The organism is Halorubrum sp. SP3 (assembly GCF_005435195.1).
GTDB lineage: Archaea > Halobacteriota > Halobacteria > Halobacteriales > Haloferacaceae > Halorubrum > Halorubrum sodomense.
On sequence record NZ_SGTU01000001.1, the window covers coordinates 1 to 98,600 of the forward strand.

At 70.7% G+C, this 98,600-nt stretch carries 103 protein-coding genes, 1 tRNA gene and 3 pseudogenes; 48 read left to right on the forward strand and 59 right to left on the reverse strand.

Annotated elements, in window-relative coordinates; translation table 11 throughout:
* Nucleotides 1-323: 323 nt before the first annotated feature.
* On the forward strand, nt 324-1,358 hold the full coding sequence (locus EXE42_RS00005) for an LLM class flavin-dependent oxidoreductase (RefSeq protein WP_137705659.1): 1,035 nt from the start codon (nt 324-326) through the stop codon (nt 1,356-1,358).
* Nucleotides 1,359-1,803: 445 nt separating this feature from the next.
* Here EXE42_RS00005 and EXE42_RS00010 read toward each other — a convergent pair whose 3' ends face one another.
* The 4 genes from EXE42_RS00010 to EXE42_RS00025 are packed head-to-tail and all read right to left on the reverse strand — an operon-like array spanning nt 1,804 to nt 5,917.
* Complete coding sequence (locus EXE42_RS00010; protein WP_137705660.1) at nt 1,804-2,928, reverse strand: deoxyhypusine synthase; 1,125 nt, start codon at nt 2,926-2,928, stop codon at nt 1,804-1,806.
* Nucleotides 2,929-2,967: 39 nt separating this feature from the next.
* Nucleotides 2,968-3,252 (reverse strand): ubiquitin-like small modifier protein 1, encoded by a 285-nt coding sequence (locus tag EXE42_RS00015; protein WP_092920132.1) that lies wholly within the window; start codon nt 3,250-3,252, stop codon nt 2,968-2,970.
* A 23-nt stretch (nt 3,253-3,275) separates the two neighbouring features.
* Nucleotides 3,276-4,652 carry a cation:proton antiporter regulatory subunit gene (locus EXE42_RS00020; protein ID WP_137705661.1) on the reverse strand — a complete coding sequence of 459 codons (1,377 nt, stop codon included), beginning with the start codon at nt 4,650-4,652 and terminating at the stop codon, nt 3,276-3,278.
* A complete protein-coding gene (locus EXE42_RS00025) occupies nt 4,649-5,917 on the reverse strand; it encodes a potassium channel family protein (protein WP_137705662.1) in 1,269 nt (422 codons plus the stop codon). The genes EXE42_RS00020 and EXE42_RS00025 overlap by 4 nt, the downstream gene beginning before the upstream one ends.
* Nucleotides 5,918-6,034: 117 nt before the next feature.
* Here EXE42_RS00025 and EXE42_RS00030 point away from each other — a divergent pair, with 117 nt between their 5' ends.
* Entirely contained in the window at nt 6,035-7,210 is a 1,176-nt protein-coding gene (locus EXE42_RS00030) for an NAD-binding protein (protein WP_137705663.1), read from the forward strand.
* Between the two features lie 39 nt (nt 7,211-7,249).
* On the opposite strand, the gene EXE42_RS00035 is transcribed toward EXE42_RS00030, so the two are convergent.
* From EXE42_RS00035 to sdhC, 6 genes are all read right to left on the reverse strand, one after another.
* A complete protein-coding gene (locus EXE42_RS00035) occupies nt 7,250-7,885 on the reverse strand; it encodes a uracil-DNA glycosylase family protein (RefSeq protein WP_092920128.1) in 636 nt (211 codons plus the stop codon).
* A gap of 84 nt (nt 7,886-7,969) precedes the next feature.
* On the reverse strand, nt 7,970-8,197 hold the full coding sequence (locus tag EXE42_RS00040; RefSeq protein ID WP_092920127.1) for a TrmB family transcriptional regulator: 228 nt from the start codon (nt 8,195-8,197) through the stop codon (nt 7,970-7,972).
* Nucleotides 8,198-8,491: 294 nt separating this feature from the next.
* A complete protein-coding gene (locus EXE42_RS00045) occupies nt 8,492-10,321 on the reverse strand; it encodes an FAD-binding protein (protein WP_092920126.1) in 1,830 nt (609 codons plus the stop codon).
* 79 nt (nt 10,322-10,400) lie between these two features.
* Nucleotides 10,401-11,291, reverse strand: coding sequence for a succinate dehydrogenase/fumarate reductase iron-sulfur subunit (locus EXE42_RS00050; protein ID WP_092920125.1), 891 nt, complete (start codon nt 11,289-11,291; stop codon nt 10,401-10,403).
* A gap of 7 nt (nt 11,292-11,298) precedes the next feature.
* Nucleotides 11,299-11,670 carry a succinate dehydrogenase hydrophobic membrane anchor subunit gene (locus EXE42_RS00055; RefSeq protein ID WP_092920124.1) on the reverse strand — a complete coding sequence of 124 codons (372 nt, stop codon included), beginning with the start codon at nt 11,668-11,670 and terminating at the stop codon, nt 11,299-11,301.
* A gap of 1 nt (nt 11,671) precedes the next feature.
* The gene (sdhC, locus tag EXE42_RS00060; protein ID WP_092920123.1) at nt 11,672-12,097 is read right to left on the reverse strand and encodes a succinate dehydrogenase, cytochrome b556 subunit; all 426 of its coding nucleotides are present in this window, start codon (nt 12,095-12,097) and stop codon (nt 11,672-11,674) included.
* A gap of 232 nt (nt 12,098-12,329) precedes the next feature.
* Here sdhC and EXE42_RS00065 point away from each other — a divergent pair, with 232 nt between their 5' ends.
* From EXE42_RS00065 to EXE42_RS00080, 4 genes are all read left to right on the forward strand, one after another.
* Nucleotides 12,330-12,524, forward strand: coding sequence for a cold-shock protein (locus EXE42_RS00065; protein WP_006628233.1), 195 nt, complete (start codon nt 12,330-12,332; stop codon nt 12,522-12,524).
* Between the two features lie 171 nt (nt 12,525-12,695).
* Complete coding sequence (locus EXE42_RS00070; protein ID WP_092920122.1) at nt 12,696-13,397, forward strand: TetR/AcrR family transcriptional regulator; 702 nt, start codon at nt 12,696-12,698, stop codon at nt 13,395-13,397.
* Nucleotides 13,394-14,770, forward strand: a complete 1,377-nt coding sequence (locus EXE42_RS00075; protein WP_092920121.1) for an MFS transporter — start codon at nt 13,394-13,396, stop codon at nt 14,768-14,770. Before EXE42_RS00070 ends, EXE42_RS00075 begins: the two co-directional genes overlap by 4 nt.
* A gap of 573 nt (nt 14,771-15,343) precedes the next feature.
* Nucleotides 15,344-15,820, forward strand: coding sequence for a 50S ribosomal protein L11 (locus tag EXE42_RS00080; RefSeq protein ID WP_137693383.1), 477 nt, complete (start codon nt 15,344-15,346; stop codon nt 15,818-15,820).
* A gap of 53 nt (nt 15,821-15,873) precedes the next feature.
* On the opposite strand, the gene EXE42_RS00085 is transcribed toward EXE42_RS00080, so the two are convergent.
* Nucleotides 15,874-16,605: a DUF4013 domain-containing protein gene (locus EXE42_RS00085; protein ID WP_137705664.1), complete on the reverse strand. Its 732-nt coding sequence runs from the start codon at nt 16,603-16,605 to the stop codon at nt 15,874-15,876.
* Nucleotides 16,606-16,712: 107 nt separating this feature from the next.
* On the opposite strand from EXE42_RS00085, the gene EXE42_RS00090 reads away from it, so the two are divergent.
* Nucleotides 16,713-17,009 (forward strand): transcriptional regulator, encoded by a 297-nt coding sequence (locus tag EXE42_RS00090; protein ID WP_092920118.1) that lies wholly within the window; start codon nt 16,713-16,715, stop codon nt 17,007-17,009.
* Between the two features lie 12 nt (nt 17,010-17,021).
* On the opposite strand, the gene EXE42_RS00095 is transcribed toward EXE42_RS00090, so the two are convergent.
* The gene (locus EXE42_RS00095; protein WP_137705665.1) at nt 17,022-17,477 is read right to left on the reverse strand and encodes a universal stress protein; all 456 of its coding nucleotides are present in this window, start codon (nt 17,475-17,477) and stop codon (nt 17,022-17,024) included.
* Between the two features lie 103 nt (nt 17,478-17,580).
* Nucleotides 17,581-19,461, reverse strand: a complete 1,881-nt coding sequence (locus EXE42_RS00100) for an ATP-binding protein (protein WP_092920116.1) — start codon at nt 19,459-19,461, stop codon at nt 17,581-17,583.
* A gap of 119 nt (nt 19,462-19,580) precedes the next feature.
* Between EXE42_RS00100 and EXE42_RS00105 the strand changes: the two genes are divergently transcribed.
* Nucleotides 19,581-19,916: a hypothetical protein gene (locus EXE42_RS00105; protein WP_092920115.1), complete on the forward strand. Its 336-nt coding sequence runs from the start codon at nt 19,581-19,583 to the stop codon at nt 19,914-19,916.
* A gap of 91 nt (nt 19,917-20,007) precedes the next feature.
* On the forward strand, nt 20,008-21,402 hold the full coding sequence (locus EXE42_RS00110; RefSeq protein ID WP_137705666.1) for a M28 family peptidase: 1,395 nt from the start codon (nt 20,008-20,010) through the stop codon (nt 21,400-21,402).
* A gap of 223 nt (nt 21,403-21,625) precedes the next feature.
* On the opposite strand, the gene EXE42_RS00115 is transcribed toward EXE42_RS00110, so the two are convergent.
* The 4 genes from EXE42_RS00115 to EXE42_RS00130 form a co-directional block, all read right to left on the reverse strand.
* Nucleotides 21,626-22,000 carry a hypothetical protein gene (locus EXE42_RS00115; protein ID WP_137693386.1) on the reverse strand — a complete coding sequence of 125 codons (375 nt, stop codon included), beginning with the start codon at nt 21,998-22,000 and terminating at the stop codon, nt 21,626-21,628.
* Nucleotides 22,001-22,295: 295 nt separating this feature from the next.
* Nucleotides 22,296-22,487, reverse strand: coding sequence for a hypothetical protein (locus EXE42_RS00120; protein ID WP_092920112.1), 192 nt, complete (start codon nt 22,485-22,487; stop codon nt 22,296-22,298).
* 48 nt (nt 22,488-22,535) lie between these two features.
* On the reverse strand, nt 22,536-23,276 hold the full coding sequence (locus tag EXE42_RS00125) for a helix-turn-helix domain-containing protein (protein ID WP_092920111.1): 741 nt from the start codon (nt 23,274-23,276) through the stop codon (nt 22,536-22,538).
* 292 nt (nt 23,277-23,568) lie between these two features.
* Nucleotides 23,569-24,642, reverse strand: a complete 1,074-nt coding sequence (locus EXE42_RS00130) for an aldo/keto reductase (protein WP_137705667.1) — start codon at nt 24,640-24,642, stop codon at nt 23,569-23,571.
* Between the two features lie 230 nt (nt 24,643-24,872).
* On the opposite strand from EXE42_RS00130, the gene EXE42_RS18450 reads away from it, so the two are divergent.
* Both EXE42_RS18450 and EXE42_RS00135 read left to right on the forward strand, forming a co-directional pair.
* A complete protein-coding gene (locus EXE42_RS18450) occupies nt 24,873-25,049 on the forward strand; it encodes a hypothetical protein (RefSeq protein WP_158293682.1) in 177 nt (58 codons plus the stop codon).
* A gap of 63 nt (nt 25,050-25,112) precedes the next feature.
* Nucleotides 25,113-26,015, forward strand: coding sequence for an acyltransferase (locus EXE42_RS00135; protein ID WP_137705668.1), 903 nt, complete (start codon nt 25,113-25,115; stop codon nt 26,013-26,015).
* Between the two features lie 34 nt (nt 26,016-26,049).
* Here EXE42_RS00135 and EXE42_RS00140 read toward each other — a convergent pair whose 3' ends face one another.
* Nucleotides 26,050-26,706: a helix-turn-helix domain-containing protein gene (locus tag EXE42_RS00140; protein ID WP_092920108.1), complete on the reverse strand. Its 657-nt coding sequence runs from the start codon at nt 26,704-26,706 to the stop codon at nt 26,050-26,052.
* A gap of 217 nt (nt 26,707-26,923) precedes the next feature.
* Here EXE42_RS00140 and EXE42_RS00145 point away from each other — a divergent pair, with 217 nt between their 5' ends.
* The 8 genes and pseudogenes from EXE42_RS00145 (at nt 26,924) to EXE42_RS00185 (ending at nt 33,455) form a co-directional block, all read left to right on the forward strand.
* Nucleotides 26,924-27,103, forward strand: coding sequence for a hypothetical protein (locus tag EXE42_RS00145; RefSeq protein WP_092920107.1), 180 nt, complete (start codon nt 26,924-26,926; stop codon nt 27,101-27,103).
* Between the two features lie 270 nt (nt 27,104-27,373).
* A complete protein-coding gene (locus tag EXE42_RS00155) occupies nt 27,374-27,967 on the forward strand; it encodes a DJ-1/PfpI family protein (RefSeq protein WP_092920106.1) in 594 nt (197 codons plus the stop codon).
* 24 nt (nt 27,968-27,991) lie between these two features.
* Nucleotides 27,992-28,813 (forward strand): annotated as a pseudogene (locus EXE42_RS00160) (hypothetical protein); the annotation flags it as partial.
* Nucleotides 28,814-29,054: 241 nt separating this feature from the next.
* Entirely contained in the window at nt 29,055-30,008 is a 954-nt protein-coding gene (locus tag EXE42_RS00165; protein WP_158293683.1) for an ABC transporter substrate-binding protein, read from the forward strand.
* A 3-nt stretch (nt 30,009-30,011) separates the two neighbouring features.
* Entirely contained in the window at nt 30,012-30,863 is an 852-nt protein-coding gene (locus EXE42_RS00170; RefSeq protein WP_137693390.1) for an ABC transporter ATP-binding protein, read from the forward strand.
* The gene (locus EXE42_RS00175) at nt 30,860-32,200 is read left to right on the forward strand and encodes an ABC transporter substrate-binding protein (protein ID WP_199240721.1); all 1,341 of its coding nucleotides are present in this window, start codon (nt 30,860-30,862) and stop codon (nt 32,198-32,200) included. Before EXE42_RS00170 ends, EXE42_RS00175 begins: the two co-directional genes overlap by 4 nt.
* Nucleotides 32,166-32,945, forward strand: a complete 780-nt coding sequence (locus tag EXE42_RS00180; protein WP_092920102.1) for an ABC transporter permease — start codon at nt 32,166-32,168, stop codon at nt 32,943-32,945. The genes EXE42_RS00175 and EXE42_RS00180 overlap by 35 nt, the downstream gene beginning before the upstream one ends.
* A gap of 102 nt (nt 32,946-33,047) precedes the next feature.
* A complete protein-coding gene (locus EXE42_RS00185; RefSeq protein WP_092920101.1) occupies nt 33,048-33,455 on the forward strand; it encodes a DoxX family protein in 408 nt (135 codons plus the stop codon).
* Between the two features lie 368 nt (nt 33,456-33,823).
* Here the strand turns inward: EXE42_RS00185 and EXE42_RS00190 are convergent, their stop codons facing one another.
* From EXE42_RS00190 to EXE42_RS00210, 5 genes are all read right to left on the reverse strand, one after another.
* Nucleotides 33,824-34,906, reverse strand: coding sequence for a CNNM domain-containing protein (locus EXE42_RS00190; RefSeq protein ID WP_092920100.1), 1,083 nt, complete (start codon nt 34,904-34,906; stop codon nt 33,824-33,826).
* An 81-nt stretch (nt 34,907-34,987) separates the two neighbouring features.
* Nucleotides 34,988-36,310 (reverse strand): histidine--tRNA ligase, encoded by a 1,323-nt coding sequence (gene hisS / locus EXE42_RS00195; protein WP_137705669.1) that lies wholly within the window; start codon nt 36,308-36,310, stop codon nt 34,988-34,990.
* Nucleotides 36,311-36,411: 101 nt separating this feature from the next.
* Nucleotides 36,412-36,642 carry a hypothetical protein gene (locus EXE42_RS00200; RefSeq protein ID WP_137693392.1) on the reverse strand — a complete coding sequence of 77 codons (231 nt, stop codon included), beginning with the start codon at nt 36,640-36,642 and terminating at the stop codon, nt 36,412-36,414.
* Between the two features lie 101 nt (nt 36,643-36,743).
* Nucleotides 36,744-37,337: an asparagine synthase-related protein gene (locus EXE42_RS00205; RefSeq protein WP_092920097.1), complete on the reverse strand. Its 594-nt coding sequence runs from the start codon at nt 37,335-37,337 to the stop codon at nt 36,744-36,746.
* Nucleotides 37,338-37,685 (reverse strand): DNA-binding protein, encoded by a 348-nt coding sequence (locus EXE42_RS00210; protein WP_137705670.1) that lies wholly within the window; start codon nt 37,683-37,685, stop codon nt 37,338-37,340. It abuts the gene before it with no gap.
* A gap of 142 nt (nt 37,686-37,827) precedes the next feature.
* Between EXE42_RS00210 and EXE42_RS00215 the strand changes: the two genes are divergently transcribed.
* Nucleotides 37,828-38,973, forward strand: coding sequence for a 60S ribosomal export protein NMD3 (locus EXE42_RS00215; protein WP_137705671.1), 1,146 nt, complete (start codon nt 37,828-37,830; stop codon nt 38,971-38,973).
* 131 nt (nt 38,974-39,104) lie between these two features.
* On the opposite strand, the gene EXE42_RS00220 is transcribed toward EXE42_RS00215, so the two are convergent.
* The 5 genes and pseudogenes from EXE42_RS00220 to EXE42_RS00240 form a co-directional block, all read right to left on the reverse strand.
* Nucleotides 39,105-39,296: a UPF0175 family protein gene (locus EXE42_RS00220; protein WP_092920094.1), complete on the reverse strand. Its 192-nt coding sequence runs from the start codon at nt 39,294-39,296 to the stop codon at nt 39,105-39,107.
* Between the two features lie 304 nt (nt 39,297-39,600).
* Nucleotides 39,601-41,505: a helicase C-terminal domain-containing protein gene (locus EXE42_RS00225; protein WP_137693394.1), complete on the reverse strand. Its 1,905-nt coding sequence runs from the start codon at nt 41,503-41,505 to the stop codon at nt 39,601-39,603.
* Between the two features lie 90 nt (nt 41,506-41,595).
* Entirely contained in the window at nt 41,596-42,060 is a 465-nt protein-coding gene (locus EXE42_RS00230; RefSeq protein ID WP_137693395.1) for a DUF302 domain-containing protein, read from the reverse strand.
* A 371-nt stretch (nt 42,061-42,431) separates the two neighbouring features.
* Nucleotides 42,432-42,506, reverse strand: a tRNA-Glu gene (locus EXE42_RS00235).
* Between the two features lie 94 nt (nt 42,507-42,600).
* Nucleotides 42,601-43,676: pseudogene (locus tag EXE42_RS00240) on the reverse strand (M42 family peptidase).
* Nucleotides 43,677-43,804: 128 nt separating this feature from the next.
* On the opposite strand from EXE42_RS00240, the gene EXE42_RS00245 reads away from it, so the two are divergent.
* Entirely contained in the window at nt 43,805-44,896 is a 1,092-nt protein-coding gene (locus tag EXE42_RS00245) for a zinc-dependent metalloprotease (protein ID WP_137693397.1), read from the forward strand.
* Between the two features lie 12 nt (nt 44,897-44,908).
* Here the strand turns inward: EXE42_RS00245 and EXE42_RS00250 are convergent, their stop codons facing one another.
* A complete protein-coding gene (locus EXE42_RS00250; RefSeq protein ID WP_092920088.1) occupies nt 44,909-45,334 on the reverse strand; it encodes an SHOCT domain-containing protein in 426 nt (141 codons plus the stop codon).
* A 122-nt stretch (nt 45,335-45,456) separates the two neighbouring features.
* On the opposite strand from EXE42_RS00250, the gene EXE42_RS00255 reads away from it, so the two are divergent.
* Nucleotides 45,457-46,104, forward strand: a complete 648-nt coding sequence (locus tag EXE42_RS00255; RefSeq protein ID WP_092920087.1) for a non-canonical purine NTP pyrophosphatase — start codon at nt 45,457-45,459, stop codon at nt 46,102-46,104.
* Nucleotides 46,105-46,149: 45 nt separating this feature from the next.
* On the opposite strand, the gene EXE42_RS00260 is transcribed toward EXE42_RS00255, so the two are convergent.
* Entirely contained in the window at nt 46,150-47,490 is a 1,341-nt protein-coding gene (locus EXE42_RS00260) for an aminotransferase class III-fold pyridoxal phosphate-dependent enzyme (protein WP_137705672.1), read from the reverse strand.
* A 245-nt stretch (nt 47,491-47,735) separates the two neighbouring features.
* Here EXE42_RS00260 and EXE42_RS00265 point away from each other — a divergent pair, with 245 nt between their 5' ends.
* The 4 genes from EXE42_RS00265 (at nt 47,736) to EXE42_RS00280 (ending at nt 49,484) form a co-directional block, all read left to right on the forward strand.
* On the forward strand, nt 47,736-48,098 hold the full coding sequence (locus EXE42_RS00265) for an Hsp20/alpha crystallin family protein (RefSeq protein WP_092920480.1): 363 nt from the start codon (nt 47,736-47,738) through the stop codon (nt 48,096-48,098).
* Nucleotides 48,099-48,240: 142 nt separating this feature from the next.
* Nucleotides 48,241-48,879 carry a deoxyribose-phosphate aldolase gene (deoC, locus tag EXE42_RS00270; RefSeq protein ID WP_137705673.1) on the forward strand — a complete coding sequence of 213 codons (639 nt, stop codon included), beginning with the start codon at nt 48,241-48,243 and terminating at the stop codon, nt 48,877-48,879.
* 74 nt (nt 48,880-48,953) lie between these two features.
* On the forward strand, nt 48,954-49,178 hold the full coding sequence (locus EXE42_RS00275; RefSeq protein ID WP_092920084.1) for a hypothetical protein: 225 nt from the start codon (nt 48,954-48,956) through the stop codon (nt 49,176-49,178).
* Between the two features lie 72 nt (nt 49,179-49,250).
* A complete protein-coding gene (locus EXE42_RS00280) occupies nt 49,251-49,484 on the forward strand; it encodes a hypothetical protein (protein ID WP_092920083.1) in 234 nt (77 codons plus the stop codon).
* Between the two features lie 11 nt (nt 49,485-49,495).
* Here the strand turns inward: EXE42_RS00280 and EXE42_RS00285 are convergent, their stop codons facing one another.
* The 4 genes from EXE42_RS00285 to EXE42_RS00300 all read right to left on the reverse strand — a co-directional run bounded on the left by EXE42_RS00285 (nt 49,496) and on the right by EXE42_RS00300 (nt 52,547).
* Nucleotides 49,496-50,290: an ABC transporter ATP-binding protein gene (locus tag EXE42_RS00285; RefSeq protein WP_092920082.1), complete on the reverse strand. Its 795-nt coding sequence runs from the start codon at nt 50,288-50,290 to the stop codon at nt 49,496-49,498.
* A complete protein-coding gene (locus EXE42_RS00290) occupies nt 50,278-51,084 on the reverse strand; it encodes an ABC transporter permease (RefSeq protein ID WP_092920081.1) in 807 nt (268 codons plus the stop codon). Before EXE42_RS00290 ends, EXE42_RS00285 begins: the two co-directional genes overlap by 13 nt.
* Nucleotides 51,084-52,112, reverse strand: coding sequence for an ABC transporter substrate-binding protein (locus tag EXE42_RS00295; protein ID WP_092920080.1), 1,029 nt, complete (start codon nt 52,110-52,112; stop codon nt 51,084-51,086). Before EXE42_RS00295 ends, EXE42_RS00290 begins: the two co-directional genes overlap by 1 nt.
* 213 nt (nt 52,113-52,325) lie before the next feature.
* On the reverse strand, nt 52,326-52,547 hold the full coding sequence (locus tag EXE42_RS00300; RefSeq protein WP_092920079.1) for a hypothetical protein: 222 nt from the start codon (nt 52,545-52,547) through the stop codon (nt 52,326-52,328).
* A 134-nt stretch (nt 52,548-52,681) separates the two neighbouring features.
* On the opposite strand from EXE42_RS00300, the gene EXE42_RS00305 reads away from it, so the two are divergent.
* Nucleotides 52,682-53,515, forward strand: a complete 834-nt coding sequence (locus EXE42_RS00305; RefSeq protein ID WP_174548980.1) for an SDR family oxidoreductase — start codon at nt 52,682-52,684, stop codon at nt 53,513-53,515.
* A gap of 43 nt (nt 53,516-53,558) precedes the next feature.
* On the opposite strand, the gene EXE42_RS00310 is transcribed toward EXE42_RS00305, so the two are convergent.
* Nucleotides 53,559-54,155 carry a PadR family transcriptional regulator gene (locus EXE42_RS00310; RefSeq protein WP_137705674.1) on the reverse strand — a complete coding sequence of 199 codons (597 nt, stop codon included), beginning with the start codon at nt 54,153-54,155 and terminating at the stop codon, nt 53,559-53,561.
* Nucleotides 54,156-54,369: 214 nt separating this feature from the next.
* Here EXE42_RS00310 and EXE42_RS00315 point away from each other — a divergent pair, with 214 nt between their 5' ends.
* The 3 genes from EXE42_RS00315 to EXE42_RS00325 all read left to right on the forward strand — a co-directional run bounded on the left by EXE42_RS00315 (nt 54,370) and on the right by EXE42_RS00325 (nt 58,188).
* A complete protein-coding gene (locus tag EXE42_RS00315; RefSeq protein WP_137705675.1) occupies nt 54,370-55,977 on the forward strand; it encodes a heme-binding protein in 1,608 nt (535 codons plus the stop codon).
* A 410-nt stretch (nt 55,978-56,387) separates the two neighbouring features.
* Nucleotides 56,388-56,852 carry a universal stress protein gene (locus EXE42_RS00320; RefSeq protein WP_137705676.1) on the forward strand — a complete coding sequence of 155 codons (465 nt, stop codon included), beginning with the start codon at nt 56,388-56,390 and terminating at the stop codon, nt 56,850-56,852.
* Nucleotides 56,853-56,940: 88 nt separating this feature from the next.
* Nucleotides 56,941-58,188, forward strand: a complete 1,248-nt coding sequence (locus EXE42_RS00325; protein WP_092920076.1) for a DHH family phosphoesterase — start codon at nt 56,941-56,943, stop codon at nt 58,186-58,188.
* Between the two features lie 26 nt (nt 58,189-58,214).
* Here the strand turns inward: EXE42_RS00325 and EXE42_RS00330 are convergent, their stop codons facing one another.
* From EXE42_RS00330 to EXE42_RS00345, 4 genes are all read right to left on the reverse strand, one after another.
* Nucleotides 58,215-59,120, reverse strand: coding sequence for a DUF106 domain-containing protein (locus EXE42_RS00330; RefSeq protein WP_137705677.1), 906 nt, complete (start codon nt 59,118-59,120; stop codon nt 58,215-58,217).
* 73 nt (nt 59,121-59,193) lie between these two features.
* Nucleotides 59,194-59,817 carry an adenylate kinase gene (locus EXE42_RS00335; protein WP_137705678.1) on the reverse strand — a complete coding sequence of 208 codons (624 nt, stop codon included), beginning with the start codon at nt 59,815-59,817 and terminating at the stop codon, nt 59,194-59,196.
* Nucleotides 59,818-59,882: 65 nt separating this feature from the next.
* Nucleotides 59,883-60,452 (reverse strand): GNAT family N-acetyltransferase, encoded by a 570-nt coding sequence (locus EXE42_RS00340; protein WP_137705679.1) that lies wholly within the window; start codon nt 60,450-60,452, stop codon nt 59,883-59,885.
* Nucleotides 60,449-60,817, reverse strand: a complete 369-nt coding sequence (locus EXE42_RS00345; RefSeq protein ID WP_092920072.1) for a universal stress protein — start codon at nt 60,815-60,817, stop codon at nt 60,449-60,451. Before EXE42_RS00345 ends, EXE42_RS00340 begins: the two co-directional genes overlap by 4 nt.
* A gap of 175 nt (nt 60,818-60,992) precedes the next feature.
* Here EXE42_RS00345 and EXE42_RS00350 point away from each other — a divergent pair, with 175 nt between their 5' ends.
* From EXE42_RS00350 to EXE42_RS00370, 5 genes are all read left to right on the forward strand, one after another.
* The gene (locus tag EXE42_RS00350) at nt 60,993-63,530 is read left to right on the forward strand and encodes a glycoside hydrolase family 3 N-terminal domain-containing protein (protein ID WP_137705680.1); all 2,538 of its coding nucleotides are present in this window, start codon (nt 60,993-60,995) and stop codon (nt 63,528-63,530) included.
* Nucleotides 63,530-64,132, forward strand: a complete 603-nt coding sequence (locus EXE42_RS00355) for a PGF-CTERM sorting domain-containing protein (protein WP_158293684.1) — start codon at nt 63,530-63,532, stop codon at nt 64,130-64,132. The genes EXE42_RS00350 and EXE42_RS00355 overlap by 1 nt, the downstream gene beginning before the upstream one ends.
* Nucleotides 64,133-64,314: 182 nt before the next feature.
* Nucleotides 64,315-65,388, forward strand: a complete 1,074-nt coding sequence (locus tag EXE42_RS00360) for a TrmB family transcriptional regulator sugar-binding domain-containing protein (RefSeq protein ID WP_137705682.1) — start codon at nt 64,315-64,317, stop codon at nt 65,386-65,388.
* Nucleotides 65,389-65,460: 72 nt separating this feature from the next.
* Nucleotides 65,461-66,198, forward strand: a complete 738-nt coding sequence (locus tag EXE42_RS00365; RefSeq protein ID WP_092920068.1) for a DUF5806 family protein — start codon at nt 65,461-65,463, stop codon at nt 66,196-66,198.
* Between the two features lie 2 nt (nt 66,199-66,200).
* Complete coding sequence (locus EXE42_RS00370) at nt 66,201-67,856, forward strand: ATP-binding protein (RefSeq protein ID WP_241988303.1); 1,656 nt, start codon at nt 66,201-66,203, stop codon at nt 67,854-67,856.
* A 69-nt stretch (nt 67,857-67,925) separates the two neighbouring features.
* Here the strand turns inward: EXE42_RS00370 and EXE42_RS00375 are convergent, their stop codons facing one another.
* From EXE42_RS00375 to glyA, 6 genes are all read right to left on the reverse strand, one after another.
* Nucleotides 67,926-69,647, reverse strand: coding sequence for an aldehyde ferredoxin oxidoreductase family protein (locus EXE42_RS00375; RefSeq protein ID WP_137705684.1), 1,722 nt, complete (start codon nt 69,645-69,647; stop codon nt 67,926-67,928).
* A gap of 714 nt (nt 69,648-70,361) precedes the next feature.
* The gene (locus tag EXE42_RS00385) at nt 70,362-70,871 is read right to left on the reverse strand and encodes a metallophosphoesterase (RefSeq protein ID WP_137705685.1); all 510 of its coding nucleotides are present in this window, start codon (nt 70,869-70,871) and stop codon (nt 70,362-70,364) included.
* A 69-nt stretch (nt 70,872-70,940) separates the two neighbouring features.
* Nucleotides 70,941-71,942, reverse strand: coding sequence for an ornithine cyclodeaminase family protein (locus tag EXE42_RS00390; RefSeq protein ID WP_137705686.1), 1,002 nt, complete (start codon nt 71,940-71,942; stop codon nt 70,941-70,943).
* A 58-nt stretch (nt 71,943-72,000) separates the two neighbouring features.
* Nucleotides 72,001-72,243: a hypothetical protein gene (locus EXE42_RS00395; protein WP_092920063.1), complete on the reverse strand. Its 243-nt coding sequence runs from the start codon at nt 72,241-72,243 to the stop codon at nt 72,001-72,003.
* A 191-nt stretch (nt 72,244-72,434) separates the two neighbouring features.
* Nucleotides 72,435-72,845 (reverse strand): DUF3054 domain-containing protein, encoded by a 411-nt coding sequence (locus EXE42_RS00400; protein WP_092920062.1) that lies wholly within the window; start codon nt 72,843-72,845, stop codon nt 72,435-72,437.
* Between the two features lie 85 nt (nt 72,846-72,930).
* Complete coding sequence (glyA, locus tag EXE42_RS00405) at nt 72,931-74,178, reverse strand: serine hydroxymethyltransferase (protein ID WP_092920061.1); 1,248 nt, start codon at nt 74,176-74,178, stop codon at nt 72,931-72,933.
* A gap of 261 nt (nt 74,179-74,439) precedes the next feature.
* Here glyA and tbsP point away from each other — a divergent pair, with 261 nt between their 5' ends.
* From tbsP to EXE42_RS00430, 5 genes are all read left to right on the forward strand, one after another.
* Nucleotides 74,440-75,267, forward strand: a complete 828-nt coding sequence (tbsP, locus tag EXE42_RS00410; RefSeq protein ID WP_137705687.1) for a transcriptional regulator TbsP — start codon at nt 74,440-74,442, stop codon at nt 75,265-75,267.
* Between the two features lie 99 nt (nt 75,268-75,366).
* Nucleotides 75,367-77,058: a YcaO-like family protein gene (locus EXE42_RS00415; RefSeq protein ID WP_137705688.1), complete on the forward strand. Its 1,692-nt coding sequence runs from the start codon at nt 75,367-75,369 to the stop codon at nt 77,056-77,058.
* A 100-nt stretch (nt 77,059-77,158) separates the two neighbouring features.
* Nucleotides 77,159-77,497, forward strand: coding sequence for a cupin domain-containing protein (locus EXE42_RS00420; protein ID WP_092920058.1), 339 nt, complete (start codon nt 77,159-77,161; stop codon nt 77,495-77,497).
* Nucleotides 77,498-77,630: 133 nt separating this feature from the next.
* Complete coding sequence (locus EXE42_RS00425) at nt 77,631-78,908, forward strand: aminotransferase class V-fold PLP-dependent enzyme (RefSeq protein ID WP_137705689.1); 1,278 nt, start codon at nt 77,631-77,633, stop codon at nt 78,906-78,908.
* 259 nt (nt 78,909-79,167) lie between these two features.
* Nucleotides 79,168-79,755, forward strand: a complete 588-nt coding sequence (locus tag EXE42_RS00430) for a response regulator (protein WP_137705690.1) — start codon at nt 79,168-79,170, stop codon at nt 79,753-79,755.
* Between the two features lie 68 nt (nt 79,756-79,823).
* Here the strand turns inward: EXE42_RS00430 and EXE42_RS19165 are convergent, their stop codons facing one another.
* Nucleotides 79,824-79,985 carry a hypothetical protein gene (locus EXE42_RS19165; protein WP_167603293.1) on the reverse strand — a complete coding sequence of 54 codons (162 nt, stop codon included), beginning with the start codon at nt 79,983-79,985 and terminating at the stop codon, nt 79,824-79,826.
* 113 nt (nt 79,986-80,098) lie between these two features.
* Between EXE42_RS19165 and EXE42_RS00435 the strand changes: the two genes are divergently transcribed.
* The 3 genes from EXE42_RS00435 to EXE42_RS00445 all read left to right on the forward strand — a co-directional run bounded on the left by EXE42_RS00435 (nt 80,099) and on the right by EXE42_RS00445 (nt 83,466).
* Entirely contained in the window at nt 80,099-81,199 is a 1,101-nt protein-coding gene (locus EXE42_RS00435) for an NADH:flavin oxidoreductase/NADH oxidase (RefSeq protein WP_137705691.1), read from the forward strand.
* A gap of 89 nt (nt 81,200-81,288) precedes the next feature.
* Nucleotides 81,289-82,554 (forward strand): enhanced intracellular survival protein Eis, encoded by a 1,266-nt coding sequence (gene eis / locus EXE42_RS00440; protein ID WP_137705692.1) that lies wholly within the window; start codon nt 81,289-81,291, stop codon nt 82,552-82,554.
* Between the two features lie 75 nt (nt 82,555-82,629).
* Complete coding sequence (locus EXE42_RS00445; protein WP_137705693.1) at nt 82,630-83,466, forward strand: hypothetical protein; 837 nt, start codon at nt 82,630-82,632, stop codon at nt 83,464-83,466.
* A gap of 6 nt (nt 83,467-83,472) precedes the next feature.
* On the opposite strand, the gene EXE42_RS00450 is transcribed toward EXE42_RS00445, so the two are convergent.
* The 7 genes from EXE42_RS00450 to EXE42_RS00480 all read right to left on the reverse strand — a co-directional run bounded on the left by EXE42_RS00450 (nt 83,473) and on the right by EXE42_RS00480 (nt 89,840).
* Nucleotides 83,473-84,222 (reverse strand): sugar phosphate isomerase/epimerase, encoded by a 750-nt coding sequence (locus EXE42_RS00450; RefSeq protein ID WP_137693414.1) that lies wholly within the window; start codon nt 84,220-84,222, stop codon nt 83,473-83,475.
* A 59-nt stretch (nt 84,223-84,281) separates the two neighbouring features.
* A complete protein-coding gene (locus tag EXE42_RS00455) occupies nt 84,282-85,355 on the reverse strand; it encodes a methionine synthase (protein ID WP_092920051.1) in 1,074 nt (357 codons plus the stop codon).
* Nucleotides 85,355-86,371: a 5-methyltetrahydropteroyltriglutamate--homocysteine methyltransferase gene (locus tag EXE42_RS00460; RefSeq protein ID WP_137705694.1), complete on the reverse strand. Its 1,017-nt coding sequence runs from the start codon at nt 86,369-86,371 to the stop codon at nt 85,355-85,357. Before EXE42_RS00460 ends, EXE42_RS00455 begins: the two co-directional genes overlap by 1 nt.
* A gap of 77 nt (nt 86,372-86,448) precedes the next feature.
* A complete protein-coding gene (locus EXE42_RS00465; protein ID WP_092920049.1) occupies nt 86,449-87,066 on the reverse strand; it encodes a HemK2/MTQ2 family protein methyltransferase in 618 nt (205 codons plus the stop codon).
* Nucleotides 87,063-88,247: a mechanosensitive ion channel family protein gene (locus tag EXE42_RS00470; RefSeq protein WP_394327270.1), complete on the reverse strand. Its 1,185-nt coding sequence runs from the start codon at nt 88,245-88,247 to the stop codon at nt 87,063-87,065. Before EXE42_RS00470 ends, EXE42_RS00465 begins: the two co-directional genes overlap by 4 nt.
* Nucleotides 88,244-89,155, reverse strand: a complete 912-nt coding sequence (locus EXE42_RS00475; protein WP_137705695.1) for a 16S ribosomal RNA methyltransferase A — start codon at nt 89,153-89,155, stop codon at nt 88,244-88,246. The genes EXE42_RS00470 and EXE42_RS00475 overlap by 4 nt, the downstream gene beginning before the upstream one ends.
* Before the next feature lie 97 nt (nt 89,156-89,252).
* Nucleotides 89,253-89,840 (reverse strand): DUF655 domain-containing protein, encoded by a 588-nt coding sequence (locus tag EXE42_RS00480; protein ID WP_092920046.1) that lies wholly within the window; start codon nt 89,838-89,840, stop codon nt 89,253-89,255.
* A 102-nt stretch (nt 89,841-89,942) separates the two neighbouring features.
* Here EXE42_RS00480 and EXE42_RS00485 point away from each other — a divergent pair, with 102 nt between their 5' ends.
* Together EXE42_RS00485 and EXE42_RS00490 are read left to right on the forward strand one after the other, a co-directional pair.
* Nucleotides 89,943-90,779, forward strand: a complete 837-nt coding sequence (locus tag EXE42_RS00485; protein WP_137705696.1) for a hypothetical protein — start codon at nt 89,943-89,945, stop codon at nt 90,777-90,779.
* On the forward strand, nt 90,737-91,522 hold the full coding sequence (locus tag EXE42_RS00490; protein ID WP_137705697.1) for a class I SAM-dependent methyltransferase: 786 nt from the start codon (nt 90,737-90,739) through the stop codon (nt 91,520-91,522). The genes EXE42_RS00485 and EXE42_RS00490 overlap by 43 nt, the downstream gene beginning before the upstream one ends.
* A gap of 27 nt (nt 91,523-91,549) precedes the next feature.
* On the opposite strand, the gene EXE42_RS00495 is transcribed toward EXE42_RS00490, so the two are convergent.
* From EXE42_RS00495 to EXE42_RS00505, 3 genes are all read right to left on the reverse strand, one after another.
* On the reverse strand, nt 91,550-91,984 hold the full coding sequence (locus EXE42_RS00495; protein WP_092920043.1) for a universal stress protein: 435 nt from the start codon (nt 91,982-91,984) through the stop codon (nt 91,550-91,552).
* Between the two features lie 73 nt (nt 91,985-92,057).
* A complete protein-coding gene (locus EXE42_RS00500) occupies nt 92,058-92,414 on the reverse strand; it encodes an RNA polymerase Rpb4 family protein (RefSeq protein WP_137705698.1) in 357 nt (118 codons plus the stop codon).
* Between the two features lies 1 nt (nt 92,415).
* Nucleotides 92,416-92,709: a 50S ribosomal protein L21e gene (locus EXE42_RS00505; protein WP_006112901.1), complete on the reverse strand. Its 294-nt coding sequence runs from the start codon at nt 92,707-92,709 to the stop codon at nt 92,416-92,418.
* Nucleotides 92,710-92,941: 232 nt separating this feature from the next.
* Here EXE42_RS00505 and mptA point away from each other — a divergent pair, with 232 nt between their 5' ends.
* A complete protein-coding gene (gene mptA / locus EXE42_RS00510; RefSeq protein WP_137693417.1) occupies nt 92,942-93,868 on the forward strand; it encodes a GTP cyclohydrolase MptA in 927 nt (308 codons plus the stop codon).
* Between the two features lie 38 nt (nt 93,869-93,906).
* Here mptA and EXE42_RS00515 read toward each other — a convergent pair whose 3' ends face one another.
* The 3 genes from EXE42_RS00515 to EXE42_RS00525 all read right to left on the reverse strand — a co-directional run bounded on the left by EXE42_RS00515 (nt 93,907) and on the right by EXE42_RS00525 (nt 96,910).
* The gene (locus EXE42_RS00515) at nt 93,907-94,713 is read right to left on the reverse strand and encodes a TrmB family transcriptional regulator (RefSeq protein ID WP_137693418.1); all 807 of its coding nucleotides are present in this window, start codon (nt 94,711-94,713) and stop codon (nt 93,907-93,909) included.
* A 126-nt stretch (nt 94,714-94,839) separates the two neighbouring features.
* On the reverse strand, nt 94,840-96,498 hold the full coding sequence (locus EXE42_RS00520; RefSeq protein ID WP_137693419.1) for a DUF255 domain-containing protein: 1,659 nt from the start codon (nt 96,496-96,498) through the stop codon (nt 94,840-94,842).
* 190 nt (nt 96,499-96,688) lie between these two features.
* Nucleotides 96,689-96,910, reverse strand: coding sequence for a hypothetical protein (locus EXE42_RS00525; RefSeq protein ID WP_092920038.1), 222 nt, complete (start codon nt 96,908-96,910; stop codon nt 96,689-96,691).
* Between the two features lie 283 nt (nt 96,911-97,193).
* On the opposite strand from EXE42_RS00525, the gene EXE42_RS00530 reads away from it, so the two are divergent.
* Together EXE42_RS00530 and EXE42_RS18455 are read left to right on the forward strand one after the other, a co-directional pair.
* Nucleotides 97,194-98,309, forward strand: a complete 1,116-nt coding sequence (locus EXE42_RS00530; protein WP_137693420.1) for an asparaginase — start codon at nt 97,194-97,196, stop codon at nt 98,307-98,309.
* A gap of 106 nt (nt 98,310-98,415) precedes the next feature.
* Nucleotides 98,416-98,600 (forward strand): annotated as a pseudogene (locus EXE42_RS18455) (hypothetical protein); the annotation flags it as partial.

The window sequence follows — 98,600 nt, forward strand, 5'->3', positions numbered from 1 at the left end:
TCCAAAGCCCCAGCCGCGAGGACTCGCGCGGCTCGCTGCGCTCCTCAGTCGCTCGCGCTGCTCGCTCCTTGCGGTGCTTGCGTCGCCGTGCTTCGCCCTCGCGGCTGCCCCTTTGATTCCCGCCCCGCCAGCACCGCGACCGCACCTCACGCCTCCCCAGCCTCGCGGTTCGCGCTCTTCGAGCGCTCACCGCGTCCCTCGCGCGTGCCGCTCGGCCGCGGGGCGGCCTCGCAGGCACGCGCCACCGCACCGGATCCAGTTGCGGTCCGCCACGACGCCGCCGGCACCCAAACCGTTTCCCGCGACCGTCGCCGACCGCGGACATGGACCTCTCAGTCGTCGACCTCTCGCCGGTCCCCCGCGGCGGCACCGCGGCGGACGCGTTCGCGAACACGGTCGACGCCGCGAAACAGGCCGAGCAGCTGGGCTACGAGCGGTTCTGGGTCGCCGAACACCACGGAATGGGCGACCGCCTCGCGGGCACCACGCCCGAGGTGCTGCTCGGGCGGCTCGCGGGCGCGACCGACTCGATCCGGATCGGCTCGGGCGCCGTCCTCCTGAACCACTACAGCCCGTTCAACGTGGCCGAGTCGTTCGGCGTCCTCGACGGGCTGGCGCCCGGCCGCGTCGACCTCGGGATGGGCCGGGCGAACGGCTCGCCCGCCTCGGACCGCGCGCTCGGCACCGACCGGCGCGTCGAGAACCCGAACGAGGACCACCGCGAGCGGATCACCGCCGTGGTGAACCACCTCCGGGACGCGTATCCCGAGGACCACGCGTACGCCGACCTCTCGGTGCCGGGCTCGGATTCGGGGCCGGCCGTCCCGTGGGTACTGGGGTCGAGCCCGGCGAGCGGGGAGATCGCCGGCGAACTGGGGCTCCGCTACTGCTTCGCCGGCTTCATCCGCCCCGGCTTCGCCGAGCGCGCGTTCGCGGCCTACCGCGAGGCGTTCGACCCCGAGGGCGGGCTCGGGGGGCTGGACGAGCCGCGGGGGCTGGTGGCGGTCAACGCGGTCGCGGCGGAGACGGACGAGGCCGCGGCCCGGCGGCGCGCCCCCGCGGAGGCGACGTTCCGCCGGATGAAACGGGGGGAACTGGGCGACGAGACGCCGACCGTCGCGGAGGCGGTCGACGAGCTCGGCGGCGCGCCCGAGCCGACGCCCGCGACGCTGGACGACGACGAGTGGCCGCGGTCGATCTCCGGGAGCCCGGAGACGATTTCGGGGCTGTTGGAGCAGCTGGCCGACCGGGTCGGCGTCGACGAGGTGATGATCCAGCACACGGTTCCCGACCACGACGACGCGCTCGACTCGCACGCGCTCCTCGCCGAGGCGATGGATCTGGACACGCGAGGATAATTCGGCTCCGACGTGGTGGACGTTTTCGACCGCTTAGTTGGATAGGCAAACCGATCGCCGGTGACGGGCACCGCCAAAGCCCCAGTCGCGAGAGCTCGGCGCGCTCGCGACAGCGTGGCGCTACGCGCCATGGGCAACCGGCGGCTCTGCCGCCGGTGACTGCCCCTTTGCGTCCCGCACAGCACCGCAACCGCACCTCACGCCTCCCCAGTCTCGTCGGCCTCCCTCCGCTTCGCTCCGGTCGGCCGACTCCAGCGAGGGACCGAAGGTCCCGCTGGCAGCCGGCGCGTCGCGCCGGCGACAGCGAGGCGCGACGCGCCTCTGGCAGTCGGGCGAAGCCCGACGACCTCGCGCGTGCGGTTCGCGGCCTGTCGGCCGCTCACCGGCACGCGCCACCGCGGATCGATTTATAATCAATGACGCGGTCAGAATTGCGCTCGCGCTCCTACTCCACGCGCTCGCGGGCGGCGGCGACGAGCATCGGGAGCATCACCGTCGCGTCGCCGTAGACCGAGGCGTTGCGCGCGTCCTTCTCCAGTTTCCCCCACGAGCGCGCCTCGTCGAGGCTCGCGCCGGAGAGCCCGCCGGTCGCCTCCGGGTCCATCGTGATCTGGACGGCGTAGTCGTAGGCACGCGGCGTGACGAGCATCGTCTGGAGCGTGAAGTTCTTCGGGACGCCGCCGCCGACGAGCAGACAGCCGGCGTCGTCGGCGTCGAACGCGAGGTCCGTCAGTTCGGTCATGTCCGCGAGCGCGTCGAGCGTGAACTCCGCGGTCTGGGCGTACATCCACGCCTGAAGCCCCAGGACGGAGTCTTGAACCGCGGGGCAGTAGATCGGCACGTCGCACTCGTAGGCGGCGGCCGCGACGCCCGGCCCCTCGGCGACGTCGTCGCGCTCGTTGACCGCGGCGTTCGCGCGGCCGAGTTCGCGCGTGAGGTCAGCGATCGAGACCGCGCCGTCCCTCGGTCCGTCGCTCTCGCCGCCGCCCTCGGCGTCGGCGCCGCGGTCGGCCTCCAGCGCCGGGAACACCTCCTCGCGGAGGTGCCCCTCGAACTCGGCGAAGTGCTCTTGGGGAAGGTAGACGTTGTAGATGCGGTCGACCTCCTCGTCGCGGAGCCCCTCGTCGTGTTCGCGGGCGCTCTTCTCCGGATCGTGGGTCCGGCCGTGGTGGTGTTTCCCGCCGATGGCCTCGATGGCGTCGTGGGTGAGGTTCGCCCCGGTGGTCACGAGGGCGTCGACGTAGCCGTCCCGGATGAGGTCGGCGACGATCCGGCGCATGCCGGCGGGGACCATCGCGCCAGCGAGCGAGCAGAACACGGTACAGTCCTCGTTCGCGAACATCTCCGCGAGCACGTCTCCCGCCTCGTTGACCGCGGCGGCGCCGATCCCCGCGTCGCCGTAGCCGTCGACGAGTTCGCTCACCGTCATCCCGGCGGTCGCGCGGGTGTGACCCATCGGGTCCTCGTGGAACTCCTCGCGGTGCGGGCCGTGGTCGCCGTGGGCGTCCGCGGCGTGGTCGTCGCCCGCGTCCCCGGTCTCGCCTCGCGTCCCCTCGTCGCTGTCGGTCATGGCTCCCGATGGGGGCGGCGTGCGTTTGAAACGACCGGTCTACCGCCCGACGGTCCCGCCGCTCACGGGCGGGAACAGCGCCAGTTCGTCGCCCGCTTCGAGCGTCGCGTCGAACCCCTCGTCGTGGCGGACGCTGCGCCCGTTCCGGAGGACGTTGATGTGGTCGGCGACCGTCCCGTCCTCGATAACGCGGTCCCGGAGGTCGGGGTGCGCGTCCAGCAGCGCGTCGAGCGCGTCGCCGACCGTGTCGCCCGGCTCCGCGTCGACCGTCACCGCGCGGTCGCCCGCGATCTCCGCGAGGTCGGCGAACAGCTTCCACTCCATACGCGGATCCCCGCGCGGGCGACTCAAGAGCGTTGCGTCCCGTCGGAGTCGGCGGCGACGTCGGCGTCGTGGGAGTCCCCGACGGGTCCGTCCGCGGAGGTCGCCGGGTCCGCGCCCTCGGTCCCGGTACTCCCGGCGGTCGCCGTTGCGGCCGTCTCGAACCGACGGATCGCGTCCGGGCGGCCGACGAGGTACACGAGGTCGCCGGCGCGGAAGGCGTAGGCGCGCGGCGGGATCGGTCTGACCGACTCGTCGGCCGGACGGACCGCGGCGACGACGGCCCCGACCTCGCCGACGGTGCTGCCGTCGAGGTCGCTCCCCGCCCCGACGGTGACGGAGGCCATCGTCTCGTCCGCGTTCCGCAGCAGCGAGGCGAACTCCCGGTCCGCCCGCGGCTCCGCGGGCAGCGTCACGAGCCGGTAGTCGCCCTCGTCCGTCAGCGGTTCGGCGTCCGACTCGTCGAGCGCGACGGTGACGGCGTCGCCGGCGACCCCCCGCAGTTCGCCCGTCGCGACGCGCTTCGGCTCCGGACCGTCGCACCACAGCTGGACCGTGTCGCCGGCGGTGGCGTTGTTCGGGGGGTCGGCCGCCACCGCGACCGCCGCCGAACCCGGCGCGAGCGTCGGACCGAGCCCGGCGGCGCGAGAGCCGACCGCGAAGTACTCGACCGACCCGTCCGCGTCGAGGTCGACGTCGACGTAGCCGACGCCGTACTCGGCTTTGAGCCGGGCGACGAGCCGCTCGCGGAGTTCCGCCGCCGACAGCTTTCGCGGGAAGAGCAGGGTCGTCTCGGCGATTTCCGCCTTCTTTTCCGGGGAAACCGGGTCGTACGTGTCCATGTCGGCGATGTCGTCCGCCGGCGGGAGCGTCACCGCCGTGAACCGCCCCACCGCGCGCACGATGCCGCTCAGCTCCCCTTCGAGCTGCTTGGCCCCGGAGAGCGCGAACACGTCGACCGCGAGCCGGTCGCCCGCGTACCGGCCGACGGGGGCCGTCACCGCCGCGACGCCGAGCGAGACGAGGTTGAAGAACACGCTCTCGGGCGCCAGGAGGGCGGGGTTGTCGCCGACCGCGACCGACCCAAGCGATGTCGTGTTGAGGTACAACGCGACGACGGAGACGCCGATCAGACCGGTCACTCCCTCGGGTATCTCCGCGCGGAAGTACCAGCGGTAGGCCAGCGCCGCGCCCCCCGCGAAGAGAGCGGCGACGACCGCGAACGTGACGAGGGTGACCGCCGCCTGTCGAGGGCGTGCGAAGCCGACATCGACCGCGGCGGCGAGGGGGGAAGCGACGAGAGGGGAGGCGGCGAGAGGGGAGGCGGCGAGAGGGGAGGCGGCGGTGCCGAGGTCGACCCCCGCGACGACCGCGTCCGCGGCGGCGGCGAGCGCGAGCGTCACGCCGCCGCCTCCGTGAACCGGTCGAGGGCGTCGCGGCTCCCGACGACGAACAGGGCGTCGCCCGCCGACAGCGACTGCGATCCGCTCGGCGCGATCGTCCACGACTCGTGACGGGCCGCGAGGACGGCCACGTCGTACGCCTCGCGGACCTCGGCCTCGCCGATGGTGTGGCCGTCGAGCGGCCCGCCGGCGACGACAGACACCTTCCGGAACCGCTTCCCGGCCCGCCGCAGCAGGGCCGTGAGCTCGTACTCGCGGCGAGTGCCTCGCGACAGCACCAGCACGCGCCCGCGGTCGACGCCGAGGAGCGCCGTCGCCTGCGAGCGGTCGACGGCGAGCGTCACTCGCCCCTCACCGCCGGTCGTCGTGGGCGCGGTCGCGGCCGGCGGGGAGGAGACGGCGGCCTCGCCGCCGTCGGCCCGGAGGTCGTCGTCCGCGTCCGGGTCGTCGCCCGCGGTGGGAGCGGGTTCCGGCGTCGCGGCGGCCCCCGGTTCCGGCTTCCCGCTCGATCGCGCGGCGAGGACCGCCCCCTCGACGTCGGCGTCCGGAGTGATCACCCGGACCACGTCGCCGCGGGCGATACCGGTCGGCACGAGCGCCGACACCGACACCGCGCGCTTCCCGTCGGGCACCCGTTTCGAGAGCGCTCCGGCCGGCGGCGCGGCGGAGACGGTCGCCCGCGCCTGCTCGTCGATCCGGACCGCCACGTCCGCCAGGTCGAGTTCGGTCCGGAGCCGTTCTGCGAGCCGGGCTTCGAGCTCCGCGAGCGGGAGGTCGGCCGGGAACGTCCAGTCGCCGTCGACGATCGCTCGGCGCGTGTCGGCCGGTAGCGACGGGTACCCCTCCATGTCGTTCACCTCCCCCGTCACCTCGACGGAGACCCGCCCGCGGCCCCCGACGAGCTCGATCACGTCGGTCGAGAGCGTCCGGTCGCGGAGCTGTTTGAGCGAGATCCGCTTGGGGACGGTAGCGCCGAGCCGGTCCCCCTGCGCGTGGGCGTACATCGAGAGCATCAGCACCACGACGATCGCCGTGAGGATCGCCGGCGCGCGCTCCGACGACCGGATCGTCTCGTCGTTGAGCGCGAGCAGCCCGCCGTTGACGCCGGCGATCGCGAGCGACAACACGACGACCCCGAGCCCGGGAATAGTCACGTCGGTGACGTACTTGAACACGAACCCGAGGACTCCGGCCACCAGCGCGGGAACGATCCCGGTGATGACGCCGAGGTAGACGCCGAAGACGATCTCGACGGGCAGCGACATACGCCCCCCAACCGGCGGCGCGGTTAAACGTGTGTCGGCGCGGGGGTCCGACGACGCGACGATTCACCGCCACGTGCGCCTCGCGGGGTTTAAGTCCGGTCTCGGCGACGCGGGGATATGGAGCTGACCCGGGACTGGGTGACCGTCCGAGCGTCGATCCTCCTGACGTTCGCGGTCGCGGTGCTGTCGATCCTCGCCGGGCTCGCCCAGATCGGCGGGCTGGGGGTCTCCGGCCCGCTCGCCCCGCTGGTCCCCGACTTCGTCCGCCAGACCGTCGGCTTCACGGGGACGATCACGGGCTTTTCGATGCTCGGGAGCGGCTTCGCGCTGAAGAACGGCTACCGCGTCGGCTGGTACTCCACGGCGATCCTGCTCCCGCTGACCGCGCTTCAGGGGCTGATGCAGGCGTCGGTGCTGTCGTTCCCGCTCGTGGCGCTGTCAGTCCTCTCGGTGCCCGCGCTGGTCTACAACCGTCGTCGGTTCGACAGGCAGTTCTCGCCGTCGCCGACCCAGCTCGCCGCCGGCGCGGCGCTCGTGACCGCCGTCTCGTACGGAACGGTCGGGACGTACGCGCTACGCGACCGGTTCACCAACGTGGAGACCATCGTCGACGCGTTCTACTTCACCGTCGTCACGGCCTCGACCGTCGGCTACGGCGACATCTACCCCCAACCCGGCGCCGCCGCCGACATCGCGCAGCTGTTCGTGCTCTCCTCGCTCGTGATGAACGTCGCCGCCTTCGCGGTGGCGCTCGGGGTCCTCCTCACGCCCGCCATCGAGGCGCAGCTCTCCAAGGCGCTCGGAAAAATGACCGACAGACAGATCGACCTCCTCGACGACCACGTCCTCGTTTTAGGCTACGGGGACCTGACGGAACCGATACTCGAAGAGCTCGCCGCCCGCGACGGCGTCGACTACGCGGTGGTGACGCCCGACGAGACCGCCGCGAGGCGGCTCGCGGAGCGCGACATCCCGGTGTTCACGGCAGACCCCAGCGACGTCGATCCGCTCGAACGGGTGAACCTCGACGGCGCCCGCGCGGTCGTCGCCGCGACCGAAGACGACGCGCGCGACGCGCTCGCCATCCTCACCGCCCGTCAGCTCAACCCGGACGTGCGGATCGTCGCGGCGGTGACCCAGCGGGAGAACGTCGACAAGCTCCGCCGCGCCGGCGCCGATCAGGTGATCTCGCCGTCGACGCTCGGCGGGCACATCCTCGTCGACTGCGCGTTCGGCGCCGACAGCAAGGAGGCGACCGAGGGAATCTTAGACGACGTCGACCTCGACGACTGAACGACGACGGCGCGCGGCGGCGAACGACGCTCCGCCGGCTCAGCGGCTCTGCCGTCCCTTCGTCTGCCGGTAGTCGCGGCTCAACACGTTCTCGCGCATGTGATCGCGGAAGGCGTCGGCCTCGGCGTCGCTCATCTCCGCCGGCTCCTTCATCGGCACCAGTTCGAACCCGCGCCCGCGGACCGTCGTCGCGTGTTCGGCGTCGACGTCGAAGGAGTCCGGCCGGCGCGTCGTGTACTCGACGGCCAGCTCGCGGAGGGGTCGCTCGCCGACCGGCACGATGATCTGCGGGTTTATCATCCGGATCTCCGCGTTGAGGAAGGGCTCACAGGTATCCACCTCGCGATCCGTCGGGTCGCGGTCCGGGTGTCGACACCGCGTCAGGTTCGTGAAGAAGACGTTCTGGACGTCCGGCTCCGCGGCGTCCGACTCCGACCGGACGAAGCCGAGGTCACCGAAGATCGACTGGACGCGCTCGCCGCCCCCCTCGCCGGTAAAGGGGACGCCGTTGCGCTCGGCGGCCGCCGTCGGCGCCGTCCCGACCACGAGGAACTCGGCGCCGACGTCGCCGTAGCCGTGAACGACGCGCTCGCGCGCGCCGCACAGCTCGTCGCAGTTCTCGCAGTCGGGGTCCATCGCGAACGGGTTCTCGAACTCCGTCTGGTTCGCGTCCACGGTCGGTGTGAGCGTTCCGCGCCCCTAAACGCTCCGACGCGAGGCGGGTCTCCCCGTCGATCCCGCGTCGAGAAAGCGGCCGCGTCAGTTCGGCACGTAACAGTCGCCGTCGCAGTCGACGAGCCCCTCGCTGCGGAGGGTTTTCAGGATGCTGTACAGGGAGAGCTTCTTCATCCCGAGCGACTCGCCCATCTCCGAGACCGTGGCGTCGCCGTTCGTGGTCAGGTAGAGGTACACGAGCTTTGCGCGGGGCGACTGGAGCTCCCGGGGGAGCGCCGGGGCCGTCGCGGACGCGGTTTCGGTTTCTAACATCTTGTCCGATCCGTTGAGTTCGACGATAATAAACCCCCATTTCAACGTTCGTCGAAACTCCAGAAGGGGCTCGAAAAGCGATTGCCTCCGGCGAAAACGGCATATTCGAGTAGAGTACGTCGATCGACGAACGCTCAATCGACGAATATCGACGCCAGATTTCGATCGTCGACGGATAGCAAACCGTGAACGATCCGGATCGATCGGGCGAGGCGCGGCGGAGCCCGCGACGGGGCCCGGCGAGGTCCACACCGGGACCGCCGCGTCGCGAGCTGCCCGGCGTTGGCGACCGGCTCAGTACGAGCGACTCTTCGGCTCGTACGTCTTGTTCTCGCCCTCGAGGACGACCGGTTTGTACCACAGCTCCGGCTCGCCGTCGTTCCACGAGATGAGCGTGTGTTTCAGCCAGTTCTCGTCCTTGCGCTCCTGATGCTCCTTGCGCCAGTGAGCGCCCCGGAACTCCTCGCGGGCGAGCGCGCCCATCGTCAGCGCCTCCGCGAGGTCGAGGATGTTCCGCGTCTCGATGGTGTGGATGAGGTCGGTGTTGAACGTCCGCGACGGGTCCGACACCGCGACCTCCTCATACGCCTCGCGGGCCTCGCGGAGGTCCGCCAGCGTCTCCTCGAGCCGGCCCTCCTCGCGGAACACGTTGACGTTGTCCGTCATCGTCTCCTGGACCGCGGAGCGGATCTCCGCGTGGTTGCGTCCCTTCCGGGAGAGCAGCTCCTCGACGCGCTCCTGCGCGCGGTCGACGGCCGCCCCGAGGACGCCCTCGGCGTCGGTCGCCACCGCGCCGCCGTCGGCCGCGGCCGTGCCCGAGCCGCCGGTGTCTCCGACTTCGACGCCGAACTCGTAGTCGGCCGGCTCCCAGTCGCTGGACCGGCCGGTCGTGACCTCGGCCTCGCCCATCTCCTCGCCGGCGGCGTGACGGCCGGCGCGCTTGCCGAAGACGATGAGTTCGGGCAGCGCGTTCCCGCCGAGACGGTTCGCCCCGTGAACGGAGGCGCAGGCGCACTCGCCGGCCGCGTACAGCCCGTCGATCACCGTCTCGCCGAACTCGTTCGTCTCGATACCGCCCATCGCGTAGTGCTGGCCGGGTTTGACCGGCATCGGCTCCGTGAGCCCGTCGGCGCCCTCGAAGTCCTCAGCGAGGTGGAGGATGTTCTCCAGCCGGTCGAGGATGCGCTCCTCGCCTAAATGCCGCATGTCGAGGTGGACGTACTCGTCTTCGATGCCGCGCCCCTCGTTGACCTCGGTCAGTTCGGCGCGCGAGACGACATCGCGGGAGGCGAGCTCGCCGTCGTTGTTCGCGTACCCGTGTTCGAACATGAACCGCTCGCCCTCGCTGTTGTAGAGGATACCCCCCTCGCCGCGGACGCCCTCGGAGATGAGGACGCCCGTCGACGGCAGCGTCGTCGGGTGGAACTGGATGAACTCCATGTCCTCCATCGGGACGCCGGCGCGGTACGCCATCGCGACGCCGTCGCCGGTGTTCGCCACCGCGTTGGTGGTGTGGTCGAACACCTGCCCCATCCCGCCCGTCGCGAGGATGACGCCGTCTCTGGCGCGGAAGCCGCTGATCTCGCCGCTTTGGATGTCGTACCCGACCACGCCGTGGCAGGTCCGCTCCGCGGGGTCGTCCTCGTCGGTGACCGCCAGGTCCATCACGTGCCACTCGTCGTACACCGTGATCCCGCGTTTGACCACCTGCTCGTACATCGTGTGGAGCATCTGGTGGCCGGTCTCGGCGCCCGCGTAGGTCGTGCGCGGGAACGAGAGGCCGCCGAACGGCCGCTGGGAGACGCGGCCGTCGTCCTCGCGGGAGAACGGCATCCCCCAGTGTTCGAGGCGGATGACCTCCTCGGGGCTCTCCTGACAGAGCGCCTCGACCGCGGGCGCGTCACCGAGGTAGTCGGACCCCTTCATCGTGTCGTAGGCGTGGTCCTGCCAGGAGTCGGCGTCGCGCAGCGCCGCGTTGATGCCGCCCTCTGCCGCGCCCGTGTGCGACCGGACGGGATGGAGCTTCGACACCATCGCCACGTCCGCGCCCGCTTCCTGTGCCGCGATCGCCGCCCGGAGTCCCGCCCCGCCGGCTCCGACGACGACGACGTCGTGTTCGTACATTGTTGGGATGTAATTTCGTAGGTTCCGGAGTCCCTTGATACTGTCTGTCGGGATCACCGGGAGTCGTTTTAGATTCGATTCACCAGAACTTCAGGTTGTTCTTGACCGCCTCGCGTTTCAGCTCCTGGATGTGGTCGGTGAGAGGAATGTCCTTCGGGCACACTTCCGTACAGGAGAACTGGGTCTGACACCGCCAGACCCCGTGTTCCTGCTCGATGATCTCCAAGCGCTTCTGTTTGATATCCTCGCCTTCCCGCTCGTCCATCGCGAACCGGTACGCCTTGTTGATCGCGGCCGGCCCGAGGTACTCGTTGTCGCCCGCGGCGATGTTACACGAGGACATACACGCGCCACACCAGATACAGCGCGTGGACATCTTGATCTTCTCGCGGTTCTCCCGGTCCTGACGCTGCTCTTCGAGCTCGCCGTCCGGGTACTCGTTCGTCTGGAAGTACGGCTCGACGGCCTCCATCTGGTCGTAGAAGTGCTCCATGTCGACGACGAGGTCCTTCGTCACCTCGGCGTGCGGGAGGGGTTCGACGCGGACCGGCTCTTCGAGGTCCGAGATCTGGGTCTTACACGCCAGCTTCTGGCCGCCGTTGACGAACATCGCGTCGGACCCGCACACCGCCTGCCGGCAGGAGTGCCGGAACGTGAGCGAAGAGTCGTACGTGTCGCGCGCGTACATCAGCGCGTCGAGGACGGTCATCCCCTTCGTGAACGGGACGTGGAACGTGTCGAACCGCGGCTCCTGTTTCCCCTCGACCTGCGGGTCGTAGCGGAACACCTTCAGCTCCACCGTGCTCTCGTCGGCGGCCGCCTTCTCGGCCTCCTCCGCCTGCCGCTGCTCGCGGCGCTCGGCCGCGCGGCGCCGCTTCTCGGCGCGGCGCTCGTCGCCCTTCGAGGCCGGCTCCGTCTCGGCGTCGGTCTCGCTCGATTCCTCGGTCTGCTTCGGAATTTGCGTGCTCATTGTCGGGTCAGTAGAGTCCGATTCCCGCCCACGCGTTCGCGGTGCGGATTCCCTGCGCGATCAACACGACGCTCGCGGCGACGAGCGTCCACTTGATCACGGTGCGTTTCGTGCCGGTGAGCCCCTGGTTCACCAAGGCGTTGTAGACGCCGTTGACCCCGTGGAACGTCGCGGTCACGAGGAAGAGGATCATCAGCGAGTAGTAGCTCAGCTGCTCCATCCGGGCGGAGCTGGCGAGGAAGGACACCTCGTCGGCGTGGTGGACGAAGTGAAGCAGGAAGAAGTGGAACGCCAACACGACTAAGAGGAAGACCGCCGTGACCCGCTGGAGCAGCCACATCCGACCGCCCGACTGGAACGAGGAGTAGCGCTCGGCCATCTCAGAACGCCCCCGCGATGAACGTCGGCACGGACGCGACGGTGATCGCTCCGGTTAAGATTAGCGACGCGTAGAAGCTCTTGTCCTGTGCGTCCAGCCCGATACCGAGGTCGACGAGCAGTAGCCGGGTCCCGTTGAGCATGTGGAAGACGGCGACGGCAAGCAGGCCGACCTCCAGGATGCGAACCAGCAGCAGCCCCTCCAGCGAGACGATGGTCTGGGTGTACACGTCGTTCCCCGCGGCGATCGCCGCTTCGCTCGCACCGGCGGCCGGAATCCCCGTACTCAACACGGCGATGTGCGTGAACAGGTACCCGATGAGCACCCATCCCGTGAACTTGTGGAATATCCACGCCCACATCCCCGCCTCGAACTCCCGCCAACGGCCGAAGTCCTCGATGAGGCCTCGATTGTACGACTGACTCATACTAACGGTTCTGAACCGGGGTCGTATAGTAGTTACTAACACGGCGGCGCTCGCTCCCGCGTCTCGGAAATCCGGGGAGCGCTCCGTCGGGCCGGAAAGGCGTCTCGACGCCGGATCGCGGGAGGTGTCGCGACTCCGCCCGCGGGCGTCGTCCCGCCGTCGGACCGCACCGTTCCACGCCGCGGCCCGTCGCGGAAGCCTTATATGTCCCACTCCCGCTTCTACGGTCGTAATGGCGAAAGGCGAAGTTGACTTCTTCAACGACACGGGCGGCTACGGTTTCATTTCGACTGACGACGCGGACGAGGACGTGTTCTTCCACATGGAGGACGTCGGCGGTCCGGACCTGGAGGAGGGTCAGGAAGTCGAGTTCGACATCGAGGAAGCGGACAAGGGTCCGCGCGCCACGAACCTCACCCGTCTGTAAGTCGGCGACGACACCGAGGCGAATCGGCTTTTCGACTGTACCCGTTCCCGGAGCGGCCGCGCCGGAGCGCGTTCGGCCGCCGAGCGGCGGGGGCGCGGCAGCGGCGAGCGGGTCCGGTGGAACGGCTCCGACCGATAGGGATTTACCGATCGTTGACTGACTAGTCAGTCAATGAGCGACGCGCCGAGCGCGGCGGAGGAGATCATGGACGGAGTGTACAGCGCCCTCCGCGCTCACGGCTACGCCGACCTGACGATGCAGGACATCGCCGACGAGTGTTCGAAGAGCAAGTCGCTGCTTCACTACCACTACGACACGAAAGAGGACCTGCTCGTCGCCTTCCTGGAGTACGTCATCTCCGACTCCGAGGACCGGATCGCGGCCCGCGCCGACGACCCGCCCGTCGACCGACTGGTCCAGTTCGTCGGGTGGTTCGTCTTCGCCCCCGACGAGGCCGACCGCGAGGCGTTCCACATCGCGCTGTTGGAACTGCGCACGCAGGGGCCGTTCAACGAACGGATCCGCGAGCAGTTGGCGCGTAGCGACCGGCTGCTCCGCGGGACCGTCGCCGACATCCTGGCGGACGGCATCGAGACCGGCGTCTTCCGCGACGTCGACGTCGAGGAGACGGCGGCGCTGCTCGTGGCGACTCTCGACGGCGCGCGGACCCGACAGATCACCCTCGCGGGCGCCGAACGCGGCGACGAGGCCGACGGCTACACCCGCCAGGTCGCCGAGGCGGCGCTCCGGCGGACCGTGGGGCCGCTGCTCGTCGATGGCGTCGAGCTGCCGCCGCTCGACGCCGGGATCGAATCCATACGGCGGGACCGGGACGGGTCGGAGAGCGACGGCGCCGCGGGAGACACGGAATGACCCGCTTCGGGTTCGAGCGGCCGCCGCCGGTGCTGCTCGCGGTGATCGCGAGCACGTTCTTCGTCGGCTTCGGCGGCGGCGTCGTCTTTCCGATCCTGCCGAACCTCGGTGCGGTCCTCGGTATCTCGGCGTTTATGGTCGGCGTGATCCTCTCCGCGAACCGGTGGGTCCGGCTCGTCGCGAACGCGCCCGCCGGCGCCCTCGTCGACCGATACGGGACGCGCAAGCCGTTCGTGGTCGGGCTGTTCGTCGAGGGGGTCGCCACGCTCGGTTACGTCGTCGCGCTCGTGATGCCGCCCGCGGAGTCGCTCCGTCCCCTCGCGGCCTCGCTACCGACGCTCGCGGCGGGCCCGGTGACCATCGGCGCCGAGGAGTGGTTCGCTCCGCTGGCGGCGGCCGTCGCGCCGGAAACCTGGTTCCTGATCGCACGGATCCTGTGGGGGCTCGGCTCCGCCGCGGTGTTCGCGACCGCGTACACCATCGCCGCCGACCTCTCTGACGGCGGCTCGCGGGGGACGAACATGGGGATCGTCCGCGGCGGGATCACGATGGGGTTCCCGGCCGGCCTCGTGCTCGGTGGGATCGTCTCCGCGATCGCGGGCAACGTCGCGGCGTTCGTCGTCGCGGCCGCGTTCGCGCTCACCGCCAGCGTCGTCGCCCACCGCTACGTCCCGGAGACGCACGTCACGAGCGACCGCTCCGGGGACTCGATCAAGCCGTGGGAGGTCGACACCGCCGTGCCCGCCGTGACCGTCGGGCTGGTCAACTTCGGGCTGATGTTCGCGTACATCGGCGCGCTGTTCTCGACGCTCGTCCTGTTCCTCGGCGCGAACGACATCTCGCTGTTCGGGCTCGCCCCGCAGGGGACCTCCGGGCTGTTCATGGCGGGCACGGTCGTCTCGGCCGCGGTCTTCATGCTCGCCGGCGGCCGGATCTCCGACACCCGCGACTCCCGGACACCGATCCTGCTGACGTTCCTCGCCGTCTCGTTCGTCGGGTTCCTGCTGCTCGCGCGGGCCGGGTCGGTCGTCTCCTTAGGCCTCGCCTGCGTCTTCATCGGCGCCGGGCAGGGCGGGACGAGCGGCCCGATGATGGCCCTGCTCGCGGACCTGACCCCCGACGAGCGGATGGGGCGCGCCTCGGGGACGAACAACGTCCTCGGCGACGTGGGCGGCGGCCTCGGCCCCATGGTGTCGCTCCCGCTGATCGAGGCGGTCGGGTTCACGCCCATCTACGCCGCCTGCGCCGTCCTCCCGCTGCTCGCCGGCTGCGTCCTCCTCCTCGGCGTCCGCCGGGAGACCGGCTCGTTCCTCCCCGGGCGCGTCGCGGACGAGGCGGGTGCGAGCGATCCGTCGAGCGTGGTCGATTCGTAGCCGGATGCGTCCTTGACCCTGCGTGGACACGATTTATAGATAAACGAGGCGGTGGCGCGTGCCTGCGAGCGGCCCTTGGCCGCGAGCAGCACGCGCGAGGGAGTCGGCCGACCGGAGGGAGGCCGACGAGGCTGGGGAGGTGTGAGGTGCGGTTGCGGTGCTGTGCGGGGTGGGACTCAAAGGGGCAGCCGCGAGGCGGGCGCAGGCGACGCAAGGACCGCAAGGAGCGAGTGAAACGAGCGACTGAGGACCGCAGCGAGCGTGCGCCCGCCTCGCGGCTGGGGCTTTGGAAGTGTTCGCCGCCGAACCGCGATCAACTATTTATAAACGAGGGACTGGGGCTTTGGGGGCGTTCTCCGCCGATCCGGCATCAGACATTTATAAATGAGCGGCTAGGGGTTCGCTATTGCTCCACTCGGAATATCGAGATCCTTTATAAATCCGCACTGGATCTACGTAGCTCGTCGAAACGGTCGTTCACCGCCAGTTACGCGAGATGTAAGGTATGCGAACCGCTGACTCCCCCTACCCGAAAGAACAACCGTTAAAAGTCGGCGTCGGGTTCGTACGGACATGGCTGGAACTATCGAAGCGCTCGTCCCCGGCGGGCAGGCCACCCCCGGCCCGCCGCTCGGTCCCGAGCTCGGACCGACGCCGGTGGACGTTCAAGACGTCGTCGCGCAGATCAACGACGAGACCGCCGCGTTCGACGGCATGGAAGTGCCCGTCACCGTCGACTACGACGACGACGGCTCGTTCACCATCGAGGTCGGCGTGCCGCCCACCGCGGAGCTCATCAAGGACGAGGCCGGCTTCGAGACCGGCTCCGGCGAGCCCCAAGAGAACTTCGTCGCGGACATGTCCATCGAACAGGTGAAGACGGTCGCCGAGCAGAAGTCGAGCGACCTGCTCGCCTACGACACGAAGGCCGCCGCCAAGGAGGTCGGCGGCACCTGCGCCTCCCTCGGCGTCACCATCGAGGGCGAGGACGCCCGGACGTTCGACGACCGCGTCGACGCCGGCGAGTACGACGACGTCCTCGACGAGTAACGCTCCCGTCCGGCCCGTTTTCGCTTCTCTGCGCTGATTTTGACGCCGACCCGTTACACCGCGGGCCGTTCCGCGGACTCCGGCTCGGACGGTTCCGTCGCGACCGGCCGCACGTCGGTCCACGTCCAGCCGACGATCGCGGCCGCGGCGACGAGCGCGTAGAACTGGACGAACACGCCGGCGATCGTCCCGAGGATCGGAACCACGGAGAGGACGCCGATCGCGAGCGCGCCGGCGAGGACGACGACCGCCGCCGTGAGCCACCCGGTCGCGTACGCCCGCTTCGTGACGACGCCCCAGAGCGCCCCGACGGCGAACCCGTCACCGACCCGTCCCGACTCCGCCACCGCGGCGAGCGCCGCCGGCGTCACGTAGAGCCCGACGAGCGACAGCGCGAGGGCGACGGTCCCGGCGACGAGGACCAAGATTCCGACGGCGAAGGCGCCGAGGAACGCCCCCGCGCCGCCGTCGCTGCTCCCCGGTACCACGACGAACGCGCCGAGGCTCACGACCGCGGCGGTCGCGACGACCGCGAGCGGGAGCAGCGAGTAGACGAAGACGACGGCGAACGCCTTCAGGCCGTCGACGAACAGCTCTCCCCATTCCTCGAAGGCCGGCGGGGCGTCGTCGCCGTCGGCGGTGCGCCGCACGACGCGCGTGAGGTAGCCGAGGACCAGAACCGAGGGGATGACGAGCGGGCTCGCGAGCAGCAGGAGCCCGCCGATGACGGCGGTGATGACGGCGTCGTCGCCGTCGCGGAGATACGTGAGCGATGCGTCTAACATGGTGATTCTCACGGTCTACACGCGCCGTGAGGTATTAAAGTAGTACTACGTCGACGTGTCCGGCGGCGAGGCGACGCGTTATAGTGGCGTCCGCGCGACACGCCGGTATGCCCGACCTCAACCCCGTCGCCAAACGGATACACAACGCCCAGCCCCGCCCGGTACGGCTCGAGCTCGACTCCGGGGAGACCGGCGTCTTCGAGTTCTCGTCGACGGAGTTCTTTCAGCGGGAGTTCCGCGGCGAGGGCGTCCGGACCGACGCCGACCGCGACGCCGACTTCCGGCTGATCAGCTCGGAGGACTACGAGCGGGTCCTGCTCGGCCGCTCCGACCCCGACGAGGAGGGGTGGTCGATGGTCGGCGAGGTGGTCGCCGCCGAACGAGCCGAGCGGGCCGAGGAGTGATCGGCGCCTCCCTCACCGAACGACCGTGACGGGCACCTCGGCGCGGCGGACAACGCCCTCCGCGACGCTGCCGAGGAGGACCCGGGAGATTCCGGTTCGTCCCTGACTCGCCAGCACGACGTGGTCGAACGGTTTGCCGGGCTCGTCGCCGTCCTCGCCGACAGGCTTCTCGCCGCCCGCCACGGCGAGGATCGTCTTCGTCGGGCGCCCGACCTCCAGCCGCGTGTCGATCTCCTGATCGACCGCGTCGACCGCCTCGGAGAGAATCCGTTCGCCGCGCTGCTTGGCGCTCTTGTACCACTGGTCGGAGGCGCCCGGGAACCCCCCCTCGGCGCCCGTCGCCGAGTCCGCGGGGTTGATCACGTGGAGCGCCGTGAGGTCGGCGTCGGGCCACTCGCCGGCCGCGAACCGCAGCGCTTCGGCCGCCTCCTCCGACCCGTCGACCGCGACGAGGATGCGCTTGCTCATACGCGGCGGTTCGCCCGCTCCAGATAAAAAGGGCGGCGGCGACTCCGGCTCGGCGGTAATCCGGGGCGCGCCGCGTCGCGCAGAGGGGCGCGGATACGTCTCGTCAATCGTGCCGGGTCACGCACTCCGAGAGCCCGATCAGCTCGACCGGCTCGGAGTTGTCCGGCGAGTAGACGACCATCTGCCCCTTCTCCATGTACGGTACCTTCCCGGCGAGGTTCGTCGGGATGTTGACGCTCGAGATCGCGTCCTCGTCGCCGAGGTTCAAGACGATCTTCGTGTTTACCTGCTTGAACACCGACTCGGCCACGTCCTGCGGGTCCTGCGTGATCAGGAACAGGCCCAGCCGTTCCTTGCGGCCCTGCTTCGCGGCCTCGGTGAACTTCTGGACCACCTTCTGCGCCTGGACGTTGTCGGCGTCGGCGAGGAAGTTGTGGGCCTCGTCCATCCCGACGAGGAGCGGCGTCTCCTTGATCCGGTCGCTGTCCGGGTCGTTCGAGAGCTTGTCGTCGATGAGCAGCCCCGCGACCGCGAGGACGACGATCTCCTTCTGCCGGGAGGTCGGCAGGTGGTAGGTGGGGACGACCGAGAGCCCGCCGGGACGGACGAGCGTGTGGTCCAGCTCCGTGATCGGCTTCGCGTCCTGGTCGAACACGCCGCCCGGGACCCCGCGGACCCGGCGCTTGACGGCGTCGAAGGTCGCCTCGTGGACCCGACCGCTCTCGTGGAGCTCCTCTTTGAGCGCCGGGTCGTCGAGGTACGAGAGGAACTGGCTGTACGTCCCCGAGTCGCCGTAGCTGTCGAAGAAGCGGTTGAGCAGCGTCAGCAGCGCGGGGTACTGGTTGTCGTTGAGCCCGGAGCCCGCGACGAGCCACGGCATCTCCCGCGCCAGCGAGAAGGGTATCGTGAACTCGACGCGCTCGGCGCGGTGGCCCTCGCCGGGGTACGTCGCGTTCGCGACGCGGGGCACGAGGGCGACGGTGTCGTCGTGGCCGCCGTGGGCGATCCCCTCGCGCTCCAGCCGCCGGGCGAACGCGTCGTCGAGGTCGGGGTTGTCGTCGTGCATCTGCGCGTACTCGTCTTGCGGGTCGAACTGGACGACCGCCATCCGCGACTCGCGGCCGTCGCCCATCGGGTAGGTCCGGTCGGAATCGAGGTACTGCCGGAGGACGTTCTTCGAGGCGTGCGTCTTCCCCGATCCGGTGCCGCCGGCGACGAGCGTGTGCCGGAAGGCGAGCGGGTCGCCGTCGGCGTAGTCGTCCTTCACGCGGTAGTCGACCGTGGGGGGCTCCGCGGCGGTCCGCACCTTCTCGCCGCCGACCGAGAGGTGGCCGAGGAAGACGCCGTCGTCGGGGATCTTCAGCCCCGTCTTGATCTCGGCGTCGTCGGCCGCCTCCTCGACGACGGCGCCCGGCTTCGGAACTCGGTCCGTCATCCGGCGTTTCATCTCCTCGCCCTCGCCGTACACCACCGACATCGGCTCCAGGTCGGCGACGAACTTGTAGTCGCGCTCGGCGAACTCGTCGCGGCGCATCTGCCGACGGGCGTGGATCTCGGTCGCGTCGTCCGACTGGAACTCCTGCGCGTACTCCAGGCCCGTGATCCGACAGAACAGGCGCTCGCCGTCCGGGTACGGGATCAGGAGGTACTTGCCGAGCCGCACCGACTCGCGGTTGTCCGTCGTGACGAACGCCTTCAGCGACGTCTCCTCCTCGTCCTCGGCCACGCGGAGCCCCTGCGACACCGACACGACGCCGAGCCCCGCGTCGCTGCCGGCCGGCGTCGCCTCGTAAGCGGCGAAGGCGTCGTCCTCGGCGTCGTCGCGCGCGTCGGACCCGCCCGACGACGCGTCCGCCCCCGCGGTGGCTCCGGGCGCGTCGGCGGCGTCAGCGGCGCTTCCGCCGTCGGCCGCGGAGTCGACCTCGTCCGCGCGGCCGTCGGCGTCGTCGTCACCGTTGAATTCGGTGAAATCCTCCAGCGTCATGGCGGATCCACCGGTCGCCGGGCCGAAAGCGTTTGCCCTCGGGCGGCGACCGTGCGTGTCGCTCTCCCACCGCTCAGGCGTCACGGCGCCCTTATCCCGCTCGACCCCGTACCCGTGGCATGATACTCGTTCGCGGCAGCGGCGGCGGGACGGACCTCACCGGCACGGTGTTCGAGCGCGGCGAGGAGCCGCCCGCCTACAAGGGCGCGCCGGACGAGGACGCGCCGTACGTGTGGGTGTGCGACTCCTTCTACGAGGTCGAGAGCGGCGGCTCCCCGCTCGTCGTCGACGGCGAGGAGATCCGCGTCGCCTTCGAGGAGCCGATGCCCCGCGGGTTCGACACCCGCGACCAGGCGGTCGAGGCGGCCCGCGACCACGTCCGGACGCAGTTCGCCCGGATCGGCGTCGACCCCGACGAGGTCGAGGTCGAAGTGAGCGCTGCGGATCCGGCCTGACCCCGCGGCCGAAGACGCCGACGAGCCGAAGTGAGACGGTCGCCGCTCCGCTTCCCGCAACCCCTTTTCACCCGCGGCCCTACCACTTCGTATGACCGAGCTACCGGACCGCGTCGTGGGCGACGCGCGGACGAGCGACTTCGGGTGGGACCTCCTCACCGACCTGACCGACATCGGGAATCGCATGGCGGGATCGACCGGCGAGCGCCGCGGCGCCGAGCGCGTCGTCGAGGCGTTCGAGGAAGCCGGCCTGCGGAACGCCGGCCTCGACGAGTTCGAGATTCCCGGCTGGTGGCGCGGCGAGTCGTCGCTGTCGGTGTCGGGACCCGTCGAGCGGCACCACGAGAGCTCCCACGAGGTGATCGCGCTGCCCGGCACACCGAGCGGCGAGGTGACGGCCCCGCTCGTCGACGTGGGCGACGGCACCGACGAGGAGTTCGCGGCCGCGGAAGACGAGCTGGAGGGGGCGGTCGCGATGGCCTCCTCGCGCACGCCGGAGAGCCGCGACCGGTGGATCCACCGGATGGAGAAGTACGTCGCGGCCGCGGAGCGCGGCGCGGTCGGGTTCGTCTTCCGGAACCACATCGAGGGGGCGCTCCCGCCGACCGGCGAGATCGGCTACCACAACCGACCGGGCCCGATCCCTGCTGTCGGCGTCTCGAAGGAGGTCGGCGACCGGCTCTCGCGGCTGGCCGCGGCGGCCGAGGGCGGCGGCGACGGGTCGGGAGACGGCGCCGCGGACGGCGACCGCCCGACCGTCTCGCTCGACGTCGACTGCCGGAATGAGCCGACGACCTCGGTGAACGCGGTCGCGGAGGTCGGCCCGGACACCGACGAGGCGGTGTACCTCACCGCCCACGTGGACGCCCACGACGTGAGCGACGGCGCCAACGACAACGGTGCCGGGTCGGCGCTCGTCGCGGAGGTCGGGCGCCTGCTCGCGACGGTGGAGGACGACCTCGACACGCGGGTGCGCCTCGTCACCTTCGGCTCCGAGGAGATCGGGCTGTGGGGGGCGTATCACACCGCGGAGACGACGCCCGAGGAGGAGATCGCCTGCGTGGTCAACCTCGACGGCGCCTGTAGCTCCCGGAACCTCCGCGTGGGGACGAACGGGTTCGAGGAGATGCGCTCGACGTTCGAGGCGGTCGCGGACGCGTTCGACGCCCCGCTCGAAACGGGCGAGACGATCTCGCCGCACGGCGACCAGTGGGCGTTCGTTCAGGAGGGGATCCCGGCCGTGATGGCCTCGACGACGAGCGACCAGTCCGGCCGCGGCTGGGGTCATACCCACGCCGACACCCTCGACAAGCTCGACTCCCGTGACCTCCGCGAGATGGCGACGCTCGTCACGGCGGCCGTCTCCCGGTTCGCGACGGGGAGAGTCGAGGCCGAACACCGGTCGCGAGAGTCGATCCGCGACGCCATCGACGAGGGGTACGTCGAGGAGCTGAAGACGGGCGGGCGGTGGCCCTACGACGGGTGACGGCGGCGGAAGAGTCGGAGCGAGCGCGACCGGGACCGAGACGGAGATCGGATCGACGGCCGTGGCGAAGTCCTCGGTCGACGTTCGTGTTAGAGTCGTACTGAGTGTACGGAGCGTGTTCGGCGACTGAGATCTCGAAGGGCAGTTAGGCTCTACATCCGGCCGTCCGAACCTCCCGATACGGGCTGTCGGTCGTGTCCGGGAGTTAACTGTTCCCGCCGAACTACATCACTTTGGACGCCTTTCTGCCGACGGAGCCGTCGTCGTACTGAGCGATTTCGGCTAGTTCTGAACCCGCGTTAATCGAGTCCAATGCCTCGACGCACCGTAACCGGAGATCTTCGTCGTCCAGGTCGAAAGCGAGCTCCATTAGCTCTTCTTTCCCCCGAGCATACTCCAACTTGTCAATAGCCTCTCGGCGCACCCACCGTTCGCTGTGGTCGTACGCGATCTCGTCTAAGGCCGTCGCCGCGTTCTCAGTGCGGGCCAATTTGTCGATCGCGTCTCTCCTCTTCCCGTCATTCGAACTGTTGAACACTAAGTCCAGCATCTTTTCTTCACGATCGGTGTAACTCGGTCCACTGCTAAACAGTCCCATACCAGCACGGGTACGTTTTCGACTAATAAAAGTACCGTCCTAACAACTGTTTGAAATTACTCGGCAGTAGCGGACGCAGCGCATGCGCGGGTTCCGGCCCCGGAGCCGCGGTGACTTTCCGAACGGTCGGCGGAACGCTTCGGCCCGCCACGGCCCGGGGCGACAGCGCGCCTGCGGGGACAGTGTTTCCCCCGACAGTCAGCGGCTAATGCGTTGAGAGCATAACAGGGCGGCCGATCGATCCGTCGAGCCCGGCACGGCAGCTCACGGACGCCTGGCCCTCCCGCCGCTCGACTCACTCCTCGTCGGAGCCGTCGCAGACGCCGAGCGGGAGCGACTCGGGGGCGTCGCCGTCGGCGTCGAGGCCGGCGTACGCGTCGTCGATGAGCCGGGCGACCTGCGTCTCCGGGCTCACGCCGCGGGCGGCGGCGAGGGCCGCGAGGCGCTCGTACTGCTCGTCCGGCACGGAGACGGTTCCGTCGTCCATACGCGGCGCTCCGTCTCGAAGCTACAAAAACGTTGGTCTGAGCCGTATCTACGACGAATCAGACCGATCGGTCTCGCGGACGGCCCCGACCGGCTCGCCCTCGGCGAACCGGTCGAACAGCGCGTTCATCACCGCGGACTCGGCGCGTGAGAGGTGTTCCCACACCGTCGTCGTGCCGAGTCCGAGCTCGGCCGCCACCTCCTCGACGCCGACGCCGCCGCCGTGGTCGTAGTAGCCCGCGGCGATCGCGGTCGCGAGGACCTCCCGCTGCCTGTCGGTGAGCCCGTCGAGGAGGCCGGACGCGGGGAGCTGCGGGGAGCGCTCGATCGACGCGAGCTCCACGTTCCGGGCCAGCTCCACCTCGTTGCCGCCGCGTTCCAGCTCGCGCATCACCGCCGAGAGGTCGTCGGCGTCCTCCAGATACGCCGTCCAGCGCTCGACGCCCCCGGAGATGGTCGTTCCCGTCCGGTAGTGGATCCCCATCCGCGAGAAGCGCTCGCTGATTCCCTCCCAGTCGGCCGCCGAGACGTCGATCGTCAGGGCGACGTACGCGTGGGTCCCCTCGATCGGCGCCAGCGGCTCCGCGGACACGATCAGGTCGAACTCCCGGAACTCCTCGACGAACGCCTCGATCTCGGCCGGCGGCCCGGTGAGTTCGGCGATCCGCTTGCGCTCGGGCCCGCTCCCGGTCATCGACGAGACGGACCGGTAGCGCACCTCCGGGTGGCGAGCGCTCACCTCGCACTCCGGCTCCCCGGCGTGGTGGATCCGGAACGTCACCTCCCGCATAGGCGGACCCGAGGGCGTCGAGGTTCAAACGGGTTCCGGACCGGTCGCGAGCCATTTATATCCGCGACTGCGCAACGGTCGGCGTGGTGGCGATGACGAGTCGGTTACCCCCACCGAGCCCCTTGTGACGACGGGTTTCCACCGAGCCACCGTTTCCGTGCCCGCCAGCGGCGCGGCCGGGCCGGGGCGCGGTGAAAGTGGTTCTGCGCGGTCGCGGCCCGTCGCTGTCGTGCGGTTTCGAGGCGAAAGAAGCGGGTCAGTCCGGGTCGGCGAAAAGGGGACTCGTCGCCGCTCAGTACGAGGCCGCGCGCTTGTCGAGGCCGGCTGCCTCGATGTCCTCGCCGTCGACGGAGGTGCGGAGGACGTCCATCCCGTCGTCGCGGTCGACGTCGAAGTTGCGGGCGTACAGTTCGTCGAGGCGCTCGTACTCGGCGTCGGAGATCGGGGGCACCTCGCTCGCGGCGCTCCACTCGGCGATGTCGTCGCCGTCGCGGAACGTCGGCGTGACGGAGGCGACCTCGTCGTGCGCGAGCAGCCACCGGATCGCGGCCTGCGCCATCGTGCGCGTGCCCTCCGCGTGGTCCGGGTCCTCGAGGAAGCGGATCGCCTCCACCTTCTCCCAGCCCGTCTCGTACCACTCCTCCGGGCGGTGCGAGCGGTGGTCGCCGTCCCCGAGGACGGTGTCAGGCGTCACCTGCTCGTTGAGCAGGCCCGACGAGTGCGGGACGCGGGCGATGACGGATGTGTCCGAGCCGGACTCGCGGATCGAGTCGACGAAGTGGCGACCGGGCTCCTGCTCGAAGAGGTTGAAGACGGTCTGGACCGCGTCGAACTCCTCGTACTCGATCGCGGCGTCGCCCTCCGCGAGCCAGCCGATCGAGGGGCCGAGCGCCCAGCCGAGCGCGCCGACGCGACCGTCGGCCTTCCACTCGCTGAGGAGGTCGCGCACCTCGGGCGTCACCTCGTCGACGTCGGCGTTGTGGAGCTGGAGCACGTCGACGTAGTCGGTGTCGAGCCGGTCGAGCGAGGCCTCGAACGCCTCGGTGAGGTACTCGCGGTTCAGCTCCTTCGGGAGCTCGCCGTGGCCGGCCTGCGGGTTGTCGTAGAAGTCGTAGCCGACCTTCGTCGACAGCGTCACCTCGTCGCGGCGGCCGTCGATCGCTTTCCCGATGATCTCCTCGCTGTCGCCGTGGCCGTACACGTCGCCGGTGTCGACGTAGGTGACGCCGGCGTCGAGCGCCTCCTCGACCATCTCGACCGCCTGGTCGTCCGAGCGGTCGCCCCACCAGTCGGTGCCGACGACCCACGCGCCGAAGCCGACCTCCGAGACCTCGACGCCCGAGTTACCGAGTTCGCGGTGTTCCATACCGGTCGGTTGGCGGTCGGGACACTTATCGGGCGCGGTCGGTCCCGGGAGAGCGGAATCGACGGGGTTCCGACGACCGCGGTAGACCCCCCGCGACCGCGGCGGATTCCTGGCGACCGCGGCGGATTCCTAGCGACCGCGGCGGACCCCCCCGCGACCGTGGCAGAATGCGACACGGCGTCACGGCCCGGACCGTCGGATATTACTCCCTCGTCGCCAACCGTGGAGGCATGGACGACGCCCTCCGCCGTCGACTCGACGCGATCGTCGCCCTGCTCGCGGCGATCGCCGTCGTCTCGGTCACCGCCCTGCTGCTCTCGTTCGGTAGGGCCGCGATCGCCCCGGTCTTCACGGTCGCGTTCGTGGGCGTGCTCGTCGCCCTGTTCGTCGACGCCGAACTACACTGACCGGATCGGGCGCCGCGTTCGCACAACCGAATCCCTTTGAGGGACGGCGACGAAAGGGCGCCGATGACAAAGCGACACGTGTCCCTGCCGGACGGCGCCGAGGCCGGGGTCCGAGGGTTCATCGACGAGGTGAACGAGCGGCTCTCCTCGGACGAGGACACCTGCGAGGTCGTCCGCGACGTGCTGATCGACCTCCACGGCGACCGCGAGGCGTGGGAGGCGTGGCAGGACGGCGAGCCCGTGTCGCGCGCCGAGCGCGTCCGTCTCCAGGGGTACGACCCGTGTAACGCGACGCTGGAGTCGGAGTACTACGCCGAGAAGGACGAGGACCGGTTCCAGCGCTCGAAACACCTCCAGTGGCTCTGGCGGCAGTTCGACGCCACGCCGATGGCCGACAACGTCGAGTTCGCGCTCCGGTTCCGGCAGATGCTCGGGGACCACCTGTTCGCCGAGTGCGGAGAGAACTGCCGCTTCTTCAAGGGTATCTCCGTCACCTACGGCCACAACATCGAGGTCGGCGACAACGTCGTGATCCACGACGACGTCCACCTCGACGACCGCGGGAAGCTGACGATCGGCGACCGCGCGTCGGTCTCCGACGGCGTCCACCTCTACAGCCACGACCACGACATCGTCGACCAGACGGAGGTCCGGAACTTCCACACGATCGTCGAGGCCGACGCGCGCGTCACCTACGACGCGATGGTCCGAGCCGGCTGCCGAATCGGGGAGAACAGCGTCGTCGGCGCGCGCTCGGTGGTCCAGGGAGACGTTCCGGCCCACCACGTCGTCGTCGGCTCGCCCGCGCGCAGCGTCCGCGTGAAGCCCGGTTGGGAGGAGACCGCCGAGGAACTGGAGGACGGGCGGCTCCCCGACAACCAGGACGAGCGCGAGATCGAGTACGACCTCCCCGAGGACCTCGAACGGTTCGACGAGTTCGAGCGGGACCTCCGACCGCCGAACTGAGGGTCCGTCCGGCGGAAAACGGGTGTCGCGGCGGTCAACTCTCCTCCTCGTCGACCAACAGCGTGTTCCGTACCAGCGTGGCGATGCCGCGCCGGAGGCGTTCGGTCACGGCCTGGTCGGAGATGTCGAACGAGTCCGCGAGCTCCTGCGTGGATATCTCGCGCGGCAGCGAGTAGTACCCGGCGTCAACGGCGGCCGCGAGCGTCTCGCGCTGCGGGGACGTCAGCCCGTACCACGGACCGGCGTCGGGTTTCGTCGGGTTGTAGATTCGCGCGACCGACACCTCGATGTCCTCGTCGACGTAGTAGTCCTGAAACGCCGAGAGCGCCTCGTGGGTCGGGAAGCGGAGTTCGAACTCCCAGGCGTCGGCGGTGCCGGTCGCGCCGAGTACCACCGCGTCCAGGTCGAGGATCCGCCGCAGCAGCGAGGCCTCGGAGGGCTCCCAGTCCAACGCGTACAGCGTCTCGTCGTCGTGCGTGTTGACGAGTCGGATCTCGTCGACCGAGGGGTGGTCGCGGACGGTGCGCTCGAACGATTCCCGGGCGTCGTTCCGGATCCGGACGAACGGTGTCGGTCGCCCGCCGAGCGGCACCATCGTCTCGAGCGTGACCTCGGTCGGCGGTTCGACCCGGAGGATCTGTCCTAACTCGAACGCCGTAGATGGGACAGTTATCTCGACGATAACGCTCATCAGATACGTTCCCGTTCTGGCGCAACCGCGTTAAAGACTCGGTAGCGGTGCTCTGACGGCGCCGATAGTAACTTGGTGTACCATGCGTTCCGGTACTGTTATGCCGTGCGAAGCCGTGTCATATGTCGTTGAGACACGCGGCTGCGGTCCCTCGTCCGTGTGGTGGTAACTCCCACGATCCGGCGGCGTCGTATCGCAGTCGCGTGTGCTGCCCACCATGACAACCGACTTCACTTCAGACGACGAGATGTCGAGTCCAGAGGAGTTCGAGGCGGCTCTCGGTCAGGTGATTCTCACCGCCCTCGAAAACGGCATCGACCCCCGCGGGACCTGGGAGTACCGTACCAACGGGACGGATTCGGACGTGGAAGTGATGGTGGTCGAGCTGGCGGACTGACGCGCCGCGGGCCGGGCCGGTCGGCCTCCCGGTCGGCCGAACCATCGTCAACGCGCACGGCTGGGACGTCGTCGCGGCCGACGCGGGGAGCGGGAGAGCCCGGTTCGAAGTGACCGGCATCGAGTGCCTCGGCGGAGTGCGAGTCACCGATCCGCGCCGTCGCGCCTCCGCCGTCCGGCAAGCACGTCGCCCGCGAGATCGGGCGGTGTGTTACCAGTCGCCAGTACCGTTATTGGGTAGTAGCGCGTATCAACAGCCGGTGTTACACACATGACAGGACAGCGGATCCTGATGATCGTCGGCGACTTCGGGGAGGACTACGAGATAATGGTCCCGTTCCAGGCGCTCCAGGCGGTCGGCCACGAGGTCCACGCCGTCTGCCCGGAGCGGGAGAGCGGGGAGTCAGTCAAGACCGCGATCCACGACTTCCGCGGCGACCAGACGTACCTTGAGACGCGCGGCCACGACTTCGAGCTCACGCACGGCTTCGACGACGTCGACCCGGCCGACTACGACGCCCTCGTCGTCCCCGGCGGACGCGCCCCCGAGTACCTCCGCGGCTACGAGGAAGTGCTCGACGCGGTTCGGCACTTCTTCGAGGCCGACAAGCCGGTCGCGTCGATCTGTCACGGCCCGCAGATCCTCGCGGCCGCGGGCGTGCTCGACGGCTACGAGATGACGGCGTACCCCGCCGTCAGACCCGAGGTCGAGGCCGCCGGCTGTTCGTGGGTCGACGGCGTGACGACCGACGGCAACCTCGTCACCGGGCAGGCGTGGCCCGACCACCCCGAGTGGATCGCGGAGTTCCTCGACCTCCTCGGCACGGAGATAGACCACGAGGCGACGGCGGCGACCGCGGACTGACGCGTCCGGAACCCCGATTCGGACCCCCGAGCCCTCGCGGTCAACGTCGCCGCCAACACGAACGAGCCGGGGTTCCGCGGCCCCGTCTACCCGGACGGCTCCTTCGCGTACGTTCCGATCCCGGAGTCGGCGGCGACGCTGCCGCGCGAGCGGTTCCCGGTCGACGAGTCGATGCCGACGTACGGCGACCTCGATCTCCCCTTCGCCGTCCCGGCGAGCCTGCGCGAGACGCCCGTCCACGCCGACCCGGAGTTCCCGGGGGTCCACGGCCGCGAGCGCGCGACTTACGGCGACCCGTACGGGGTCAAGGCGGGCCGCATCGCGGCGCTCGGGCCCGGCGACCGGCTCCTGTTTTACGCGACGCTGACGCCGCGACCGTACGGGTGGGCGGGCCCGGGCGAGGAGCGTCCCGGCGACGCGGGCGCCGACGACCGCGACGGCGCGTGGCTCCGCGAGCGCGGGATAGCGGTCAACGACGACCTCGCGCCCGACTGGGGCGCGTACCTCTTCGCGGGGATGCGGGTCGAGCGGGTACTCTCGGGCGGAGACGAGGAAGGAGACGGCGGGGGCGTCGTCGACCGCGCGGTCGCCGCCGAGCGCGCCCCGACGAACGCGCACCTGAAGCGCGATCCGTTCGACGCCCGCGTCGTCGCGGTCGGTGACCCCGAAGCGTCGGGGCTCTTCGACCGGGTCGTCCCGCTGAGTTCGCCCGACGCCGGGAGCGAAGCAAACCCGATCGTCACCGACCTGTCGAGCGACTCCGGGAAGGGCCCGTGGTGGCGCCGCCCGATGGCCTTCGACGCGGCGGCGACGAGTCGGTTGCTGGCGCGGATCGATCGGCCCTGAGTCGGCGGGGTTCGGGTGTCAACGCAGAAATACCCAAGTATTGCCGGTGATTGCGGGAAGACGGCCTCTCCCGGAATCGAAAAAGCGCTATCGGGGCGTCTACGGCCGATTTTGTCGCCGAGGCGGTCGAATCGAAAACCGAACATATTCGGCGCCCGTAATATTTGCGCGAAGAGGGTTCCACCTCACATGTTTGTCGGTTTCGTGATTTATACCCCAAAATAAAATTATGGTGTATTCGATGTCAGACCTGAATATCTCGCACGAATACTTCACGTGGAAGCTCGTGCAGGATGTCGCGGAAGAGAAGGGGTACTTCGAGGACGAGGGGGTCGAGGCCGACCTCTCGTACTTCGCGCCGGGAACGCAGGACTTCGAGGGCGAGAACGCCTTCGACGCCGACTGGTGGGACGACATGGACGAGGACGGCGGCACCCACGGCGTCTGCGAGTGGAACGCGGTTCAGGAAGCCTCCGAGACCGACCGCGACATCGTGGGCTCGTACAGCGAGTGGGACCGCGTCGTCTTCGTCCGCGACGACGACGACGCCGAGACCATCGACGACCTGCGTGGTCGACCGATGGGGATCAACAAGTACGCCACCTCGTTCTACTCGATGCGCGAGATGCTGGAGAACGAGGGGTTCGAGGAGGACGACATCGTCTTAGAGCACGTCGGCGAGGCGGAGGAGCGCTTCGAGGCGGTCAAGGACGGCGAGGTCGACTCCATCGCGGTGCTCGAGCCGTTCGTCACCCTCGGCCGGTACGACGAGGAACTGAAGGAGGTGTTCGACGGCCCGTGCCGCGCGGCCATCACGACGCGCGAGCAGCCCGAGCCGGAGAAGCTGGAGGGGTTCCTCGCGGCGCTGAACCGCGCCGTCGCCGACATCAACGACGACCTCGAGGGGTACACGGACCGGTACGTCGAGCTGCTGGAGGACGAGGCGGCGGACAAGCCCGCCTTCGACGACGTGAACTTCGAGCGGCTCCGCGAGGAGTTCGAGCTCCGCGAGTTCCTCCCCGTGCGCGCCCCCGACGAGGAGCGGATCGACGCCACCACGGACTGGATGCGCGACAAGGGGTTCGTCCCGGACGACGCCGACGTCGGGACCGCGGAGGAGGTCGAAAACGAGGGCGTGCTCCCGGACGACGAGGCCGAGTCCGAGGAGGACGAGCCCGAGGCGACGGCGGACTGACCGATGTCGCTCGAGTCCCGCGCGGCGACCGACGACGGCGGCGACGAGCCGGACGCCCGGTCCGACGCCGCGTCGGCGGTCGGCGCCGACGCCGGCGACGCGGACCGCCGCGCCGACGACGCGGCGTCGGTCGTCGCCGACGACCTCACGAAGCGGTACGACGACACGCTCGTCTTCGACGGGCTCGACCTGTCGGTCGCCCCCGGCGAGGTCTGCTGTCTCCTCGGGCCGTCCGGCTGCGGGAAGACGACGCTGCTCCACCTCCTCGCGGGGCTCGAGGACCCGACCGACGGCCGCGTCGAGATCGACGGCGAGGCGGTGACGGGCCCCGACTACCGGTGGGGCGTCGTCTTCCAGGATCCGCTCCTCTACCCGTGGCTCTCGGTGCGCGAGAACGTCGAGATCGGTCCGCGGCTCCGCGGCGAGGAGCCGGACGACGACCACGTCGACGAGCTGCTCGAACTGGTCGGGCTCGACGGGGTCGAGGACGCGGACACGTCCGACCTGTCGGGCGGGATGGCGCAGCGCGCGTCGCTCGCCCGGACGCTCGCCAACGAGCCCGAGGTGCTCCTCCTCGACGAGCCGTTCTCGGCGCTCGACCAGCTGACGAAGATGGAGCTCCAGGACGAACTGTTGCGGATCGTCGACGAGCTCGGCGTCACGACCGTCTTCGTCACGCACGACATCGACGAGGCGGTGTACCTCGGGGACCGCGTCGCGGTCATGGGACCGGTCCCCGCGGGCATCGAGCGCGTCGAGTCGATCGACAGCGAGACGCGGTCGCGCGGCGACGAGGCGTTCGTCGAAGAGCGCGCGGCCGTCTTCGAACACCTGGAAGCGGTGGGGATCCAATGACGCGCGATAGTCACGCGGACCGCGGCGACGCCGACCGCGACGGTGTTGAGCCCGACGACGTCGACCCCGACGTGGCCGCGAGCGCGCGCCGCCTCGTCGGCGGGAGCGGCTGGCGGAACCCCTCGGCGAAGGCCCGGACCGAGGGGCTCTCGCGCCGCGAGTTCATGAAGGAGTCCGGGCTCGCGTCGCTGGCGGCCGCGGGCGTCGGCTCGACGGCCGGCTGTCTCGGCGGCGGAGGCGGCGGGGACGGCCCGCCGACCGCGGAGATCGGCTACCTCCCGATCACGGACGCCGCGCCGCTCCTGGCCGGGTACGCGAACGACCACTTCGCGGACCACGACGTCGACGCCGCGGAGCCGACCCTGTTCCGCGGCTGGTCGGACCTCGCCGAGGCGTTCCTGGCGGGCGAGGTGAACGTCGCCCACTTCCTGATGCCGATGACCGTCTGGATGCGGTACGGGAACCAGTTGGACGCGAACGCGAAGGTCGTCGCGTGGGACCACACGGACGGCTCGGCGCTCACCGTCCAGCCCGACGTCGAGAGCTGGGACGACCTCGGCGGCGGCACCGTCGCCGTCCCGTTCTGGTACTCCATCCACAACGTCATCCTCCAGATGGGGCTGCGCGAACACGGGCTCACGCCCCGGACCGGCTCCTCGGCCGACGGGGTGGCCGACGACGAGGTGAACCTCGTCGTGACGCCGCCGCCGGACATGCCGGCGGCCCTGAACAACGGCTCCATCGAGGGGTACATCGTCGCCGAGCCGTTCAACGCGATCGGCGAGCTGGAGGCCGACGGGAAGATCCTGCGCTTCACCGGCGACGTGTGGCGGGAACACGCCTGCTGCGTCGTCGTGATGCGCGAGGAGCTGGTCGAGGCGCAGCCCGAGTGGACGACCGACGTGATGAGCGGGCTCGTCGACGCGCAGCGGTACCTCCGCGAGAACCGCTCGGAGGCCGCGCAGCTGCTCTCCTCGGCGGGGAGCGGGCTGCTCCCGCAGGGGCCGGAGCCGATCGACCGCGCGCTCACCCACTACGACGAGCACGAGCCGTACCTGGAGTCGGGCGCGATACAGAACACGGAGTGGGAGTCGGACCGGATCGGCTTCTACCCGTTCCCGTACCGCTCGTACACGGAGGAGCTGGTGCGTCGCATGCGCGAGACGCGCGTCGAGGGCAAGGACGCCTTCCTCGACGACCTGACGCCCGCAGAGGTCGCCGACGACCTCGTCGCGTACGACCCCGTTCGCACAGCGCTGGAAGAGGCCGGCGGCCCGCCGGCGTTCGACATCTCTGAGGACGATGGCTACGAGAGACAGGAAACGATACGGTTCTGAGCTGGTCGGGGAGAGCGGTCGTCTGCTGCCGGCGGTCGGGCTCCTCGGCGGGCTCGCCGTCTGGTGGGCGGTGACGGCGCTCGGTAGCGGCATCATCACCAACTTCGCGCCCGCGGCGGCGTTCGCCGTGCTGGCCGACCTCGTCGTCTCGCCGGCGTTCTACGACCACGTGTTCGTCAGCGTCTACCGGTTCGCGGTGGCGCTCGCGCTCAGCCTGACGGTCGGGCTCCCGATCGGCCTGGTCGTCGGGTACTTCGGCGCGGCGGAGAAGGCGACGACGGTCCTGTTCCAGTTCATGCGGATGATCTCGCCGCTTGCGTGGTTCCCGATCGCGATCATCGTCTTCGGCGTCGGGACCCGCTCGGCGGTGTTCATCATGTTCATGGCCGGCGTCTGGCCGGTCGTATTGAACACCGCGCACGGGGTGGCGACGATCGAGGACGACTGGATCACGGTCGGCGAGTCGCTCGGCGGCGACACCCGCGCGCTGCTGCGTCGGGTCGTCGTCCCGGCGGTGATCCCGGACATGCTGACCGGGGTCCGCCTGTCGATCGGAATCCTGTGGATCATCCTCGTGCCGGCGGAGATGCTCGGCGTCAACACGGGGCTCGGCTACCTCATCCTCGACGCGCGCGACCGGTTCGCGTACGCCGAGATCCCGGCTGTCATGCTGGTGATCGGCACGATCGGCTTCGCGCTCGACGCCGCCGTCCGCCGGCTCCACGCCCGGCGGACCTGGGAGTAGCGGTCGGGGCCGCTCGTTCGCGGCGCGGCACGCGACGGCCGACCGCGGCCCGACCCGCTCCCGGCGGGGCGATTTATGTGGGGCGCGGCCGTTGGTTATCACATGAGCGACGACACTAACGCGCCCGAGGCGAGCGAGGAGCGCGGCGCCCCCTCCCGGATCGGCCGGGTGCTGCTCGGGGTCGGCCTCGCCGCGCAGGCCTCCGAGGACTTCCGCGACATGGACGACACGATCGAGTACGCCGAGTCGGCGGGCGTCCCGATGCCGGATCTGGCCGCGCCGTTCGCCTCCGGCATGATGGTGGTCGCCGGAGTCGGGATCGCGCTCTGGCGGCTCCCGCGGGTTGCGACGGGCGCCGCGGTCGCGTTCCTGACGGTCGTGACCGCGACGATGCACGACTTCTGGAACGCCGACGAGGACGACAAGAGCGGCGAGCGGCTCGCCTTCTTCGGTAACCTCGCGATGCTCGGCGGCGCGCTGGTGTTCCTGCGCGAGGCGTACAAGAAGTGAGCGCAGGCGTGAAGTGGGGACCTGAGATGTTGGCTTCTCGTTTATAAATAGCTGCTCCCGGATCGGCTGAGAACACCGCCGAAGCCCCAGCCGCTCGGCGCTATGTGATCGACGACCCCGGGGTCAACACCGCCAAAGCCCCAGCCGAGAGGCGGGCGCACGCTCGCTGTGCTCCTCGTTCGTTCGCTTCGCTCACTCACTGCGGTGCTTACGTCGCCTACGGCGGCCTCCCGGCTGCCCCTTTGAATCCCACCGCGTACCGCACAGCACCTCACGCCTCCCCAGCCTCGTCGCTCACTACGTTCGCGACTCCCTCGCGCGTGCGGTCTCGCGCCCTTCGGGCGCTCACCGGCACGCGCCGCCGCGTCTTATTTTATAACATTACCAGCGTCCAGCGGGTCCTCTAACTGTCCCATCACCGCCTCCATCGCGTCGGTCGCGGTGATCAGCCCGACGACCTCGCCGTCCTCGATCACCAGAGCGAGCTCCTGTGACTCCGCCTGGAACTGGTCGAAGGCGTTGCTGACGCTCACGTCCGCCGAGACCGTCATCGGCGGGGCGGCGACGTCCGCGAACGACAGGTCGCCGTCCCGGAGCTCGTCGAACCGGCTCACGATGGAGGGGGCGTACACGATCCCCTCGAAGTCGTTCAGGTCGTCGCCGACGAGCGGAAAGCGGCTGTGCGGGGTGTCGCGGATCCGGTCGAGGTTCTCCTCGGCGGAGGCGGTCGTCGACAGCGAGACGATCTCGTCGGCGGGGGTCAACACCTCCCGCACGGCGAGTTCGCCGACGTCGAGCGCGTTGAGGACCTCCTCGCGGCGCTCCTCGGGGAGCTCGATCTCCTCCATCATCGAGCCGAGACGGTTGCGCAGCTGTGCGCGCGTCTCTAACACCTCCTCTTCGGCCTCGGTCCACGACCCGGTCATCTCGACGCCGAACAGCCCGAGCGTCGCCTTCGCGACCCAGTCGCCGAACTTGATCAGCGGCGAGATGAGCCACGCGAACCAGTACAGCGGCCGGGAGCCGTACCGGGCGACCTGCTTCGAGCGCTCGACGCCGAGGTACGTCGGCGTCTGCTCGCCGTGGGTGAGGTGGACCATGTTGATGAGGAAGAAGCCGAGCAGCGAGCCCGCGCCGGCGGACGCGAGCGCCGTGTTCTCGAATATCGGCGCGAAAAGCGCCGCGAGCCCCGGCTCGGCGACGATACCGAGCGCGATGGAGGTCCCGGAGATCCACACCTGACAGGTCGTCAGGTAGAACTCCAGGTCGTCGGTCATCTCCCAGGCGCGGCGGAGCCCGGGTGAGTCCATCTCCGATTCGGGGTACTGACGCAGGCGCGTCAGCCCGAACTCGATCGCCACGAAGTACGCGTTGATCAGGATGAGGGCGACGCCGGCCGCCACGCGAAGACCGATCTCGCCGGGAGCCATCGCCGTCGCGAGCGGGATCATCGTGCCCACGGTCCCGGCGCGCGATTGAAAAGCGTTGAGGGACCGGGCGGCCCCGCCGGACCGAGGCCGCGCGCCGCGGCGCTACGCGTAGTCCCCGTAGGTCGGCAGCCCCTCGTCCGGGGGGAACTCCTCGACCGGGACCGTCGTCTCGTCGCCGCTCGCCATGTCCTTCACGGTGTACTCGCCGTTCTCCAAGTCGCGCTCGCCGACGACCACGACCGTCTCGGCGTTGATCGAGTCCGCGTAGCCCAGCTGGGCGCCGAACGAGCGGTCGGAGACGTCCTGCTCGACGACCACGTCGTCGCCGAGCGCGCGGAGGTCGCTCGCGAGCGCGGCGGCCTCGCTCCGGGTGTCCCCCACCGAGAGGACGTAGTAGTCGGTCGCGAGCTCCTCGTCGGGCCAGACCCCGGCCCGCTGACAGAGGAGCTTCAGGGTGGCGTGGCCCGGCGCAACGCCGACCGCGGGCGTGGGCTGGCCGCCGAAGCTCTCGATGAGGTCGTCGTAGCGGCCGCCGCCGAAGACGGACCGGGACACCTCGCCGGTGGAGTCGAAGCACTCGAAGACGACGCCGGTGTAGTAGTCGAGCCCGCGGGCGGTCGTCAGCGACACCTCGCAGAACTCGCCCGCGCCGAAGTCGTCGGCCGCGGCGAGCACGTTCCGGAGGTTCTCGACGGCGTCCGCGACCGCCTCGTCGCCGGCCGCCGCGACCGCGTCGAGGTCGTCGACCGTCTCGACGCCCGAGATGAGGTCGTCGAAGTCGCGCGCGGTGTCGCGGGCGAGGCCGGCGTCGGAGAGGAGCCCGACGTACTCGCCGTCGTCGACCTTCGCTCGCTTGTCGACCGCGCGGATCGCCGCCGCCGTGTCGACCGCTTCGGGGTCGGCGGCGAGCGAGCGCACGAGCCCGCCGAGGATGTCGCGGTGGGAGACGCGGAACTCGAAGTCGTCGCCGGTGAGCCCGAGGTCGGTCAGGGCGTCGGCGGCGACCGCGAGCACCTCGGCGTCGGCCTCGGGCGCCGAGGAGCCGAACACGTCGATGTTCGTCTGATAGAACTCGCGGAAGCGGCCCTGCTGGACCTGCTCGTAGCGCCAGAACGGGCGGGTGGAGACCCACTTGATCGGCTTCGACAGCTCCTGGCCCTTCGCGACGACCATCCGGGCGACGGTGGGGGTGAGCTCCGGCGTCATCGAGACGCCGCGGCCGCCCTTGTCCTCGAAGGCGTACAGCTCCTCGACGATCCCCTCGCCGGACTTGTCGACGTACATCTCCGTCCGCTCCAAGGCGGGGGTGGCGATCTCGCGGAAGCCGTGTCGGGCCGCCGCGTCCTCGATCGCGTCGGTCACCTCGCGCCGGGCGGACTGCTCGCCGGGATAGAAATCGCGGAATCCCTTGAGGCCGTCGTACATGAACGTCGGTTCGGTGAGGGCCCGCTTGAAAGCATCCCTTCCGCGCGCTCGGGCGCCGTCCGGCCGACCGGGGGCGAGGTCGGCGAACTCGGCGGCGGCGGTTACGACGTCCGGGTTCGCGGGTGGATCGGGTCCTCGTCGACGGACTCTCGTCGGTCGTTCTCCGGGGCTTCCTCCCGGTCGTCCGCCGGTTCGGCAGCGTCCGCGCCCGCCTCTCGGTCGACCGAGGGCGGGACTCGCGTCCGCGTCGCTACCGGTCGGGCGGCCGGCTCCTCGAAGGCCTCGGCGAGCGCGTCCCGTGCGTCCGCGGCGTCTCGTGGGTCGTCGACCATCGCGGCCGATCCTTGCGGACGAAGGGAGGAAACGCCGCTCGCACAGTAGCGAGGGTCTTTAACACGGGATCGGAGAACAGAGGCCCGACGCAGCGGGAGGGTCAGTCGTTCCGCCCGTGGACGTACGTCTGGTCGTGGTCCGGGAACACGTCGGTCACGGTCTCCTCGCCGTGCTCGTCCGCGATGAGCGTCCGGAGCTCGTCCTCGTAGTCCGCCTTGGGGACCTCCTCGCTCGGCCCCTGCTGGACGTCGAAGGTGGCGTCGACGAGCTGGTCGACGGCGTGGCGGCCGAACCCCGAGAGCGGCGAGATGTAGTCGATCCCGTTTCGGTCCTCGAGGCTCTGCGCCTGCGCCCGCGACACCGTCGGGACGCGGTCGTCGCGGCGCGTCCCGTCCGCGATGGCGTCGACGTCGAGCGCGGCGATGGTCTCTAACGCGTGCTCGTGGACCCGCTGGATCCCGTTCCGGGGGTACCCGTCCGCGACCATCGTCTCGGCGGCGCTCTCCGCCACCTCGCGGTCGAGGTCGACGCGCTCGAACGGGAACTCGAGCTCGGCGGCCGCCCGCTCGGCGTACTCCCAGTCGTCGGTGAGCCCGAAGCTCCCGGTGACGCAGCGGACGTCGTAGAACCGATCGAGGAGGTGAGCGGCGAGCGAGGAGTCTTTCCCGCCGCTGTACAGCAGCGCGAGCTCCATCTACCGTCGCTGGATATCGAAGCTCTGCTGTTCGGGCTGGAGCTCTTTGAGGAGCTCGCGCATCTGGTCCTCGTCGATCTGTCCCTGGACCCGTCCGCTCTGTGCCAGCGCGGCGACCTGCTGTTTCACCTTCTCGCCGAACTCGGGTTTCGACATCGCGACCGCGTTGAGCCGCTGGCGCGCGCCGTCGGTGAGGTGCTGTTTCAGCACCGCTTCCTGCTGGGCCTCGGCGCGCTCTTGGGCCTCCTGCTGGGCCTCGGCGTCGCCGCCCTGCTTGCGCTCGCGGAGCTCTTCCATCTTCTTCTCTCGCAGTTCTTCGAGTCGTTCGTCGTCGGGGTTGCCGCTCATACACGCCCGTTCTCGGTCCGTGCGAAAAACCATTTCGGCGGTCGCGACCCGCCCGTCTCGACCGGAACCGGTGTCGCGGTCGGCGGCACCCGGTCGACACGGTCCGCGCCGCTTAAACGGATCCTCGGCGTAGCCGGAGCCAATGAGCGAGTCGCGGGAGTTCTGTCCGCGCTGCGGCGACCCGGTCCCCGAGCGGCGCGACCCCCTCCCGGGCGAGCCGCGCGGGCGAGACGCGCTGCTCTGTGACGACTGCTACTTCGAGGACTTCGACTTGGTCGACGCGCCCGACCGGATCGAGGTGCTGGTGTGTTCCGGCTGCGGCGCCGTCAGGCGCGGCGAGTCGTGGCGCGACGTCGGCGCGCGCGACTACACCGACGTCGCCGTCGACGAGGTCGCGGAGGCGCTCGGCGTCCACGTCGACGCCGAGGACGTGGAGTGGGGCGTCGAGCCCGAGCAGGTCGACGAGAACAACGTGCGGATGCACTGCCGCTTCTCGGGCGTGGTGCGCGGCACGCTCCGCTCGGCGGAGGTGACGGTCCCCGTGAAGATCTCGCGGGGGACCTGCGACCGCTGCGGGCGCATCGCCGGGGGGTACTACGCCGGGATCGTTCAGGTCCGCGCGGACGAGCGCGACCTCACGCCGGCGGAGCGCGCGGCGGCCCTCGACATCGCCGAGGCGTACGTGGCCGACCAGGAGGCCGACGGCGACCGCGAGGCGTTCATCACCGAGGTGAACGAGACGGACGACGGACCGGACATCAAGCTCTCCTCGAACCGGCTCGCGCAGAACGTCGCGACGCGGATCACGGAGTCGCTCGGCGGGAGCTTCGAGTCGTACCCGACGCTCGTCACCGAGGACGGCGACGGCAACGAGGTGTACCGCGTCACGTTCGCGGTCCGGCTCCCGAAGTACGCGGCAGGCGAGATCGTCGACCCCGAGGACGGCGACGGGCCGGTCCTCGTCACCGGCGTCTCCGGCCGCCTCCAGGGCGTTCGGCTCGCGACCGGCGAGGAGTACACCTCCGCGTTCGCTGACGCGGAGGCGCCCGACGCGACCCGACTCGGCACCCGCGAGGACGCGACGGAGACGACGGTCGTGACCGTCGAGGACGAGAACGCGATCCAGGTACTCGACCCCGTCACCTACGAGGCGAAGACCGTGCCGAACCCCGCGTTCGTCGACGGCGACGCCGATTCGGTCCTCGCGTTCGAACACGACGGCGACGTTCACCTCGTGCCCGAAACGGGGACGGAGCCGGCCGCAACGTCACCGCGAAGCCGGGACTAGCGCCTTCCTCACGGACCGGGTCGAACTCGTCTTGAGCGTTGCCCGCAGGAGAGACGAAACTGATCGTTCGTGGGAAGAGCGTCGCGAAAGCGGTCGGGCGCATCGACGCGCCAGCGGGGACGTGTCGTCGGTCAGTCGGCGCGGGCGGGCCGTTCGCGGCCGAGGGCTGCGGCGCGCTCGGAATCGGTTACCTCGATGCCGCGGCGTTCGAGCTGCTCGATGAATTCGGCCTCGCTCAGCCCTGCCTGTGCGGCCGCCTGCGACAGCGTCAGGGTTCGCGCACCGTACAGCGTCAGCGCACTCGACAGCCCGTTCGTGGCCATACACCCAGTAGTCGCGTGAGGGATTATGAAGGTTACTACTTCATTGAGGGGCCTAGTACACCTTATACGATATATATTGACAGACGATCGGTACGGAGAGACTAATACAGCCCGCCTCTCGCTCCCCTCGCCCGCAGGAATTATACCGCTCTACGGCCGACACCCGGACATGGACAGACAACAGGTCATGGCCCTGTTCTTCGCGTTTCTCATGCTGAGCTCGATGGTCGCGTACGGCGTCTCGCTGCTGTAACGGGTTCCTCCGCGGTGCGGCTCGTCGCTCCCCGCGAGCCGCCGCGCCCTCTCAGCCGTCGCCCCACACGTCCGACAGGGGGTGGTCCTTCCGTCGGTCCGCGTCCCGCTCGGAGCGGGTCCGGACCGACTCGCCGTCGGCCGTGCCGCTGTCAGCGGTCGGGTCGCCGCCGCCGGCCTCCGAGTCGCCGTTGCCGCGAGACGAGCGATCCGCGTTCCCGCGCTCTGACCCGCCCGACCGTCGACTTCGCCGCCGCCCCGTTCCCGCGCCGTTCGAGGGCGACGCGTCGATTCCGGCGAGCGCGGCCTCGGGGTCGAACGCCGGCAGCGACGGGGGCGTCATCGCGTCGATCTGATCGCGGAACCACGACGGCGTGTCGGCCTCGGCGCGCTCGAACAGGTCGAGCAGGGAGTCGTCGGCGAGGTACGTCGCGCCGTAGTCGTCGGGCGACCGGACGACCCGGCCGCACGCCTGGATGACGGTACGCAGCGCGGTGCGGTGGTACCACGCCCACTGGCCGTCTTCGAGCCGGCGGGCGACCCGCGAGTCGTTCGTGTTCCGATACGGCGCCTTACACACCACCTGCCATCGACACAGGGCGTCCTTCAGGTCCAGCGCCTCCTCCATCTTCACGGAGACGAACACCTCCGGGTCCGAGCTCGACTTCCACGCCTCCAGCTCCGCGTCGCGATTCTGCCGATCGTGGCGCCTGACGCGCGCGGCGACGCCGAACTCGCCGAGGCGCTCGGTGAGCCGCTCGGCGATGTCGTACGAGTGCGCGTGGACGAGCCCCTTCTCGTCGGGATGTTCCGCCATCAGTCGGACGATCAGCCGGGCGATCTTCGGGGTCGTCTCGTCGCGGTGCTCGTACGTCATCGACCCCTGCGTCACGTCGTACAGCGGGCGGTTCGCGAGCGGGAACGTGTGCTCGACGTCGACGAGGGCGACGTCGGCGGGGTCGAGCCCGACGCCGCGGCAGAACGCCTCCTTCGAGAGGATCGTCGCCGACAGCAGCGCGAACCGGTTGCCGCGGTCCCACACCGTGTGCCTGAGGTACCGCGCGGGGTCGAGCGGCTTGATCGCTATCGTCGACTCCTCGCCGCCCGGCTGGTCGACGACCCACGTGGTCGGCGTCTCCGGATCGCGGTAATCCTCGAGGAACCAGCCGAGCTCGCCGATGAGTTCCTGAAGGCGGTCGCGTCGGGCGACCTCCTCGCGGTCGAGTTCCGGTCGCCCGACCAGCTCGTCTTTCGCGCGGATCGACACATCGCGGAGGGTCTCGACGAACCGCGCGGTCCGGTCTATCGCGTCCTCCTCCGGGCCGGCGTCGGCCGCGACGTCGGGGACGCCGACGTCGTCCCACACCGGGACGCGCTCGGGCGAGATCTCGATGGTGGCGTACATCTCGGCCCACTCCGCGAGCCCGTGCGCCTCGTCGATCACGACCACGTCGCGCTTGCGGAACACCTCGGAGCCGGCGGTGCGCATGAAGTACGCGAGCGTCATGGCGGCGAAGCGGTTCCCGGAGGCGATGGCGCGGTCGGAGAAGTACGGACAGCGGTGCCGGATCGAGCAGTCGAACCCCTGCTGGCGCGCGCAGGGCGCGCGGTTCACGGGCGTGTCGTGCTCGCCCGGGAGCACGCAGTCGTAGTTCGACTTCCCGCGGATCACCGCGAGGTCGTCGAGCAGGTCGTCGGCCGCGACGTCGTCGATCTGCGACACCTGCGGGGTCGTGTAGTAGGCGCCGGTCGCCTCGCTCGGCGCCGCCTCGCCCGCGGTCTCGGCCGCGCCCATGATCGCCCGGGCGAGCAGCGACTTGCCGCTGCCCGTCGGCGCGCGCACCAGCACGACCCGGTTGCCCGCCGCGAAGGCGTCGCGGATGTCGTCGAGGGCCCGCTCCTGTGCGCCGCGGAAGCTCGGCGCGGGAAATTCGTCGGGGATCCGGCTCGAGTCCACACGACGCCCTCGCGCGCTGTCGGAATTAAACCCTCGCTTGGCGGCCGCCGTCGACCGAGCCGGCGACGGCGGGGCGGGCTCGGAGCGCGGTCACGCCTGCCCGTGCGTCTCGATGTTCTCCCAGACGATCGCCATCAGCTCGCCGGTCTTCGTCACGAGGTCCTCGACGGCGTTCTCGTCGACCCCGGCGGCCGACGCGCAGCCGAGGTCGCGGATCGCCTTCGTCGCCGACACGTGGTGGACGTGGACGCGGTCGTCGCCGGCGCGCTCGTACACGACGGTGGTACACGGAAGCATTCCCGCCAGGGTGGGGTCGATGCGCAGCGCGTCGTACGCGATTTCGGGGTGGCAGACGACGATCAGCGCCGTCCGCTCCACGTCGTCGTGGCCGAGCATCCCCTGGATCATCTCGTCGAGCCGCGTGACGCGCACCGTCTCGAAGTCGGCGAGCTCGTGTTCGAGCTGGACGAACGGCACCGCGTCCTCGAAGGGAATGTCGACGGTCGTGTGGAGCGCCTCGTCGGCGGTCGGCGCGGGGAGTGCGGCGTCGCTCATGAGAATCTCTCACACGCTACCCGGTGAAGTCCGTTTCGCCCTCCCAACACCTGCCGCTACCTTCGACGGGGAACTGCGACGCCGGGGCGCCGTCGCCCGACCGAGACGGACTCTGTCCGGCGGCCGCCCGTCGGGCGATGCGTGATCGAGTTCGAGCGGGCGGCCCGGCTACTCGTACGTCATCTGCGCGCTGGACGGCTCCCCGTTCGTCTGGTCGCGGCGCTGGCGCGGAGACGCGGCGGGATTCGAGCAGGAGGCGGTGTCGGTCGACAGCGGGGAAGCCGACGGCCGCGACCGAAGGGAGGCTCAGGGGACGCGCGACCGATAGGTTCGAGCCGCGCTCGTCGGGGTCACTCGCTTCGTCGAAGAAATGCTCCGGCTGGGATTCGAACCCAGGTCATCACCGTGAGAGGGTGATATGATTGGCCGGACTACACCACCAGAGCACGTCCGTTCGTCGCAATCTACGGTAGGAAAGACGATAGTAAAACAGTTCCGTTTCGACGCCGCCGTGCCCCGGTTTATCGTGGCGAGCCGCGTTCAGACGTCGACGGCGAACGGCTCCGGTCCGGGCTCGACGTCGCCCGCCGCCGCGCCGATCGCGGCGAGGAGGTCCGCGACCCCGTCGAGGTCGGTCGCGTCGATCACCTCGACCGGCGTGTGCATGTACCGGTTCGGGATCGAGACGTTGAGCGCGGGGGTTCCGCCCCGCACCGTGTAGAACGCGTCCGCGTCGGTGCCGGTGCGGGTGCCGGCGGCCTGAAGTTGGACGTCGACGTCGGCGGTCGCGGCCGCGTCGCGCGCGAGGTCGACGAGGACCGGGTGGTTCGCGCTGCCGCGTCCGATCACCGGACCGGCGCCGAGTTCGATCGGGCCGCGGCGCTCGCGGTCGACGTCCGGGTTGTCGGTGGCGTGCGTGACGTCGACCGCGACGAACGCGTCGACGTCCTCGAGGTCGACGCCGACCATCTGAGCGCCCCGGAGACCGACCTCCTCCTGAACGGTCGAAACCGCGTAGACGGTGGCGTCGACGTCCGCCTCGGTAGCCCGGCGAAGCCCCTCCGCGGCCGCCCACGCGCCGGCCCGGTTGTCGACTCCGCGGGCGGCGAGTCGGTCGCCGGCGAGGTCGCGAACGCCCGTCGAGAAGGTGACCGGGTCGCCGATCTCGACGCGGTCGCGCGCCTCCTCGGCGTCGTCGACGCCGATGTCGACGAACTGGCCGGCCACGTCCTCGTACTCGTCGTCGCCGCCGTCGCGGAGGTGGATCGCGGTCTGTCCGATGACCCCCTGGACCGGCTCCTCGGCGTGGACCGTGACGTGCTGGCCCTTCGAGACGGTGCGGTCGGCGCCGCCGATCCGCGCGATCCGGAGGAACCCCTCGTCGAGCACGTCGCGGACGATGAACCCGATCTCGTCGGCGTGGCCGGTGACGGCGACCGTCGGCGCGTCCGGGTCGCCCTCGTAGACCGCCGCGGCGTTGCCGTAGGCGTCGATGTCGACCCGGTCGCGAACGCGTCGACGTAGTCGGTCCAGACCCGCTGGGCGGCCGTCTCGAACCCCGAGGGGCTCGGCGTCGCGAGGAGGTCGTCGAGGAACGCTCGGCGCTCGGCGTCCATGGACGAGGCTGTCGGCCGGCGAGCAAGAAAACACCGATATCGGGGATCCGCTCCGGAGGCCGGCGACGGCCGATCAGTACGGGGCCGACCGACGCAAGCGCTTTGGGGCGCCCGCCCGTCCGATCGACATGGACATCCTCCGAAGCGTCCGGGCGGTCGCCGAGGCCGAGGGGCCGGGCGTCGTCGACTGGGACCGGGCCGCGGCGGCCGCGAAGCGCGCCACGGACCCCGGATCGATCGCGCTCACCGACGCGGAGCGTGCCGGGTACGCGACCGACGTCCGCGACGCCCGATCGCGGCTGGCCGCGGTGGCGGGGATCGACTTCGACGTCCCCGACGCCGTCGAGGTCCAGAACCGACACCACTGGATCGACGCGAGCGTCGGCACCTTCCGACGCGTGATGGACCCGATCGAGGCGGCCGCGGTCGGCGACGGCGAGGAGGTCGGAGCGGTCGGGAATCCCGGGGCCGACTCGCTCGACGTGATGCCGGACAGCGCGCCCGGACCGATCGGGCCCGCGCCCGGCGCCGCGTTCGCGCGGGACCTCTCGCGGGTCGCCAACACGGGGTCGATGGCGTTCGCGCTGGGGTTCCTCGCGCGCAACGTCCTCGGTCAGTACGACCCGCTCCTGCTCGCTGACGAGCCGGACGCCGACCACGGGCTCTACTTCGTTCACCCGAACATCGTCGCGGTCGCGGACGCCTTAGACGTGGAGTACCCCCGGTTCCGCCGGTGGATCGCGTTCCACGAGGTGACCCACGCCGCCGAGTTCGGCGCGGCCCCGTGGCTCCCCGAGTACCTGGAGTCGCGCGTCGAGCGCGGGATCGAAGGGATGGTCGGCGGCGCTGGCGGCGTCGAGGGAACGGCCGGACGCGGGCTTGACCCCGACGCGTTCGCGGAGCTTCAGACCGCGATGACCGCGGTCGAGGGGTACGCAGAGGTGCTGATGGACCGCGCGTTCGACGACGAGTACGCGGACCTCCGGCGGAAACTGGACGAGCGCCGCGGCGGCGGCGGACCGGTGCGCCGACTCGCGCAGCGCCTCCTCGGGCTCGGCCTCAAGCGCCGCCAGTACGAGCGCGGCGCCGCCTTCTTCCGGCACGTCGCCGACGCGCGCGACATCGAGGCCGCGGGCGCCGTCTGGGAGCGCGCCGAGAACCTCCCGACCGCCGCGGAGATCGACGACCCCGAGGCGTGGCTCGTCCGGGTCGACCCCTGAGCGCGGGGCGAGTCACTCCAGTTCGAGGTCCCGTTCCCGGGGTTCCTCGCCCCGGTCGGACTCGATCCGGTCGAACCGCTCGTCGAGGTCCTCGGTCGCGAGCAGGCGGTCGAGTCTGCGCTCGAACTCGGCCTCGTCGATCTCGCCGGTCGCGTACCGCTCGCGCAGCGCCGCGACCGGGTGGTCGGCCGCCGTCGCGTTCGTCGATCCGACGGTCTCGTCGGCAGGGGCCGCATCGTCGTCCGACGCGACGAGCGGGAAGTCCTCGCCGAGCACCAACACCAACGGGATCAGGATGAAGAACCCGGTGATGAACACGGCGGGGATCAGCGCTCCCAGGACGGTCGGGAGGAGGACGGCGAGAAGCGACGTGAGCCCGAACGAGAGGATCGCGATGAGGCCGATGAGCCGCTTCTTCTCGAACGTGGGGAGGGCCATGTGTCACGTACGCTGTCGCGCTGACAAAAGCGTACTGCCGGGGTGAGAGCCTCGACCGCCGGGCCGGTGTTCGCCCGCCCGCGACCGACGGCTATTCCTCGCGGGCGCGCCCACGCCGATCCGTGCTCAGGTACGTGACGACGAACCCGGGGAAGGTGCGCGAGGCGGAGCGGTACCTCCCGGACGGCTCGGTGGAGCGGCTCGACTTCGACTACACGGAGATCCAGGCCGACGGACTCGGTCCGATCGCGGCGCGGGGGGCCCGCGAGGCGTACCGCCACGCGGACGCGCCGGTCCTCGTCGACGATGCGGGGCTGTTCGTCGAGGGGCTCGACGGCTTCCCGGGCCCGTACTCCTCGTACGTCGAGGACACGCTCGGGATCGAGCGGGTCCACGAGATCGCCGCCGACCTCGACGACCGCCGCGCCGCCTTCCGCTGCGTGCTCGGCTACTGCGACGGCGAGGGGTTCGCGGCGAGCCCCGACCCCGTCGACCGGGGAGACCGCGACGCGGCCGCGGCGGCGGGGCCGGACGGCGAGGGCGACGGCGGATCGGACGGGACCGACGCGGAGCCGCTCCCGGTCAAGCTGTTCGAGGGGTACGTCCCGGGCCGGATCGTCGCGCCGCGGGGCGACGGCGGGTTCGGCTACGACCCGATCTTCGAGCACGATGGCGAGACGTTCGCGGAGATGGACACCGACCGGAAGAACGCCGTGTCGCACCGCGGGCGGGCCTTAGCGAAGTTCGCTGAGTGGTACGCGGACCGCTGAAGCTCGCCCCGTCGAGCCGCGGACGACGACCGAGTCGGGACCGACTCAGGCCGCGGCCGCGATCGCGTCTGCGAGGAGGTCGGCGCCGAGGTCGATCTCGCGTTCGGTGACGTCGAGCGGCGGGAGGATCCGGAGGACCTCGTGGCCGCACGCGAGCGTGAGGAGGCCGCGCTCGAACGCGTTCTTCACGACCGCGTCCCGGCGCTCTTTGGTGTCGAACTCGAGGGCGCACAGCAGCCCCTTCCCGCGGACGTCGTCGACCGGGTCGAGGTCGGCGTCGCGCATCGTTTCGATGAACTGCCGGCCGCGGACGACGGCGTTGTCGGTGAGGTCCGCCTCCTCGATCGCGTCGAGCGTGAGCGCGCCCTGCGCGGAGGCGATCAGGTCGCCGGCGCCCCACGTCGAGGAGAGGCGGCCGGTCTCCTCGGGGAACACGTCGCCGCGCGAGACGGTCGCGCCCACGCGCAGCCCCTTCGCGCTCGCGATCACGTCGGGGTCGTACGCGTAGTGGTCGGACCCCCACATCTCCCCGGTGCGACCGACGCCGGTCTGGATCTCGTCGGCGATCACCGTGATGTCGTGTTCGTCGGTGATCGCCGCGATCTCGTCGGTGAACGCCTCCGAGGGGAACCGGTAGCCCCCCTCGCCCTGGATCGGTTCGAGGACGAGATAGGCCACGTCGTCCGGGTGGACGGTCCCGCGTTCGGGGTCGAGCTTCTTCCGGAGCCGCGAGACGCCGTCCGCGAAGAAGCCACAGGAGCAGGTCTCGGGCGAGCAGGTCCGGTCCTCGCAGAACGGGACGTCGGTCACGCCGCTCACCTCGGGGAAGTCGCGGCGGTAGACGGACTTCGATCGGTTGAGCGAGAGCGCGCCCAGCGTCCGGCCGTGGAACGCCCCGTCGAAGGTGATCGCGTACGTGGCGCCGTCCGAGGCGTCGTAGGCGATCTTGATGGCGTTCTCGACCGCCTCGGCGCCGGAGTTCGAGAGGAAGACGGTGTCCATATCGTAGTGACTCGTCAGGTCCGTCAGGCGGTCCATGAGCCCCGAGGCGCCGGGTATCCCGTCGTCCGGCGAGGGGCCGCCCGCGGCGTAGAAGTCCTGTCCCGCGATCTTCAGCGGGTCGACGAGGTCGAACTCCGCGAGCCGGTCCATCACGAGCGGGTTGTTGTACCCGAGCGGCGCGGCGGCGACGTGGCTGGTGAAGTCCATGAGGACGTTGCCGTCGACGTCGGTACAGAAGGGGCCCTCGGCGGGGGCGGTGCGGTCCCAGACGAACTCGTAGACGTAGGTGCTCGGCGCGGCCGACTCGTGGTGGTACTCGACCCACTCGCGGGCGCGCTCGCCGGGGAGGTCGTCGACGGCAGGCGTGGCTGTGTCGCGGTCCATGCGCAACGATCGCGCCCGGGCGAGATAAATCCGGGCGACCGCGGGGAAGTCGGGGAGACATCCGACGTCCGTTCGCTCGCCCTCGTCCGGGGTAGAGACCGGATCCGTCGGCGCGACGCGTCGAAACGCGTGTTCGGTTCGGACACGAGTCGAGACGTAAAATGTGGTAAAGTACCATACTACGGAAAATTTTTATAGAATCGCAATCATACATACGCCTGCGTTCGAGGTGGTCAGCAATGCCCATGCTCGAACCGGCGAACACGTGGACGCAAGGACTCGACTTCCCGAGCCGACTGTTCGAATCCGGTAGCAACGACTACCAACTGTACGAGGAGGACGGCGAGTTCGTCCTCTCGGTCGAGCTTCCGGGGTTCGACCCCGCGGAGATCACCGCCTCGTGGAACAACGGCGTGCTCAACGTCGCCGGCGAACACGAGGACGAGACCCGGGGGGCCCGCCGGACGTATCACCGGCGGTTCCGCTTCCCGAAGGCGATCGACGAGGAGGGTATCGAGGCCGAGTACCGGAACGGCATCCTGACGGTCCGACTTCCCGTGACCGTCGAGGACGCCGTCTCCGGCACGGAGATCGAAATCGAGAGTTAACGCCGATCCCGTCGGTTTCGCCGGCCGTCTGCCGGCCGCCTCCGATCCGTTTCCCCGTCCGTTTTTCGCCGTCCGCGCGTTCCAAGACGGCCGGTCGCGTCGACCCAGCACGCCTTTGGGTTCCCGGCGCGACGGGCGAGACATGAACCGCGAGGAGTTCGCCGCCAGCATCGACCACACCGTCCTCGGTCCGGAGACGACCCCGGCCGACGTGCGAACCGTTCTCGACGAGGCCGCCGATCACGGGATGAACGCCTGTATCCCGCCGTGTTACGTGTCCGAAGCGGCCGAGTACGAGAACGCGCCCGAAACGATCGCGACCGTGGTCGGGTTCCCGCACGGCCAGCACGCCCCGGCGGTCAAGCGCGACGAGGCGGTCGCGGCGTGGGAGGACGGCGCCGACGAGGTCGACATCGTGATCAACGTCGGCCGGCTCAAGGCGGGCGACGACGGCGCGGTGGCGGACGAGCTCGCGGACGTCGTCGCGGCCGTCCCGGTCCCGGTGAAGGTGATCGTCGAGACGGCGCTGCTCGACGACGCCGAGAAGCGTCGCGCCTGCGAGGCCGCCGTCGCCGCCGACGCCGACATGGTGAAGACCTCGACCGGCTTCGCGGACGGCGGCGCGACGGTCCCCGACGTGGAGCTGATGAGCGAGTACCTCCCGGTGAAGGCCTCCGGCGGCGTCGGCTCCTACGCGGAGGCGACCGCCATGCTCGACGCCGGCGCCGTCCGGATCGGCGCCTCCGCCGGCGTCGACATCGTCGAAGGGTACCCTGAGTGACGGAGCCGCTCGCCGTTCTCCCGGCGTGAAAATACGGTCGGACGGATTTATAATCGGAGCGCGTACGGGAGGCCATGAGCCACCAACCGGGATCGCAACGCTTCGACCTCGACGCGGCGTTCAAGGCGTTCGGCGCGGTCGGAATCGCCATCTCCGTCGCGCTCATCGTCGGCGTGCTCGCCCTGACGGATCCGTTCGGAGAGTACGTCACCGCGTCGCCCGCCGTCTTCGGTACCCTCCTCTCGACCGCCCTCGTCGTCGCGGTCGGCTACACGACGTACGCGCTCCGCCGACGCTGACGAGGGACCCGCCTGCCGAGGTCCGGCCGCGACGCCGGGAGACATAAACCGCTCGCGGGCGGAGCGACGCGCATGACCGACGAGTCGACCGACGAGGCCGTGGAACGCTTCCTCGACCGAGCGGCGGCGGCGCTCGACGACTACGACGAGGGGTACGCGGACGCGGACGCGACGCTGGCGACCCTGCGCACGCACGTCGACGAGCTGTCGGCGGGCGTCGAGGGGAGCGAGGACGGAGGGAGCGAGGGCAGGGGGAGCGAGGACGGGGGGAGCGAGGAAGAAGAGAGCGAGGACCGGGAGGGGTAGCGCGCGACCGGCTACGGGTCGGCGCCGATCAGTTCCCGGACGCGGCCGACGTACTCCGCGAAGGCCGCGTCGCCGCGCTCGCGAGGGCGCTCGACGTCGACGTCGACCACCTCGCGGACGCGACCCGGCTCCGCGGCCATCACGACGATTCGGTCCGCGAGCGTCACCGCCTCCGCGACGTCGTGCGTGACGAAGAGGACCGTCTTGCCGGTCGAGGCCCACACGTCGAGCAACTCCCGCTGGAGCATCTCGCGGGTCTGGGCGTCGACCGCGCCGAACGGCTCGTCCATGAGGAGGAGGGCCGGGTCGACGGCGAGCGCCCGGGCGATGGCGACGCGCTGTTTCATCCCGCCGGACAGCGATTTGGGATAGGCGTCGCGAAACTCCGTCAGCCCGACGAGGTCGAGCATCTCGTCGACGCGCGCCTCGCGCTCGGCGGGCGAGCGGTCGCTCCGTTCGAGCCCGAACCCGACGTTCTCCGCGACGGTGAGCCACGGGAACAGGTGGTACTCCTGGAACACCACGCCCATGTCGGTCGTCGGCTCCGTGACCCGGGTGCCGTCGAGCAGCACCCGACCGTCCGTCGCCTCGGTCAGTCCGGCGACGATCCGGAACAGCGTCGTCTTCCCGCAGCCCGACGGACCGACGAGACAGACGAACTCCCCGTCCGCGACCGAGAACGACACGTCGTCGAGCGCGCGGACCGGATCCCCGTCGCCGTCGCCGGCGTACGTCTTGCCGACCCCGTCGAGGGCGACGCTCGCCTCCCCCGGGGACGGGGCCGCGCTCTCGTTCACGCCCGCCATACCAACACCCGCCGTTCGACCGCGCGGAACGCCACGTCGACGATCAGGAACATCAGGCTCAACACGAGGATGTACGCGATGGCCCGGTCGACGCGGAGGTTGTTGCTCGCGCGGATTATCTCGCGGCCGACCCCGGGGACGCCGAATATCTCCGAGGCGACGACGAGCATCCAGCACCGGCCCAGTCCGGTCCGGATCCCGGTCATGATCCCCGGCATCGACGCCGGCAACACGATCGACCGGACCGCGTCGAGGTCGCCGCGGACGCCCAGCGTCCGCCCCACGTCGAGGAGGTCGTCGCTCACGCCTTCCACGGCGCCGTACGACGCGTAGAAGTTGATCCAGAAGGCGCCGACCGCGATGATGAAGGCGGCGCCCCAGTCGTTGATCCCGAACCACGCGATCGCGAAGCCGATGAGCGCGAGCGGCGGCACCGGTCGCAGCGTCCGGACGAGCGGCGCCGTCAGGTCGTCCAGCAGGCGGCTCCACCCGAAGGCGACGCCGGCGGCCACCCCGAGCCCGGTCCCGGCGATCGTCCCCGGGACCCAGTGGCGGACGCTCTGACGGAGCGCGGTCGTCATGTCGCCGGACGCGAGTTCGCCGACGAACGCCCCGCCGACCGCGACCGGCGAGGGGAGGACGAACGGGTCCTGCGTGAGCGAGGCGGCGTGCCAGACGACGAGGAAGCCCGCAATTCCGGCGGCCCCGCGGAGCAGCCGGCGGCGGTCGCCGAGCCCGACGCTCGCGAACGCCCCGCCGTCGCCCCCGACGCGCGGTCCGGTTTCGGTCGCCATCAGAGCGAGTCGTACACCTCGAGGTCGAATATCGCGTCGGTCGACAGCGGCTCGTCGATCTGCCCGTTACCGGCCGCGAACTCCGAGAACACCTGCGTCGCCTCCGTGATCTCGTTGGGGTCCGTGATGAAGTTCGACAGCGGCGAGTCGAGCGCGTCCCGCGCGCGGTCGGCCGGCATCCCGATCCCCTCCTCGACGTGGGACGCGGTCGCGTCCGGGTTCGCGTCGATGAACTCGGTCGCGCGGACGTGCTGTTCGAGGAACTGCGCCGCGAGCGGCGAGTCTCGGACCGCATCGCTCATCAGGGTGACCGCGGCGGGCTGGCCGGGGAGAACCTCGGCGGCGGTCCGGAGCATCGTCACGGACGACCCCTCGGCCTGCGCGATGGTCGGCACCGGCTCCATGATCGATGTGCCGTCGATCTCGTCGTTGGCGATCGCCTGCCACACCGCGCTCGCGCCGTTGATCTCGAGGATCTCCACGCTGTCGTTCTCGGCGGGGTCGACGCCGACGTCGCGGAGCCAGTACCGGAGCAGCACGTCCGGGACGCTCCCCTGCGGGAACGTGCCGAACGTGAACGGCTCGCCCCGCTCCTCCGCCCACGTCGCGAACGCGTCGGCGCCCTGCCGCTCGAACGTCTCGTGGAACGACTCCTCGGCCATGATCCCCATCGGCTCGCGGATGTTCGCGGCGGTCACCTGCGCGGCGATCCCGCGATCGATCGCGATCATCGCGGGAACGATCCCGAACATCGCGACGTCGATGTTCCCGCCGCCGAGCGCCTGAACGATCGCCGGCCCGTTGCCGAACTCCTGACCGGTGATCTCGGCGTCGATCTCCGAGAAGTACCCCTCGCCCTCCATCACGTACCACTGGAGGTCGGGGTAGATCGGCATATGTGCGACCGTCAGTTCGTCGAGTCCACCGCCGTTTCCGCCACCGAGACAGCCGGCGAGGCCGACCGTCGCAGTTCCGCCCGCGGCCGCGAGGAAGGACCGTCGCGACGCCGTCCGCGCTGATTCGTACACGTGTACGCGAAGACCCTTACGGGTAACACCCTCGCGTCACCAGCAACAGACGCGCATTCCGGTGACGGCGACACGCAGAGAAGTACCCGTCTCAGACGCTCTTGGGCGCTCTTAGCCACTCTTTGACGTATTTTCTCGATCGGTTTTCGTCACCGATAGACGCAATTGTTGCTCCCATCGTCCCGTCGGCCGGAATCGCTCCGTGGGCGGCGGTCAGGCCCCACCGACCGCGTCCTCGTCGAACAGTCCCAGGTCCTCGGCGACGAGGTCGGCGAGGCGGTCTTTGATCGCGGGATCGACCTCGGCGACGGACTCGCCGTCGTGTTTCTGGGCGTTGTGTTTCTCGAGCGCGTCCGCGAGGTCGTCGAGGGGCACGCGGGTCTCCGTCTCGCACTCGTCGCACACGATCGGGACGGACGGCTCGTCGGTGGACATGATCCGTACGATCTCCCGTGGCGGATATATGCCTTCGGGGGCCGGGGGCGGCGCCGCCGGGTCCCGGGGTCGGTCCTGCTCCGGCCGACGCCGCCAACCGCCACCGTCTACTGGGCGCGCCGCGACGCTCCGTCATGGACGTTCTCGTGACGGGAGGCGCCGGCGGGATCGGCGGCGGGGTCGCGCGATCGCTCGCGGCCGCCGGCCACGACGTGCTCGGCGTCGACCGCGACGCCGAGGGGCTCGCGGCCCTGCCCGACGCGGTCGAGACCGCCGCGGTCGACCTCCGGGACGAAGCCGCAGTCCGAGACCTGCTCGCGGACCGCCCGCTCGACGCGGTCGTCTCCTGCGTCGGCGGCTACGAGATCGCGGCGATCGAGGACACCTCGGCCGAGGCGTTCCGCCGGCAGGTGGAGACGAACCTGACAGCGGTCCACGCGACCGTTTCCGCGGCGCTGCCGACGCTGCGCGAGCGGGGCGGCCGCGTCGTGGTCGTCGGGTCGATGGTCGGGTCGGTGGCGCTGCCGTACCACGGCGCCTACAGCGCCGCGAAGGCCGGCCTCGATGCCTACGTCGACGCGCTCCGCCGAGAGGTCGGACCTCGGGGAGTCGCCGTCGCGCTGGTCGAACCGGGGCCCGTCCCGACCGGCTTCAACGAGCGAGCCGCCACGGCGGTCGAGGCCGAGAACGGCGAGGCGACGGGCGACGAGGGGCCGAGCGGCGAGGGGCCGTACGCCGACGCCTACCGCGCGTTCGAGGGGTACTCCCCGGCGGCGACGGACGTCGAGACGGTCGTCGAGCGCGTGGTGACCGCGACGACTGCGGACCGGCCGGGGACCCGGTACCGCGTGAGCCGCCGGGCGCGGTGGCTGCCCCGGCTCGCGCGCGTCCTCCCGGACCGGGTGTACGACCGACTCGTCCGAGCCGGACTTCCCGGCGGGCTCCTGTGGCGGCTGCTCCACCGGTAGCCGTCTCGCGGCGGACGTCTCCCGCGGGGCGCGCCGCGGCGAGTCAGTCGTCCGCCGCGCCGGACGACGCCCCCTCGGACTCCTCCGGGTCGTCCGCGCTCTCGGCCTCGGACTCCGCGTCGGCCGCCGCCGTTCCGTTCCCCTCGGCGTAGAACTCCTCGGGCGAGGCGTCGATCCGCTCGAACTCGCCGAAGTCGCGCTCGTGGTGGCGGATCATCTGCTCGACGATCCACGCGCTGTACCGCTCCGAGTAGCCCCAGTCGGCGTCCGCGTCGTCGACGTCGAACCGGTCGTCGGTGGCCAGCGCGGCGTACAGGTGGTAGAAGCCGAGGACGACGTCACCGAAGTCCCGCGCCTCGCCGCCGATGTCACGACGCTTCTCGGCCAGCTCCTCGCGGCCGGCGTCGGTGAGCGCGAAGTACTTCCGGTCGGGCTCGTCGTCGCGCTCGACGCGCTCGGCGACGCCCTTCTCCTCGAACTTGTAGAGGATCGGGTAGACGGAGCCGTAGGAGGGCTCCCAGTGCCCGCCGCTTATCTCGGTGATCTCACCGAGCAGCTCGTACCCGTATCGGGGACGCTCGTCGAGCAGCTCCAACACGAGATACGAGATCAGTCCTTTCGGCGGGCCGCTTTTCCGCATCGTCTCCATCTTTCGGGGTCGCGTCGAAAGGGTTTCGATCACGGCGACTCCGGGGCCGCTCGGCCGGAAGCGACGTCGTCCGAACCGGTTTCCCGGTGCGAACGACGCCGGATCGTGGCCCCAGTTCCGACGGACGGATCCCGCGACCGTCCCCCCGTTTCCGGTCTACGGGACGACCCGCAAACCCCTAAGTCGCGGGGCCCGAACCCCGAGTATGGTCGAGGCTCCACAGACCGCCGAAGGGTGGTTCTCGCTACACGACTTCCGCTCGATCGACTGGGACGCCTGGCGCGAGGCGCCCGAGTCCGAACGGGAGCGGGCTATCGAGGAGGGCGAAGCCTTCCTGAAGCACCGCGAACTGGTCGCAGACGCCGACGACGGCGAGTCCGCGCTGTTCTCCGTGCTCGGGCACAAGGCCGACCTCCTGTTCCTCCACTTCCGGCCGGCGCTCGACGACCTGTCCGCGATCGAGCGCCGCTTCGAAGACACCGCGCTCGCGGAGTTCACCGAACGGGAGACCTCCTACGTCTCCGTCACCGAGGTGTCCGGGTACGTCTCCGACGACTACTTTGAGGAGGGCGCCGACGCCGTCGACGAGGGGCTCCGCCGGTATATCGAGGGGAAGCTGAAGCCCGAGATCCCGGACGACGAGTACGTCAGCTTCTATCCGATGAGCAAGCGCCGCGGCGAGGAGCACAACTGGTACGACCTCGAGTTCGAGGAGCGCGCCGAGCTGATGGCGGGCCACGGCGAGGTCGGCAAGGAGTACGCCGGCAAGATCAAGCAGGTGATCGCCTCCTCCGTCGGCTTCGACGACCACGAGTGGGGCGTCACGCTGTTCGGCGCCGACCCGACCGACATCAAGGACATCGTCTACGAGATGCGGTTCGACCCCGCCTCCTCGCGGTACGGCGAGTTCGGCGACTTCTACGTCGGCCGCCGGTTCCCGCCGCGCGACCTCGACGCCTTCCTCGCGGGCGAGACGGTCCCGACCGGCCGCGTCCCCGAGGCGGACAGCGCGGGCCATCCGCACGACGAGGGCGGCGGCCACGGCGACCACGCGCACGGCCGCGATGAGGGGCACGACCGCTCCGGCGCGGGCGGCGGCTCGGCTCACGGCGACCACCCGCACGGCGAGGAGGCGACCGGCGGGGAGGGCGACCATCCGCACGGCGAGGGCGACGGTCACGGCGACGAGGGAGGCCATCGCGACGGCGATGGCGGTGACGGCGTCGACGACGCCGACATCCGCGGCGAGCTCGCGGACCTCGACATCTACGCCGGGAAGCCCCACGGCGAGGACGTGTACGCCACCGTGCTGTACAGCGAGGCCGACACCGACGCGCTGTTCGACGAGGTCGAGGGGCTCCGCGGCAACTTCGACCACTACGGCACCCACGTCAAAACGGCCGTCTACGAGGGCCGCCACACCGACCGCGCCGCAGTGGTCTCGATCTGGGACACCGCGTCGGCGGCCGAGACCGCTGCCGGGTTCCTCTCCGAGCTGCCCGACATCGTCGCGCGCGCCGGCGAGGAGTCCGGCTTCGGCACGATGGGAATGTTCTACACCGTCAAGCCCGACTACCAGACGGAGTTCGTCGAGACCTTCGACGACGTCGGCGAGCTGCTGGGGGAGATGGACGGCCACGTCGAGACCGACCTGATGGTGAACGTCGAAGACGAGAACGACATGTTCATCGCCAGCCAGTGGAACGCGAAGGAGGACGCGATGGCGTTCTTCCGCTCCGACGAGTTCTCCGAGACCGTCCAGTGGGGCCGCGACGTGCTCGCGGACCGGCCGCGGCACGTGTTCCTGGCGTAGTGCGACTGAACGTGCAGAATAATTTATAAACAGTCTACGGAGGATCGGCGGCGAACACCGCCGAAGCCCCAGCCGGGATGGCGGCGGACGCTTGCTGCGCTCCTCGGTCGCTCACTACGTTCGCTCCCTGCGGTGCTTACATCGCCTCCGCCGCCATCCCGGCTGCCCCTTCGAGTCCCGCCCCGCACAGCACCTCACGCCTCCCCAGCCTCGCGGCTCCCTCCGCTTCGCTCCGGTCGCCGCGTCCCTCGCGCGTGCTGCTCGGCCGCGAGGCGGCCTCGCAGGCACGCGCCGCCGCCCCGCAGTCGCCTATTTATAGACCGTGTCGCCGTCGCGTCGGCGTGTCTGTCGACTCCGTTCCCCTCCGCCGACCGCCGGGTTTTAGGTATCGCTGCGGCGAACGGACGGCCATGTTCGACACCATCGTGGTCGCGACCGACGGCTCCGACAGCGTCCGGCGGGCCGTCTCGGTCGCGGTCGACGTGGCGGCGCGGTTCGACGCCGAGGTCCACGCGGTGTACGTCGTCGACGCCGGCGAGGTCGAGTCGTCGCCGGACACGGTCCGCGACGACCTCCGCGACGCCCTCGACGATCAGGGACGCGACGCCCTCGACCGCGTCTCCGACGCCGCGCACGACCGCGACGGCGACCTCGACGTGACGATCGAGGTCCGCGAGGGGCGCCCGGCCTCGGAGATCGACGCGTACGCCCGCTCGGTCGACGCCGACCTCGTCGCGATGGGCACGCGGGGGCGCCACGGCGAGAACCGCTTCCTCATCGGCTCCGTCGCCGAGCGCGTCGTCCGGACCTGCCCGGTCCCGGTGTTGACGGTGCGACAGCTGACCGACGAGGACCCGCGGCGCACGACGGTCTGACGGCCGCGCGACCGCCCACCGCGACGGCGACGCCGCGCGACCGCCCCGAGAGCGGCGGAGTTTTCCGGCTGCCGCCCGCCTCGACGGTATGGACGACGACCTCATCGAGACGGGGGACGCCCCCCGCTCGCGGTACACGAAGCTGCCGGGGACGGGGTTCTTCTACCCCGACTCGCTGGACGACGAGCGCGCCGAGCGGCGGGCGCGAGAGGCGATCGAGGGCAGCGAGGCGGTCGTGATCGCCGACGGCGACGCCGACGGCCTCGCCTGCGCCGCGATGATCCGCGAGGCGTACGACGCCGCGCTCGACGTCGCGCCCTTCGAGGACGCGATCGCGGCGCGGCTGGCGGAGGGCGAAGACGAATCGGACGAAACGGCGGAAGCCGACGCGGAGGACGACGACCCCCTCGCCGACGCCCACGCCGAGTCGCCGGTCGGGCTGCTCTCGGCGGGCCCGTACTCGATCGACACCGCGCTCGAACGCGTCGCCGAGCATGCGGACGACGACGTCGATCTCTTCGTCTGCGACCTCTGTCCCGACGACTACGAGTGGATCGCGGAGCCGCTCGAGACGCTCGCGGAGTCGACCGACGCGATCCGCTGGTTCGACCACCACCAGTGGGACGACGCGACCGCCGCCGCGGTGCGCGAGGCCGGCGTCGACCTCGTCGTCGGTGACTCCGACGAGGAGTGTACCGCCGACGTGACGCTCCGGTCGCTGGAGCACGCCTTCGACGACCGGTGGACCGAACTCGCCGAAGTCACCCGCGACCACGACCTCTGGATCAAGGAGGACCCCCGGTCCGACGACCTCGCTGATTACTCCTACTGGGCCGGCACCGAGGAGTACGCGGCCGTGATCGGTGCGTACGGCGTCGACCTCCCCGAGACGGTGCGATCGTTCGTCGCGGAGCGCCGGGTCGAGAAGGAAGCGCGAATCGACCTGGCGGTCGACCGCGCGGTCACCCACGAGGTCGGCGGCTGGCGCGTCGCGGTCACCTACGGCCGCTGCTCGCAGAACGAGGTCGCGGAGCGGCTGCGCGAGGCCGGCGCCGACGCCGCCGTGGTCGTCAAGCCCGCCGGGTCGGCCTCGATCCGCGGGTCCGACGACTTCCGCCACGCCCACGAGGTCGCCGGACGGGTGAACGGCGGCGGCCACCCGCAGGCGGCGGGCTGTAAGCCCGACATTTATGACGACATGCTGGATTACGCCCACCACTGGAGCACCGAGGGACAGGCGTGTAAGCGCGTCATCCTCGCGGCGTTCGAGGCGGTCGCCGAGGAGGTCGCGGCCGAGGGAAGCGACGGCGACGCCGCGGGCGAGGCCGCCGAGTAGGAACCGCGAGAGGGTCCGCTCGTCGCCTACGAGGAGGACGGCGACATCTCGATGTTGAGGCTCTTCTGGACCAGCTGCGTGAACGCCATCGAGCAGAGGAAGTACCAGAGGATCCACATCTGGATCGGTCCGACGATCCCCGTGTCCCAGGTGACGGTGCCGGCAAGCGGGACGACGAGCGCCTGATCCGCGACCGCCGGGTACGCGGCGGTCGACCCCCGATAGCCGATCACCCAGAACATCCAGAGGAACGCGGGGATGGTGAGGAACATGATCCACACCATCGGGCGGAACTGCTCTTTGAACATGCCGAGCTGGTCGCCCATCGCCTCCATCTGCTCTTCTTGTATCTCGTCGAGCGCCTCGTCGTCGTCGCGCTTCTCGGCCTCCTTCCGGCGCTCCTGAATGTTTTTCATCCGGTCCTGATACGCGCTCATCTTCTCCATGTCCATGAGCCCGGCGCGGAGCAGCGTCGAGTACAGCCCCGTCGCGAGCGCGATGACCATGATCACGACGTAGAAGGGGACGACGTTCAGGAGGGGGCCGAGGACGACGTCGATGGCGCCGGCGATCGCGTTCCGGACCGGGCCGACCGCGTAGCCGACGAACGCCCCGAGCGTCGCGAGTCCGGCCAGCTTGTCCCATTTCGACCAGCTGGTCGTCTCGGGCGTCTCCACGTCGCTCCCGCCGGAGTCGTCGTCTCTCATGCCGGCCTCGATACCCTCGCGGTCGGCCAGCGCGAACCCCTCCTCGCCGTCGATGAGGATCTCCTTCTCGATGAGCCGACCCCACTGTCCGCTCGTGATCTCGTCGCGAACGTCGACCCAGCGCACCTCGCCGCCGCTGGCGTGTTCGAGGACAGTTTCGAGGGCGTCCCGCATCTCGCCGTCCTCGCGGACCAGCGAGCGGACCCGCCGTTCGACTTTGCTCATTAGCGGCCGATTGGCGGTCGACGGTTAAGAACCTTGTAGGATCGCCGCTCGGATCGACCCTCGACGCCGCGGATTAACTCTCGACGACGTCGGAGATTCGGTCGAAGACCTCGTCCGGGGTCGCCTCGCCGTCGACCTCGACGAGGACTCCCTCGTCGCGGAAGTGGTCGACGACGGGCTCGGTGTTGTCGTAGAACACTTGGATGCGCTCGCGGGCGGTCTCCTCGGTGTCGTCCTCGCGCTGGATCAGTTCGCCGCCGCACTCGTCGCAGACGCCCGCTTCCTCGGGGGGCTGAAAGTCGACGTGGTAGTTCGCGCCGCAGTCGTCGCACACGCGGCGGCCGGTGAGCCGGTCGACGAGGACCTCCTCGTCGACGTCGAGCAAGATCACGGCGTCGAGGTCGGTGATCTCCGAGAGGTACTCGGCCTGGTCGAGGTTACGCGGATAGCCGTCGAGGACGAACCCGTCGGCGTCGTCGAGCGCGGCCCGAACGATCTCGTTGACGACCGGGTCGGGCACCAGTTCGCCCGCGTCCATGAACGACTTCGGCGTGCCGTACTCCGTCTCCATCTCCTTGTTCGCGCGGAGCGCGTCGCCGGTCGTGACGTGTTCGACGCCGTACTCGTCGGCCAGCTTCGCGCTCTGCGTCCCCTTTCCGGCGCCGGGCGCCCCCAACAGCAGAATTCGGTGACTCATACCGGAGCGGTCGCGGGCCGCGCGTAAAGGCTTGAAGATTCCGGCGAGCGAGGGGCGGCGGGCTCTCAATTCCCCCCGCCCTCGTCGGGCTCATCTCCGGCATCCTCGTTGAGTCGGAGCCCCATCTCCAGCTCGAAGCTCTCGGCGTCGGAGGTCTCGAAGCCGATCTTCTTGTACAGCGAGACCGCGGCGCGGTTCCAGCGCTCGACGGTGAGCCACACCTTCCGGACGTCGTTCGCCTGTCCGTGGCCGAGCAGCGCGCGGATGAGGTGCGTCCCGATCCCGGCGCGCTGGTACTCCTGGTGGACGAAGATCGCCAGTTCGTAGGCGTCGTCGTCCGGGACGAGCGTCGCGTGGCCGGCCGGCTCGTCGCCGCACCAGGCGATCACGTTGTAGCAGTCGTCACCGAGGATCGCCTCCAGCCACTCGCGGATGCGTTTCTCGCCGCCCGGCGGAATCCCCTGTGCGCGGTCCGCCGGGTCGAAGGTGTCGTACATCTCGACGAGCGACTCGCGGGCCTCGTCGTCCCCCTCGTACGATCGGATCTCGATCTCGCGGTCCTCGCGGTCGGTGAACGCGGTCGGCGGCGGCGGGAACTCGTCCGCCACCGCGTCCGGGTACCCTCCGTCGCTCATCTGACCAGCGTGACCGAGGTCTTGGCGTTCAACAGGACGAACTCGGCGATCGACCCGATCGTGATCTTCCCCATCGGGCTGGTGTGGCCGCCGCCCAGGACGATCTCCTCGAACCCCTCCGTCTCCGCGATCTCGACCAGTCGGCTCCCGGGGTCGCCCTCGACGCGTCGCACCTCGGCGTCGATCCCGGCCTCGTCGACCGCCTCCCGGGCGCGTTCCAGCACGTCGTCCGGGGCGACCGACGAGTCCTCGTTGTCCACCACGGCGACCGTCAGGTCGTCGTTCGCGACCGCCGCGCGCTCCACCGTCCGGTCGAGCGCGCGGAACGAGTCGTCGCTGCCGCCGATCCCGCAGAGCACCTTCATGTGCCACCCCTTCACCCGACGATACAAAAGTGGATCTCTGGGGCCGGGGGGCGTCCGGGGAGGGTAAGGCCGAACGCGTGACACCCCGAGCGGCCCGGGAGAAAATGTTTTGACAACCGTTACAATATAATTTATGAAAAATGATTAATAATGAATCACCTTCGGACGAGACGGAATGGCAGACGACTCAGAGCCAGCGGACGAGACGGACGGGACGTCCAGACGCACGTTCATGAAGGCCACCGGCGCCGCGACGGCGACGGCGGCGGTGGGAGGCGGCGCGAACGGCGTCGCCGCGCAGACCGGGACGGACGTTGAGTCGCTCCTCGCCGAGATGTCGCTCCGCGAGAAGGCCGGACAGATGACGCAGGTCGCGATCGGTTCCTTCGAACCGGAGCCGGAGGGGTCGAACGTGCCGGACAACTTCGAGGTCGACACCGTGGGCGAGCTCTTCTCCGAGCTCGCCGTCGGGTCGGTGCTCTCCGGGGGAGCGGTCCCCCCAAGTTTCGACGGAAACGAGGTGGTCAGCGGCGTGAACGCGCTTCAGGAGTACAACGTGGAGAACGCGCCAAACGGGATCCCGTTCCTGTACGGCGTCGACGCGACGCACGGGAACGACCTGCTGGAGGGCGCGACGGCGCTCCCGCAGCGGATGAACATGGGGGCCGCCCGCGACCCCGACCTCGTCGAGGAGGCGGAGCGCCACACCAGCCGGTCGGTGGCCGCGATGGGCGCGCACTGGACGTTCGCCCCGACGACGGACCTCCAGCGGGACCCCCGGTGGGGACGGTTCTACGAGGGGATCAGCGAGGACCCGCTCTTGGAGGGCGACATCTCTCGGGTGCGGGCCCGGGCGCTGGAGGACGACCCCCGGATGACGGCGTGCGTCAAACACTTCGCGGCCTACTCGGTGCCGAACAACGGCAACGACCGGGCGCCGGCCAGCACGTCGCTCCGCGACCTCCGGACGGACCTGCTGCCGCCGTACCGGGAGGCGCTGGAGGCCGAACCGGGGACGGTGATGGTGAACAGCGGCGCCGTCAACGGGAAACCGGCGCACGCGTCGCACTGGCTGTTGACCGACGTGCTCCGGGAGCGGTACGGGTTCGAGGGCGTGATCCTCTCCGACTACGACGACCTCAACCGGCTCATCACGAACCACGACTACGTGAGCGACTTCCGGACCGCCACGAAGCGGGCCATCAACGCCGGCGTCGACATGTACATGATCGGGAACGGCGGGAGCGCCCCCGGCCCGGGGCAGTACATCGACACGCTCGTGAGCCTCGTCGAGGACGGCGAGATACCGACCGAGCGCGTCGACGAGGCGGTGCGGAACATCCTCGAACTCAAGGCCGACCTCGGGCTGTTTAGCAGTCCGACCGTCGACGAGTCGCGCATCGACTCGACCCTCGGCGGCGCGCAGGCGGCCTCGGAGCGGCTGGCGAAGGAGTCGCTCGTGCTGCTGGAAAACGAGGACGACGCGCTCCCGCTCTCGGGGGCGGAGAGCGTGCTGCTCACCGGCCCGGGGATCGACGGGAACGGCAACGACACCCGGGCGCTGATGCAACACGGCGGCTGGACGCTCGGCTGGCAGGGGCCCGCGGCGGGCGGGCCGTTCCCCCGACAGAACCTGCTCGTCGACGAGCTGCGAAGCCGCGTCGGCTCGCTCACGCACGTCCCCACCTCGTTCGACAACGGGACGTGGTGGGCGGGACAGGGGACCGGCGGGAACCAGCAGAGCGACGAGAACGGGGACTTCGCGTTCACCGACGAGCAGGAGTCGGCGGTGCGCGACGCCGCGCCGGACGCCGACGCCGTCGTCGTCGTCCTCGGCGAGGGGCCCCACAACGAGGGGTTCGGCGACCGCGACGAGCTCGTGCTCGACGAGTCCCAGCAGCGGCTCGTCGACGCGGTCACCGAGCCGGCGCCCGAGGAGACGCCCGTCGTCGGCGTGATGTACGCGGGGAGCCCGCGCGGCTCCGTCGAGACGTTCTCGCAGCTCGACGCGCTCCTGTTCGCGGGCGAGCCGGGGAGCGACGCCGGCGTGGCCGTCGCGGAGACGCTCGTCGGCGAGTACAACCCCTCGGGGCGGCTCGCCTTTACGTGGCCGGGCAACGCCGGGACGCCCGTCGGGACAACGCCGGTCCCTCTGAACCGGTACTCGCCGACGTCGACGGGCGCGACGGACAACGGCCCGCTGTACGAGTTCGGACGCGGACTCAGCTACACGAGCTTCGAGTACGGCGAGGTCTCGCTCTCGCGGTCGAGCGTGGCCGACCCGAGCGAGACCTCCGAGCTCACGCTCAGCGTGGAGGTGTCGAACGCGGGCGACCGGGCCGGCGAACACGTCGTCGACGTGTTCAACACGCAGTCGTACGGCACCGTGCTCCAGCCGATCCGGCGGCTGGTGGGCTACGAGCGCGTCCGGCTCGCGGCCGGTGAGACGACGACCGTCGACGTGCCCGTGGACCTGAGCGCGTTGGAGGTCGTTCCGGGCGACGTCTTAGCGGTCATGCCGAAGACGGTCGAGGCCGGCGAGTACGAACTGACGGTCGGGCCGGACGGCCCCACGGCGACGCTGACCGTCGAGAACGGCGCCAGCATAACCGACGACAGGCCGGTTCCGGGGCGGTACGACATCGACGGCGACGGCGACGCGACCTTCGCGGACGTCGCGGCCCTGTTCCGCGCGGTCCGGGGTGGCGACTGATGGGCGCGATCCGCGCTCGCCGCCTGGGCGCGCTCCTGTTCGCCGTCGCGGTGGCTGCGGCCGCGGCCTCCGGCGCGGCGGTCGCCTCCGACCACGGCGTCGCGGTCGGGCCGGAGAACGCGACGGTCGACGCGAACGGGACGGCGACCGTCCCGGTGACGCTCAGCCGCGCTCCCGAGGGGGTTTCCGGGTTCGACCTCACGCTCGCGGTCGGGAACGAGTCCGTCGCGACCGTTGCGAACGCGAGCGTCGCGGCCCCCGTCGACGACGTCGCGAACGTCTCGCTGAGCGACGACGGGGAGACGGTCAGGGTCGCCGGGATCGACGGGACCGACGCGGTGGCCGATAACGCCACCGACGTGCGGCTCGCGACGCTGACCGTCCGGGGCGAGGCGCCCGGCGAGGCGCGTCTCACCGTCGTGGCGGTACACGGCCTCCAGTCCGACGGCGGAGACCCGCTCGCGGTGCGGACGGCGAACGGCACCGTGACCGTCGAGTCGTCCGCGGCGGCCACGGACGGGTCGACGCCGGGCTTCACCGCCGTCGTCGCCGTGCTCGCGGTCGTCGCGACGGCGCTCGCCGCCGTTCGGCGGACGGCCTGAACACCCCCGTCCGGCTGACGGCCTGACCGCCCTCGTCCGGCTGACGGCCTGAACACCCCCGTCGCCCGCGGTCGACGAGGCGGTTCAGGGAGGGCGGGAGTCCGGAATCGGGCGGCCGTATCGAAACGGGGTCGAACGAAATTTACTTGAGCGAACCCGCGTGGTATCGACCCGACGGGACGATGCCAGACACAGACGAGATCCGTCGGCTGCTCGAACGGTACGGGTTCTCCGAAGCGGCCGCCGACGCGTACCTGGCCGTCGTCGAGCGGGGCTCGGCGACGGTCAGCACGGTCGCCGACGCCGCCGACATCTCGACGAGCCACGTGTACGACGTCTGCGACGAACTCGAGGCGAAGGGGTTCGTGACCGTCAAGAGCGACCGGACACCGACGGCCCTCCGCGCGGTGCCGCCGGACCGGGCGTTCGACTCGCTGCGGTCCGACCTCGACGCGCTCCAGTCCGCCGTCGACGACCGGTACCAGCGCCCCGGGACGGCCGACGAGGAGCTGTCGGTCGTGAAGTCGCGGTCGACGATCATCAAGCGGCTGCGGTCGTACATTCGGGCGGCCGACTCCGAGGTCGTGCTCCAGCTGCCCGCGCGGCGCCTCCCGGAGATCGCCGACCCGCTCCGCGACGCCCGCGACCGCGGGGTCCTCGTCCTCCTCTCGCTGTGCGGCGACGCCGCCCCCGACGCCGAGACGGCTCCGGCGACCGGCGCGCCCTTGGAGGGCGTCGCGAGCACCGTTCGCCTCGCGCAGCCGGGGATGCCGTCGCTGCTCTCGGTCGACCAGGAGCGCGGGTTCGTCTCCCCGGCCACGATGCTGGGGTGGGACCACGACGACACCCGCGCGATCACGTTCGCGCAGCCGGACATCGCCGCCATCCTGGTCGGCTCGTACCTCGGTAACTACTGGCCGCTGGGCGAAGAGCTCCTCGTTTCCCGTCCTCCGGACCTGCCACGGACGTTCGAGCGGTTCCGACCGGCGGTGTTCACGGCCGCCCTCCACCGACGGTCCGGCCGCTCGGTCGACGCCGAGTGCTACCTCAGGGAGACCGGCACCGAGGAGCCGTTCGAAACGCGGCGGGGCGAGGTCGTCGAGGTCCGGCAGAACCTCCTCGCGCCCAGCAGCAGCGACTTCGGGTTCGAGAACTCGCTCCGGATCGACTTCGGCGAGGAGACGGCCGAGGTCGGGGGATACGAGGCCTTCCTAGAGGAGTACGAGACGAAGCGAACGACGCTGCGACCGGCGTGATCCGCCTCGTTCGGGCGCGACCGACGCCGGCTCACCGACAAGGCTTTTGTCCGCCCGCGGGGTTTCGAACGTATGAGCGACCACACCGGTCCGGCGGCCGAGGACGCCGACGGGACCGGCGACTCCGCCGCGGACCGGTCTCCCGCCGAGGGCGACCGCGACCCCGGTCCCCGGCCCGGCGACGAGACGAACGAGGAGACGCCGACCGCGGATTCGGACGCGACCGACGAACCGAACGAGGAGGCCGCGACTGACGACGGACCGGACGACGCCGACGACGTGCCCCGCGACGTCCGCAAGTACGAGCGGTTCAAGAAGATGGACGGGGCGCGCTACGAGCGCGTCAACGAGTTCCTCCGCGACCGGACGTACGTCACGGCTCGCGAGTGGGCGATCGCGCGTCTGTGCGCCGACTTCCGCACCGAGACCGGCGTCGAGATGACGAAGATCGGCGAGAACCTCCCGCAGCTCGTCCCGTTCATGACCGACACCTACACGCCGCAGGCGGTCAATCAGGCGCGTTACTCCTTCGAGGAAAAGGTGACGAAGGCGGGCGCGACGTTCCTCTACGGCGCGATGTCCGGCTTCTTCACGGCCGAGGACTTAGACGAGATGATGTACGAGGTGACGGAGGTCGCGAAGTTCCTCCTCGAAGTCGAGGGCGTCGACCTCGCGGTCGCCGACGAGCTGGAGGCCGAAGACAAGATCAGCGAGGTGATGCGCGAGGTGCGCGCCTCGTCGGCCGACCTCCGCGGCGAGGAGGTCCGCTGTCCCGAGTGCGGCCACGTCCACAGCCCGACGGAGGAGTGACAATGGACCGCTTCCCGGAGGCGTTGGACGCCACGCCGGACCCGACGTTCGTCGTCGACGGCGACGGCGTCGTCCGCGCCGGGACGCCGAGCGTCGAGACGGTGTTCGGGCTCGACCCGGACGGCCTCTCGGGGCTCTCGGTGATCGACGTGTTCGAGGACCCGACGGATCTGAACCGCGACGGCGCCGCGTCGATCGCGACCCTCGATGGCGGTCCGGGCGACGGCGACCACGGGACCGTCGGGGAGACGACGGACGACGAGGGGCCGGGGGACGCCTCCCCGGATACCGTCGCGGCGCTGATCGACGCGGTGCGCGCCGGGGAGTCCCGGTCGCTGGCCGACGGGTTCGAGCTCGTCGTGCGCCGCGGCGACGGCGTTCCGGTCCCGGCTCGCGTCAGCGTCGGGGCCTTCGATCTCGACGGCGATCCGTACGCGGTCGTCACCGCGATAGACGTCTCGAACGAACGGACGCGGCAGCTGGCGCTCCAGCGCCGCACGGAGACGCTCGAATCGCTCCACGAGGCGACCCGAGAGCTGCTGAAGACGACCGACAGGGAGGCGGCGGCCGAGGCGGCGGTGGCGTACGTCGACGACGTGCTCGGCCACCCGCTCGCCGCGATCTGGCTGTACGACGAACGACGGGACGCGCTCGAACCGGCCGTCTGGACCGATACCGCCGAGGCGGTGGTCGGCGACCACCCGACGTTCGACGCCGACGGACGGAGCATCACCTGGGAGGTGTTCGAGAACGGCGAGCCGACCTACGTGTCGGACGTCGGCGACGAACCCGACCGATACCACGACGACGCGACGATCCGCAGCGAACTCATCGTCCCGCTCGGCCGGTACGGCGTGTTGAACGTCGGCGCGACCAGCCCCGACGCCTTCGACGACGCCGACCTGGCCGTCGCGCGCATCTGGGCGGCGACGGTGACGATGGTCCTCGTCCGCATCGAGCGGGAGCGACAGCTCCGGCGGCGCGAGGCCGAGGTGGCCCGCGAGCGCGACCGCTTGGAGGAGTTCGCGAGCCTCGTCTCGCACGACCTCCGGAGCCCGCTCAACGTCGCCGCCGGCAACCTCGAGATCGTCACGGAACGGCTCGCGGACGAGTCGATAGACGTCGCGGAGCTCGGCACGGTCGAGCGCTCGCTTGACCGGATGGACGCGCTCATCGAGGACCTGCTCGTGTTGGCCCGACAGGGGGCCGGCATCGACGAGACCGAACCGGTCTCACTGGCCGACCTCGCCGCGGAGTGCTGGGAGACCGTCGACACCGAGTCGGCGGCGATCCGGGTCGAGACGGACGCGGTCGTCACCGCGGACCGGAGCCGCCTGCGGCAGGCGCTCGAGAACCTCTTCGTCAACGCGATCACGCACGCGGGACCCGAGGTCACGGTCTCGCTCGGAACGCTCGCCGACGGGGACGGCTTCTACGTCGCTGACGACGGGCCCGGAATCGGTCCCGACGACCGGGAGTCGGTGTTCGAGGCGGGCGTGACGTCGGAGCCGGGCGGGACCGGATTCGGACTGAAGATCGTCGCCGAGGTCGCCGAGGCGCACGGCTGGACCGTCGAAGTAGTCGAGAGCGAGACCGGTGGCGCCCGGTTCGAGTTCCGCGGCGTCGACGTCGACCCCGCCGAGACGGACGACGAGTAGGCGGCCCGCGGTTCGGCGGGGTCCGTCACGGCGGAGCGATCCGGTCAGTCGTCGGTGAGGGCGATCCGGTCAGTCGTCGGCGGCCGCCCGACTGCCCGCGTCGAGGCCGTCGCCGTGGTCGGGGACGGTGCCGTCGTCGTTCCAGCCGCGGACCGCGTAGTACTCCGAGAGCGCGGCGTCGAACCCGTCGATGGCGTCGGCGTACGGGAGCGTGTCGTCGCTCCGGTCGAAGCCGCGGGCGTTGTTGAACGCGCGCTCCAGCTCGACGATTCGCGCGCCCAGCGACTGGAGGGCGTCGTAGTCGGCGTCGAGCAGCGCCGCGAGCCGGTCGTCGGTGACGGTGCCCCGCGAGAACTTACAGACGACCGCCGAGTCGAGGACCGCGTTGCGGTTCTCCTTCGCGACGAGCTTCGGGGGCTTCCCGTCGAGCCCCTTGGGGTCGAGCGCGTCGTCGGGGTCGACGAGCGGGTACTCGTAGGGATAGAACTCACCGTACATGTGGTCGGCGCCGCGGTTCGCGGTCGCGAACGCGAGCCCCTGCCCGTTGAGCGCGCGGCCGTCGTGGCCGGCGAACTCCATCCCCTTCACCGTCCAGTCCTCGGCGCCGAACTCCTCGCTGGCGCGGTGGATGCCCTCCGCGAGCTTGTCGCCGACGCCCTCGCGGTAGGCGATCTGCTCGACGAGCGAGCGGACGAGCTCCGCGTTGCCGAACTCGTCTTCGCTCTCCAAGAACATCGAGACGACGTCGCCACAGGAGATGGTGTCCATCCCCAGCTCGTCGCACAGCTCGTTCGCGCGCATCACGTCGACCACGTCGTCGACGCCGGCGTTGGAGCCGAACGCCATCACCGTCTCGAACTCCGGGCCCTCCGTCTCGACGCCCGTCGCCTCGTCGCGCGTGGGGAGCTTACAGGCGAACGCGCACTGCGAGCAGGTCCCCTTCTCGTACTTCTTCTCCTCGACGCGGTCGCCGGAGATGCCCTCGACGCCCTCGAAGGAGGTCTCCGCGAAGTAGTACGACGGGAGCGCGTCCACCTCGTTCGCCAGCTCCGTCACGCTCGTCGTCCCCTGCCGCTTCATGATCGAGTCGGAGGTGGCCGCCTCGCGGTGGACCTCGCCCGCCTCGTCGGGCCAGTCGACCTCGATATCGGCCTCGGAGTCGCCGTCGAACGTGAGCGCCTTCACGCCCTTCGAGCCGAGGACCGCGCCCAGCCCGCCGCGGCCGAACGCCCGCGTGTCCGAGGTCATGATCGACGCGAACCGGACCGCGTTCTCGCCCGCGGGGCCGATACAGGCCACGTGTCCGGGCCCCAGGTCGCGCGTCTCCGCGAACCGATCGGAGACGGCCGACACCTCGGCCGCTTCCAGGTCCGGGACCGCCTCGAACGTCACGTTCGGCTCGCCGTCCGGGCCGATCTCGCGAACGTGAACCGCGAGCAGGTCGTCGCTCGCGCCGACGAGCTCGACGGCGGCGTACCCCGCGCCCGTGAAGTTCCGCGAGAGGAACCCGCCCGCGTTCGACGACAGCAGGCCGTCCGTGAGCGGCGAGAGACCCGTGGCGGCCATCCGACCGGTGTAGGAGGTCGTCGAGTACTGCATCGGCCCCGTCGAAAGGAAGAGCCGGTTCTCCGGGCCGAGCGGGTCGGCGTCGAACGGGATCCGGTCGTACGCGAGCGACGTGTTGAGCCCGCGGCCGCCGACGAACGACGCGAGCCGGTCGTCGATCGGGGTCGTCGACGCGGTCCGCTCGGTCAGGTCGATCGTGAGGAGCGGTCCCTGCGCGTGTCTCATGGGCGTACGGAGCGAGCGAGCGGCGATAAAACTCGGGGTGGGAACGCGGTTCAAATGCCAGCTAGCGGCGGTGGGATCGCTTATAGAGAACGGTGCGGTCGGCGCGTGCCTGCGAGCGGCCGCCCTCGGCGGCCGCGAGACAGCACCGCGCGAGGGAGTCAGCCGCCCGGAGCGAAGCGAAGGGCGGCTGACAGGGCGAGAGCGAAGCTCTCGCTTACAGCCGGACGTAGTCCGGCGACGAGGCTGGGGAGGCGTGAGGTGCGGTGCCGTGCGGTTCGGGGTGGGACTCGAAGGGGCAGTCACCGGCGGCGAAGCCGCCGGTTGCCCGTGGCGCTACGCGCCACGCTGCCGCGAGGCGACCGTAGGCGTTCACGAGAGCGAAGCTCTCGTGAGCCAATCAGAACGCAAAGCGTTCTGATGACGACGCAAGCACCGCAGCGAAGGAACGGAGTGACTGAGCGAGGAGCGTGGTTCGAGAGAGCGAAGCCCTCTCGTCATCACGAGACGCCGTCGGCGTCTCGAACGACAGCGAGCGTACGGTCGCCTCGCGGCTGGGGCTCTGGCGGTGTTCGCCGCCGATCTGCCAGTAACCATTTATGAGCGGGCGGCCGGGGCTTTGGCGGTAGTCATCGCAGAGCCGACAGCTGTTTATAAACACTCGTCACCGTATCCCGATTCGATTTAGAAACAGGCGCTCTGCGCCACGTGTTTCCCTTATTCGTCGAGGACGTGGTGCGTCACCGCGTCCGCTCCGGACTCCGTCGTCTCCAGCGTCGCGACCCGGAACGTGTCGTCCGCACCCTCGACCGGAATCGGAAGCCCGCCCGGATTCACCCGGACCGTCTCGCCGCGCGCCTCGACGCCGTGCGCGTGGGTGTGGCCGTGGAACACGTAGTCGTAGTCGCCGCAGCCGACGAGCGCGTCGACGACGAGATCGCTCGTCCCGTGGGTGACTGCCACATCTGCGCCGTCGAACGAGAGCGCGGCGGCCTCGCCGTGATAGGTCCCGAACGAGTCGACGGTCGACTCGACCGCCCACTCGCCGTCGTTGTTCCCGCGGACCGCGTGAAAGTCGAAGTCCGCGTCGAACGGCGTCGCGGAGAAGGGCGCGACGAAGTCGCCGCAGTGGACGACCGCGTCGACCCCCTCGCGCTCGAACAGCGAGACGGCCGTCTCGACGGCGGCCAAGTCGTCGTGCGTGTCGGAGACGATGCCGATCAGCATGTGCGTGAGGAAGCGGGCGCGGCACTTGAAGCTCCGGCCACCGCCCGACCCTCGACCTCGTCGACCGCGCTACTCGCCGGTCAGCGCCTCGCTCGCAGGCGCGAAGTCGATGGGCTCGCCCCGTCCGGCATCGCTCGCGCGCTCGTACAGCATGTGCGCGGCGGCCACGGTCTCGACCCCGGTCCCGCCCGAGTCGAAGACGGTCACCTCGTCGTCGCTCGTCCGGCCGGGGTGGTCGCCCGCGACGACCTCCCCCAGGTCGGCCGCGATGCCTTTCCCCTCCTCGATCAGGCCGGCGGCGACCGCGGCGAGGTACGAGCCGGCGTCCTGCGTCGCGCGCGCTCGGAGGTCGGGGACGTACGTCGCCCGCGCGACGAGCTCGGGCGGGAGCTCGTTCTTCTCCGGGTGGTACTGCCCCATCGCCGTGACGTGCGTCCCCGGCTCCACGTCGGCGTCGTCGATCACGGGGTCGCTCGCGGTCGTCGCCGTGATCGCCACGTCGGCGCCGTCCAGCGCGTCGCTCGCGCTCGCGACCGCCGACACGTCGGCGTCGAGGCGCTCGTCGAAGTCTTCGGCGAACGCCTCGCGGTGCTCCGGGGTGGGCGAGAAGACGCGGACCGCCTCGAGCTCGCGGACGGTCGCCGTCGTCGCGACCTGCCCGCGCGCCTGCGCGCCGCTGCCGATCACCGCGAGTTCGGTCGCGTCGTCGCGGGCGAGCGCGTCGACCGCGACCGCGCCCGCGGCGCCGGTCTTGAACGGGTTCATCGACGCGCCGTCCAGCAGCGCGAGCGGCGCGCCGGAGTCGGCGTCGAACAGCGGCGTCATGAACCACGCGTCGCCCGCGCCGAACCCCGCCGAGTAGGTGTACCCGCCCATCGCGCCCGTCTCCGGCAGCACCGCGGCGTAGGTGGTGAGCATTCCCGGCGGCTCGCGGTTGAACAGCTTCGTCCGCGGTTCCGCGGGCGCGCCCTCGCCCACCTGGCGGTACGCGTCGCGGACGGCCGCGACGTAGTCGGCCGGCTCCGCGAGGTCGTCGACGTCGCCGCTCGACAGGAACAGGGTCTCCGTCATACCCGCTCACTCGCGGCGGGGGGACTAAACGGTACAGGCCGCGGCGATCGGTCGAGCGTCACGCGGACGACCGGCCGCCCGGTCCGGCCCCGCCCCGACCGGGACGCGACGCGTCGGCGGACGCGTCGCCGTCGGTGACCGGAGCCCTGACGAACATCGCGTGGGCCATCACGCCGCCGGCGGCCACCGCGCCCGCGGGCATCGCCGACATCAACGACAGCCCGACCAGGTTGAGGAAGGCGGTCACACCGATCAGCGCTGCCGGGATGAGCCCGAGGACGTAGTCGTAGTATCCTGTCATGCTGTCGTTGGATACTATATCGAGAATCCGTATTAAATTTTTCCCGCGGTTCGGAAATGGTTCTTTTATGAACACACCAATGTTATCCATAACTTATGAGTCCCGCAGGAGAGCTCGTTTATCCGTGCGATCGGACGGCGAGAAAAGAGTCGATCGCGGCCGGTCGCCGTAATCGGCGGGAGCGCGCGGGGTTAACGCAGCCGGAAGTAGAGGGCCCGCCAGCCGCCGAGCGCGACCGATCCCGTCACGAGCATGACGGCCGCGAAGGTGAGTTCGGCGCCGCCGCGGAAGACGAACGCGCGGAGCGCGAGCCCGAGGACCGCGGCCGGGATCCACGACCGGATCACGAGCGGCACCGACGACTTCGCCGTCTCGACCGCGCCCGCGGAGTAGGCGCCGACGAGCGGCGCCACCGCCGCCCAGCCGATCAGGAAGGGCGCGTAGACGCCGGGGAGGTAGAGCGGGTTGGCGGTGAGGAACTCGATCGATTGGTGGTTGAGCGTCCCGGCGGTCAGGAGCAGGATCAGCGCGATCACGTCCCCGACCGCGAGCGGGGCGGCGCCGCGGTCGAGGCGGGCGGCGAGAAACGACGGAGCGTCCATACCGACCCATGCGGGCCGCCCCCACTTTTACGCACGGATTCGTCGACGCGGGCCGTCCCTCCGCCGACCGAGGGGGCGGGCGTCGCTACTCGTACAGCGGGTGCGCCTCGCAGAGCTCGACGACGCGTTCGCCGACCTCGTAGATGACGTCGTCGCTGTCGACGCCGTCGACGACGCGGTAGATCAGGTCCCCGACCTCCTCGACGGCCTCCTGGTCGAAGCCGCGAGTCGTGAGTCCGGCGGTGCCCGCGCGGATCCCGGAGGGGTCGAACGGCGAGCGCGTCTCGCCGGGGACCGTGTTCCCGTTGAGGACGATGTTCGCGGCCGCGAGCGCGTCCTCGGCGTCCCCGCCAGAGAGGTCCGGGTGCGAGTCGCGCAGGTCGGCCAAGACGAGGTGGTTGTCGGTCCCGCCGGAGACCAGAGAGAGGCCGTGCTCCTGAAGCGTCTCCGCGAGCACCTCGGCGTTGTCGACCACGTTCCGGGCGTACTCCTCGAACTCGGGTTGGAGGGCCTCCTTGAAGCCGACCGCCTTGCCGGCGACGTTGTGCATGAGCGGACCGCCCTGCCCGCCGGGGAACACCGCGCTGTCGATGTCGTCAGCGAACGCCGCGTCGCACATCACGATCCCGCCGCGGCCGGCCCGGATCGTCTTGTGGGTCGAGCCGGTGACGAAGTCCGCGACGCCGACCGGCGAGGGGTGGACGCCGGCGGCGACGAGCCCGGTGATGTGCGCGATGTCCGCGAGGTGGTAGGCGTCGACCGCGTCGGCGGCCGCCTGGATCTCCTCCCACTCGACGGTGCGCGGGTACGCGGAGTATCCCGAGACGATGATGTCCGGCTCGAACGACTCGGCGGCGGCGCGGAGCCCCTCGTAGTCGATGTACCCCGTCTCCGGGTCGACCTCGTACTGCTCGACGTCGTACAGCTGCCCCGTGAAGTTCGCGGGGTGGCCGTGCGAGAGGTGGCCGCCGTGATTGAGGTCCAGAGAGAGGATCTTGTCGCCCGGTTCGAGGGCCGCGTAGTACACCGCCTGGTTCGCCTGCGTGCCGGAGTGTGGCTGGACGTTGACGTGGTCAGCGCCCCACAGCTCCTTCGCGCGCTCGATCGCCAGCTCCTCGACCTCGTCGGCGTACTCGCAGCCGGCGTAGTAGCGCGAGCCGGGGTAGCCCTCGGCGTACTTGTTGGTGAGGACGCTCCCCTGCGCCTCCAGGACCGCCTCGCTCGCGTGGTTCTCGCTCGCGATCATCGCGAGCGTCTGCTCCTGTCTGTCGCGCTCGCCGGCCAGCGCGTCGGCGACCGCCGGGTCGACGTCCCGGACGTGCTCGTGGTCCATGTGCGAACGGGGGCGCGACCGCGCATTAATCCTTCTGTCGCGGGCGAGGAGTAGCCCCGTCGCGGGCGGGCGAGACGCTCGTCTCACCGAAAGACGCGGTCCTGCGCCCGCCGCCTCGAAGGGTCGGGCTCGATCGACCGACCCGATATCCGATCGGACGAATCGGCCGTTTTCGCTATTTTGAGACCCTCTACCGGAGTTGTTCGATCCGCAAATCCCGTTAATATTAAATACGCAACCGGCTTTCATACGGAGAGATAAATGGTCTCGAATTTACTGGCGGCCGACGTCGAGGCGGCGCTCGAAGCGGCCTTCGCCGGGGGCGACGACGAACTGCTCGTCGTCGATCCCTCCGCGGAGACGATCGTATCGCTGGTCGAGACCGCCGTGGGGCGGGACGACCTGCCGGAACTATCGATGCTCGCCGACGAGCGCACCCTCAAGGACGTGCTGGACGACTTCGTCGTCGCGTCCCGGACCGCCGACCTCGTCGCCGACGGCGCCTTGGACCTCCGGGTACTGGACGGCGAGGTCGACAACGCGCTGTTCGTCTCCCCGTCCCGGGTCGTCGCCTTGGTCACCGCCGGAGCGGGCGTCGCGGCGCTGTCGACCGACGACCCCGAGTTCGTCGGGGAGGTGTACGAGACCCACCGCGGCGCGTTCGACGAGGCGGAGCCGTACGCGCTCCGCACGCCGGCGATCAGCCGGGTCCGCGAGACGATGGAGACGGAGATCGGCGAGGAGGCCCGCGCCGACTTCGACGCCGTCCTCGACGCGGTCGAAGCGGACCGCGAACGCGGGGTCGACATCGACGAGGTGACCGCCTCGCTGCTCGTCGCGGCGAAGAACGACGTCCTCCTCTACGACATCTCGAAGTGGGGCGAAGACGTCGGCATCGCCTCGAAGGCGACGTTCTCCCGGACGAAGACGCGCCTCGAGGACCTGGGCATCATCGACACCGAGAAGGTCCCGATCGACGTCGGTCGACCGCGGCTCCGCCTGAAGCTCGGCGACGACCGACTCCGAGACATCGACGCCGCGGAGCTGGCCGCCGAGGCCGCCGAGATGATGGCCGCGACGCCCGCCTGACCGCGCCCGCGAACTCCCCCTCGACTCGCTCGCCGCCGGCCGGCCGGGTGCGCCGCCGCGGACCCGCGGCTTTTTTTCGCCGCCTCGCGTCGACCGGATATGGATATCGGACTTGTCGGTGACGGCCCCGCGGTCGAGGCCGCAGCGGCCGCGCTCGGCGACGTCGACGTGAACGCGATGCCCGTCGAGGCGGAGTTGCTCGACGGGTTCGACGCCGCGGTCGTCGTCGACACCGCCGGATCGGCCGCGTTCGCGGCCGCGAACGAGCTGCTCGACCGGTGGATCGCGGTCGAGGTCGGCGGGCTCGGCGGCGTCCCCCTCGGAGACCTCGACGCCGCGGTGACCGTCCTCGACGACGCCTGCTACGACTGCCTGCGCGCCCGCGTCGAGAGCGGCGGCCCCGACCGGGGCGACGCACCGTCGGGTCGCCGGTCCGCGGTGCGCTACGCCGGCGCGCTTGCCGGACGGCGGATGATCCGCCTCCTCGCCGGCGAGCCGGTGCCGGACACCGTCGTCGAGGTCCCCGGCGGCGAGCGGACGCTGTTGCCCGTGCCCGGATGCGACTGCGGAACGGACCCCGGCGACGCGCTCCCGCGCGAGGGCGTCGAGCGCGGCCTCGACGACGCGATCGACCGCGCGGAGCGGGCCGTCGACCCCCGGATCGGCGCGCTCGGGGAGGTTGGCGAGCAGGAGTCGTTCCCGGTCCCGTACTACGTCGCGCGGATCGCGGACACGACGCCCTTCTCCGACGCCGACGCGGCCGACTTCGGCGGCGGCGCGGCGGCCGACTGGGACGCCGCGTTCATGAAGGCGCTCGGCGAGGGGTTAGAGCGGTACGCGGCCGGCGTCTACCGCGAGGCCGAGTTCACGCGCGCGCCGGCCGCGAACGTCCCGAACCCCGTCACCCCCGACGCGTTCGTCCGCCCCGACGGCGCCGAGGCGTACGACCGCGACGACCGGCTCCCGTGGGTGCGCGGCGAGCGCCTCGGGACGGGCGAGACGGCGAGCCTCCCCGCGGAGTTCGTCGGCTTTCCGCCGCCGGAGCGCCGGTACCGACCGCCGATCACGACCGGGCTGGGACTGGGCAGCTCCGGGCCGGACGCCGCGCTCTCCGGGCTGTACGAGACGGTCGAGCGCGACGCGACGATGACCAGCTGGTACTCCGCGACGGAGCCGCTCGGCCTCGACCTCGACGACGCCGGGTTCGCCGGGTTGGAGAAGCGGGCCCGCGCGGAGTCGCTGTCGGTGACGCCCCTCCTCGTCACGACCGACGTGGACGTGCCCGTCGTCGCGGTCGGGGTCAGCCGCGAGGGCGACTGGCCGCGGTTCGCCGCGGGATCGGGCGCCGACCTCGACCCGGCGGCCGCAGCCCGGAGCGCGCTGGCCGAGGCGCTACAGAACTGGACCGAACTGCGCTCGATGGGCCGGGAGGCGGCCGACGAGCAGGGCGCCGCGATCGGCCACCACGCCGACCTGCCCGCGGAGACGGCCGCGTTCTTCGACCCGGACGCGACCGTCTCGGCCGACGGCGTGGGGGAGCCGGAACTGTCGGGGAGTGAGGAGCTGTCGGCCGTCGTCGAGCGCGTCGAGAGCGTCGGGCTCGACCCGTGCGTCGCGCGCGTGACGACGCGCGACCTCGCGACCCTGGGCTTCGAGGCCGTCCGGGTGCTCGTCCCCGGCGCGCAACCCCTGTTCACCGGCGAGCCGTTCTTCGGAGACCGCGCCCGCGACGTGCCGCGGTCGATGGGGTTCGAGCCCGCGCTCGACCGCCCGTACCACCCGTTCCCGTGAGGGCGCGGTTCGGGACGCGCCGCGCCGGTCGGGCCCGACGCCTCCGGCGCCGACTGCCCGCGCCCGCGGATTTAGGTGCCTCCGGGTCGCGGGAGGCCGTATGGAGGTCGTACCAGACGCGGACGTGGAGGCGGTCGAGGCGGTCGACGGCGTGTTCCTCACTCAAGGCGCCGTCGGCGAGGGGATGAGCATCCAGCGGTTCGAGATCGAGCCGGGCGAGACGGTGCCCGAACACGACCACCCGCACGAACAGATCGGCGTGATCACGGCCGGGCGGCTCACCTTCCTCGTCGACGGCGAGGAGCGCGTGGTCGGCCCGGACGACACCTACGCGATCCCCGGCGGCGAGCCGCACGCCGCCGAGAACCGGACCGACGAACCGGCCGTCGGCTACGACATCTTCTCGCCGCCGCGGGCGAACCCGGACTGGGGGGAGTAAACCGAAGGTCGCCGACCGGGCGGTCGGATTTCGGCGGCGAACCGCCGCGGATCGCGCGATCCCGCGCGTCAGCGATACGGGCAAGACGTACCGGACCGAAGGTGTGTTAGCCCTCGGGCCCCGATTGGGGGTAATGGGAGTTCAGGAACAGTACCCGTTCGACGTGGAGGCGCTCCGCGCCGACTTCCCGATCCTCGATCGGAAGGTCGGCGGAGATCCGGAGACAGCGGGCGAGGGTGAGGGCGACGACACCCCCCTCGTCTACCTCGACAACGCGGCGACCTCGCACACGCCCGACCCGGTCGTCGACGCCATCTCCGACTACTACCGGAGCTACAACGCGAACGTCCACCGCGGGATCCACCAGCTGAGCCAGGAGGCCTCCGTCGCCTACGAGGAGGCCCACGACGCGGTCGCGGAGTTCGTCGGCGCCGCGGGCCGCGAGGAGATCGTCTTCACCAAGAACACGACCGAGGCGATGAACCTCGTCGCGTACGCGTGGGGGCTCGAGGAGCTCGGTCCGGGCGACAACGTCGTCCTCTCGGAGATGGAGCACCACGCCTCGCTCGTCACCTGGCAGCAGATCGGCAGGCGGACGGGCGCCGACGTGCGCTTCGTCGACGTCACCGACGAGGGGCGGCTCGATATGAACCACGCCGCCGAGCTGATCGACGACGACACCGAGATGGTCTCCGTCGTCCACGTCTCGAACACGCTCGGGACGATAAACCCGATCCGCGAGCTGGCCGATCTGGCCCACGACCGCGACGCCCTCATCTTCGCCGACGCCGCGCAGTCGGTGCCGACGCGCCCCGTCGACGTCGCAGAGCTGGACGTCGACTTCCTCGCCTTCTCCGGCCACAAGATGTGCGGGCCGACCGGGATCGGCGTCCTCTACGGCCGCGAGGAGATCTTAGCCGGGATGCAGCCGTACCTCTACGGCGGCGACATGATCCGCCGCGTCTCCTTCGAGGACTCCACCTGGGAGGACCTCCCGTGGAAGTTCGAGGCCGGCACGCCCTCCATCGCGCAGGGGGTCGGCCTCGCGGCCGCGATCGAGTACCTCGAAGAGGTCGGGATGGACCGGGTCGAGGCCCACGAGGACCTGCTGGCCGAGTACGCCTACGACGAACTCGAGGCGCTCGGCGGCGTCGAGATCTACGGCCCGCCTGGCGACGACCGCGGCGGCCTCGTCGCGTTCAACGTCGAGGGCGTCCACGCCCACGACCTCTCCAGCATCCTCAACGACTACGGCGTCGCGATCCGCGCCGGCGACCACTGCACCCAGCCGCTCCACGACGAGATGGGCGTCGCCGCCTCCGCGCGAGCCTCCTTCTACTTCTACAACACCGTCGAGGAGGTCGACGCCCTGGTCGACGCCGTCCGCGAGGCGCGCGACCTGTTCGCCTGAGATCCGTTCGGCGCGTTCGATCCGGGTCGCGGGCCGACCCCGCCTCGCGGTCGGCTCGTCGGCTACCGCCGTCGGTTCGAGGCGACCCCGCGCACGTCGAGCCATTCTCCCCTAATACTACTGAATAATGGCTTTTGAAGCCGTGAAAGCGACGATCCCGCAATTATTATCACGTCCCCTCGGCAACTGTTGACTGAAGAAAGATCACAACTCGCGTAGTAAGTCGCTCTTCGCCGAGTCGTCGCCCGCCACACACCACATGACCGACCACACGTCTTCGCCCTCCGACGCGTCCGCGGACGCGGACGCCGATCGAGCGGAACCGACAGCGAACGAGTCCGCGGCGGGAGCCGACGGGCCGATCACCGTCCTTCAGGTGGAGCCCGACGCACGCTCCGCCGAGCTGCTGGAGGCGTTCGCGGCGCGGCTCACCGATCGGATCCGGGTCCGCTCCGTGGGGCGCGTCGCCGAGGCGGTCGACGCGGTCGAGGGGGGCGTCGAGGTCGACGGCGAGCGGGTCGGGGTCGACTGCGTCGTGACCGAACAGCGCCTCCCCGACGGCGGCGGCGTCGACCTCGCGGAGCGGCTCCGCGGGGCGGACCGCGGGCTCCCGGTCGTCTTCCACACCACGTGTCCGAGAGAGGAGCGCGAGGCGGCGGCGTTCGGCGCCGGCGCGGACGCCTACTTCGAGAAGGGGGCCGACCGCGGCCGGTTCGACGCGATCCTAAATCGGATCCGCGCGCTCGTCGACGAGGGCCGGGAGCGCGGGAAGGGCGCGGAGCGGGCGGCCGCGTCGACGCCGCGGGCGTCCGGCTCGCCGGGCGAGACGCTGCGCTCCGAGGAGTGAATTCGGGGGCGCCGGACGGCACCCGAAGAAGGGGCGCAGCGGCGTCGCAAGCGTCGAGAGGAGCTTCGTTACCGTTCGAGGTCGACCGTGAGGTCGGTCGCGATCCACGCGTCGGTGTTGCCCTGTTCGGCGAAGACGGTCCGGTCCTGAGAGCAGCGGGTCGCAGCGACCGTCGGTCGCTCGTCGGTCGCCGACTCGGCGTCCCGCTCGATCCGGTCTCCCGTTGTCATTACAACCCGCTCAGGGACCGGCGGTGTTATAGATTTCGGTCGGCCTAAACCACAGGCGGCGATCCGCGCGGGGGATCGGAGGGCCTTACCTCGGGGCGGCCGTCCGCCGACCCGTGACCGACACGCTGTTCACGCCGCTCGCGCTCCGCGACACCGAGTTCCGAAACCGCGTGATGCTCTCGCCGATGTGTCAGTACTCCGCCGAGGACGGGCTGGCGAACGACTGGCACCGCGTCCACCTCGGCGCCCGCGCCGCCGGCGGCGCCGGCGTCGTGATGACCGAGGCGACCGCCGTCGAGGCCCGCGGCCGGATCACGCCGAACTGCCTCGGGATCTGGTCCGACGACCACGCCGAGGCGATCGAACCGATCGTCGAGTTCGTCCGGTCGCAGGGCGCGACCCCCGGGATCCAGCTGGCCCACGCCGGGCGGAAGGCCTCCCACCGGCCGCCGGCCGAGGGGAGCGGGCCGATCCCCGCCGACGAGCCCGCGGGCTGGGAGACCGTCTCCGCGGCCGACGAGCCGTACCCGCACCCGGAGGTCGACGAGGGGGACCTCGCCGACACCCGACGGCTCGACGGGGACGGGATCGGCGAGGTGATCGACTCCTTCGCGGCCGCCGCGGAACGCGCACGGGGGATCGGCTTCGAGATCGCGGAGGTCCACGCCGCCCACGGCTACCTGCTCCACCAGTTCCTCTCGCCGGTGACCAACGACCGCGGTGACGAGTACGGCGGGAGCTTCGAGAACCGCAGCCGTCTCCTGCGCGAGGTCGTCGAGGCCGTCCGCGAGGTCTGGCCCGACGGCAAGCCGGTCTTCGTCCGCATCTCCGCGACGGACTGGCTCCCGGACCGCGACTCGTGGGACGTGGACGACTCGGTGCGGCTGGCCCCCGTGCTGGCCGAGGCCGGCGCCGACCTGATCGATGTCTCCGGCGGCGGGATCCACCCCGACCAGGAGATCCCGAGCGCGGGCCCGGGCTACCAGGTCCCGTACGCCGAGGCGATCCGCGAGGGGACCGACGTGCCCGTCGCCGCGGTCGGCGGGATCACGGAGCCGACCCACGCCGACGCCCTCGTGCGGAACGGGCGGACCGACCTCGTGGCGCTCGGCCGCGAGATGCTCCGGCACCCCTACTGGCCGCTGGAGGCGGCCCACGAGCTGGGCGCGGAGGCCGACTGGCCGGTCCAGTACCGGCGCGGGAGGTTCGACTGAGCGGACTCACCGGTCCCCCTCGCAGCGAGGGGTGAGAACCACCCGCAGGCGCCGGGAAGGCTTATCCGGCTTCCGGCCGCCCTCGGCGTATGGGCGACCTCGACTACCGGCCCTTCCCCGAGGAGCGCGACGACGAGTTCCGCGCGTTCATGCGCTACGCCTTCTCGCCCGAGGAGGGCCCCTACGACCCGGAGGAAGACGACGACGACCGCGAGCACCTCGGCGACTACCGGGGGCTGTTCGACGGCGACGATCCCGTCGCGGTGTGCGGCCACCACGACTTCTCGCTCCGGATCCGGGGGCGCGACCGGGACGCGGCGGGCCTCTCCGCGGTCGCCTCCCCGCCCGAACACCGGCGGCAGGGCCACATCGAGCGGCTCCTCCGCGAGTCGCTGACGGAGTACCGCGACGACGGAGTGCGCTTCTCCGTGCTCTGGCCCTTCGAACACCCCTTCTACCGTCGGTACGGCTGGGAGACGGTGAACCGGTACCGCTGGGTGAAAGCGCCCCCGAAGCAGCTGGCGTTCGCGGCCGAGGAGGGCGCCGACCCGGCAGGAGACGACGGCACCGACGAGGCGGGCGAGTTCCGCCGGCTCGGCGAGGACGACCACGACGCGGCCGCCGACCTCCTCGCCGCGACCGCGGAGCGCTACGACTTCACGATGGCGCGGACCGAGGCGTGGTGGCGCGAGCGCACCCTCCGCGGGTGGCAGACGGACCCGTACGTCTACGGCTTCGAGCGCGACGGCGACCTCCGCGCGCTGCTGTCGTACACCTTCGAGGAGCGCGACGACGGCGACGGGCGCGCGATGGTCGTCTCCGACGCCGCGGTCGCCGACCCCGCCGACTGGGACCGCGTCTTCCGGTTCTGCCGGGACCACGACTCGCAGGTCGAGCGGGTTCGCCTCCGGCTCCCGGTCGACGTGAGCGTCCTCGACCGCGTCGACGACCCGCGCGCGGTGACCGAGGAGGTCCGCGCCGGCCCCATGTTCCGGCTCGTGGACGTGGCCGACGCGCTGACCGCGCTGGCGCCCGACCCCGACCTCGGCGCCGCGTTCACGCTCGCGGTCGACGACCCCCTCGTCGACTGGCACGGCCGGCCGGTCCGGGTGACGGTCTCGGACGGCGCGGTCGACGCCGAGCGGGTCAGCGCCGGAGAGGGTAGTTCCGCTGCCGCCCCCGACGTGACCGCCGGTATCGGCGCGCTCTCGCAGCTGTACGCCGGCTACCGCGGCGTCGACGACCTCCGCGCGCACGCTCCCTTCGACGTCGACGACGACGCCCCCGACGACCTCGCGACCGACCTCGCCGCCCTGTTCCCGCCGCGGCGGACCTTCCTGCGCGAGGGGTTCTGAGCGGAGCGAGGCGACCGAGCAGAGCGCCCCACGGCGCTGCCGGGCTTTTTATTCGCGGGCGCCGTAGCGAGCGGTATGAGTTCCCGCGACCGACGTGACGACGACCTCGAGGAGCGGCTCGACGAGCTCGAGGACGTGCTGAGCGAGCTCCGCGCCGACCTCCGAGAGACCGAGCGCGACCGCCGCGGGCCCCCGCGGCCGCCCCGGCTCTCGGAGCTGGTGCGGTTCACCGAACAGTACACGATTCCGACGCTCATCGCGCTGCTGGAGACGACGATCAAGTCCCTCGAACTGCTTCAGGGAACCCTCAGGCTCGCGGACCCCGGCCGGAGCGTCGCCGAGGGCGCGGAGGGCGCCGGCGACCGCCTCGCGGACGTCCGCGACGGCGCGACCGCCGGGCTCTCGCGGTCGCTCTCGGAGCTCCGGACCGCGCTCTCGGAGGCGGACCTCCCCGAGGACGCCGCCTCGCGGTCGATCATCGCCGACGCGCGCGACCTCACCGCCGAGATCGAGTCCCGGATCGACGAGGGGCGCCGGGAGGCGGACGCCGCGCGAGACCGACGGCTCGGGCGGGACCGCGACGGTCGGCGAGACGACGGGGGACGACGGCGAGACGACGGGGGACGACAGCGAGACGGCGGGAACCGAGATCGGGACGAGACGCCGTCAGACCGCGGCGCCGACGCGAGTCCGGTTCAGATCGACGTGACCGAACCCGGCGAGGGCGGGGCCGACGAGAACGAAGCGGCCGGCGACGTCAACGACCCGCCGGAGGTCGACGTCGAGTCCGAGTTGGAGTCGATAAAGCGCCAGATCGACGGCGACGAGGCGGGAGACGAGACCGACGCGGAGGCCGACGCCGACGGCGCGGGCGACGACGACGCGGACGCCGACGGCGGCCGGACGGACTGAACGCCTTCAGAACGAGGCGCCGAGCCGGTCGGCGACGCGCTCCGCGGAGTCGCGGAGCAGCGTCTCGTCGTCGGTGAAAACCTCTAGGGCGACCGTCCCGTCGAAGCCGGCGAGCTCCGACTCGACGAGGTCGTAGTCGACCTCGCCGGCGCCCACGGGGAGGTGCGTGTCGCCGCGGCGGCGGACGTCGTGACAGTGGAGGTGCGAGACCCGGTCGCCGTGGCTCCGGAGGAACCGCTTGATCGCCTCGTTGCCGCCCTCCATGTACGCGTGGCCCACGTCGAAGCAGACCGACGTGTCGGTCTCGCGGGCGAGGTCGCCGAGGACGGAGAGCTGGAGCCCCGCGTGCTGGTGGCCGACGTTCTCGACGACGACCTCGACGCCCGCCTCGCGGCCGGCGTCCGCGACCCGCCGGAGCTGCTCGGCCGCGGTCTCCCGGAACTCGACGTCGTCGCGGTCAGCGGAGGTGGCGTGGAGGACCGCCTTCTCGGCGCCGAGGTCGCCGGCCGCGTGGAGGAGGCGGCGCTGGTAGTCGACGATGGCGTCGTTCACCTCCGGGACGTACGTCGCCAGCCGCTGGCCGTACGGTAGGTGGACAAGCAGGTCGCGGTCGCCGAGCGCGTCACCGAGTCGCTCCGGGTCGATATCGCCCGGGACGAGCGTCGGCTCGCCGACGCCGAGCTCGCAGAAGTCGAACCGCCTCGACGACGCCGCGAGCCGGTCGAGGTCGTCGCCGACCGTCACGCCGATCTCCATGGCGGCCCGTGGAGCGGGGACCTCTAATAAATGGCGTCGGGGCGTCGGTCGCCCGAGACTCAGTCGTCCGCGAGCGGATTGTCGAGGTCGATCTCGCCGGCGTCGATCTCGGCCTCGACCTCGCGGACCGCGGTCACCATGTTCTCAGTCTTGCCGTACGCGACGTCGCGCGGGAGCAGCTTCAGCCCGCAGTCGGGCGATATCGTGAGCTTCTCCGGCGGGACGACGCGGAGGCCCTGGCGGATGTTCCGTTTGATCTCCTCGACCGACTCCACCTCGGCGGTGTGGGCGTCGACGACGCCGAGCGCGAGGTCCGGTTCGATCTCGGGCTCCTCGAAGACGGGGATCTGCTCGTAGTCGCCGTTGGAGAGCTCCAGGTCGAACTCGTCGATCGGGTAGTCGTTGATCTCGGGATACACCCGCGAGTAGTCGCCGTAGCAGACGTGGAGGCCGATCCGGACCTCCTCGGGGATGCCCGCCGCGATCCGTTCGAGCGCCTCCCCGACGATGGCGTGGTCCTCGGGCGTCGTCGCCAGCGCGGGCTCGTCGATCTGGATGTAGCGCGCGCCCGCCTCGACCAGCTTCTCGACCTCCTCGTTGACGAGGTCCGCGAGGTCGTACACCAGCTCCTCGGTGGAGGGGTACGCCTCGTTGAACGCCCAGAAGCCGAGGGTGTACGGCCCCGTGATCGGCACCTTGACCGGGCGCTCGGCGACCCCGGCGGTGAACTCGAACTCGTCGACCAGCCACGGCTCGTCGTACGCGACCTCCTCGACCACGCTCGGCTTGTCGAAGTAGTTGTGGCCCCACACCTTCACCGGCCCGTTGAACTCGTAGCCGTCGATGCGGTCGGCGAAGAACTCCACCATCTCGTTGCGGCGCATCTCGCCGTCGACGACGGTGTCGAGCCCGGCGCGCTCGTGCTCGTGGGTGATGAGCCGGCAGGCGTCGTCGTGCGCCTCCTCGAGGTCCGACGCGTCGAACTTCGAATCGGGGTCGTCGACGAGCTCGTCGGCGCGGTTGAGCCACTTCGGCTTCGGGTACGAGCCGACGACCGTCGAGAGCAGGAACGTCTCGTTCGGGTGGTCGGCCGGGCGGAACTGGTCGCGGTTGGCGGACGGGTTTCGGACCATCAGTCGAGCACCTCCGCGGCGGCGGCCAGCGCGTTCAGCTTCGCGCGATACTTGTTCGTCGGCAGGTAGAACAGCTCGGTGTTGGGCGTGAGGTAGGTCCGGTCGAACCCCTCCAGCGGGATCTGCGACTCGAACCACTCGACGCGCTCCGCGACCGTCTCCGGCTCCTCGACGAGCGTGTTCTGCCCGTCGACGAGCCCGAGCGACAGCGAGTCGGTCGCGCCGAACTCCTGGACGTTGTAGACGGTGTCGTCGCGGTCGCCGGCGACCAGATCGAGCCCGAGCGCGTCCGCACCCGCCTCGTCGACGAGGTGGGCGTACAGCTTCTCGCCGAGCGCGCCGTAGAACGTCTGGACGACCACGTCGGCGTCCGTCTCGGCCGCGACGGTCGCGATCGCGTCCGTCGCGCGCTCCTCCGCGCCCTCGACGGGCGGGGTCGTGACGAGCGACGGCTCGAGGAGGAACAGCGTCTCGTGGTCGGGGAACGCCGCGACCTCGCCCGCGAGGAACTCCGCGACGGCGGCCTGGAACTCGGCCCCGTCGCGGTAGTGTTCGTCGGTCGCCAGCTCCGCGAGGGAGTACGGCCCGGGGAGCGTCGCCGCGAGCGAGGCGTCGGCGGCGCCGTCGGCGTCCGCGAGCAGATCGGTCGCCTTCTCCAGTTCGTCGGCCACGTCGCCGGAGAAGGCGAGGTCGTCGACGACGCGCGGGTCGCGGTAGAAGTTGTTGTTGTCGTAGTACCGGACGATCCCGCCGGTCTCGACGGCGTCGCTGACGGTCAGCGGGTGCGCGATCATGTCGTCCCAGCGGCCCTGCCCCTCGGAGATCAGGTCGAGGCCGGCGTCCAGCTGGTGGTCGACGTACTCGGCGCGTACCTCGTCGTACTCCGCGACGATCGCTTCGCCCTCGTCGCCGCCCAGGAGGTCGCCCTTCTGGTGGCCCTTCAGGTCCGAGAGGGTCTCTTTCGCCCGGTCCGGGAGCGGGTACAGCCCCGGCGTCGCCGCGATACGTTCGGTCATTACCCTCCGTTAGATATGCCGTCGTATAATATTTGCTAATGTATATTATTCTCTGGAGTAATTCACCGGTGGCGGGGCTACGCTCGACGCAGCGCCAGCACCGTGAGCGTCTCGAAGGGGAACGACTCCTCGACGACCGGCTCGGCCGCGAATCCCGCCTCGTCGACCAGGTCGAGCACCTCGTCGTAGCCGGTGAGCGAGGAGACGAGCAGGAGGACGACGCCGTCGGGCGCGAGGACGCGACCCACGTCGTCGAGGAACGGCTCGATGAGTTCGCGGCCCGACTCGCCGCCCGAGAGCGCGTGTTCCATCCAGTCGCCCCACTCGTTGTCGGGGTCGGTCGGGAGGTACGGCGGGTTGAAGCACACCGCGTCGAACGCGTCCGCGCGGAACGGCGCGAGGAGGTCGGCGACGACGGCCTCGACGCCGCGCTCGCGGGCCTGTCGCGCCGCGTGCGGGTTGCGGTCGCTGCCGACCACGTCGAGGCCGCGCTCCTCGGTGATCCGCTCCGCGACCCACCCGGAGCCCGTGCCGACCTCCAGCACGCGGCCGTGGGCCTCCGCCACCGCCGCCTCCGCGAGCAGCCCGGAGTCCTCCGCGGGCTGGTAGACGACCGCGTCGTCGGCGCCGCGCAGCGCCGCGAGGTCGCCGCCGCGCTCGTCACCGGCGTCGCGCTCGTCCCCGCCGCGGGTCATCGGCCGTCGTCCTCCGGGCCGCCGTCGGTCGCGCCGGCGTCTCCGTCGTCCGCGCCTTCCGACCCGCCGCGCGTCGCCGCGCGCTCCTCGACCGACGCGTCCAACTGCGGTCCAGAGGCCCCCTCCGACCGGGCGGAGAGCGTCTGCTGCGGGAACGGGATGACGATCCCGTCGTCCTCGAGCGCCCCCTTCATCGCGTTCATCGCGGCGGTCTGGGTGCGCCAGCGCTTCCGCATGCTGGGGTTGCGGATCCAGTAGCGGAGCCCCAACACGACCGCCGAGTCGTCGAAGCGCTTCGTCACGGCGTTCGGCTCGGGCATCTCGGCGACGTCGTCGACCCCGGCGACGGCCTCCTCGACGACCGCGGCCGCGCGCTCAACGTCGGTGTCGTAGTCGACGCCGACCTCGACCTCGATCCGCAGCCGGTTCCGGCGCGACCGGTCGACGATCGAGCCCGAGCGAACGGTGTCGTTCGGCATCGTGATCACCTCGCCGTCGAACGACCGCAGCCGCGTGCTCATGATCGAGATCTCGGTCACCGTTCCCTCGTGGTCTCCGACTTCGACCCAGTCACCCACCTCGAACGGCCGGGAGAACATCAGCACGAAGCCGGCCAGTATCGCCCCGAGCGTCTGCCGCGCCGCCATCCCGACCACGATCCCGAGGAACCCCGCGCCGACGAGGAGGCTACCGACGTTGTCGGTGAACAGCCCGACGACGGCGAGTATCGCGGACGTGTAGACGCTCAGCTGCGTGATCCGCAGGATGACCTCCTGCTGGTGTTGCGAGATCGACGCGCTCTCGGCGCCGATCTCGCGGATGACGCCCCCGAGGAAGTCGGTGAGCGCGTACGCGATCGCCAGGAGGAGCACGGCGAGGACGACGTTCGACAGCTGGTTCGCGCTCAGCGCCGACTGGGCCGTCTCGAAGAGGGCGCCGCTCTGGTCCCACACCGCGATCAGCGTGATCGCGCCCAGCGCGGTGGCGCCGCCGACGCCCGCCGACAGCAGGAGCCGCTGCGTCGAGGTGAGCTCCCTGTCGCCGCGCCGCAGCCGCCGCGTGAGGAGCCGCACCCCCAGCACCGCGGCGACGATGCCCACCGAGGCGGCGAACCGCTCGAAGTTGCCCGCGAGCGCGCGTTGAAGATCCGTCACGAGGCCGACCCAGCCCGTCATCGTCACGCCTCCGTCGGCGACCCGCGTTCGCGGGCCAGCTCGGCCAGCGCCGCGAACGCCGCCGGCTCGAGCGTGCCGGGGCGACTACGCAGCAGCTCCTCGTCCGCCGCGTCGACGACCGCCTCCGGGTCGTCGAGCCCGGAGATGTGCGCCGTGTTCCGCACCGCGTTCCGCACCGTCTTGCGCCGCTGGGTGAAAAGCGCCTTCACGAACCGGAGGAAGAACGCCTCGTCGCCGACGACGTAGTCGGGGTCGCGAGGCGTGCAGCGCACGACGGCGCTCTCGACGGCCGGCTGCGGGTCGAACGCCTCCTTCGGAACGCGCTCGACGATCTCGACGTCGGCGTAGTGTTGCGCCGACACCGAGAGCCGGCCGTACGCGGACTCCCCGGCCGACGCGACCATCCGGTCGGCGAACTCCGCCTGAAACATCAACACGAGCGGCTTCCGCTCCGGGAGCAGCCGGAAGGCGATCTCCGAGGAGACCCCGTACGGGAGGTTGGCGACGCAGGCGGTGAAATCCGGGAGCTCGACGTCGAGCGCGTCGCCCTCCACCACGTCGAGGAGCCCGTCGGCGACCGCGGCCGCGAACTCTTCGCGGAGGAACTCGGCGAAGGCGCCGTCGCGTTCGATCACGCTCAGGCGACCGGGCGCTCCGCTCGCGTCGGCGGCCGCGTCCGCGGTCGTCGTCGCCAGCAGGCGGTCCGTGAGCGCGCCCGCGCCGCCGCCGATCTCGAGGAGGTGACTGGTGTCGGCGTCCTCAGGGAGGTAGCCGGGAATGCGGTCGAGGACCCGGTCGTCGACGAGGAAGTGCTGGTCGCGGTCGGGGTCGGCGCGCGAGCCCGCCCGCCTCGCGAGCGCGTCGGGGTCGCGACCCCCGTACGCGGCGTTCTCACCCGTCGATGAGTCGGTCATAGCCGGGGTACACGCGGTGTTCGGGTAAAAGTCTCGTTTCGGGGGCGGCGCGGCGGCGAACCGACGGTCGTCGGTCCGCGCGCCGAGGAGCCGGTGTTCACTCCTCGCGACCGACGAACGTCCGGTACTTCAGATCCGGCTCGCGGATCTCCTCGACGATCCGTTCGAGGATCACCTCCCGCGGGCGGTGGAGCCCGGAGATGCGCTCCTCGACGTCGTCGAAGCTCTCGAACGGGCCGCGCTTCCGCTCGTCGAGGAGGTCGTTCCGCAGCTTCTTGCCGATCCCCGGCAGCAGGTTCAGCTGGTGGAGTCGGAGGGTGATCGGCCCCGCCTCGTTGTAGAAGTCGACGAACCGCTCCTCGTCGGCGTCGACGATCGCCTCCGCGGCGTACTCGACCTCCGCGGCCGCGTTTCGAGTGAGGTCGTCGAACGACACCTCGCGGTAGCGGCCGACGGCCGGCCCGTCCAGCGCGATACGGTCGCCGACCGAGACGTCCGGCTCGCCGTCGAGCGTCAGTTCGTACAGCGCGAACGAGTCGGCGCCGAGCCCGTACGCCACCGGCGACTTGCGGGACTGCGGGCGGTCGTCGTCGGGACGCCCGTTCAACAGCACGTCGAGCAGGACGGCGGTGGGGCCGCCGCCGTCGGCTCCGCTTTCGCCTGCGAGGTCGTCGACGTCGTTCATACATCGTTCATCGCTCCGAGCGATGAAAAAACCGCTGGCGAGGCGGGACGCGCTGCGACCGCCGACGGTCGGATTCAAGAGCGTCGAGTGCGACGTGATACCATGGCGAAACCGGAGCCGGCGGAACTGGTTCGACTCGTCGAGGCGTTCCCGGGCGCCTCGCCCGAGGCGAACGCGGAGAGAGGGTCGACGGCCGACGCAGCGGGCGATCCGGAACGGGGCGAGCCGACCGACGCGGGCGACGTCGCGCGGGTCGACGACCTGCTCGACGGCGCGTACGGCGCTCTGACGCGGAACTGGTACCCGGAACTCCGGCGGCGCGTCGCGGCGCACGCCGACGGCGACTGCCTCCGCGAGCGGGTGCTCGAACACGTCGAGGCGGTGCCGTCGTTCCGCCTCTCCGACGGACCGACGGCCCTGGAAGAGCGCCGCGAGCGCCTCGCGGAGGCGGCGGCGCTGCGCGACGACGTCCGCGAGATCGCGGAGTGGTACGGCACCCTCCGGTCGCGGCTGGAGGGCGACCGCGCGTCGCTGACGCGGGGCGAGCGGCTGCTCCACGACCTCGGGTACGCGCTCGCGCACGTCCTCTTCCTCGGCGCGTCGTCGCCGCGTGCGGTCGTCCGCCGGCTCCGCTTGGCGTACCGGACGGTCGGCGTGCGGATCGACGAGACCGCCTCCGAGGGGGGCGCCGACCGCACGACGTTCACGTGTCCGTACCGGAACCTCGCGGCCGGGCGATGCGGCGAGCGGTGGGTGTGCCACGAGAAGCTGGACCGCGTCGACGACGGCTACGTCTCGTACCTCGCGGAGCGGGGGATCGCCTACCGGCGGCCGCGAGGGTGTACGGACTCCGAGCGGTGTCACTCGACGGTCGCGCGCGACGGACCCGCGCGCTGGTGGCCGAGGACGCCCCCGGCCGCCGTCGACGCCGACCCGTGACCCGCGACGGCGACGGCGAGAGCGGGTCCGCGGCGAGCGACGATCCCGCGGCAAGCGACGATCCCGTGGCGGACGGCGAGTTCGGAGCGACCGACCCGCGTCGGCTGCGCCGGATCCGACGCGGCTACGACGCGTGGGCCCGCGTCTACGACTGGTTCGCGCGGGCCACCGCGTCCGTCGGCGGCGTCCGCGCCGCCTGCGTCGACGCGCTGGCCCTCGACCCCGGCGACACGGTCATCGAGTTCGGCTGCGGCCCGGGAGTGAACCTCCCCGCGCTCCGCGACGCCGTCGGTCCGAGCGGTCGCGTCGTCGGCGTCGACGTCTCGCCGCGGATGCTCGACCGGGCGGCGGGGCTCGTCGAGCGGCGCGGCTGGGAGAACGTCTCGCTCGTCGAGGCCGACGCCGAGCGCCCTCCGGTGGCGGCCGCGGACGGCGTCCTCGCGACGTTCGTCACCTCGCTTTTCCCCGACCCGTACGCGGTCGTGCGCCGGTGGTGCGACCTGGCGGACGCCGTCGTCCTCGCGGCGTTCGTTCCGGAGGGAAACCGCCTCGCGAACGCGGCGCTCCGGGCGTTCGTGGCGCTGAACGGGCGGCTCTTCGACGCGCGGACCGACGATCCGCTCGGGAGGCTCGCGGACCGGACCGCCGCCGCACGGCGCGCGCTCGACGACCACACCGGCGTCCGGGAGCGACGGCGCCGCCTCCTCGGGACGATCGTCGTCGAGGCGGGTCGCGACCGGTGACGCCCGGGAGCGGTCGGTCGTCCGGGGTCACCCGGAAACGGGGACGGAGACGACGGTCGCGTCGGCGGTCCGGATGACGCGTTCGGTCGTGCTGCCGAGCAGGTCGTCGGCGGCGGCGTCGAGGCCGCGCTTGCCCATCACGACCGCGTCCGCGTCGACGGCGTCGGCGTACGCGGCGATCTCGTGGGCCGGAACCCCGGACTCGACCGCCGTCTCGCTGTCGATACCCGCGTCCGCGACGGCCGTCGCGACCCGGTCGACCGCCGCCTCCAGCCGCTCGCGGCGCTCGGGGTCGTCGTCGTCGAACTTCTCCGGCTTGCCGGAGCGGTCGTACATCGGGATCTCCTCGACGACGCCGAGGACGTGTACCGTTCCGTCCGCCGCCGTGATCTCGGTCGCGTCGTCGACGGCGTCGAGGGCGGCGTCGCCCGCTCCGGTCGGAACGAGGGTGGTCTGGTACATGCGGGTCGACGTACGTGCGGAAATCTGAAAAAACGTGTCGGAGAATCGCCCCGCCGGGCCGGGAGGGGCGTGCTCAGGCGTACTTCGCGACGACGTCGAGGATCTCGTCGAGCTCCTCGCCGTCGAGCGAGTACCGCTCCTGTGCGAACACCGAGCGGAGCTCCGTGCGGTCCTCGGGGAGCAGGTCGGTGATCTTCACGGCGGTCGGCAGGTCGATCTGATCGAGCTCGGTGAGCTCCTCGACGAGTTCGCGGGACTCGTCGGGGTCGAGGTCCGCGAACCGATTGACGTGCTCGATCGCGCGGGCCAGCTCGTAGCGCAGGTCGCGGTCCTCGTCGGCCGCGCGCTCGTCTTCGATCTCCACGAGGATCTCCTTCGCCTCGGAGGTGGTGACGTACTCCTCGTCCAGTTTTTCCTTGAATATCGTCATCTCAGTTCTGCTGGGCCCGCATGTGGGCGGCGGTGACGATGAGGGTCTTCGTCTTGCCGCCGTCCGGAATCTCGACTTTGAACGCCGACCCCTGCTTGCCGACGACGGTTCCGGTTCGGCCGTCGAAGCGCGGGTGGAAACGCCCCTTCGGGACGCTCGGGTCTATCTTGAGGTGGACCTGGGACCCCTCGTCGAACTCCTGGATCGCTCGCTGCGGCGGGGAGGTGCCGCGGTTGCGGGGTTTGTTCGAGAGCTTGTCGCGAGTCGCCTTCTGCGGCCCATTGGAACTCGGCATGGTCTTGGATTACGTTCCGCTGCCGCCGTTATAAATCGTGCGTTACGGCCCGAAGGACGTGGGCGACTCACACGCGACGGGTCGTGACGGGCGCGAGGAGGGGCCCGCTGCCAACGCGAAGCGGGGCCGCCGCCACCGCGAGCGGGCCCCTGCTCGAGTCGCGCGCACGACTACCAGACGCGTCTCCCCCTTCCGAAAGGGCTAATCCCGGGAGTTCCCTAACGTGTTCGTAATGAGTCACCAGCTGCCGGACGTACAGGCGTCCGCGCCCGACGTCACCGTCGGGCTTTCGCAGGTCGGCGTCACCGGGGTGGAGAAGCTCGTCAAGATCGCGCGTGGCGACAAGCGTCCCATCGTTCTCATGGCGGAGTTCGAAGTGTTCGTCGACCTCCCCAGCGGCCGGAAGGGGATCGACATGTCGCGGAACCTCGCGACCGTCGACGAGATCCTCGAGGACATCACCCGCGAGGAGGCGTACCGCGTCGAGGACGTCTGCGGCGACGCGGCCGAGCGGCTCCTGGAGAAACACGACTACACCACCACCGCCGAGGTGTCGATGTCGGCGGAGCTGGTCACCCGCGAGGACACGCCGGCGTCCGGCATCGAGACCCAGAGCACGGCGACGATCGTCGCCAGCGCGACCGCCACCGAGGACGGGACGCGCGAGGAGATCGGCGCCGAGGTCACCGGCATGACCGTCTGCCCCTGCTCGCAGGGGATGAGCGAGTCGCGAGCCCGCGACAAGCTCGCCCAGCTCGGCGTCGACGAGGAGACGACCGAGGAGTTCCTCGACGCCGTCCCGCAGCCGGGTCACTCCCAGCGCGGCCACGCGACCCTGACGATCACGACCGACGGCCACCCCGACGTCGACCTCCGGGACGTGATCGACGTCGCCCGCGACTCGATGAGCGCGCGGATCTACAACATGGCGAAGCGGCCCGACGAGGACCACATGACCTACGAGGCCCACGCCGACGCGAAGTTCGTCGAGGACTGCGTCCGCGCGCTCGCCGAAGGGGCCGTCAAGGAGTTCCCGCACCTCTCTGACGACGCCGTGATCCGCGTGAAGCAGTCGAACGACGAGTCGATCCACCAGCACAACGCCCACGCCGAGCGCGAGGTCAAACTGGGCGACCTCCGCGACGAGCTCGGCCGGTAGGCGCCGCGGCTCGCGTCGCGCTCTCGCCCGGCCATCCTTCACCCGAACGTCAGCGGCTCCGACTCCGCCCAGCGCGGCTCGAACTGGTCTTTCACGCTCGTCGCGAACTCGATGTCTTTCACGTCGATCATCGCGAACGGCTCGTCGGCCGACAGCGGGTGCGGCACCTCGATACACACCTCGATCTCGTCGAACACGTTGAACGTCCCGTCGACGCCCGGCGACGTCCGGACCTCGAACCCGTCCATGTCGGCCAGCTCCGCGGTGTACCGGCGTCCCACGCTCCGCGGGAGCTCGTCGACCGTCGCCGGCGACAGCAGCACTCGGATCTCCACGCCGCGTTCGAGCGCGGACTCCAGTTCGGCGGTCACGCGCTCGCCGATCGTCCCGAGGTCGAACCCGGTCGCAGGCGCGCCCGCGACCACGACCACCCGACGCTCCGCGGCGGCGATCCGCTCTAAGAGGAGGTCGGTCGCCTCCTCGGCACCGACCGCGGCGGTCCAGAACTGCCCGTCGACGGGCTCGCCCGCGTCGAGCTCGGTCGACAGGTCGTCGACCACGGACTCGTACTGCTCGGCCTGCGTCCGGAGCTCCCGCTTCTTCTCGTCGAGCAGGCGGTCGAGCGCGGCGTCCGGCTCGACCGCGAGGTACTTCTTCGGCCGGCTCGCGGCCTGACTGCGGACGAGGCTGTGCTGCTCTAGGCTGTTGAGCACGTCGTAGATCCGACCCATCGGGACCTCGCTGGCCCGGGAGAGGTCCTTCGCCGTGGTCGGTCCGGTCCGGAGAAGCGCGCGGTACGCCCGGGCCTCGTACTCGGAGAGCCCCAGATCGCGGAGAGATGCCATACCCGGGGATGCCCCGGCACCCGTATAAACGCGTCGCCGGTTTACGATACGGGCGGCCGGATCCGGCGGACCGAGTATTGCCGCCGACTGTCCGGCCGTTTCTCGGTCCGACGCGCGTCCGTCGCGTCAGGCCAGCACGTCGGCGACCCGGTCCATCAACTCGTTCGGCGTTTCCGCCGGGTCGGAGGCGCCGTCGCCGGCGAGGACGACCGCGGTCCCGGCCGGAACCGTCCGCGGCGCGGGCGCGTCGGTCTCGTGGGCGTTCGGCGCGATCACCTTCTCGTGGTCGGCGACCCGCCACGCGGCGCGGTGGAGGTCGCTCCCGGGTTCGGTCCCGACCGCGATGACGGTCGTGTCGCGCCGGAGGCGACCGGCGAGGCTCCCGTAGCCGGCGACCTGAACGCTCAGCCGCTCGGTAGCGCCGGCGAACGCCGCGGCCGTCTCCCGCGCGACCTCGCGGTAGCGGTCCTCGCCGGTGAGCGCCGCCAGGTCCAGCAGGGACGTCGCCATCTCCACGTTGGCGTCGAGCGGCCGGAACGACCGGTCGAGCAGCCCCGGCCCGGAGCGCGGCCCGTCGACGAACGACCCGTCGACGCGGAGCCGTTCGATCGCGCGGTCCGCGACCGCGCGGGCCACGTCGGCCCCCTCGCCGCGCACGCCGGCCGCGCGGACGTACGCCCCGACGACGCGGGCGGCGTCCTCCAGCAGGTCGGTCTCGCCCGCCTCGTCGCTGCCGCGGTAGTGGGTCACCGCGCCGCTCTCGGCGTCGATCAGGTCGCGTTCGAGGCCGTCGAGGATCCGGCCGGCGTACTCGCGGGCGCGCTCGTCGTCGGTGTAGGCGGCCACCGCGAGCAGCGCGTCCGCGGCGAGCGCGTTGCCGCCGGCGAACACGGTGAGGTCGCGGCGGGGTTCGTCCAGGTCCGCGCGGTCCTCGGCGGGCGCGGCGTAGTAGGCCCGGCCGAGTCCGGGCCCGAGGCTGCCGCCGACGCCGTAGCCGGTCCAGAGCTCGTCGGTGAGGAAGCCGACGGCGTCGAGCGCGGGGTCGAGGTACGCCTCGTCGCCGGTGTAGAGGAAGGCGTTCGCGAACGCGCGGGTCACCGCGGCGTTCGTGTCGAGCGGCTTCTCGTAGGCGACGTCGCCCCAGTCGCGCGTGCCCGCGTACCGGAAGAAGCCGCCGTCGACGTCGTCGGCGAGGTGGTCGCGGACCGCGTCGAGCGTCCGGAGCGCGCGGTTCCGGTCGCGCTTCAGCGCGAACTCGACGGTGCGAGGCAGCGGGAACTTCGCGTCGGTCCCCCAGCCGGCGTGGTCGTCGTCGTACTTGGCCTCCAGTTGGCCCGCCAAGTGGCTCTCTATCTCGTCGGTCAGTTCGCCGCGGGGCGGCAGGTCGGCGTCGAGCGCACGCGGGATACGCCCGGCCTCGCGCCCCTTGTCGGCCCACATCTGCCGGACCGATTCGAGGACCTGTCGCATCCCGTCGACGTCGAGATAGCCCGCGCCCGTCAGCAGCGTCCCCTCGGGCGTCAGGAAGGCGGTCGTCGGGAACCCGCCCATGTTGTACCGCTCGCGCACCCGCGGGTGGCGGTCGACGTCGACGCGGACGGGGACGAACCCCTCGTTGACGTTGGCCGCGATCCGCGGCTCCGCGTAGGTGATCGCGTCCATCTCGTGACAGCCCTCGCACCAAGTGGCCGACAGCGAGAGCAGCACCGGGCGGTCGCGCTCGTCGGCCTCGGCGAACGCCTCGGGGCCCCAGTCGCGCCACTCGACGCGGGTCTCGTCGCTCATGGGCGCAGTCGGTCCGGGGCGGGGGTAAGCGCTTCGAGAGCGGTACGCCGGGGAGAGAGCGGTGGAGGGAACGACCGCAGGGGGACGGAGGGCGACCGCGAGAGGAGGGCAGCGCCGGTGTCCACGCGACGCGTCGGCGTTCGGACGGGCGATCCGGCTCGGCTCTCTCCGAGCGGTCCGGCGTCGACTCTCAGCGCTTGTGGTCGTGACCCAGCGCGAGCGCGAGCGCGTTCGCGAACAGGAGGGCGACGAACAGCTGCCCGGTGCCGCCGTCGAGCCCCGAGTACAGCAGGGCGGGGTACGTCGCCGGGATGGCGATGGCCGCCCAGAAGGCGGCGGCCTCGACGGTTCCGGTCATCAGCCCGGCGAGCCGTTCGCCGGAGGCGAGTCGGGTGGGAGCGGGGATTGACATGGACGCTTCCCTGTACGACGGGGGACCACATATACCCCGTCGAGGGTTCGACGAATTTCACGGCGTTTCTCGACCGATCGGGTCATTTTAAAACCGTCGCAGAGACATTTTAACTGTTCACAACGCGTTCTAATCCTTTGTTTCGCGATCGTCACCGAGCGCCCCCGGACGCGCCCGAGAGGGATCGATCGGTCGGTGCCGGCGCGTCGACGGGTCGCCCCACCGGAAGCCGAGCGACTGCCGCGGCACCAACCGATTTGTCCGTCGGGAGCGAGGGGAGGATATGACCGAAACCGATCGCCGCGACCGATACGACGACCCGGACGACCCGAGACGCGACGACAGGGGGGATCGAGACCGTCCCGACGCGCACGCCGACGGCGGCCGCCCGCACGTGACGGTCGTCGCCTGCGGCGGCACCATCGCGTCGGAGCCGAGCGACGACGGAGCGGCCCCGGAGAAGACCGGCGACGACCTCGTGGCGGCGGTGCCGGCCGCGGGCGACCACGCGCGGGTGACGACGAGGGAGACGTGTTCACGGCCCGGTTTCGACGTTCGGTGGAGAGACGTGCTCGCGACCGCGGACGCCGCGCGCGACGCGGTCGACCGGGACGCCGCCGACGGCGACGCGGACGGGGCGGCCGACGGCGTCGTCGTCACCCACGGGACGGACACCCTCGCGGACACCGCGTTCGCGCTCGACGTCCTCACCGACCTCGACGCGCCGGTCGTCGTCACGGGCGCGCAGCGCCGGCTCGACGAACCGTCCAGCGACGTGCCCGCGAACCTCGCGCTCGCGGTCCGGGCGGCCGCGGACGACCGGTTCGCGCCCGGGGTTCACGTCGCGTTCGACGACGAACTCCACGCCGCCCGCGACGTCGTGAAGGGCCACAGCAACGCGCTGTCGACGATGACCTCCCCGGGAGCGGGACCGGTCGCGACGTTCACCCGCGCCGCCTCGCGGCTCGTCCGTCCCCCCGAGCGCGGCGTCGCGGTCGACCCGCTCGCGGACGCGATCGAGGGCGCCGCGGACGTGCCAGAGGTCCCGGTGATCCACTCGGGGACCGGCGTCGGCGCAGGCGCACTCGAGCGCGCGCTCGAGGCGGGCGTCGGCGGGATCGTGGTCGAGGGGACCGGCCTCGGGAACGTCACCGGGGCGCTCGGCGACGCGATCGGGGAGGCGGTCGAGTCGGTGCCGGTCGTCGTCGCCGGTCGCCCGCCGGCCGGGCCGACGGAACCGGTGTACGGGACCCCCGGTGGCGCCGTCACGCTCGCGGACCACGGGGTGACGTTCGCCGGCGACCTCCCGGCCGCGAAGGCGCGCGTCGCGCTCGCGCTCGGCCTCGCGGCGGACCTCGACCGAGACGAGATCGACGCGCTGTTCGCGTCTCCGGCGTAGACCGATCGCGGATCGTCGAAGTGACGCCGAATCGCCCGAATCGATGGGTCAGAAGCCTGTTTGAGCGTACGCGAAACCCTTATCAGTCGACCGCGTACCGGAAGACGTGACCAATCTCACCCGACGGGCCGCCCTCCGCGGCATCGCGGCCGGCGGCGCGGCCGTGCTCGCGGGATGTACCGGGGGCGGCGACCCGGTTTCGGGCGGAAACGGCGGCGCCGGCGATGACGGTGGCGACGGCGGCGACAGCGGAGACGCCGGCGACAACGGCGGCGACAGCGGAGACGCCGG

Excerpts from the sequence above, each read along its gene's own strand:
- EXE42_RS00005 (WP_137705659.1), top strand. The coding sequence starts at position 324 with ATGGACCTCTCAGTCGTCGACCTCTCGCCGGTCCCCCGCGGCGGCACC.
- EXE42_RS00010 (WP_137705660.1), bottom strand. The coding sequence starts at position 2,928 with ATGACCGACAGCGACGAGGGGACGCGAGGCGAGACCGGGGACGCGGGC.
- EXE42_RS00015 (WP_092920132.1), bottom strand. The coding sequence starts at position 3,252 with ATGGAGTGGAAGCTGTTCGCCGACCTCGCGGAGATCGCGGGCGACCGC.
- EXE42_RS00025 (WP_137705662.1), bottom strand. The coding sequence starts at position 5,917 with ATGTCGCTGCCCGTCGAGATCGTCTTCGGCGTCTACCTCGGCGTCATC.
- EXE42_RS00030 (WP_137705663.1), top strand. The coding sequence starts at position 6,035 with ATGGAGCTGACCCGGGACTGGGTGACCGTCCGAGCGTCGATCCTCCTG.
- EXE42_RS00040 (WP_092920127.1), bottom strand. The coding sequence starts at position 8,197 with ATGTTAGAAACCGAAACCGCGTCCGCGACGGCCCCGGCGCTCCCCCGG.
- EXE42_RS00045 (WP_092920126.1), bottom strand. The coding sequence starts at position 10,321 with ATGTACGAACACGACGTCGTCGTCGTCGGAGCCGGCGGGGCGGGACTC.
- EXE42_RS00050 (WP_092920125.1), bottom strand. The coding sequence starts at position 11,291 with ATGAGCACGCAAATTCCGAAGCAGACCGAGGAATCGAGCGAGACCGAC.
- EXE42_RS00055 (WP_092920124.1), bottom strand. The coding sequence starts at position 11,670 with ATGGCCGAGCGCTACTCCTCGTTCCAGTCGGGCGGTCGGATGTGGCTG.
- sdhC (WP_092920123.1), bottom strand. The coding sequence starts at position 12,097 with ATGAGTCAGTCGTACAATCGAGGCCTCATCGAGGACTTCGGCCGTTGG.
- EXE42_RS00065 (WP_006628233.1), top strand. The coding sequence starts at position 12,330 with ATGGCGAAAGGCGAAGTTGACTTCTTCAACGACACGGGCGGCTACGGT.
- EXE42_RS00070 (WP_092920122.1), top strand. The coding sequence starts at position 12,696 with ATGAGCGACGCGCCGAGCGCGGCGGAGGAGATCATGGACGGAGTGTAC.
- EXE42_RS00075 (WP_092920121.1), top strand. The coding sequence starts at position 13,394 with ATGACCCGCTTCGGGTTCGAGCGGCCGCCGCCGGTGCTGCTCGCGGTG.
- EXE42_RS00080 (WP_137693383.1), top strand. The coding sequence starts at position 15,344 with ATGGCTGGAACTATCGAAGCGCTCGTCCCCGGCGGGCAGGCCACCCCC.
- EXE42_RS00085 (WP_137705664.1), bottom strand. The coding sequence starts at position 16,605 with ATGTTAGACGCATCGCTCACGTATCTCCGCGACGGCGACGACGCCGTC.
- EXE42_RS00090 (WP_092920118.1), top strand. The coding sequence starts at position 16,713 with ATGCCCGACCTCAACCCCGTCGCCAAACGGATACACAACGCCCAGCCC.
- EXE42_RS00095 (WP_137705665.1), bottom strand. The coding sequence starts at position 17,477 with ATGAGCAAGCGCATCCTCGTCGCGGTCGACGGGTCGGAGGAGGCGGCC.
- EXE42_RS00100 (WP_092920116.1), bottom strand. The coding sequence starts at position 19,461 with ATGACGCTGGAGGATTTCACCGAATTCAACGGTGACGACGACGCCGAC.
- EXE42_RS00105 (WP_092920115.1), top strand. The coding sequence starts at position 19,581 with ATGATACTCGTTCGCGGCAGCGGCGGCGGGACGGACCTCACCGGCACG.
- EXE42_RS00110 (WP_137705666.1), top strand. The coding sequence starts at position 20,008 with ATGACCGAGCTACCGGACCGCGTCGTGGGCGACGCGCGGACGAGCGAC.
- EXE42_RS00115 (WP_137693386.1), bottom strand. The coding sequence starts at position 22,000 with ATGGGACTGTTTAGCAGTGGACCGAGTTACACCGATCGTGAAGAAAAG.
- EXE42_RS00120 (WP_092920112.1), bottom strand. The coding sequence starts at position 22,487 with ATGGACGACGGAACCGTCTCCGTGCCGGACGAGCAGTACGAGCGCCTC.
- EXE42_RS00125 (WP_092920111.1), bottom strand. The coding sequence starts at position 23,276 with ATGCGGGAGGTGACGTTCCGGATCCACCACGCCGGGGAGCCGGAGTGC.
- EXE42_RS00130 (WP_137705667.1), bottom strand. The coding sequence starts at position 24,642 with ATGGAACACCGCGAACTCGGTAACTCGGGCGTCGAGGTCTCGGAGGTC.
- EXE42_RS18450 (WP_158293682.1), top strand. The coding sequence starts at position 24,873 with ATGGACGACGCCCTCCGCCGTCGACTCGACGCGATCGTCGCCCTGCTC.
- EXE42_RS00135 (WP_137705668.1), top strand. The coding sequence starts at position 25,113 with ATGACAAAGCGACACGTGTCCCTGCCGGACGGCGCCGAGGCCGGGGTC.
- EXE42_RS00140 (WP_092920108.1), bottom strand. The coding sequence starts at position 26,706 with ATGAGCGTTATCGTCGAGATAACTGTCCCATCTACGGCGTTCGAGTTA.
- EXE42_RS00145 (WP_092920107.1), top strand. The coding sequence starts at position 26,924 with ATGACAACCGACTTCACTTCAGACGACGAGATGTCGAGTCCAGAGGAG.
- EXE42_RS00155 (WP_092920106.1), top strand. The coding sequence starts at position 27,374 with ATGACAGGACAGCGGATCCTGATGATCGTCGGCGACTTCGGGGAGGAC.
- EXE42_RS00165 (WP_158293683.1), top strand. The coding sequence starts at position 29,055 with ATGTCAGACCTGAATATCTCGCACGAATACTTCACGTGGAAGCTCGTG.
- EXE42_RS00170 (WP_137693390.1), top strand. The coding sequence starts at position 30,012 with ATGTCGCTCGAGTCCCGCGCGGCGACCGACGACGGCGGCGACGAGCCG.
- EXE42_RS00175 (WP_199240721.1), top strand. The coding sequence starts at position 30,860 with ATGACGCGCGATAGTCACGCGGACCGCGGCGACGCCGACCGCGACGGT.
- EXE42_RS00180 (WP_092920102.1), top strand. The coding sequence starts at position 32,166 with ATGGCTACGAGAGACAGGAAACGATACGGTTCTGAGCTGGTCGGGGAG.
- EXE42_RS00185 (WP_092920101.1), top strand. The coding sequence starts at position 33,048 with ATGAGCGACGACACTAACGCGCCCGAGGCGAGCGAGGAGCGCGGCGCC.
- EXE42_RS00190 (WP_092920100.1), bottom strand. The coding sequence starts at position 34,906 with ATGATCCCGCTCGCGACGGCGATGGCTCCCGGCGAGATCGGTCTTCGC.
- hisS (WP_137705669.1), bottom strand. The coding sequence starts at position 36,310 with ATGTACGACGGCCTCAAGGGATTCCGCGATTTCTATCCCGGCGAGCAG.
- EXE42_RS00200 (WP_137693392.1), bottom strand. The coding sequence starts at position 36,642 with ATGGTCGACGACCCACGAGACGCCGCGGACGCACGGGACGCGCTCGCC.
- EXE42_RS00205 (WP_092920097.1), bottom strand. The coding sequence starts at position 37,337 with ATGGAGCTCGCGCTGCTGTACAGCGGCGGGAAAGACTCCTCGCTCGCC.
- EXE42_RS00210 (WP_137705670.1), bottom strand. The coding sequence starts at position 37,685 with ATGAGCGGCAACCCCGACGACGAACGACTCGAAGAACTGCGAGAGAAG.
- EXE42_RS00215 (WP_137705671.1), top strand. The coding sequence starts at position 37,828 with ATGAGCGAGTCGCGGGAGTTCTGTCCGCGCTGCGGCGACCCGGTCCCC.
- EXE42_RS00220 (WP_092920094.1), bottom strand. The coding sequence starts at position 39,296 with ATGGCCACGAACGGGCTGTCGAGTGCGCTGACGCTGTACGGTGCGCGA.
- EXE42_RS00230 (WP_137693395.1), bottom strand. The coding sequence starts at position 42,060 with ATGAGCGACGCCGCACTCCCCGCGCCGACCGCCGACGAGGCGCTCCAC.
- EXE42_RS00245 (WP_137693397.1), top strand. The coding sequence starts at position 43,805 with ATGGACATCCTCCGAAGCGTCCGGGCGGTCGCCGAGGCCGAGGGGCCG.
- EXE42_RS00250 (WP_092920088.1), bottom strand. The coding sequence starts at position 45,334 with ATGGCCCTCCCCACGTTCGAGAAGAAGCGGCTCATCGGCCTCATCGCG.
- EXE42_RS00260 (WP_137705672.1), bottom strand. The coding sequence starts at position 47,490 with ATGGACCGCGACACAGCCACGCCTGCCGTCGACGACCTCCCCGGCGAG.
- EXE42_RS00265 (WP_092920480.1), top strand. The coding sequence starts at position 47,736 with ATGCTCGAACCGGCGAACACGTGGACGCAAGGACTCGACTTCCCGAGC.
- deoC (WP_137705673.1), top strand. The coding sequence starts at position 48,241 with ATGAACCGCGAGGAGTTCGCCGCCAGCATCGACCACACCGTCCTCGGT.
- EXE42_RS00275 (WP_092920084.1), top strand. The coding sequence starts at position 48,954 with ATGAGCCACCAACCGGGATCGCAACGCTTCGACCTCGACGCGGCGTTC.
- EXE42_RS00280 (WP_092920083.1), top strand. The coding sequence starts at position 49,251 with ATGACCGACGAGTCGACCGACGAGGCCGTGGAACGCTTCCTCGACCGA.
- EXE42_RS00285 (WP_092920082.1), bottom strand. The coding sequence starts at position 50,290 with ATGGCGGGCGTGAACGAGAGCGCGGCCCCGTCCCCGGGGGAGGCGAGC.
- EXE42_RS00290 (WP_092920081.1), bottom strand. The coding sequence starts at position 51,084 with ATGGCGACCGAAACCGGACCGCGCGTCGGGGGCGACGGCGGGGCGTTC.
- EXE42_RS00300 (WP_092920079.1), bottom strand. The coding sequence starts at position 52,547 with ATGTCCACCGACGAGCCGTCCGTCCCGATCGTGTGCGACGAGTGCGAG.
- EXE42_RS00305 (WP_174548980.1), top strand. The coding sequence starts at position 52,682 with ATGGACGTTCTCGTGACGGGAGGCGCCGGCGGGATCGGCGGCGGGGTC.
- EXE42_RS00310 (WP_137705674.1), bottom strand. The coding sequence starts at position 54,155 with ATGCGGAAAAGCGGCCCGCCGAAAGGACTGATCTCGTATCTCGTGTTG.
- EXE42_RS00315 (WP_137705675.1), top strand. The coding sequence starts at position 54,370 with ATGGTCGAGGCTCCACAGACCGCCGAAGGGTGGTTCTCGCTACACGAC.
- EXE42_RS00320 (WP_137705676.1), top strand. The coding sequence starts at position 56,388 with ATGTTCGACACCATCGTGGTCGCGACCGACGGCTCCGACAGCGTCCGG.
- EXE42_RS00325 (WP_092920076.1), top strand. The coding sequence starts at position 56,941 with ATGGACGACGACCTCATCGAGACGGGGGACGCCCCCCGCTCGCGGTAC.
- EXE42_RS00330 (WP_137705677.1), bottom strand. The coding sequence starts at position 59,120 with ATGAGCAAAGTCGAACGGCGGGTCCGCTCGCTGGTCCGCGAGGACGGC.
- EXE42_RS00335 (WP_137705678.1), bottom strand. The coding sequence starts at position 59,817 with ATGAGTCACCGAATTCTGCTGTTGGGGGCGCCCGGCGCCGGAAAGGGG.
- EXE42_RS00340 (WP_137705679.1), bottom strand. The coding sequence starts at position 60,452 with ATGAGCGACGGAGGGTACCCGGACGCGGTGGCGGACGAGTTCCCGCCG.
- EXE42_RS00345 (WP_092920072.1), bottom strand. The coding sequence starts at position 60,817 with ATGAAGGTGCTCTGCGGGATCGGCGGCAGCGACGACTCGTTCCGCGCG.
- EXE42_RS00350 (WP_137705680.1), top strand. The coding sequence starts at position 60,993 with ATGGCAGACGACTCAGAGCCAGCGGACGAGACGGACGGGACGTCCAGA.
- EXE42_RS00355 (WP_158293684.1), top strand. The coding sequence starts at position 63,530 with ATGGGCGCGATCCGCGCTCGCCGCCTGGGCGCGCTCCTGTTCGCCGTC.
- EXE42_RS00360 (WP_137705682.1), top strand. The coding sequence starts at position 64,315 with ATGCCAGACACAGACGAGATCCGTCGGCTGCTCGAACGGTACGGGTTC.
- EXE42_RS00365 (WP_092920068.1), top strand. The coding sequence starts at position 65,461 with ATGAGCGACCACACCGGTCCGGCGGCCGAGGACGCCGACGGGACCGGC.
- EXE42_RS00370 (WP_241988303.1), top strand. The coding sequence starts at position 66,201 with ATGGACCGCTTCCCGGAGGCGTTGGACGCCACGCCGGACCCGACGTTC.
- EXE42_RS00375 (WP_137705684.1), bottom strand. The coding sequence starts at position 69,647 with ATGAGACACGCGCAGGGACCGCTCCTCACGATCGACCTGACCGAGCGG.
- EXE42_RS00385 (WP_137705685.1), bottom strand. The coding sequence starts at position 70,871 with ATGCTGATCGGCATCGTCTCCGACACGCACGACGACTTGGCCGCCGTC.
- EXE42_RS00390 (WP_137705686.1), bottom strand. The coding sequence starts at position 71,942 with ATGACGGAGACCCTGTTCCTGTCGAGCGGCGACGTCGACGACCTCGCG.
- EXE42_RS00395 (WP_092920063.1), bottom strand. The coding sequence starts at position 72,243 with ATGACAGGATACTACGACTACGTCCTCGGGCTCATCCCGGCAGCGCTG.
- EXE42_RS00400 (WP_092920062.1), bottom strand. The coding sequence starts at position 72,845 with ATGGACGCTCCGTCGTTTCTCGCCGCCCGCCTCGACCGCGGCGCCGCC.
- glyA (WP_092920061.1), bottom strand. The coding sequence starts at position 74,178 with ATGGACCACGAGCACGTCCGGGACGTCGACCCGGCGGTCGCCGACGCG.
- tbsP (WP_137705687.1), top strand. The coding sequence starts at position 74,440 with ATGGTCTCGAATTTACTGGCGGCCGACGTCGAGGCGGCGCTCGAAGCG.
- EXE42_RS00415 (WP_137705688.1), top strand. The coding sequence starts at position 75,367 with ATGGATATCGGACTTGTCGGTGACGGCCCCGCGGTCGAGGCCGCAGCG.
- EXE42_RS00420 (WP_092920058.1), top strand. The coding sequence starts at position 77,159 with ATGGAGGTCGTACCAGACGCGGACGTGGAGGCGGTCGAGGCGGTCGAC.
- EXE42_RS00425 (WP_137705689.1), top strand. The coding sequence starts at position 77,631 with ATGGGAGTTCAGGAACAGTACCCGTTCGACGTGGAGGCGCTCCGCGCC.
- EXE42_RS00430 (WP_137705690.1), top strand. The coding sequence starts at position 79,168 with ATGACCGACCACACGTCTTCGCCCTCCGACGCGTCCGCGGACGCGGAC.
- EXE42_RS19165 (WP_167603293.1), bottom strand. The coding sequence starts at position 79,985 with ATGACAACGGGAGACCGGATCGAGCGGGACGCCGAGTCGGCGACCGAC.
- eis (WP_137705692.1), top strand. The coding sequence starts at position 81,289 with ATGGGCGACCTCGACTACCGGCCCTTCCCCGAGGAGCGCGACGACGAG.
- EXE42_RS00445 (WP_137705693.1), top strand. The coding sequence starts at position 82,630 with ATGAGTTCCCGCGACCGACGTGACGACGACCTCGAGGAGCGGCTCGAC.
- EXE42_RS00450 (WP_137693414.1), bottom strand. The coding sequence starts at position 84,222 with ATGGAGATCGGCGTGACGGTCGGCGACGACCTCGACCGGCTCGCGGCG.
- EXE42_RS00455 (WP_092920051.1), bottom strand. The coding sequence starts at position 85,355 with ATGGTCCGAAACCCGTCCGCCAACCGCGACCAGTTCCGCCCGGCCGAC.
- EXE42_RS00460 (WP_137705694.1), bottom strand. The coding sequence starts at position 86,371 with ATGACCGAACGTATCGCGGCGACGCCGGGGCTGTACCCGCTCCCGGAC.
- EXE42_RS00465 (WP_092920049.1), bottom strand. The coding sequence starts at position 87,066 with ATGACCCGCGGCGGGGACGAGCGCGACGCCGGTGACGAGCGCGGCGGC.
- EXE42_RS00475 (WP_137705695.1), bottom strand. The coding sequence starts at position 89,155 with ATGACCGACTCATCGACGGGTGAGAACGCCGCGTACGGGGGTCGCGAC.
- EXE42_RS00480 (WP_092920046.1), bottom strand. The coding sequence starts at position 89,840 with ATGAACGACGTCGACGACCTCGCAGGCGAAAGCGGAGCCGACGGCGGC.
- EXE42_RS00485 (WP_137705696.1), top strand. The coding sequence starts at position 89,943 with ATGGCGAAACCGGAGCCGGCGGAACTGGTTCGACTCGTCGAGGCGTTC.
- EXE42_RS00495 (WP_092920043.1), bottom strand. The coding sequence starts at position 91,984 with ATGTACCAGACCACCCTCGTTCCGACCGGAGCGGGCGACGCCGCCCTC.
- EXE42_RS00500 (WP_137705698.1), bottom strand. The coding sequence starts at position 92,414 with ATGACGATATTCAAGGAAAAACTGGACGAGGAGTACGTCACCACCTCC.
- EXE42_RS00505 (WP_006112901.1), bottom strand. The coding sequence starts at position 92,709 with ATGCCGAGTTCCAATGGGCCGCAGAAGGCGACTCGCGACAAGCTCTCG.
- mptA (WP_137693417.1), top strand. The coding sequence starts at position 92,942 with ATGAGTCACCAGCTGCCGGACGTACAGGCGTCCGCGCCCGACGTCACC.
- EXE42_RS00515 (WP_137693418.1), bottom strand. The coding sequence starts at position 94,713 with ATGGCATCTCTCCGCGATCTGGGGCTCTCCGAGTACGAGGCCCGGGCG.
- EXE42_RS00520 (WP_137693419.1), bottom strand. The coding sequence starts at position 96,498 with ATGAGCGACGAGACCCGCGTCGAGTGGCGCGACTGGGGCCCCGAGGCG.
- EXE42_RS00525 (WP_092920038.1), bottom strand. The coding sequence starts at position 96,910 with ATGTCAATCCCCGCTCCCACCCGACTCGCCTCCGGCGAACGGCTCGCC.
- EXE42_RS00530 (WP_137693420.1), top strand. The coding sequence starts at position 97,194 with ATGACCGAAACCGATCGCCGCGACCGATACGACGACCCGGACGACCCG.